The 115,343-nt window shown below is 66.1% G+C and carries 87 protein-coding genes and 1 pseudogene (1 of these 88 running past the window's edge); 54 read left to right on the top strand and 34 right to left on the bottom strand.

Translation table 11 applies throughout. The features are described from left to right. On the top strand, window positions 1-1,008 hold the 3' portion of the coding sequence (locus H3H39_RS00440) for an enoyl-CoA hydratase/isomerase family protein (RefSeq protein ID WP_182151308.1). 78 nt of this gene lie to the left of the window's left edge; the window shows 1,008 of its 1,086 coding nt (coding positions 79-1,086); its start codon lies off the left edge, out of view; it ends in the stop codon at window positions 1,006-1,008. Here the strand turns inward: H3H39_RS00440 and H3H39_RS00435 are convergent. The 7 genes from H3H39_RS00435 to ilvA form a co-directional block, all read right to left on the bottom strand. Further along, window positions 959-2,035, bottom strand: coding sequence for a GlxA family transcriptional regulator (locus H3H39_RS00435; RefSeq protein WP_229217841.1), 1,077 nt, complete (start codon window positions 2,033-2,035; stop codon window positions 959-961). The genes H3H39_RS00440 and H3H39_RS00435 overlap by 50 nt on opposite strands. A 23-nt stretch (window positions 2,036-2,058) precedes the next feature. Continuing rightward, window positions 2,059-3,237 carry a DJ-1/PfpI family protein gene (locus H3H39_RS00430; protein ID WP_220461394.1) on the bottom strand — a complete coding sequence of 393 codons (1,179 nt, stop codon included), beginning with the start codon at window positions 3,235-3,237 and terminating at the stop codon, window positions 2,059-2,061. A 106-nt stretch (window positions 3,238-3,343) separates the two neighbouring features. After that, a complete protein-coding gene (gene rapZ, locus H3H39_RS00425; protein WP_182151307.1) occupies window positions 3,344-4,207 on the bottom strand; it encodes an RNase adapter RapZ in 864 nt (287 codons plus the stop codon). Window positions 4,208-4,229: 22 nt separating this feature from the next. Continuing rightward, on the bottom strand, window positions 4,230-5,165 hold the full coding sequence (gene hprK / locus H3H39_RS00420; protein ID WP_182151306.1) for an HPr(Ser) kinase/phosphatase: 936 nt from the start codon (window positions 5,163-5,165) through the stop codon (window positions 4,230-4,232). A gap of 77 nt (window positions 5,166-5,242) precedes the next feature. Then, window positions 5,243-5,725, bottom strand: coding sequence for a PTS sugar transporter subunit IIA (locus H3H39_RS00415; RefSeq protein WP_182151305.1), 483 nt, complete (start codon window positions 5,723-5,725; stop codon window positions 5,243-5,245). Window positions 5,726-6,164: 439 nt separating this feature from the next. After that, entirely contained in the window at window positions 6,165-7,007 is an 843-nt protein-coding gene (queF, locus tag H3H39_RS00410) for an NADPH-dependent 7-cyano-7-deazaguanine reductase QueF (RefSeq protein WP_182151304.1), read from the bottom strand. A gap of 101 nt (window positions 7,008-7,108) precedes the next feature. Further along, complete coding sequence (gene ilvA, locus H3H39_RS00405; RefSeq protein ID WP_182151303.1) at window positions 7,109-8,644, bottom strand: threonine ammonia-lyase, biosynthetic; 1,536 nt, start codon at window positions 8,642-8,644, stop codon at window positions 7,109-7,111. Window positions 8,645-8,849: 205 nt separating this feature from the next. Between ilvA and H3H39_RS00400 the strand changes: the two genes are divergently transcribed. The 5 genes from H3H39_RS00400 (at window position 8,850) to H3H39_RS00380 (ending at window position 16,393) form a co-directional block, all read left to right on the top strand. Beyond that, complete coding sequence (locus H3H39_RS00400) at window positions 8,850-9,341, top strand: YqaA family protein (RefSeq protein ID WP_182151302.1); 492 nt, start codon at window positions 8,850-8,852, stop codon at window positions 9,339-9,341. 223 nt (window positions 9,342-9,564) lie between these two features. Then, window positions 9,565-13,587 carry a DUF3683 domain-containing protein gene (locus H3H39_RS00395; protein WP_182151301.1) on the top strand — a complete coding sequence of 1,341 codons (4,023 nt, stop codon included), beginning with the start codon at window positions 9,565-9,567 and terminating at the stop codon, window positions 13,585-13,587. Then, window positions 13,584-14,036 (top strand): HIT family protein, encoded by a 453-nt coding sequence (locus tag H3H39_RS00390; protein ID WP_182151300.1) that lies wholly within the window; start codon window positions 13,584-13,586, stop codon window positions 14,034-14,036. Before H3H39_RS00395 ends, H3H39_RS00390 begins: the two co-directional genes overlap by 4 nt. A 14-nt stretch (window positions 14,037-14,050) precedes the next feature. Then, on the top strand, window positions 14,051-14,482 hold the full coding sequence (locus H3H39_RS00385) for a gamma-butyrobetaine hydroxylase family protein (RefSeq protein ID WP_182151299.1): 432 nt from the start codon (window positions 14,051-14,053) through the stop codon (window positions 14,480-14,482). Window positions 14,483-14,689: 207 nt separating this feature from the next. Further along, on the top strand, window positions 14,690-16,393 hold the full coding sequence (locus tag H3H39_RS00380) for an ATP-binding response regulator (protein ID WP_182151298.1): 1,704 nt from the start codon (window positions 14,690-14,692) through the stop codon (window positions 16,391-16,393). A 68-nt stretch (window positions 16,394-16,461) separates the two neighbouring features. On the opposite strand, the gene H3H39_RS00375 is transcribed toward H3H39_RS00380, so the two are convergent. After that, a complete protein-coding gene (locus tag H3H39_RS00375; RefSeq protein ID WP_182151297.1) occupies window positions 16,462-29,490 on the bottom strand; it encodes an Ig-like domain-containing protein in 13,029 nt (4,342 codons plus the stop codon). 241 nt (window positions 29,491-29,731) lie between these two features. On the opposite strand from H3H39_RS00375, the gene H3H39_RS00370 reads away from it, so the two are divergent. From H3H39_RS00370 to H3H39_RS00270, 21 genes are all read left to right on the top strand, one after another. Continuing rightward, window positions 29,732-30,427, top strand: coding sequence for a response regulator transcription factor (locus tag H3H39_RS00370; protein WP_182151296.1), 696 nt, complete (start codon window positions 29,732-29,734; stop codon window positions 30,425-30,427). A gap of 117 nt (window positions 30,428-30,544) precedes the next feature. Further along, complete coding sequence (gene ubiE, locus H3H39_RS00365; protein ID WP_182151295.1) at window positions 30,545-31,279, top strand: bifunctional demethylmenaquinone methyltransferase/2-methoxy-6-polyprenyl-1,4-benzoquinol methylase UbiE; 735 nt, start codon at window positions 30,545-30,547, stop codon at window positions 31,277-31,279. An 8-nt stretch (window positions 31,280-31,287) separates the two neighbouring features. Continuing rightward, on the top strand, window positions 31,288-32,238 hold the full coding sequence (locus tag H3H39_RS00360) for a Tim44 domain-containing protein (protein ID WP_182151294.1): 951 nt from the start codon (window positions 31,288-31,290) through the stop codon (window positions 32,236-32,238). 179 nt (window positions 32,239-32,417) lie between these two features. After that, window positions 32,418-33,074 (top strand): ubiquinone biosynthesis accessory factor UbiJ, encoded by a 657-nt coding sequence (locus H3H39_RS00355; RefSeq protein ID WP_311196817.1) that lies wholly within the window; start codon window positions 32,418-32,420, stop codon window positions 33,072-33,074. After that, entirely contained in the window at window positions 33,074-34,642 is a 1,569-nt protein-coding gene (gene ubiB / locus H3H39_RS00350; RefSeq protein ID WP_182151293.1) for a ubiquinone biosynthesis regulatory protein kinase UbiB, read from the top strand. Before H3H39_RS00355 ends, ubiB begins: the two co-directional genes overlap by 1 nt. A gap of 23 nt (window positions 34,643-34,665) precedes the next feature. Next, complete coding sequence (locus H3H39_RS00345) at window positions 34,666-35,262, top strand: methyltransferase domain-containing protein (protein WP_182151292.1); 597 nt, start codon at window positions 34,666-34,668, stop codon at window positions 35,260-35,262. 66 nt (window positions 35,263-35,328) lie between these two features. Then, window positions 35,329-35,622, top strand: a complete 294-nt coding sequence (locus H3H39_RS00340; RefSeq protein ID WP_182151291.1) for an FmdB family zinc ribbon protein — start codon at window positions 35,329-35,331, stop codon at window positions 35,620-35,622. A 46-nt stretch (window positions 35,623-35,668) separates the two neighbouring features. After that, window positions 35,669-36,289, top strand: a complete 621-nt coding sequence (locus H3H39_RS00335) for a DUF502 domain-containing protein (protein WP_182151290.1) — start codon at window positions 35,669-35,671, stop codon at window positions 36,287-36,289. Window positions 36,290-36,357: 68 nt separating this feature from the next. Beyond that, a complete protein-coding gene (aspS, locus tag H3H39_RS00330; RefSeq protein WP_182151922.1) occupies window positions 36,358-38,157 on the top strand; it encodes an aspartate--tRNA ligase in 1,800 nt (599 codons plus the stop codon). 115 nt (window positions 38,158-38,272) lie between these two features. Then, entirely contained in the window at window positions 38,273-38,737 is a 465-nt protein-coding gene (nudB, locus tag H3H39_RS00325) for a dihydroneopterin triphosphate diphosphatase (protein WP_182151289.1), read from the top strand. Between the two features lie 118 nt (window positions 38,738-38,855). Further along, window positions 38,856-39,134 (top strand): DUF2442 domain-containing protein, encoded by a 279-nt coding sequence (locus H3H39_RS00320; protein ID WP_182151288.1) that lies wholly within the window; start codon window positions 38,856-38,858, stop codon window positions 39,132-39,134. 45 nt (window positions 39,135-39,179) lie between these two features. Continuing rightward, a complete protein-coding gene (locus H3H39_RS00315) occupies window positions 39,180-39,995 on the top strand; it encodes an endonuclease/exonuclease/phosphatase family protein (protein WP_182151287.1) in 816 nt (271 codons plus the stop codon). Between the two features lie 8 nt (window positions 39,996-40,003). Further along, window positions 40,004-41,167 carry a phospholipase D-like domain-containing protein gene (locus H3H39_RS00310; protein ID WP_182151286.1) on the top strand — a complete coding sequence of 388 codons (1,164 nt, stop codon included), beginning with the start codon at window positions 40,004-40,006 and terminating at the stop codon, window positions 41,165-41,167. After that, window positions 41,164-41,547, top strand: coding sequence for an Hsp15 family ribosome-associated heat shock protein (locus H3H39_RS00305; protein WP_182151285.1), 384 nt, complete (start codon window positions 41,164-41,166; stop codon window positions 41,545-41,547). The genes H3H39_RS00310 and H3H39_RS00305 overlap by 4 nt, the downstream gene beginning before the upstream one ends. A 216-nt stretch (window positions 41,548-41,763) precedes the next feature. Further along, window positions 41,764-42,981, top strand: coding sequence for a GGDEF domain-containing protein (locus tag H3H39_RS00300; RefSeq protein WP_182151284.1), 1,218 nt, complete (start codon window positions 41,764-41,766; stop codon window positions 42,979-42,981). 247 nt (window positions 42,982-43,228) lie between these two features. Beyond that, a complete protein-coding gene (locus H3H39_RS00295; RefSeq protein WP_182151921.1) occupies window positions 43,229-43,855 on the top strand; it encodes a TetR/AcrR family transcriptional regulator in 627 nt (208 codons plus the stop codon). A gap of 58 nt (window positions 43,856-43,913) precedes the next feature. Further along, window positions 43,914-45,704: an acyl-CoA dehydrogenase C-terminal domain-containing protein gene (locus H3H39_RS00290; protein WP_182151283.1), complete on the top strand. Its 1,791-nt coding sequence runs from the start codon at window positions 43,914-43,916 to the stop codon at window positions 45,702-45,704. A gap of 20 nt (window positions 45,705-45,724) precedes the next feature. Beyond that, the gene (locus H3H39_RS00285; protein WP_182151282.1) at window positions 45,725-48,124 is read left to right on the top strand and encodes a 3-hydroxyacyl-CoA dehydrogenase/enoyl-CoA hydratase family protein; all 2,400 of its coding nucleotides are present in this window, start codon (window positions 45,725-45,727) and stop codon (window positions 48,122-48,124) included. A gap of 59 nt (window positions 48,125-48,183) precedes the next feature. Then, window positions 48,184-48,633, top strand: coding sequence for a PaaI family thioesterase (locus tag H3H39_RS00280; protein WP_182151281.1), 450 nt, complete (start codon window positions 48,184-48,186; stop codon window positions 48,631-48,633). An 80-nt stretch (window positions 48,634-48,713) separates the two neighbouring features. Beyond that, window positions 48,714-49,910 (top strand): acetyl-CoA C-acyltransferase, encoded by a 1,197-nt coding sequence (locus H3H39_RS00275; RefSeq protein ID WP_182151280.1) that lies wholly within the window; start codon window positions 48,714-48,716, stop codon window positions 49,908-49,910. Window positions 49,911-49,987: 77 nt separating this feature from the next. After that, on the top strand, window positions 49,988-50,767 hold the full coding sequence (locus H3H39_RS00270; RefSeq protein ID WP_182151279.1) for an enoyl-CoA hydratase: 780 nt from the start codon (window positions 49,988-49,990) through the stop codon (window positions 50,765-50,767). 31 nt (window positions 50,768-50,798) lie between these two features. On the opposite strand, the gene H3H39_RS00265 is transcribed toward H3H39_RS00270, so the two are convergent. Together H3H39_RS00265 and H3H39_RS00260 are read right to left on the bottom strand one after the other, a co-directional pair. Beyond that, window positions 50,799-51,143 carry a DMT family transporter gene (locus H3H39_RS00265; protein WP_182151278.1) on the bottom strand — a complete coding sequence of 115 codons (345 nt, stop codon included), beginning with the start codon at window positions 51,141-51,143 and terminating at the stop codon, window positions 50,799-50,801. A gap of 234 nt (window positions 51,144-51,377) precedes the next feature. Next, a complete protein-coding gene (locus H3H39_RS00260; protein ID WP_182151277.1) occupies window positions 51,378-52,736 on the bottom strand; it encodes a 3-oxoacyl-ACP reductase in 1,359 nt (452 codons plus the stop codon). A gap of 214 nt (window positions 52,737-52,950) precedes the next feature. On the opposite strand from H3H39_RS00260, the gene H3H39_RS00255 reads away from it, so the two are divergent. Continuing rightward, entirely contained in the window at window positions 52,951-55,134 is a 2,184-nt protein-coding gene (locus H3H39_RS00255; protein WP_182151276.1) for a TonB-dependent receptor, read from the top strand. Window positions 55,135-55,140: 6 nt separating this feature from the next. Here the strand turns inward: H3H39_RS00255 and H3H39_RS00250 are convergent, their stop codons facing one another. The 7 genes from H3H39_RS00250 to hisC form a co-directional block, all read right to left on the bottom strand. Beyond that, window positions 55,141-55,533 (bottom strand): DUF6916 family protein, encoded by a 393-nt coding sequence (locus H3H39_RS00250; RefSeq protein ID WP_182151275.1) that lies wholly within the window; start codon window positions 55,531-55,533, stop codon window positions 55,141-55,143. Between the two features lie 11 nt (window positions 55,534-55,544). Beyond that, on the bottom strand, window positions 55,545-56,066 hold the full coding sequence (locus H3H39_RS00245) for a GNAT family N-acetyltransferase (RefSeq protein WP_182151274.1): 522 nt from the start codon (window positions 56,064-56,066) through the stop codon (window positions 55,545-55,547). A 6-nt stretch (window positions 56,067-56,072) separates the two neighbouring features. After that, on the bottom strand, window positions 56,073-56,594 hold the full coding sequence (locus H3H39_RS00240) for a phage tail protein (protein WP_182151273.1): 522 nt from the start codon (window positions 56,592-56,594) through the stop codon (window positions 56,073-56,075). A gap of 10 nt (window positions 56,595-56,604) precedes the next feature. Further along, the gene (locus H3H39_RS00235) at window positions 56,605-57,144 is read right to left on the bottom strand and encodes a phage tail protein (RefSeq protein ID WP_182151272.1); all 540 of its coding nucleotides are present in this window, start codon (window positions 57,142-57,144) and stop codon (window positions 56,605-56,607) included. 24 nt (window positions 57,145-57,168) lie between these two features. Continuing rightward, the gene (locus tag H3H39_RS00230) at window positions 57,169-57,669 is read right to left on the bottom strand and encodes a phage tail protein (RefSeq protein WP_182151271.1); all 501 of its coding nucleotides are present in this window, start codon (window positions 57,667-57,669) and stop codon (window positions 57,169-57,171) included. A 97-nt stretch (window positions 57,670-57,766) separates the two neighbouring features. Next, window positions 57,767-58,369, bottom strand: a complete 603-nt coding sequence (locus H3H39_RS00225) for a PEP-CTERM sorting domain-containing protein (protein ID WP_182151270.1) — start codon at window positions 58,367-58,369, stop codon at window positions 57,767-57,769. A 290-nt stretch (window positions 58,370-58,659) separates the two neighbouring features. After that, window positions 58,660-59,718, bottom strand: a complete 1,059-nt coding sequence (hisC, locus tag H3H39_RS00220) for a histidinol-phosphate transaminase (RefSeq protein WP_182151269.1) — start codon at window positions 59,716-59,718, stop codon at window positions 58,660-58,662. Between the two features lie 149 nt (window positions 59,719-59,867). On the opposite strand from hisC, the gene H3H39_RS28245 reads away from it, so the two are divergent. Continuing rightward, the gene (locus tag H3H39_RS28245) at window positions 59,868-61,079 is read left to right on the top strand and encodes a M48 family metallopeptidase (protein ID WP_182151268.1); all 1,212 of its coding nucleotides are present in this window, start codon (window positions 59,868-59,870) and stop codon (window positions 61,077-61,079) included. 68 nt (window positions 61,080-61,147) lie between these two features. Here H3H39_RS28245 and H3H39_RS00210 read toward each other — a convergent pair whose 3' ends face one another. Both H3H39_RS00210 and H3H39_RS00205 read right to left on the bottom strand, forming a co-directional pair. Further along, complete coding sequence (locus H3H39_RS00210; RefSeq protein WP_182151267.1) at window positions 61,148-61,510, bottom strand: translation initiation factor Sui1; 363 nt, start codon at window positions 61,508-61,510, stop codon at window positions 61,148-61,150. Beyond that, entirely contained in the window at window positions 61,507-62,274 is a 768-nt protein-coding gene (locus tag H3H39_RS00205) for a response regulator transcription factor (protein ID WP_229217810.1), read from the bottom strand. The genes H3H39_RS00210 and H3H39_RS00205 overlap by 4 nt, the downstream gene beginning before the upstream one ends. Window positions 62,275-62,515: 241 nt before the next feature. Here H3H39_RS00205 and H3H39_RS00200 point away from each other — a divergent pair, with 241 nt between their 5' ends. Next, window positions 62,516-63,007, top strand: a complete 492-nt coding sequence (locus H3H39_RS00200; RefSeq protein WP_182151265.1) for a winged helix-turn-helix transcriptional regulator — start codon at window positions 62,516-62,518, stop codon at window positions 63,005-63,007. A 17-nt stretch (window positions 63,008-63,024) separates the two neighbouring features. Here the strand turns inward: H3H39_RS00200 and H3H39_RS00195 are convergent, their stop codons facing one another. From H3H39_RS00195 to H3H39_RS00185, 3 genes are read right to left on the bottom strand one after another with little or no spacing between them, the layout of a single operon-like run. Next, complete coding sequence (locus H3H39_RS00195; protein WP_182151264.1) at window positions 63,025-63,927, bottom strand: anti-sigma factor family protein; 903 nt, start codon at window positions 63,925-63,927, stop codon at window positions 63,025-63,027. After that, a complete protein-coding gene (locus H3H39_RS00190; RefSeq protein ID WP_182151263.1) occupies window positions 63,924-64,430 on the bottom strand; it encodes an RNA polymerase sigma factor in 507 nt (168 codons plus the stop codon). The genes H3H39_RS00195 and H3H39_RS00190 overlap by 4 nt, the downstream gene beginning before the upstream one ends. A 6-nt stretch (window positions 64,431-64,436) precedes the next feature. Then, window positions 64,437-64,805, bottom strand: coding sequence for a COG4315 family predicted lipoprotein (locus H3H39_RS00185; protein WP_182151920.1), 369 nt, complete (start codon window positions 64,803-64,805; stop codon window positions 64,437-64,439). A 182-nt stretch (window positions 64,806-64,987) separates the two neighbouring features. Here H3H39_RS00185 and H3H39_RS00180 point away from each other — a divergent pair, with 182 nt between their 5' ends. From H3H39_RS00180 to H3H39_RS00145, 8 genes are all read left to right on the top strand, one after another. Next, entirely contained in the window at window positions 64,988-65,944 is a 957-nt protein-coding gene (locus tag H3H39_RS00180; protein ID WP_182151262.1) for an AEC family transporter, read from the top strand. A gap of 226 nt (window positions 65,945-66,170) precedes the next feature. Beyond that, window positions 66,171-69,008: a diguanylate cyclase gene (locus tag H3H39_RS00175; RefSeq protein WP_182151261.1), complete on the top strand. Its 2,838-nt coding sequence runs from the start codon at window positions 66,171-66,173 to the stop codon at window positions 69,006-69,008. Window positions 69,009-69,204: 196 nt separating this feature from the next. Beyond that, on the top strand, window positions 69,205-70,065 hold the full coding sequence (locus tag H3H39_RS00170; RefSeq protein WP_182151260.1) for an amino acid ABC transporter substrate-binding protein: 861 nt from the start codon (window positions 69,205-69,207) through the stop codon (window positions 70,063-70,065). Between the two features lie 117 nt (window positions 70,066-70,182). After that, on the top strand, window positions 70,183-70,746 hold the full coding sequence (locus H3H39_RS00165; RefSeq protein WP_182151259.1) for a DNA-3-methyladenine glycosylase I: 564 nt from the start codon (window positions 70,183-70,185) through the stop codon (window positions 70,744-70,746). Continuing rightward, the gene (gene mnmC1 / locus H3H39_RS00160) at window positions 70,743-72,428 is read left to right on the top strand and encodes an FAD-dependent 5-carboxymethylaminomethyl-2-thiouridine(34) oxidoreductase MnmC1 (protein ID WP_182151258.1); all 1,686 of its coding nucleotides are present in this window, start codon (window positions 70,743-70,745) and stop codon (window positions 72,426-72,428) included. Before H3H39_RS00165 ends, mnmC1 begins: the two co-directional genes overlap by 4 nt. Before the next feature lie 152 nt (window positions 72,429-72,580). Then, window positions 72,581-73,312, top strand: a complete 732-nt coding sequence (locus tag H3H39_RS00155) for a sensor histidine kinase (protein WP_182151919.1) — start codon at window positions 72,581-72,583, stop codon at window positions 73,310-73,312. Window positions 73,313-73,322: 10 nt separating this feature from the next. After that, the gene (locus tag H3H39_RS00150) at window positions 73,323-75,017 is read left to right on the top strand and encodes a tetratricopeptide repeat-containing response regulator (protein ID WP_182151257.1); all 1,695 of its coding nucleotides are present in this window, start codon (window positions 73,323-73,325) and stop codon (window positions 75,015-75,017) included. A 140-nt stretch (window positions 75,018-75,157) separates the two neighbouring features. Further along, window positions 75,158-75,373 carry a hypothetical protein gene (locus tag H3H39_RS00145; RefSeq protein ID WP_182151256.1) on the top strand — a complete coding sequence of 72 codons (216 nt, stop codon included), beginning with the start codon at window positions 75,158-75,160 and terminating at the stop codon, window positions 75,371-75,373. Between the two features lie 45 nt (window positions 75,374-75,418). On the opposite strand, the gene H3H39_RS00140 is transcribed toward H3H39_RS00145, so the two are convergent. Then, on the bottom strand, window positions 75,419-76,252 hold the full coding sequence (locus H3H39_RS00140) for a PhaM family polyhydroxyalkanoate granule multifunctional regulatory protein (protein WP_182151255.1): 834 nt from the start codon (window positions 76,250-76,252) through the stop codon (window positions 75,419-75,421). A gap of 148 nt (window positions 76,253-76,400) precedes the next feature. Between H3H39_RS00140 and H3H39_RS00135 the strand changes: the two genes are divergently transcribed. From H3H39_RS00135 to H3H39_RS00115, 5 genes and pseudogenes are all read left to right on the top strand, one after another. Next, window positions 76,401-77,624, top strand: a complete 1,224-nt coding sequence (locus H3H39_RS00135) for a DUF3108 domain-containing protein (protein WP_229217809.1) — start codon at window positions 76,401-76,403, stop codon at window positions 77,622-77,624. Window positions 77,625-77,626: 2 nt separating this feature from the next. Then, window positions 77,627-78,445, top strand: coding sequence for a DUF3108 domain-containing protein (locus H3H39_RS00130; RefSeq protein WP_182151254.1), 819 nt, complete (start codon window positions 77,627-77,629; stop codon window positions 78,443-78,445). A gap of 125 nt (window positions 78,446-78,570) precedes the next feature. Further along, a complete protein-coding gene (locus tag H3H39_RS00125) occupies window positions 78,571-79,935 on the top strand; it encodes a hypothetical protein (RefSeq protein ID WP_182151253.1) in 1,365 nt (454 codons plus the stop codon). Further along, window positions 79,928-80,653, top strand: a pseudogene (locus H3H39_RS00120) (hypothetical protein); the annotation flags it as partial. The gene H3H39_RS00125 and the pseudogene H3H39_RS00120, both read left to right, overlap by 8 nt. 159 nt (window positions 80,654-80,812) lie before the next feature. Beyond that, window positions 80,813-83,641, top strand: a complete 2,829-nt coding sequence (locus tag H3H39_RS00115; RefSeq protein WP_182151252.1) for an ATP-binding protein — start codon at window positions 80,813-80,815, stop codon at window positions 83,639-83,641. Window positions 83,642-83,721: 80 nt separating this feature from the next. Here the strand turns inward: H3H39_RS00115 and H3H39_RS00110 are convergent, their stop codons facing one another. Further along, window positions 83,722-84,327: a hypothetical protein gene (locus tag H3H39_RS00110; RefSeq protein WP_182151251.1), complete on the bottom strand. Its 606-nt coding sequence runs from the start codon at window positions 84,325-84,327 to the stop codon at window positions 83,722-83,724. Between the two features lie 135 nt (window positions 84,328-84,462). Further along, window positions 84,463-84,996 carry a CcdC protein domain-containing protein gene (locus H3H39_RS00105; protein ID WP_182151250.1) on the bottom strand — a complete coding sequence of 178 codons (534 nt, stop codon included), beginning with the start codon at window positions 84,994-84,996 and terminating at the stop codon, window positions 84,463-84,465. Between the two features lie 139 nt (window positions 84,997-85,135). Here H3H39_RS00105 and H3H39_RS00100 point away from each other — a divergent pair, with 139 nt between their 5' ends. Then, window positions 85,136-87,583, top strand: coding sequence for a S9 family peptidase (locus H3H39_RS00100; RefSeq protein WP_182151249.1), 2,448 nt, complete (start codon window positions 85,136-85,138; stop codon window positions 87,581-87,583). Between the two features lie 132 nt (window positions 87,584-87,715). Next, window positions 87,716-87,862: a hypothetical protein gene (locus H3H39_RS00095; protein WP_182151248.1), complete on the top strand. Its 147-nt coding sequence runs from the start codon at window positions 87,716-87,718 to the stop codon at window positions 87,860-87,862. A gap of 38 nt (window positions 87,863-87,900) precedes the next feature. On the opposite strand, the gene H3H39_RS00090 is transcribed toward H3H39_RS00095, so the two are convergent. Together H3H39_RS00090 and H3H39_RS00085 are read right to left on the bottom strand one after the other, a co-directional pair. Then, window positions 87,901-92,355, bottom strand: a complete 4,455-nt coding sequence (locus H3H39_RS00090; RefSeq protein WP_182151247.1) for a translocation/assembly module TamB domain-containing protein — start codon at window positions 92,353-92,355, stop codon at window positions 87,901-87,903. Then, the gene (locus H3H39_RS00085) at window positions 92,355-94,205 is read right to left on the bottom strand and encodes an autotransporter assembly complex protein TamA (RefSeq protein WP_375540393.1); all 1,851 of its coding nucleotides are present in this window, start codon (window positions 94,203-94,205) and stop codon (window positions 92,355-92,357) included. Before H3H39_RS00085 ends, H3H39_RS00090 begins: the two co-directional genes overlap by 1 nt. A gap of 229 nt (window positions 94,206-94,434) precedes the next feature. Between H3H39_RS00085 and queC the strand changes: the two genes are divergently transcribed. Together queC and H3H39_RS00075 are read left to right on the top strand one after the other, a co-directional pair. After that, window positions 94,435-95,151 carry a 7-cyano-7-deazaguanine synthase QueC gene (gene queC, locus H3H39_RS00080; protein ID WP_182151245.1) on the top strand — a complete coding sequence of 239 codons (717 nt, stop codon included), beginning with the start codon at window positions 94,435-94,437 and terminating at the stop codon, window positions 95,149-95,151. 174 nt (window positions 95,152-95,325) lie between these two features. Further along, entirely contained in the window at window positions 95,326-98,346 is a 3,021-nt protein-coding gene (locus H3H39_RS00075) for a CHASE domain-containing protein (protein WP_182151244.1), read from the top strand. Between the two features lie 38 nt (window positions 98,347-98,384). Here H3H39_RS00075 and H3H39_RS00070 read toward each other — a convergent pair whose 3' ends face one another. Then, window positions 98,385-98,777 (bottom strand): hypothetical protein, encoded by a 393-nt coding sequence (locus H3H39_RS00070; RefSeq protein ID WP_182151243.1) that lies wholly within the window; start codon window positions 98,775-98,777, stop codon window positions 98,385-98,387. Between the two features lie 744 nt (window positions 98,778-99,521). Here H3H39_RS00070 and H3H39_RS00065 point away from each other — a divergent pair. From H3H39_RS00065 to H3H39_RS00055, 3 genes are all read left to right on the top strand, one after another. Then, window positions 99,522-100,016, top strand: a complete 495-nt coding sequence (locus H3H39_RS00065) for a hypothetical protein (RefSeq protein WP_182151242.1) — start codon at window positions 99,522-99,524, stop codon at window positions 100,014-100,016. Between the two features lie 119 nt (window positions 100,017-100,135). Continuing rightward, on the top strand, window positions 100,136-102,121 hold the full coding sequence (locus tag H3H39_RS00060) for a GAF domain-containing sensor histidine kinase (RefSeq protein ID WP_182151241.1): 1,986 nt from the start codon (window positions 100,136-100,138) through the stop codon (window positions 102,119-102,121). A 253-nt stretch (window positions 102,122-102,374) separates the two neighbouring features. Then, the gene (locus H3H39_RS00055; protein ID WP_182151240.1) at window positions 102,375-102,929 is read left to right on the top strand and encodes a nitrogen fixation protein NifQ; all 555 of its coding nucleotides are present in this window, start codon (window positions 102,375-102,377) and stop codon (window positions 102,927-102,929) included. Between the two features lie 22 nt (window positions 102,930-102,951). Here the strand turns inward: H3H39_RS00055 and H3H39_RS00050 are convergent, their stop codons facing one another. Together H3H39_RS00050 and H3H39_RS00045 are read right to left on the bottom strand one after the other, a co-directional pair. Next, complete coding sequence (locus H3H39_RS00050; protein ID WP_182151239.1) at window positions 102,952-104,457, bottom strand: response regulator; 1,506 nt, start codon at window positions 104,455-104,457, stop codon at window positions 102,952-102,954. A 409-nt stretch (window positions 104,458-104,866) separates the two neighbouring features. Next, window positions 104,867-106,834 (bottom strand): PhoX family protein, encoded by a 1,968-nt coding sequence (locus tag H3H39_RS00045; RefSeq protein WP_182151238.1) that lies wholly within the window; start codon window positions 106,832-106,834, stop codon window positions 104,867-104,869. A gap of 233 nt (window positions 106,835-107,067) precedes the next feature. On the opposite strand from H3H39_RS00045, the gene H3H39_RS00040 reads away from it, so the two are divergent. Further along, window positions 107,068-107,562: a DUF3016 domain-containing protein gene (locus H3H39_RS00040; protein WP_182151237.1), complete on the top strand. Its 495-nt coding sequence runs from the start codon at window positions 107,068-107,070 to the stop codon at window positions 107,560-107,562. A gap of 86 nt (window positions 107,563-107,648) precedes the next feature. Here the strand turns inward: H3H39_RS00040 and H3H39_RS00035 are convergent, their stop codons facing one another. The 4 genes from H3H39_RS00035 to H3H39_RS00020 all read right to left on the bottom strand — a co-directional run bounded on the left by H3H39_RS00035 (window position 107,649) and on the right by H3H39_RS00020 (window position 113,546). Then, complete coding sequence (locus tag H3H39_RS00035) at window positions 107,649-108,098, bottom strand: thioesterase family protein (RefSeq protein ID WP_182151236.1); 450 nt, start codon at window positions 108,096-108,098, stop codon at window positions 107,649-107,651. A 22-nt stretch (window positions 108,099-108,120) separates the two neighbouring features. Continuing rightward, window positions 108,121-108,819, bottom strand: a complete 699-nt coding sequence (locus H3H39_RS00030; protein ID WP_182151235.1) for a dienelactone hydrolase family protein — start codon at window positions 108,817-108,819, stop codon at window positions 108,121-108,123. Window positions 108,820-108,873: 54 nt separating this feature from the next. Further along, on the bottom strand, window positions 108,874-111,771 hold the full coding sequence (locus H3H39_RS00025; protein ID WP_182151234.1) for a DUF6701 domain-containing protein: 2,898 nt from the start codon (window positions 111,769-111,771) through the stop codon (window positions 108,874-108,876). Between the two features lie 143 nt (window positions 111,772-111,914). Continuing rightward, window positions 111,915-113,546 (bottom strand): M28 family peptidase, encoded by a 1,632-nt coding sequence (locus H3H39_RS00020; protein WP_182151233.1) that lies wholly within the window; start codon window positions 113,544-113,546, stop codon window positions 111,915-111,917. Between the two features lie 183 nt (window positions 113,547-113,729). Between H3H39_RS00020 and H3H39_RS00015 the strand changes: the two genes are divergently transcribed. From H3H39_RS00015 to H3H39_RS00005, 3 genes are all read left to right on the top strand, one after another. Next, complete coding sequence (locus tag H3H39_RS00015) at window positions 113,730-114,131, top strand: hypothetical protein (protein WP_182151232.1); 402 nt, start codon at window positions 113,730-113,732, stop codon at window positions 114,129-114,131. A gap of 83 nt (window positions 114,132-114,214) precedes the next feature. Then, window positions 114,215-114,697: a hypothetical protein gene (locus H3H39_RS00010; protein WP_182151231.1), complete on the top strand. Its 483-nt coding sequence runs from the start codon at window positions 114,215-114,217 to the stop codon at window positions 114,695-114,697. Between the two features lie 315 nt (window positions 114,698-115,012). Further along, complete coding sequence (locus tag H3H39_RS00005) at window positions 115,013-115,219, top strand: hypothetical protein (RefSeq protein ID WP_182151230.1); 207 nt, start codon at window positions 115,013-115,015, stop codon at window positions 115,217-115,219. Window positions 115,220-115,343: the final 124 nt, after the last annotated feature.

Below are 115,343 nucleotides of genomic sequence, written 5' to 3'. Positions count from 1 at the left end.
CTGTCGCTGGCCATGGTGCGCGACCTGGCGGCGGCGCTGCTGGCCTGGCGCGACGACGCGGGAGTGGATGCGGTGGTTATCCGCAGCACCAGCGAAAAAGCGTTTTGCGCCGGCGGCGATATCCGCTTCTTCTACGACGTGGGCCGCGGCAGCCCGCAAGGCGGCAGCGCGCTGCTGGAAGACTTCTTCACCGAGGAATACGCGCTCAATCACCTGATCCACTATTACCCCAAGCCCTACATCGCCCTGATGGACGGCGTGGTGATGGGCGGCGGCATGGGCGTGGCGCAGGGCGGCCCCGATTGCCGCGTGCGTATCGTCACCGAGCGCACGAAAATGGCCATGCCGGAAGTGAACATCGGCCTGTTCCCGGACGTGGGCGGCAGCTACTTCCTGTCGCGCGCGCCGGGCCAACTGGGTAACTACCTGGGTTTGACGGGCCTCACCATCGGCGCCGCCGACGCGCTGTATGTGAACCTGGCCGACCACTTCGTGCCCGGCGCCCAGATGGCGGCGCTGGCGGCCCTGATCGACGCCACGCCGGGCGCGCAACTGCGTGAGGCCATCGCCGCCTTCGCGGCCCCGTTCCGGGCCGAGGCGGGTACTCCTGTGCTGCAGGCGCAGCGCGCGCTGATCGACCGCCACTTCGGCGCGCCCACCGTGGCCGCCATCATGGCCTCGCTGGCGCAGGATGCCGATCCGTTCGCACAGAAGGCGCTGGCCGCCATGCAAACCCGTTCGCCGCTGATGATGGCCGTCACCCACGAGCTGCTCAAGCGCGGCGCGGCGCTGGACGTGGCCGACTGCCTGCGCATGGAGCGCACGCTGGTACGCCACAATTTCGAGGATGGCGAAGTGCTCGAAGGTGTGCGCGCGCTGGTGATCGACAAGGACAACGCACCCCAGTGGAAGCCGGCCGCGCTGGCCGACGTGACGCCGGAGATGGTGGCGCGTTTCTTTACTCCCGTGTGGCCGGACTACGCCCACCCGCTGCGTCACCTGGACTGACGCGCGTCGCCAGCGCCGCGTGGCGCTGGCGGTACTGGCTGGGGCTCAGTTCCAGCCGCCGCTGGAACACGCGGCGCAGGTTCTGTTCGTCGCCATGGCCGGTGGTGGCCGCGATCCGTTTCAGCGGCTGGTCGGTTTCTTCCAACAGCCGGCAGGCCGCTTCGAGGCGCATGGATGCCACCATCATGGCCGGGGTGCGGCCCAGCTTCGCCGCATAGCTGCGGGCGAAGGTGCGCGGCGCCATGCCGGCACGCTCGGCCAGCCGCTCCACCCGCAGGTCGGAGGCCAGGTTGTCGGCCATCCACGCATGCAGTTCGACAAAAATATCTCCTTCCTGTTCCTGCGCCGCCAGCGGCGTGCTGAACTGCGACTGGCCGCCGGAGCGCTTCATGAACACCACCAGCTGGCGCGCCGTTTCCATCGCCACCTTGTGGCCGTAGTCTTCCTCGATCAGGGCCAGCGTCAGATCGATACCGGCCGTGACGCCGGCCGACGTCCACAGCGCGCCATCCTGGATGTAGATGCGGTCCGCGTCGATGTGCACGGCCGGATGCAGGGCGGCCAGGCGCTCGACCCATTCCCAGTGCGTGGTCACGCGCCGTCCGTCCAGTTGGCCGGCAGCAGCCAGCAGGAAGGCGCCGGTGCAGACGGAGCACAGGCGCCGCACGGTGGGCGCGCGCTGGCGCACCCACGCGATCAGGGCCGGTGGTGAAAAGTATTCCTGCCCCTGGCAGCCGCCGGGCGCGATGATGGTGTCGATCGCCATCCCGTCCAGCGCCGACAGGGGCACCGTCATCACCTGCAGGCCGGAGCTGCTGGTCACCAGGCCGCCATCCGCCGATGCGACCGTGATCTCGTACAGGGGCGGGCCATTGCCGGAGCAGCGGCGGCTGGCCGTGGCCAGCGCCTGCACGGGGCCGGTCAGGTCGAGCAGGTTCATGTGCTCGTGCGCGAGGATGACGATGCGGCAGGTGGCTAGTGCTGGCATGGGTGGCGCGGTGCTGTCGATGATGGGCGATGGCGCCATCATCCCAGACTTGGCGCCGCCGCTCAATCGTGAAAGTCCGGGTATTCCAGCAGCAGCGCCACGCCATAGGCATTGGTGCGGCCATAGAGGCTGGCGATGCCGGCCAGTGCCCGGTCCACGGCTTTACCCGGCGCGGTCGCGTCCGGTGCCGCCAGCACGTGGTCCAGGCCCGCCATTTCGCCCGTGCTGCGGTCGGGGATCACGCGCAGGCCGTGCCTGGTGCGCAGTGGCGCCACGCTGTCCGCCACCAGCCAGGCATGGCTGCGACCGGTGCTGGAATAGGCGTCCACGGTCAGGGCCAGCGCCACTTCGTCCACGCCGGGCGCCGCGGGGATGCCCAGCGCGTCGTCGTGATGGAACCAGGCGTTGGTGTAGACGGTGGTGGCCAGCGCCGTCAGGTTGTGGCCGAAGCGGGGCTGGAAGGCGTCGCTGTCGTGGCGGGCGCTCCAGTCGGCGATGGCCAGTTCGTCCGCCAGCGCGCTGGCGTGCGCACGGCCCGCGATGGCTTCCACCAGCGCGATGGAGGTGGGCATGGCGGCGCTCACGCCGGCGCTGGACACCCAATTGCGGTCGGCCACGTAGCGGGCGTTTTTAACCCACCGTATGGCCGGCTGCCGTTCCATGCGCTCCTGTTCCGATGCCCAGTGGGCCGTCGCCAGATGGCCGTCCATCATGCCGCTCCTGGCCACGATCTGCGCGCCGTTGCAGATGCTGACGATGGTCGCGCCCTTGGCCACCTGTTGCGCGATCCAGTCATGCAGGGCCGGCGTGTTGCGCGTGGCCGGCACGATGACGTAATCGGCGCCATCCGGGAAGCGCGCGTCGAAGCGGGCGATGGTCGCTTCCGGTTCGATGCGGAAACCGGGTTTGCCCATGTCGGTGGTGGTGCTGATCGGGCCTTCCGCCGTGGCCAGGGCCATGACGTCGGCCACGCCGGAGCGGGCCAGTATGCCGTACGGCACCACGTAGTCGCTCAGCTCCGTGCTGGCGTTGTCGCCCACCACGGCGATCAGTGGCCGCGCATGGCCGGGGCGGGCGTGGTAGGGCGCGATGGCGCCGTCGCGCGTGCCGGCTTGGGCGGTGCTGGCGCTGGCATCGAAGGTGCGGGCGTCGATGGCGGTGGGGCCGCTGGCGCAGCCGGTCAGCAGCAGGGCGCTGCCGCACAGGGCGGCGCAGGCGAGGGCGTGTCGGGTGTGGCGCATGACGATACTCCGGGATGGTGAAGGCGTGATGAGCGCCAGTATCGGACGGACGGGTGCTGCAAAAAAGACAAAAAACAGTCAAATCCTGCCAGCAGGTGGCAGGATTTTACGATTGCTCGCGGTGGCGCAAGACCACGCGCTCGGTGGGGTGGAAGTAGGCAGCCAGCCGTTCAGCCATGTAGACGGAGCGGTGTTGGCCACCCGTGCAACCGAGCGCCACGGTGAGGTAGCTGCGGTTGTCCGTCTTGAACGAGGGCAGCCATTTTTCGATGAAGTTGCGGATATCGGTGAGCAGTTCAGTCGCGCTGGGCTGGGCGTCCAGGAAGGCGATCACGGGCGCGTCGCGGCCCGTCAGCGGGCGCAGCGCCAGGTCGTAGTAGGGGTTGGGCAGGGCGCGCACGTCGAATACGAAGTCCGCGTCCAGCGGCACGCCGACCTTGAAGGCGAACGATTCGAAGAACAGCGTCAGCGGCGCCCGTTCGATCGCCACCAGGTCCTTGATCCACGTGCGCAGCTTGCTGGCGCTCATTTCCGACGTGTCGATCACGTGGCCCAGTTGTTCGATGGCCGACAGCCGCTCGCGTTCCTCGGTGATGCATTCGATCAGGGTGCGGCGCGAGGCCGGGTTCTGGCCCGGGCGCACCTCGTGCGACAGCGGGTGGCTGCGCCGGGTTTCGGAAAAGCGCGCCACCAGCGAGTGGGTGTTCGCGGTCAGGAACATGACCTTGACGTCGTGGCCCGCCTCGCGCAGTTGCTTGACGTCGCCCGGCAGCGAGGCCAGCGAGTCGGCGCTGCGCGCGTCGACGGCCACGGCCAGCGCTTCCGTGCCTTCAGCGAGCAGCGTGGTGACGAGGCTGGACAGCAGCGCGGGTGGCAGGTTGTCCACGCAATAGTAGCCTGTGTCCTCAAGAACGTTGAGGGCGACGGATTTGCCGGAGCCGGAGATGCCGGTGATAAGGACGATGCGCATGGGGAGATGATAGCCGAAGCTCTTAGTCTCCGCTCATGGCTTGTCTTTGACGTTCCATGAATTCCTGCAGCGTATCGATCCCGCGCAGTTGCAAGATGGTGTTGCGCACGGCGGCCTCCAGCAGCACGGCGATGTTGCGTCCGGCCGCCACGGGGATGACGACCTTGCGGATCGGCAGGCCCAGCACGTCTTCCGTGGGGAACTGGAACGGCAGCCGTTCCACTTCCTCTTCCAGCGCGCTGCGGCGTACCAGGTGCACGATCAGCTTGAGGCGCATCTTGCGGCGCACGGCCGTCTCGCCAAAGATGGCCTTGATGTCGAGCAGGCCCAGGCCGCGCACTTCCAGCAGGTTTTGCAGCAGGGCCGGGCAGCGGCCTTCGATCATGTTGGGGGCGATGCGCGAGAATTCGACCGCGTCGTCGGCCACCAGGCCGTGGCTGCGCGAAATCAGTTCCAGACCCAGCTCGCTCTTGCCCAGGCCGGAGTCGCCCGTGATCAGCACGCCCACGCCCAGCACGTCCATGAACACGCCGTGCATGATGATGCGCTGGGCCAGTTTCTTGGACAGGTAGACGCGCAGGAAGTCGATCACCTGCGCCGCCGGCAGCGGGGTGGAGAACAGGGGAATATTTTTCTCGTCGCAGATGGCGAGAATGTCGGGCGGCGTTTCCAGGCCTTGCGCGATGATCAGCGCCGGTGGCCCGCCCGCGATCAGCTCGCCGATCACATGGGTCCGGGTGAGCGATTTCAGGCGCTGGTAGTAATTGATTTCCTGGTGGCCGAACACCTGGATACGGCCGGGGTGGATGGTGTTCAGGTGGCCCACCTGGTCGGCGGCCGAAGCCACGTCGCCGGAGATCAGGCGCTCGCCGCCGGGGAAGCCGGCGAACCAGCCGAGCTGCAAACTTTCGCGATTGTCGTCGTACAGCCTTTGTATCGTCAGCGGGGTTTGCAGCATGGGCGCTCTTTGCAAGGAGTGATAGGCGCCCCTAGTTTAGCATGGCCGCTCAGGTGGTGACCCCGCGGCGGCCCGGATCAGCCCGCCGCTTGCAGGCTGGGCAGCCAGTTGATGATGCGCGAGTGCACCGATTTCGGGTCCGGATCCGTCGTCAAAGCGGTGCGGAAGGCGTCGTCGGAGAACATTTCCGCGATCTCGGACAGGATCTCCAGGTGCTGCTGGGTCACATGGTCGGGTATGAGCAGGAAGAACAGCAGGTTGACGGGTTTGCCGTCGGGCGATTCGAACGGAATCGGTTCCACCAGGCGCACAAAGGCCGCCAGCGGCGACTTCAGGCTCTTCATGCCCTTGATCCGTCCGTGCGGCACGGCCACGCCATGCCCCAGGCCGGTGGAGCCCAGGCGCTCGCGCGCGAACAGATTATCGGAGACGGTGGAGCGGGCGATGCCGCAGTTGTTCTCGAAGATCAGGCCGGCCTGTTCAAAGGCGCGCTTCTTGCTCGACACTTCCAGGTCGAGCAGGACGTTTTCAAGAGAAAGTATTTTGCTGAGGTTGTTCATAACACGACATGATATGGTGCAACGCACAAAGGTGGCTTGCGAGCAGAATTATAGGCTGGTTTCACCACCTTGTAACATGAAATCGCTTGCGCAGGCCGTCCCGGAGCGTCCGCCACGGGGCGCGCGGGGCAGCTTGTGCTGTTGTAAAAAACACACTAAGCCTGACAGGCGCCATTTCCGTTTAGAAAAATCGGAAAACGCCGCTCATTTGCCTGAAACTGGCCGGTTTTTCCGATTTTTTCCCGCTTTCACTGCAATAGTGCCAACCACATCATCGGCGGGGCATCGCGCAGCCCGTTGTTCACATCATACGCCGAAGTTTATTGTCTGATTGAAAATTATATTACTTTCCCCGGACAGGTGCGCGCCGCGCCATGGCTGGCGTGCGCGCTGTTGCGCCAGCGCAAACGCGCTGGCGCTGGTGCGCGCTGGTTGAGGCTTATTGGCGCGCGCCGCGCAGGTTGGGCGGGCGATGGGCGCTGCTGAAATTGCTGCGCCAGGGGTTGATATCGAGGCCGCCGCGCCGGGTGTAGCGCGCGTACACGGCCAGTTGCTGGGGCGCGCACTGGCGCAGGATGTCGGTGAAGATGCGCTCCACGCATTGTTCGTGGAATTCGTTGTGGTCGCGGAAACCGATCAGGTATTTGAGCAGGCTTTCCTGGTCGATCTGGGCGCCGCAATAGTGGATCTGCACACTGGCCCAGTCCGGCTGGCCCGTCACCAGGCAGTTGGACTTGAGCAGGTGCGACACCAGGGTTTCCTCGACCGGCAACTCGTCATGGTTGGCCTTGAGCAGTTCAGGCGCGGGGCGATACTGGTCGATCTCCACGTCCAGCCGGTCCAGCAGCGTGCCTTCCAGTTCCCCCATGGTGATGCTGGCGAAAGCGTCGGGCAAGGTCAGCAGCACGTGCACGCTGGCGCCGAAGCCGGCCGACAAGTCCTTTTGCAGCAAGGCTTTGAGCGCTTCCGGGCTGTCGAGCCGGGTCTGGTTGAACGAGTTCAGGTACAGCTTGAACGATTTCGACTCGATGATGTTGGGGGAATCGGCCGGCACCGTGAAGCGGGCGATGGCCACTTGCGGCTTGCCGCGCTGGTTCAGCCACGACAGTTCATAGGCGTTCCAGATGTCGACCCCGAAGAACGGCAGCGTGCCTTGCAGGCCCAGTTCATCGCGCTTGCCCTGGCGTGGAATAGGGAACAGCAATTCAGGCGCGTAGTCGGTGCGGTAGGCGGAGGTTTTGCCCAGCGGCGACAGGTCGGCGAGGTCGGCGGTATTGGTCATGGCGGTGAGAAAATCGATGTGCAAAGGCGCATGGTAGCGCATCGGCGGCGGCCATGCCGAAAGGGAGGACGGGGGACGCGTTGCGGCGTCCCCCAAAGGCATCAGCCCAGGAACAGCTTGTAGACGGGGTTGGCCGTCTCGTCCCAGTAGCGGTAGCCCAGCGTGGTGAGGAAGCGCGAGAATTCGCCCATTTCCTCGGGCGGCACTTGCAAACCGATCAGGATGCGGCCCACGTCGCCGCCCTGGCTGCGGTAGTGGCACAGCGAGATGTTCCAGTTCGGCGCCATGCTGTCGAGGAAGCGCATCAGCGCACCGGGACGCTCGGGGAACTCGAAGCGGTACAGGATCTCGTCCTGCGCCAGGGTGCTCTTGCCGCCCACCAGGTGGCGGATGTGGGCCTTGGCCAGCTCGTCATGCGTCAAGTCCAGCGTGCGGAAATCGTTCTGCTCGAACTTGCGGGCCACCACGCCGGATTCGCCGCGGTCGGCGATCTGGATGCCGACGAACACGTGGGCCTGGTCCTGGTCGCTGATGCGGTAGTTGAACTCGGTCACGTTGCGCGGGCCGATCAAGGAGCAGAAGCGCTTGAAGCTGCCGCGCTGTTCCGGCATGGTGACGGCGAACACGGCTTCGCGCGCTTCGCCCAGCTCGGCGCGTTCGGCCACGAAGCGCAGCCGGTCGAAGTTCATGTTGGCGCCGCTGGCCACCGTGATCAGGGTCGCGTTCTCGATCGGTTCCTTGGTCAGCGCGGCCCGTTCCACATAAGCCTTGGCGCCGGCGACGGCCAGCGCGCCCGATGGTTCCAGGATGCTGCGGGTGTCGGTGAACACGTCCTTGATGGCGGCGCAGATGGCGTCCGTGTCGACCAGGATCACGTCGTCCACGAACTGCTGGCACAGGCGGAAGGTTTCCTCGCCGGCCAGGCGGACGGCCGTGCCGTCGGCGAACAGGCCCACGTCGGCCAGCGTGACGCGCTCGCCCGCCTTCAGGCTGCGGGCCATGGCGTCCGAATCCAGGCTTTGCACGCCGATGATCTTGATGTCGGGACGGATCTGCTTGACGTAGGCGGCGATGCCCGAGATCAGGCCGCCGCCACCGATCGGCACGAAGATGGCGTGGATGGGGCCGGCATGCTGGCGCAGGATCTCCATGCCGATGGTGCCCTGGCCGGCGATCACTTCGGGATCGTCGAACGGGTGCACGAAGGTCAGTTTCTGTTCTTTTTCCAGTTGCAGCGCGTGGTTGTAGGCGTCCGTGTACGACTCGCCGTGCAGCACCACTTCCACGTCCGCGCCGCCGCGCGCCTTGACAGCGTCCACTTTCACCAGCGGGGTGGTGGTGGGCATCACGATCACGGCCCGGCAACCCATGCGTGCGGCCGACAGCGCCACGCCCTGGGCGTGGTTGCCGGCCGAGGCGCAAATGACGCCGCGCTTGCGCTGCGCGTCGCTCAGATGGGCCATCTTGTTGTAGGCGCCCCGAATCTTGAAGCTGAACACGCTCTGCATGTCCTCGCGCTTGAAATAAATCTGGTTGGCGTAACGCTGCGACAGCGTGGGGGCCAGTTCCAGCGGGGTTTCGGCGGCGACGTCGTAGACGCGGGCGGTCAGGATCTTCTTCAGGTAGTCGATAGTCATAGTCTGCAAACAAAATGATTCTGGGCCAGGCTGGGGATGCCAGTCCGGTGCGGTCGATGCAAAGACTTGTCACTGTCCGGCGGGTGACCGGGGGCGGCAGTGTGCCGGCGTGGCGCGGGTGGGCGCACGGCCGGACTGTTCCTTGGTACTGCTGAACGGGTGAGCTTAATTATAATGGACACCTTTCGCCCTTTTCAAAATCACGATGATCGCTACCGCCATCAGCTGGCTGCTGCACGTATTGGCCGCCCCCGAAGTGGGGCTCACGTCCGTGTTCCTGGTCAGCTTTGTCTCCGCCACCTTGTTGCCGCTGGGCTCGGAACCGGCCGTGTTCGCCGTCATCAAGGCCAATGGCGCCCTGTTCGTGCCGGTGGTGCTGGTGGCCACGCTGGGTAACACCCTGGGCGGCGTGGTCGATTACTGGATGGGCTACCAGGCCAAGGAGAGTTTCGCGGCCGAGCGCGAAAGCCGCTGGTTCCACTGGCTGGAGCGTTACGGCGCCAAGACCATGTTGCTGTCCTGGCTGCCCGGCGTGGGCGATCCCCTGTGCACGCTGGCGGGCTGGTTGCGCCTGCCGTTCTGGCCCAGCGTGGCGTATATGGCGGCCGGCAAGCTGGCGCGGTATATTTGCATGACGACGGCCTTGTTGTACGTCCCTGACGGCTGGTGGCACCGGTTCGGCGCCTTGCTGGGCTGATTTTGGTGGCAAACGTCATTTCGCAATCCATCTCAAATGCGGAATAATATTTGTCTGCGTAATGGGTATTTGCGAAAACGTGCCAACGATCCCGTTATTTTGCAAATTAATTTCGGTATCGCACGTCACGAATAGCCCTTAGCGAGGCTAAGGGTGTTCCGGCGTGGTGCGGCGCAATACGATAGAATGACCCTCCCGGGTTCAGTTTACACGTCCAATCTCAATGAATGCCCCAGCACAACTCCAAGCTTTGCTCGCCGAAACGCCCCATGGTCCCGCGCCTACCCGGCTGCGCGAAATCCCCTACAACTACACGTCGTTTTCCGATCGCGAAATCGTCATCCGGCTGTTGGGCGAAGACTCCTGGCGTCTGCTCGACGAGCTGCGCGGCGCGCGCCAGACGGGCCGCTCGGCCCGCATGCTGTATGAAGTGCTGGGCGATATCTGGGTGGTACGGCGCAATCCCTACCTCCAGGACGACATGCTGGACAATCCCAAGCGGCGCCAGGAATTGATCGACGCCCTGCATCACCGCCTGGCGGAAGTGGACAAGCGCCGCCTGCAGGTCGATACCACCGAGGCGGGCGAGGCGGCCGACGTGGCCCGCCGCCGCAGCGCCAACGTGGAGCAGCTGCTGAAGGCGGCCGGCAAGGCCGTGGCTGATTTCGGCGAGGAATTCCGCCAGACCTGGGACTTGCGCAAGCGCACCACCAAGGTGCTGGGCCGCTACACGGAAAAACACAACATCAAGTTCGACGGCATGTCGCGCGTGGCGCACGTGACGGACGCCACCGACTGGCGCGTGGAATACCCGTTCGTGGTGCTCACGCCGGACACGGAAGATGAAATGGCCGGCCTGGTCAAGGGTTGTATCGAGCTGGGGCTGACCATCATCCCGCGCGGCGGCGGCACCGGCTACACGGGCGGCGCCATTCCGCTGACGCCCATGTCGGCCGTCATCAACACGGAAAAGCTGCTCAACATGGGCGCCGTGGAAATGCGGGTGCTGCCGGGCCTGGACCACGAATACGCGACCATCTACACGGGCGCCGGCGTGATCACCAACAAGGTGTCGGAAGCGGCCGAGAAGGCCGGTTTCGTGTTCGCCGTCGACCCCACGTCGGCGCACGCCTCCTGCATCGGCGGCAACATCGCCATGAACGCGGGCGGCAAGAAAGCCGTGCTGTGGGGCACCGCGCTCGACAACCTGGCCTCCTGGCGCATGGTCGACCCGAACGGCGACTGGCTGGAAGTGACCCGGATCGAGCACAACCTGTCCAAGATCCACGACGCGCCCGTCGCCAAGTTCAAGCTGGAATGGACCCATCCGAATGGCCGCGGCGAAGCCAAGGGCGAGCCGTTCAAGACCGAGACGCTGGAAATCGCCGGCCGTAAATTCCGCAAGGAAGGCCTGGGCAAGGACGTGACGGACAAATTCCTGGCCGGCCTGCCCGGCATCCAGAAGGAAGGCTGCGACGGCTTGATCACGTCGGCCCGCTGGATCCTGCACAAGATGCCCAAGCACGCCCGTACCGTGTGCCTGGAATTCTTCGGCCAGGCGCGCGACGCCATCCCGTCGATCGTGGAAATCAAGGATTACCTGGACGGCTTGCCGGCCAAGGGCGAGCAATTCCGCACCATCCGCCTGGCCGGCCTGGAGCACCTGGACGAGCGCTACCTGCGCGCCGTCGGCTATTCCACCAAGTCCAAGCGCGGCGTGCTGCCGAAGATGGCGCTGTTCGGCGACATCGTGGGCGACGACGAGAACGCGGTGGCCCTGGCCGCCTCGGAAGTGGTGCGTCTGGCCAACACCCGGGTCGGTGAGGGCTTCGTGGCCGTGAGCCCGGAAGCGCGCAAGAAATTCTGGCTGGACCGGGCCCGTACGGCCGCCATCGCCAAGCACACCAACGCCTTCAAGATCAATGAGGACGTGGTGATCCCGCTCAACCGCATGGGCGAGTACACGGACGGCATCGAGCGCATCAACATCGAGCTGTCGATCAAGAACAAGCTGGAACTGGCTGGTGAACTGGCCGCCTTCATCGCGGCCGGCAATTTGCCGGTGGGCAAGAGCGACGACGCCACCGACGACCGTGTGACGGACGCAGAAATGCTGGGCGACCGCGCCCAGCAGGCCAGCGCCCTGCTGGAACAGGTGACGGCCCGCTGGACCTTCCTGCTCAAGGAGCTGGACCAGCCGCTGGCCGCCGTGACGGAACAACTGGCCGCGCTGGGCCTGGAGCGCCTGGCGCCCGTGTTCGCGCAGCGCCTGCAGGACCAGCCCACCGCCACCCTGTTCGACGTGGTGCAGGACCGTACCATCCGCATCACGTGGAAGCAGGAAATCCGCGCCCAGCTGCGCCAGATCTTCAACGGCGCCGCCTTCAAGCTGATCCTGGACGAAGCGACCGCCATCCACAAGCGCGTGCTGCGCGGGCGCGTATTCGTGGCGCTGCACATGCACGCGGGCGATGGCAACGTGCACACCAACCTGCCCGTCAACTCGGATCACTACGAAATGCTGCAGGATGCGCACCACGCCGTGGCCCGCATCATGAAGCTGGCCCGTTCGCTCAACGGCGTCATCTCCGGCGAGCACGGCATCGGCATCACCAAGCTGGAATTCCTCACCGACGACGAGATCGGCGAATTCCGCGACTACAAGCAGCGCATCGATCCGGAAGGCCGCTTCAACAAGGGTAAGCTGCTGAACCTGGACGGCATGGGCGCCGATTTGCGCAATGCCTACACGCCATCGTTCGGGCTGATGGGCCATGAATCGCTGATCATGCAGCAAAGCGATATCGGCGCCATCGCCAACAGCGTCAAGGACTGCCTGCGCTGCGGCAAGTGCAAGCCCGTGTGCTCGACCCACGTGCCGCGCGCCAACCTGCTGTACTCGCCGCGCGACAAGATCCTGGCCACGTCGTCCCTGATCGAAGCGTTCCTGTACGAGGAACAGACCCGGCGCGGCATCTCCGTCAAGCACTGGGAAGAGTTCGAGGACGTGGCCGACCACTGCACCGTGTGCCACAAGTGCGTCACGCCATGCCCGGTCAACATCGACTTCGGCGACGTGTCGATGAACATGCGCAACCTGCTGCGCAAGATGGACAAGAAGAGCTTCAATCCGGGCAAGGCGGCCGGCATGTTCTTCCTGAACGCGACCGATCCGGCCACCATCAACGCCACCCGCACGGCCATGATAGGCTGGGGCTACAAGGCGCAGCGTTTGGGTCACGACCTGCTGTCCAAGTTCGCCAAGAAGCAGACCAAGGCGCCGCCGCCGACCGTCGGCAAGGCGCCCGTGCGCGAGCAGGTGATCCACTTCATCAACAAGAAGATGCCGGGCAACCTGCCCAAGAAGTCGGCCCGCGCCCTGCTCGACATCGAGGACAACAAGTTCGTTCCCATCATCCGTGATCCGAAGAAGACCACGGCCGATACGGAAGCCGTGTTCTACTTCCCGGGCTGCGGTTCCGAGCGCCTGTTCTCGCAAGTGGGCCTGGCCACCCAGGCCATGCTGTGGGAAGTGGGCGTGCAGACCGTGCTGCCGCCGGGCTACCTGTGCTGCGGCTATCCGCAACGCGGCAGCGGCGAGTACGACAAGGCCGAGAAGATGATGACGGATAACCGCGTGCTGTTCCACCGCATGGCCAATACGCTCAACTATCTGGACATCAAGACGGTGCTGGTGTCGTGCGGCACTTGCTACGACCAGCTGGCCACCTATGAATTCGAGAAGATCTTCCCTGGCTGCCGCATCATGGACATCCACGAATATCTGCTGGAAAAACAGGTCAAGCTGGAAGGCGTGACGGGCACCCGCTATATGTACCACGAGCCTTGCCACAATCCGATGAAGATCCAGGAGTCGAGCAAGACCGTCAACGCGCTGATCGAGACCGTGGACCATGTCAAGATCGAGAAGAACGACCGCTGCTGCGGCGAGTCCGGCACGCTGGCCGTGGCCCGTCCCGACATCTCGACCCAGGTCCGGTTCCGCAAGGAAGAGGAAATGGTCAAGGGGGCCGACAAGCTGCGCGCCGATGGCTTTGGCGGCGACGTTAAGATCCTCACCAGCTGCCCGGCCTGCCTGCAAGGCTTGTCGCGCTACAATGATGATTCGGGCACGACGGCCGACTACATCGTGGTCGAGATCGCCCGTCACCTGCTGGGCGAGAACTGGATGCCCGACTATGTCAAACGCGCCAACGAGGGCGGTATTGAAAGGGTCTTGGTATGACGAGCAGCTGCGACCTGTGCAAGCTGAACGCCGCGCTGGAAAACGGCACGGCGCCGGCCGGCACGCTGATCTGGCGTGACGCCCAGGTGTCCGTGATCGCCGTGGACGAGCCCGAGTATCCGGGCTACTGCCGCGTGATCTGGAACGGCCATGTGAAGGAACTGAGCGACCTGCTGCCGCGCGAGCGGCACTGGATCATGGACGTGGTGTGGCAAGTGGAACTGGCCCAGCGCGAAATCATGACGCCGGAGAAAATCAACCTGGCCAGCTTCGGCAACCAGACGCCGCATGTGCACTGGCATGTGATCCCGCGCTACCTGGACGACGCCCATTTCCCTAATCCGACCTGGGCCGCCGCCCAGCGCAGCTCGCTGCCGGACGTGCTGGCCGCGCGCCGCGCGCTGCTGCCGCAGCTGCATGCCGATATCGTCGCCCGCCTGGGCGGCTGAAAGAGACGAACGCCATGAGTCCAGCCACTCCACTGCCCACCGGCCTGACGGTGCACAACAAGTCGCGCGTGCTCGACGTCAGCTTCGACGACGGCGCCAGCTTCAGCATCCCGTTCGAACTGTTGCGCGTGTATTCGCCGTCGGCCGAAGTGCGGGGCCACGGTGCGGGCCAGGAAGTGCTGCAAGTCGGCAAGCGCGAAGTGGGCATCACGGCGCTGGAGCCGGTCGGTAACTACGCGGTCCAGCCCACTTTCACGGATGGCCACAACACGGGCCTGTTCAGCTGGGACTATCTGTACAAGCTGGGCCGTGAGCAGGAGAAATTGTGGGCCGACTACCTGGCCCGGCTGCACGCCAACGGCTTCGACGGCGACAGCGGCCGCGAGCCCGGCGCCACGCTGGCCGCGCCAGCACCCAAGTCGCACGGCTGCGGCGGGCGCCACTGAGCTGACTTAACACATCAAAGAATCGGGGACGTAACACGTTTTCCGGCCGCCGCGCCGGAAAAGGGTTACGTCCCTTTTTTACGCCCACAAGTTGTTGTGACACCGTTGCCCGAATTTATGTTTAGGGCGTAACAAATCAGTACAATCTGTATTCGCAGCAAGACGTAACGCGCAATCCGGCGGGAAATAACAAGACGGAGACGGCATATGTTGGGCTTTTTGGCGAATACCTTCAGTGAAGACGGCTTCATGCCGCATGGGCATTGTTACTTGTGGACGCCCGACCTGCTGTGGACCTATGTGCTGTCCGATGCCATGATCGGGCTCGCCTATTACACCATCCCCGTGGCCATGCTGTATTTCGTGCGCAAACGCAGCGATTTGCAGTTTTCCTGGATCTTCGTCTGTTTTTCCGCTTTCATTTTCGCTTGCGGCACCACCCATTTCCTGGCCATCTGGACCATCTGGCATCCCGATTACTGGCTGGATGCCTTGCTCAAGGCCGTCACGGCCGCCGTATCTGTCGTGACAGCTGTCCTGCTGTGGCCGCTTGTTCCCAGGGCGTTGCAGATTCCCAGCATGGGCCAGTTGAATCAGGCCCTGCAGGACCGCGAACGCGAGCTGGCCGAGCGCAAACGGGTCGAGACGGCGCTGGTGGCCCTGAACGAAAGCCTGGAATTGCGGGTGGCTGAGCGCACGGCTGAAGTGCTGGCCGCCCAGCGCGAAGTGAACGAGCTGCTGGTCAAGGAGCGGGCCGGGCGCAAGGAAGCCGAGCGCGTGAGCCTGATGAAGGATGAATTCCTGCTGACCCTGTCGCACGAATTGCGCACGCCACTCAATTCCATCTTCGGCTGGACCCAGATCCTCGACAGCAACGGTGGCGATGCGGCCATCGTGCGCAAGGGCATCGAAGTGATCGACCGCAACGTGCGCCTGCAAACCCGCCTCATCGACGAGCTGCTGGACCTGTCGGCTATCGCCTCGGGCAAGATCCGGCTCGACATGCAGCCGGTGGAACTGGCCACGGTGATCAGCGCCGCCGTGGAATCGATCATGCCGGCGGCTGAATCGAAGCACATCGAACTGGAATGCGTGGCCGACCCGGCCGCGCCCCTGGTCAGCGGCGATCCGGCCCGCCTGCAGCAAGTGCTGTGGAATCTGCTGACCAACGCCGTCAAGTTCACGCCCAAGGATGGGCGCATCAGCCTGCAGTTGGACCAGATTGGCAGCCACATGGTGCTGACCATCGCCGACAATGGTGAAGGCATCCCGGAGGATTTCCTGCCGTTCGTGTTCGAACGTTTCAGCCAGGCTGATTCGTCCACCCGGCGCCGGCACGGCGGCCTGGGCGTGGGCCTGGCCGTGGCCAGGAACCTGATCGAACTGCATGGCGGCCACATCAGCGTCAGCAGCGCCGGCGCCGGGCAGGGCACCACTTTCCGCATCAGCCTGCCCATCCGGGCGCGCGGCGAGGCCGAGGCAGGCGCCGTGCGCGAGCGCGCCAACGACCGGCCCGAGGCGCCCATGGCGTTGCCCGCGCTCGATGGGCTGCGGGTGCTGGTGGTGGACGATGAACCCGATGCGCGCGGGGTGCTGCAGCAGTTACTGGTGCAGCAGCAGGCCCAGCCCGTTTGCGCCGGTTCGGTGGCGGAAGCGCTGGCCGCCGTGGCGAGCGGCGATCCGCATGTGATCATTTGCGACATCGGCATGCCGGGCCAGGATGGCTACGATTTCATCGCCGCCCTGCGCGGGCGCGGCGACCTGCGGCCGGTGGTGGCCTTGAGCGCGTTCGCCCGCTCGGAGGACCGGGTGCGCAGCCTGCAGGCTGGCTTCCAGTCCCATCTGGCCAAGCCGGTGGACCCGGCCGAACTGCTGTCGGTGGTGGCCAGCCTGGCCGGGCATTACCACTAGGCGAGCGCGGCGCGGGCCGAAATCGGGGGGGACGCCGGGGCGCCCGCCCGCTTGCTGCGGCGTCCCGCTTACGTCGGCATGCCGAAGCTGATGGCGGCGGCCAGTCCGCTGACGCTGGCCACCCCCACCAGCACGATGGAACCGCCCGGCAGGCTGATGAGCAGGTCGTTGCCCGTGTCCGTCACGTATTTCGCGACGAAGGCGTCGGCCGTCATGGGCGTGGACAGGATGTCGGCGAAATACAGCTTGTCGCCTTCGGCCAGGTGGAAGTCCGTGATGCGGTCGCTGCCGAATTGGGGTTCGAACACGAACTTGTCGGCCCCGGTGCCGCCGGTCAGGCTATCGTTGCCTTTGCCGCCGAACAGGTAATCGTTTTCCGTGCCGCCATCGAGGGTGTCGTTGCCCTGGTCGCCGTACAGGTAGTCGATGCCGGCGCCGCCGGACAGCTTGTCGTCGCCGTTGCCGCCGTACAGGGCGTCGGTGCCGCCGTAGCCGCTCAGGGTGTCGTTGCCGTTGGCGCCTTGCAGCACGTCCTCAGCGTTGTTGGTGGTGTTGCCGGACAAGGTGTCGTTGCCGTTACCGCCGTTGAGGTTGACGCCCTTGTCGGCGGTCGAACCGTTGATCAACAAGGCGATGCTGTCAGTGCCAGACAGGCCGCCGTGGTCGGTCGCCGTGTAGTTGAGCGTGGCGCGGATGGCCTGGCCGGTGGTCATCCAGTCCAGTTCCGCCGGGGTGGCGATGTTGAGGGTGCTGCCATCGGCCGACAGCGTCGCCTGCGCCGCCAGCGTGGCCAGGTTGACGACCGCGTGGGTGACGGGATTGATCAGCGACTGCGATGTCGAGTCCGCGCTCCAGGACAGCGACAGCGTGCCCGAGCTGAGCGCGAAGGTCAGCGTGTCGCCCGCATCCACGTCGCTGACGGCGTTGGTGAGCGAAGTGGTGATGACGGCGTTCTCGATGGTCGTCAGGCTGACGGGCGAAGCATTGGGCGCCTCGTTGACGTCGGTGACGCCCAGCGTGACGGCTTGCAGGCTGGTGTTGCCGAAGCTGTCGGTGGCCTGCACGGTGAAGTGGTAGCTGCTCTTGGTTTCGAAGTCGGGATTGGCGCCCAGCGTGACGGCACCATTGGCGGCGATGGTGAAGGCGGCCGCGTCATCGTTGTTGTTGCCGAGCAGGCTGTAAGTGATGGCGTGCGCATCGCTGGCCGCCGCCGTGTAGACCACCTGGCTGGCGCCCACATTCTCTGCCACGGTGGCCGTGCTGGACGAGCTGAAGACGGGGCCGTGGGCATCGAGCGTCAGGCTGGTGCCGGTGCCCGTGGCCGTGTTGCCGGCCAGGTCGGCCGCGCCGATGGTGACGCTGATGGGGCCATCCGTCAACGTGCTCAGATTCGCGATGCCGTTCGCCCCCAGCACGCTGTGGCTGCCGTCGCTGAAGGTGACGGTGGCGTGGGCGTCGGCGTCCAGGCCCAGCACCGTATAGGCCACGGCGCCTTTTTCGGCGTTGTTGATGGACTGGTCGGTGACGGTCACGGCCAGGTTGGCGCCCACGTCGGCGGTGGTGTCGAGCGTGGCGGCGGCGCCGGCGCCATTGGCGTGGTTGCCGGCCGCATCGGTGGCGGCGATGGCGACGCTGATCGGGCCATCAAGCAGGGCCGACAGGTCGACCAGGCCATTGTTGCCGGTGGCGCTATGGCTGCCGTCGCTGAAGGTGACGGCGGCGGTGGCGTCGCCATCGAGGCCCGATACGGTGTAAGCGACGGCGCCCTTGCCGGCGTTGCCCACCAGGCCGGCGGGCAGATGCACGGCCAGGTTGGCGCCGGCGTCCGCGGTGGTGTCGAGCGTGAAGCCGGCGCTGGCGCCGTTGGCGTGGTTGCCCGCCGCATCGGTGGCGGCGATGGTGGCGGTGATGGCGCCATCGGTGAGCGAGGACAGGTTGGCGGTGCCGTTGCTGCCGGTGACGCTGTGGGTGCCGTCGGTGAAAGTGACGATGGCGGTCGCGTCGGCGTCGAGGCCGGTCACCGTGTAGCTCACGCCGCCTTTTTTGGCGTTGTTCACCACGCTGTCGCTCACATGCACGGCCAGGTCGGCGCTGGCGTCGGCGGTGGTGTCGAGCGTGGTGGTGGCGCCCGCGCCGCTGGCCTGGTTGCCCGCCGTGTCAGTGGCGGCGATGGTGACGGTGATGGCGCCGTCGGTGAGCGAAGAGAGGTCGGCGCTGCTGTTGCTGCCGGTGACGCTGTGGCTGCCGTCGCTGAAGGTGACGCTGGCAGTGGCGTCGGGGTCGAGGCCGGCAATCGTGTAAGCCACCGTTCCTTTCTCAGCGTTGTTCACCAGGCTGTCGCTGAGGTGGACGGCCAGATTGCCACTCACATCGGCCGTGGTGTCGAGCGTGGTGGCGGCACCTGCGCCGCTGGCGTGGTTGCCGGCCGCATCGGTGGCGGCGATGGCGACGGTGATGGCGCCGTCAGTGAGCGAGGACAGGTTGGCGCTGCCGTTGGTGCCAGTGACGCTGTGGGTGCCGTCGCTGAAGGTGACGACTGCGGTGGCGTCGGCATCGAGGCCGGAGACCGTGTAGGTCACGGCGCCTTTCTCGGCGTTGTTCAGCAGACTGTCGCTGACGTGGACGGCCAGATCGGCGCCGGCATCGGCCGTGGTATCGAGCGTGGTGGCCGTGCCCGCGCCATTGGCGTGATTGCCCGCGGCATCGGTGGCGGCGATGGTGACGGTGATGGCGCCGTCGGTGAGTGCAGACAGGTTGGCGCTGCCGTTGCTGCCGGTGGCGCTGTGAACGCCATCGCTGAAGGTGACGGTGGCGGTGGCGTCGGCGTCCAGGCCGGAAACCGTGTAGGCCACCGCGCCTTTCTCAGCATTGCCCACCAGGCTGTCGCTGACGTGAACGGCCAAGTCGGCGCTGGCATCGGCCGTCGTGTCGAGCGTGGTGGTGGCGCTCGCGCCATTGGCGTGATTGCCTGCGGCATCGGTCGCGGCGATGGTGACGGTGATGGCGCCATCGGTCAGTGAGGATAGATCGGCGCTGCCGTTGCTGCCGGTGACGCTGTGGGTGCCGTCGCTGAAGGTGACGACTGCGCTGGCGTCGGCATCGAGGCCGGCGACGGTGTAGGCCACTGCGCCTTTTTCGGCGTTGTTCACCAAGCTGTCGCTGACGTGGACGGCCAGGTCGGCGCCGGCATCGGCGGTGGTATCGAGCGTGGTGGCTGCGCCCGTGCCGTTGGCATGGTTGCCGGCGGCGTCGGTGGCGACGATGGTTACCGTGATGGCGCCGTCGGTCAGTGCGGACAGATCGGCGGCGCCGTTGTTGCCGGTAACGCTGTGGCTGCCATCGCTGAAGGTGACGTCTGCTGCGGCGTCGGCATCGAGGCCGGAGACGGTGTAGGCTAGCGCGCCTTTCTCGGCGTTGTTCACCAGGCTATCGCTCAAGTGAACGGCCAGGTCCGCGCCGGCATCGGCGGTAGTGTCGAGCGTGGTGGCGGCACCCGTACCATTGGCGTGATTGCCGGCAGCATCGGTGGCGGCGATGGTGACGGTGATGGCGCCGTCAGTGAGCGAGGACAGGTTGGCGCTGCCGTTGTTGCCGGTGACGCTATGGGTGCCGTCGCTGAAGGTGACGACTGCGGTGGCGTCGGCATCGAGACCGGTGACGGTGTAGGCCACTGCGCCTTTTTCGGCGTTGCTCACCAGGGTATCGCTGACGTGAACTGCCAGGTCCGTGCCGGCGTCGGCCGTGGTGTCGAGCGTGGTGGCGGCGCCCGCGCCGCTGGCGTGATTGCCTGCGGCATCGGTGGCGGCGACGGTGACGGTGATGGCGCCATCGGTCAGTGTGGACAGGTCGGCGCTGCCGTCGGTACCGGTGACGCTGTTGGTGCCATCGGTGAAGGTGACGACTGCGGTGGCATCGGCATCGAGGCCGGAGACCGTGTAGGCTACAGAACCTTTCTCGGCGTTGTTCACCAGACTATCGCTCAAATGGACGGCCAGGTCGGCGCCGGCATCGGCTGTGGTATCCAGAGTGGTGGCCGCGCCTGCGCCGTTGGCATGATTGCCCGCCGCATCGGTGGCTGCGACGGTGACCGTGATGGCGCCGTCGGTAAGTGTGGACAGGTTAGCGGTGCCATCGCTGCCGGTGACGCTGTGGACGCCGTCGCTGAAGGTCACGGTGGCGGTCGCATCGTCGTCGAGGCCGGAGACTGTGTAGGCGACCGTGCCTTTTTCGGCGTTGCTCACCAGGGTATCGCTGACGTGAACTGCCAGGTCCGTGCCGGCATCGGCAGTGGTATCGAGCGTGGTGGCCGTGCCCGCGCCGTTGGCGTGGTTGCCGGCCGTATCGCTGGCGGCAATGGTGACGGTGATGGCGCCGTCAGTAAGCGTGGAAAGGTCGGCGCTGCCGCCGCTGCCGGTGCCGCTACCGATGACGCTGTTGGTGCCATCGGTGAAGGTGACGACTGCTGTGGCATCGGTATCGAGGCCGGAGATCGTGTAGGCCACTGAACCTTTCTCGGCATTGTTCACCAGGCTGTCGCTGACGTGAACCGCAAGGTTCGCGCCGACATCGGCCGAGGTGTCGAGCGCGGTGATCGCTCCCGCGCCGTTGGCGTGATTGCCGGCGGCATCGGTGGCGGCGACGGTGACCGTGATGGCGCCGTCGGTGAGCGTGGACAGGTCGGCGCTGCCATCGCTGCCGGTGACGCTGTGGACGCCGTCGCTGAAGGTCACGGTGGCCGTGGCATCGTCGTCGAGGCCGGAAACCGTGTAGGCCACCGCACCTTTCTCCGCATTGTTCACCAGGCTGTTGCTGACATGGATGGCCAGGTCGGCGCCGGCATCGGCCGTGGTATCGAGTGTTGTGGCCGCGCCCGCGCCATTGGCGTGATTGCCCGCCGCGTCGGTGGCGGCGACGGTGACTGTGATGGCGCCGTCGGTGAGCGCGGACAGGTCCGCGCTGCCATTGCTGCCAGTGGCACTGTGAACGCCATCGCTGAAGGTGACAGTGGCCGTGGCATCGTCGTCGAGGCCGGAAACCGTGTAGGCCACGGTGCCTTTCTCGGCGTTGTTCACCAGGCTGTCGCTGACGTGGATGGCGAGGTCGGCGCCGGCGTCAGCCGTGGTATCGAGCGTGGTGGCTGCGCCCGCGCCGCTGGCGTGGTTGCCTGCCGTATCGGTGGCGGCGATGGTCACGGTGATGGCGCCATCAGCGAGCGTGGACAGGTCGGCGCTGCCGTCGGTACCGGTGACGCTGTTGGTGCCATCGGTGAAGGTGACGACTGCGGTGGCATCGGCATCGAGGCCGGAGACCGTGTAGGCCACTGAACCTTTCTCGGCGTTGTTCACCAGACTATCGCTCAAATGGACGGCCAGGTCGGCGCCGGCATCGGCTGTGGTATCCAGAGTGGTGGCCGCGCCTGCGCCGTTGGCATGATTGCCCGCCGCATCGGTGGCTGCGACGGTGACCGTGATGGCGCCGTCGGTAAGTGTGGACAGGTTAGCGGTGCCATCGCTGCCGGTGACGCTGTGGACGCCGTCGCTGAAGGTCACGGTGGCGGTCGCATCGTCGTCGAGGCCGGAGACTGTATAGGCGACAGCACCTTTCTCGGCATTGTTCACCAGGCTATCGCTCAAATGGACGGCCAGGTCGGCGCCAGCGTCGGCCGTGGTATCGAGCGTGGTGGCGGCGCCCGCGCCGCTGGCATGGTTGCCGGCCGTATCGGTGGCGGCGACGGTGACGGTGATGGCGCCATCGGTGAGTGCGGACAGGTTGGCGCTGCCGTTGCTGCCGGCGACGCTGTGGCTACCATCGCTGAACGTGACGGTGGCCGTGGCATCGGCGTCGAGGCCGGAAACGGTGTAGGCCACTGAACCTTTTTCGGCATTGTTCACCAGACTATCGCTGACGTGAACTGCCAGGTTCGAGCCGGCATCGGCGGTGGTATCGAGCGTGGTGGTCACGCCCGCACCGTTGGCGTGGTTGCCGGCGGCATCGGTGGCGGCGACGGTGACGGTGATGGCGCCATCGATGAGTGTGGACAGGTCGGCGCTGCCGTCGCTGCCGGTGATGCTGTGGACGCCATCGCTGAAGGTCACAGTGGCCGTGGCATCGGCATCGAGGCCGGAGACCGTGTAGGCTACAGAACCTTTCTCGGCGTTGTTCACCAGACTATCGCTCAAATGGACGGCCAGGTCGGCGCCGGCATCGGCTGTGGTATCCAGAGTGGTGGCCGCGCCTGCGCCGTTGGCATGATTGCCCGCCGCATCGGTGGCGGCGACGGTGACCGTGATGGCGCCGTCGGTGAGTGTAGACAGGTCGGCGGTGCCATCGCTGCCGGTGACGCTGTGGACACCGTCGCTGAAGGTCACGGTGGCGGTGGCATCGTCGTCGAGGCCGGAAACCGTGTAGGCCACCGCACCTTTCTCCGCATTGTTCACCAGGCTATCGCTCAAATGGACGGTCAGGTCGGCGCCGGCATCGGCAGTGGTATCGAGCGTGGTGGCCGTGCCCGCGCCGTTGGCGTGGTTGCCGGCCGTATCGCTGGCGGCAATGGTGACGGTGATGGCGCCGTCAGTAAGCGTGGAAAGGTCGGCGCTGCCGCCGCTGCCGGTGCCGCTACCGATGACGCTGTTGGTGCCATCGGTGAAGGTGACGACTGCTGTGGCATCGGTATCGAGGCCGGAGATCGTGTAGGCAACTGAACCTTTCTCGGCATTGTTCACCAGGCTGTCGCTGACGTGAACCGCAAGGTTCGCGCCGGCATCGGCCGTGGTATCGAGCGTGGTGGCCGCGCCTGCGCCGTTGGCGTGATTGCCGGCGGCATCGGTGGCGGCGACGGTGACCGTGATGGCGCCGTCGGTAAGCGTGGACAGGTCGGCGCTACCGTCGCTGCCGGTGACGCTGTGGACACCATCGCTGAAGGTCACGGTGGCGGTGGCATCGTCGTCGAGGCCGGAAACCGTGTAGGCCACCGCACCTTTCTCCGCATTGTTCACCAGGCTGTCGCTGACATGGATGGCCAGGTCGCCGCCGGCATCGGCTGTGGTATCCAGTGTTGTGGCCGCGCCCGCGCCATTGGCGTGATTGCCCGCCGCGTCGGTGGCGGCGACGGTGACTGTGATGGCGCCGTCGGTGAGCGCGGACAGGTCCGCGCTGCCATTGCTGCCAGTGGCACTGTGAACGCCATCGCTGAAGGTGACGATGGCCGTGGCGTCGGCGTCGAGGCCGGAAACGGTGTAGGCCACTGAACCTTTTTCGGCATTGTTCACCAGACTATCGCTGACGTGAACTGCCAGGTTCGAACCGGCATCGGCGGTGGTATCGAGCGTGGTGGTCGCACCTGCGCCGCTGGCGTGATTGCCTGCGGCATCGGCGGCGGCGACGGTGACCGTGATGGCGCCGTCGGACAGTGTGGACAGGTCGGCGCTGCCGTCGGTACCGGTGACGCTGTTGGTGCCATCGGTGAAGGTGACGACTGCGGTCGCATCGGCATCGAGGCCGGAGACCGTGTAGGCTACAGAACCTTTCTCGGCGTTGTTCACCAGACTATCGCTCAAATGGACGGCCAGGTCGGCGCCGGCATCGGCTGTGGTATCCAGTGTGGTGGCCGCGCCTGCGCCGTTGGCATGATTGCCCGCCGCGTCGGTGGCGGCGACGGTGACCGTAATAGCGCCGTCGGTGAGTGTAGACAGGTCGGCGGTGCCATCGCTGCCGGTGACGCTGTGGACACCGTCGCTGAAGGTCACGGTGGCGGTGGCATCGTCGTCGAGGCCGGAGACTGTATAGGCGACCGCGCCTTTCTCGGCATTGTTCACCAGGCTATCGCTCAAATGGACGGCCAGGTCGGCGCCGGCATCGGCAGTGGTATCGAGCGTGGTGGCCGCGCCCGCGCCGTTGGCGTGGTTGCCGGCCGTATCGGTGGCGGCGACGGTGACCGTGATGGCGCCATCAGTGAGAGTGGAGAGGTCGGCGCTGCTGCCGGTGCCGGTGACACTGTGGGTGCCATCGCTGAAGGTGACGATGGCCGTGGCGTCGGCGTCGAGGCCGGAAACGGTGTAGGCCACTGAACCTTTCTCGGCATTGTTCACCAGACTGTCGCTTACGTGAACTGCCAGGTTCGAACCGGCATCGGCGGTGGTGTCGAGCGTGGTGGTCGCGCCTGCGCCGCTGGCGTGATTGCCTGCGGCATCGGTGGCGGCGACGGTGACCGTGATGGCGCCGTCGGTCAGTGTGGACAGGTCGGCGCTGCCGTCTGTACCGGTGACGCTGTTGGTGCCATCGGTGAAGGTGACGACTGCGGTGGCATCGGTATCGAGTCCGGAGACCGTGTAGGCTACAGAACCTTTCTCGGCATTGTTCACCAGACTATCGCTCAAATGGACGGCCAGGTCGGCGCCGGCATCTGCCGTCGTGTCAAGCGTGGTGGCCGCGCCCGCGCCGCCGGCGTGATTGCCCGCCGCGTCGGTGGCGGCGACGGTGACGGTAATGGCGCCATCGGTGAGTGCGGACAGGTTGGCGCTGCCGTTGCTGCCGGCGACGCTGTGGCTGCCATCGCTGAACGTGACGGTGGCGGTGGCATCGTCGTCGAGGCCGGAGACTGTATAGGCGACAGCACCTTTCTCGGCATTGTTCACCAGGCTATCGCTCAAATGGACGGCCAGGTCGGCGCCAGCGTCGGCCGTGGTATCGAGCGTGGTCGCCGCACCCGCGCCGCTGGCGTGGTTGCCTGCCGTATCGGTGGCGGCGATGGTCACGGTGATGGCGCCATCAGCAAGCGTGGACAGGTCGGCGCTGCCGCCGGTACCGGTGACGCTGTTGGTGCCATCGGTGAAGGTGACGGTGGCCGTGGCGTCGGCGTCGAGGCCGGAAACCGTGTAGGCCACGCTGCCTTGTTCCGCGTTGTTCACCAGGCTATCGCTGACATGGACGGCCAGGTTCGCGCCGGCATCGGCCGTGGTATCGAGCGTGGTGGCCGCGCCTGCGCCGTTGGCGTGATTGCCGGCGGCATCGGTGGCGGCGACGGTGACCGTGATGGCGCCGTCGGTAAGCGTGGACAGGTCGGCGCTGCCATCGCTGCCGGTGACGCTGTGGACGCCGTCGCTGAAGGTCACGGTGGCCGTGGCATCGTCGTCGAGGCCGGAAACCGTGTAGGCCACCGCACCTTTCTCCGCATTGTTCACCAGGCTGTCGCTGACATGGATGGCCAGGTCGGCGCCGGCATCGGCCGTGGTATCGAGTGTTGTGGCCGCGCCCGCTCCATTGGCGTGATTGCCCGCCGCGTCGGTGGCGGCGATGGTGACGGTGACCGGACCGTCAATGAACGCGGAAAGGTCGGCGGCACCGTTGTTGCCGGCGACGTTATGGGTGCCGTCGCTGAAGGTGACGGTGGCCGTGGCATCGGCGTCGAGGCCAGAGACGGTGTAGGCCACAGAACCTTTCTCGCCATTGTTCACCAGGCTGTCGCTCAAGTGAACGGCCAGGTTGGAACCGGCATCGGCGGTGGTATCGAGCGTGGTGGTCACGCCCGCACCGTTGGCGTGGTTGCCGGCGGCATCGGTGGCGGCGACGGTGACGGTGATGGCGCCGTCGGTGAGCGTGGACAGGTCGGCGCTGCCGTCGCTGCCAGTGACACTATGAGTGCCGTCGCTGAAGGTGACGGTGGCCGTGGCGTCGGCATCGAGACCGGACACCGTGTAAGCCACGCCGCCTTTTTCCGCGTTGTTCACCAGGCTATCGCTGACATGGACGGCCAGGTCGGCACCAGCATCGGCGGTGGTGTCGAGTGTGGTGGCGGTGCCGGCGCCGCTGGCGTGATTGCCGGCCGCATCGGTAGCGGCGATGGTCACGGTGATGGCGCCGTCGGTGAGCGCGGACAGGTTCGCGCTGCCATTGTTGCCGGTGGCGCTGTGAACGCCATCGCTGAAGGTGACGGTGGCCGTGGCGTCGGCGTCGAGGCCGGAAATCGTGTAGGCGACCGTACCTTTCTCGGCGTTGTTCACCAGGCTATCGCTGACATGGATTGCCAGGTCGGCGCCGGCATCGGCCGTGGTATCGAGCGTGGTGGCCGCACCGGTACCGCTGGCGTGGTTACCCGCCGTGTCGGTGGCGGCGATGGTGGCGGTGATGGCGCCGTCGGTGAGTGTGGAAAGATCGGCGCTGCCGTTGCTGCCGGCGACGCTGTGGCTGCCATCGGTGAAGGTGACGGTGGCCGTGGCATCGGCGTCGAGGCCGGAAATCGTGTAGGCCACAGCGCCTTTCTCGGCATTGTTCACCAGATTGTCGCTGACATGGATGGCCAGGTCGGCGCCGGCATCTGCCGTCGTGTCAAGCGTGGTGGCCGCGCCCGCGCCGCCGGCGTGGTTGCCCGCAGCGTCGGTGGCGGCGACGGTGACGGTGATGGCGCCATCGGTAAGCGCGGACAGGTCGGCGCTGCCGTTACTGCCGGTGACGCTATGGGTGCCGTCGCTGAAGGTGACGGTGGCCGTGGCATCGGCATCGAGTCCGGATACCGTGTAGGCCACGGCGCCTTTCTCGGCGTTGTTCACCAGGCTGTCGCTCAGGTGGACGGCCAGGTCGCCGCCGGCATCGGCGATGGTATCGAGCGTGGTGGCCGCGCTTGCGCCATTGGCGTGGTTGCCAGCCGTATCGGTGGCGGCCACGGTGACGGTGATGGCACCGTCGTTCAGCGTGGACAGATCGGCGTGGCCGGCGCTGCCGGTGACACTGTGGCTGCCGTCGCTGAAGGTGACGGTGGCCGTGGCGTCGGCGTCCAGGCCGGCCACGGTGTAGGCCACGGCGCCTTTGCCGGCGTTACCTACCAGTGTGCTGGCGAGATGGACGGCCAGGTCCGCACCCACATCGGCCGTCGTGTCGAGCGTGGTGGAGGCGCCCGCGCCGGTCGCGTGGTTATCGGCCGTGTCGGTCGCCGTGACGGTGACGGTGACGTCGCCGTCATTGAGTGTGGACAGGTTGACGGTGCCGCTGGTGCCGCTGGCGGTGACGGTGTGGCTGCCGTCGCTGAAGGTGGTGGTGGCCGTGGCATCGGCGTCCAGGCCGGAAACCGTAAAGGCCACGGCGCCTTTCTCGGCATTGTTCACCAGGCTGTCGCTGACGTGAACGGCCAGGTCGGCGCCGGCGTCGGCCGTGGTATCGACCTTGATCTGCTGGGCTGCCGACGCCGCGCTGGTGTTGCCCGCCGCATCGCTGGCCTTGGCCGTGAAGTTGTAGCTGCCGTCGGCCAGTGTGGCCGAGGTGTAGGTGTAAATGCCGCTGTGGGGCGAGGTCTGAGTGGCCGTGCCCACCAGCACGCCGCCCTGGTAGATGCCGACCGTGGCGTCGGCCTCCGCCGTCACGGTGAGGGTGGGCGTATTGTCGTTGCTGATGGTGTCAGCCAACGAGCCGCTGTTGGTGGCGAAACCGGTGATGACGGGCGCGCCGGGCGCGGCCGTGTCGATGGTGACGCTGATGGCCGCCGCGGTGGCGCTGTTCCCGGCCGTGTCCGTCACCTGGGCGCGGAACTGGTAGCTGCCATCGGTTAGCGCCGTCTGGGTGGTACCGGTGCTGCTCCAGTGCGCGCCGTTGTCGGTCGATACCTGGTACACCACGCCCGCGCCGGCCTCGTTGCCCGTCAGCGACAGGCCGAAGCTGTTGTCGTTGGTGATGCCGTCGCCGGCCGTACCGCTGTCGGCCAGGCTGGTGAACGCCAGCGTGCCGGCGGCCGGCGCCGTCGTGTCGAGCACATAGGCTTGGGTGCGGGCCGTGCCGGCGTTGCCGGCCGCGTCTTCCACCTGCACCTTGAGCGTGTTGTTGCCGGTGAGCGTGACGCCGGACAGGCTGAAACTGTTGCTGCCGATGGTGTTGCTGGCCGTTTGCCAGCTGGCGCCGTTGTCGAGCGAGACTTTGACCACTTCGCCGCTGGCCGTGTTGGCGCTGAGCGTGCCGGAAATGGTTTGGCTGGCCACATTGGTGTTGAAGTCGCTGGCGCTGCCGCCGCTGTCATTGCTGAAGCCGACCGTGTTGACGGTGGTGGCGGGCCCCGCCGTGTCAAGCGTGTAGGTATGGGTCGATCCGAGCGAGTTGCTGCCGCTCGCCGCGCCCCAGAACTGGATGCTCTTGCCGGCGCCGGCGGCCAGCGTGACAGTGGCCGTGAAGGTACCGCTGCCGGCGTTGTCGGTGTAGGTGACGGTGGCGCCCGTGCGGGTAGCGCCGGTGCCATCGGTGGACACAAACACGGTCGGCATCTGTGAATTGTTGGTGCTGGCCGTGAAGCTGCCGCTGATGGTCTGGCTGGCCACGTTGGTGACGAAGTCGGTGGCCGAGGTGCCGCTGTCGGCCGACATGGTGAAGGCCGTCACGGCGGTGGCGGCATCAAGGGTGCCGGTATAGGCGGCGTCGGTGATGGCGGCCGTCTCGATGGTGCCGGTGCTCGCCTCCAGCACCCAGTCGCCGCCGGCCGCGGCGGCGCCCGTCAGGTCGGTCGAGGCGGCCACGTCGGCGCCGGTGGCGGCCGCCAGGCTGGCGATGAATTGCTGGCCGGTGGCGCCGGCCGCCACGTCGCAGCCATACAACAGGATGTCGGCGCCGGCCGTCAGGTGGCTGCCGATGTCGGCCAGCGTGGCGCTGTAGGCGGCCATGTTGTCGGCGTTCAGCACGGTCGAGCCGAGATGGATTTCGCCGGGGCTGCCGTGCGATACCACGTCCACGCTGGCCAGGTTGGTGACGATGTCGATGGCCGCCACCAGCCCCGTGTTGTGGGCAAGGAAATCATGAATTTGCTGCACCCCGTCCTTGCCCGCGTCCAGCACCACGATGGTGGCGTTGGCCGGGGTGGCGGCGATGATGCTCTGGTAATCGGCCACGCTGGGATCGACGAACACCACGCGCGGCGTGAATAACCCGTTCAGGCTGGCGCTGGCGGATACCACGTTGATCTCGGCCGTGCTCACACCGTGCGCGCTGACCCAATCCTGGATCTGCTGCGGGCCTGGTGTCGCGCCGTCCAGCATGACGACGTTGAATACGTTGGCGTCGTATTGCGCGGCCAGCGTGGTGGAATCCGACAGGGCGGAATCGATAAAGACGGTGCGGGTAGTGGCCATGATCTTCTTGCTTTCACTGTGGGGTTGAGCGGGCGAAGTTCTTGAAAGAAATTTTTATTTCTCCGTCCCACTTATTTGACGCTCAAGATGCAAGTTGCGCATGGGAGAAAACGCTCTTTTTTCCGGTAGCCAATTACAATTTCCTGTGATAAAACTATGACAAACGTCATGGGAGGCGGCATGAACGGCAACGATTTGTACGAGGACGGCGGGGCTGGGCCAGGACAGGCGGGGCGGGACCATGGCGCCCACCCATAGCGGCCTCACCAAGCTCATCCGGGTGTTGTTGATTTGCGACTTGCCGATCACGGCCTGGGGGCTGGCGCAACTGATCCAGGCGCGCCAGCCGGCGCTGGAACTGGCCGGCAGCGTGGCCACCGTGGCCGAGGCGCGCGAGCACTTGCGCCGCCATGGCGCCGACGTGGTGCTGTACGACCTGGACGGCGCCAACCCGCTGGCGCTGATCGGCGAGCTGTTGCCGGGCTTCCGGGGCAAGGTGCTGGCCATCAGCAGTTCGCGCGTATCCACCCTGGCCGACGAGGCCGTGCTGGCCGGCGCCAATGGCCTGGTCTGCAAGAGCGAACCGGTCGACATGCTGGCCAAGGCCATCGAAAAGGTGAGGGAAGGGGAGTTCTGGGTCGACCGCCTGGCCACCGTGCGCATTTTGGAGAGCATCGCCCGCAGCAAGGCGCAGGAAGACCCGGCCCATGCAAAGCTGGCCCGCCTCACGCGCAAGGAGCGGCTGGCGGTGGCCGAACTGGTGCGCGACCCGCGCGCCGGCACGGCCGAGATCGCCCAGCGCCTGGAGATCGGCGAGCGCACGCTGCGCAACCACCTGACCGCCATCTACGCCAAGCTGGGCGTCAACAGCCGGGTGGCGTTGTACGATTTCGCCTCCCGCCACATGCTGGCGCGCGAACTGGGCCTGGGCCACTAGCCGCTCCTGCACCGGGGAACTCTCCAGGTTCGCCTGATTGGCGCTGGCCTGACGCCGCCCACGCTGCGTTTACCCCTCGCGCTTGTATAATGCTGGCAAACTAACAGGCTGCCCACCATGACCAATACCACCCATTTCGGTTACAAGACCGTCTCCGAAGACGAAAAAGTCCACGAAGTCGCCAAGGTTTTCCATTCCGTCGCCACCAAATACGATGTGATGAACGATGTTATGTCGGGCGGCCTGCACCGTCTGTGGAAGATATTCACCATCGCCAACGCGGGCGTGCGCCCCGGTTTCAAGGTGCTCGACATCGCCGGCGGCACGGGCGACCTGGCCAAGGTGTTCGCCAAGCAGGCGGGCCCATCGGGCGAAGTGTGGCTGACGGACATTAACGAATCCATGCTGCGCGTGGGCCGCGACCGGCTCTTGAATCGCGGCCTGCTGACCCCCACCTTGCTGTGTGACGCGGAAAAACTGCCGTTCCCGGACAATTACTTCGACCGCGTCAGCGTCGCCTTCGGCCTGCGCAACATGACCCACAAGGACCAGGCGCTGAAGGAAATGCGGCGCGTGCTCAAGCCGGGCGGCAAGCTGCTGGTGCTGGAGTTTTCCAAGGTGGCGGCGCCGCTGCAGAAACCGTACGACCTGTATTCCTTCCATGTGTTGCCATGGATGGGCCAGAAGATCGCCGGCGACGCCGACAGCTACCGTTATCTGGCCGAATCGATCCGCATGCACCCGGACCAGGAAACGTTGAAGACGATGATGGAAGAGGCAGGACTGGAGCGGGTCCAGTATTACAACCTGACGGCAGGTGTGGCCGCTTTGCACACCGGTATCAAACTGTAAAAGACAAAATGAACATGAAGAAAATCCTGGTTGGCGCTTTGCTGGCCGTGTCCGCCCTGTCGCTGATGGCCGAGGCGACCGCGCGTCCCATGGGCGGCGGCCGTTCGTTCGGGCGCCAGTCGCAGAACGTGAGCCGGATGGCGCCCGCGCCAGCCCCAACCGCGCCGCGCCAGGCCGCCGCACCGGCGCCCGCGCCCGTGGCGCCGCCGGCCGCGATGCCACCCAAGCCAGCCAGCCCGTGGAAAGGCATCCTGGGCGGCGCCTTGCTGGGCCTGGGCATGGGCGCGCTGATGTCGCACTTCGGCATGGGCGGCGGCATGTTCGGCTCGCTGCTGACAGTGCTGCTGCTGGGCGGTGTGGCCTTCTTCATCATCCGCATGTTGCGCGGCCTGAGCGGCGCCAAGCCGGTGCCGGCCACCGCAATGAGTGGCAACTTCGGTGGCAACGCCGGGGCCAACTTCGGCGGCCCTGGCGCCGTCGCCACGCCGGAAATCGGCACGCGCCTGCAGCCAGCGGCATTCGATGCCCAGCCAGCCGGCGCCGCTGCCGCTGCCACCGCAGCCGCACCGCACACGCCATGGGGCGTGCCGGCCGATTTCGACACGGCCACGTTCCTGCGCGTAGCCAAGGGCAATTTCATCCGTCTGCAAGCGGCCTGGGACAAGGGCGACGTGGCCGACATCCGCGAATTCACCACGCCGGAAGTGTTCGCCGAGATGAAGATGCAGATCACGGAACGGGGCGCGCAAGCCGATTTCACGGACGTGGTCAGCATCGACGCCGAACTGCTGGGCATCGAAACGTCGGACCAGGATTACCTGGCCAGCGTCAAGTTCACCGGCATGATCCGTTCCGCGCCGGGCGCGCTGGCCGAGCCGTTCCATGAAGTGTGGAACCTGGCCAAGCCCGTCAACGGCAGCATGGGCTGGCTGCTGGCCGGTATCCAGCAATTGGCATAAGCCAGCCGGGGAGATCACACGGAATTGTCGGCGCAACGGCGCGACACCGTGTTACTTCCCCGGATTTCAGCGGTTTTTGCGGTTTGCGCCGCGGCAGTTTTCCCGCAAACTGGTAAGATCAAGACCGCCCGACTTTCCGGGCGGTTTTGTTTTATGTGCGGCCACCTATCGACACCACCGTGACTTCTTTCACTTCCATTCCCACTCCCGCGTCCGCCGCGACGACGCTGCTGGCGCCACTCGCCGCCACCCTCAACCATCTGCTGGCCCAGGAGCCGTGGGCGCGGCGCGAGCTGGCCCCGCATGCCGGCAAGGTCGCCTGCGTGGACGCGGCGTCCGTGGCCGTGCGCCTGCGGGTGTCGGGTGACGGCTATCTGGCCGTGGCCGAGGCCGACGCGCCGGCCAGCGTCACCATCCACGTCAAGCTGGCGGACCTGCCGCTGATCGCGCAAAACCGCGAGCGGGCGTTTTCCTACGTGCGCATCGAGGGCGACGCCGAGTTCGCCAACTGCCTGTCCAGCCTGAGCAAGTCGCTGCGCTGGGAAGCGGAGCATGACCTGGAAAAAGTGGTGGGCCCGGTGGCGGCCGTGCGCATGGTGGCGGGCGCCCGCGCGGCGTTCGCGGCCGTGCAAAGCGGGCACCGCAAGCTGGCCGAGAACGTGGCTGAATTCCTGGCCGAGGAACGGCCCGTGCTGCTGCGCCCGGCCGTGGTGGCCGAATTCTCGTCCGACGTGTCGCGCCTGCGCGATGACGTGGAACGCGCCGCCAAGCGCATCGCCAAGCTGGAACAATTGCTGGCCGCCCGCGCCGCCAAGCCACAAGCACTGGATCATTGATGATATTGAAATTTTTGCGCCTGCTGAAAATCCTGCGGGTGGTGGTCAAGTATGGCCTCGATGAAATCGCCATCGCCGGCCTGAAAGTGCCGCGCACGGCCAAGCTGATCGACACGCTCATCTTCTGGCGCGACATTTCCGCCCCCCGTGGCGAGCGCCTGCGCATGGCGCTGGAGGAACTGGGCCCCATCTTCGTCAAGTTCGGCCAGGTACTGTCGACCCGCCGCGATCTGATCCCGCTCGACCTGGTGGTGGAACTGTCCAAGCTGCAGGACCGGGTGCCGCCGTTCGATTCCGACCTGGCCATCGCCCAGATCCGCAAGTCGCTGGGCGACCACCCGGACCAGCTGTTCTCGAGCTTCGAGCGCACGCCGGTGGCGTCCGCCTCGATCGCCCAGGTGCACTTCGCCACGCTCAAGGATGGCAAGGAAGTGGCCGTCAAGGTGCTGCGCCCCGGCATGAAGAAGTCCATCGACGGCGATGTGGCCCTGATGCACATCGCGGCCGAGTGGATCGAGCGTATCTGGACCGACGGCAAGCGCTTGAAACCGAAAGAGGTGGTGGCCGAGTTCGACAAATACCTGCACGACGAGCTGGACCTGATGCGCGAGGCGGCCAACGCCAGCCAGCTGCGCCGCAATTTCGCCAATTCCAGCCTGCTGCTGGTGCCGGAAATGTACTGGGATTATTGCTCCAGCAGCGTGATCGTGATGGAACGCATGCATGGCATTCCCGTGTCCCAGATCGACCGGCTGGAGGCGGCCGGCGTGGATTTGAAGAAGCTGTCGAGCGATGGGGTGGAAATCTTCTTCACCCAGGTGTTCCGCGACGGTTTCTTCCACGCCGATATGCACCCCGGTAATATCCTCGTGTCGATCGATCCGGCCAGCTTCGGGCGCTACATCGCGCTCGACTTCGGCATCGTCGGCACGCTCAACGATTTCGACAAGGATTATCTGTCGCAGAACTTCCTGGCCTTCTTCCGGCGCGACTACAAGCGCGTGGCCGAAGCCCACATCGAATCCGGCTGGGCGCCGCGCGATACCCGCGTCGACGAGCTCGAATCGGCCGTGCGCGCCTGCTGCGAACCGATCTTCGACCGTCCGCTGAAAGACATCTCGTTCGGCCAGATCCTGTTGCGCCTGTTCCAGACCTCGCGCCGCTTCAATGTGGAAGTGCAGCCGCAACTGGTGCTGCTGCAAAAGACCCTGCTCAACATCGAAGGCCTGGGCCGCCAGCTGGACCCGGACCTGGATTTGTGGAAGACGGCCAAGCCTTACCTGGAAAAATGGATGGCGGCGCAAGTGGGTTGGCAAGGCATGCTGGAGCGCCTGAAGGCCGAAGCGCCGCGCTACACCCACGTGCTGCCGCAACTGCCGCGCCTGCTGCACCGGGCGCTGGAACAGGCGGGCGAGCCGCCTGTCAACGATACGGAACTGATCCGGGTGTTGATCTCCGAACAACAACGCACCAACCGGCTGCTCAGTTTCGTGGTCTATTTCGCGGGTGCTTTCGGGCTGGGCGTGGCGGGATTCCAGCTCTACCTGCGCATGCACAGTATTCACTAGGTTTATAGAACGGCGGCCGTACTATGCAGGAATTTCATGAACGCGACCCACGCTCGCCCGCCTTCTGGGATGAGCGTTTTGACAAGCAATTCACGCCCTGGGACCGGGGCGGGGTGCCGCAAGCGTTACGCGATTTCGTGGCGGCCGCGCCCGCGCCGTTGCGCACGCTGATTCCCGGCTGCGGCAGCGCCTGGGAACTGGCGTTCCTGGCCGAGGCCGGCTGGGACGCCACGGCCATCGACTTTTCCCCGGCCGCCGTGGTGGCCGGCAAGGCGGCCGTGGGCCGCTGGGCCGAGCGGGTGGTGGAGGCCGATTTCTTCAGCTGGCAGCCGATCCAGCCCCTGCAACTGATTTACGAACGGGCTTTCCTGTGCGCCATGCCGCGCGAACGCTGGGCCGACGTGGCGGCGCGCTGGGCCGCGCTGCTGCCGCCGGGCGGTTTGCTGGCCGGCTTCTTTTTCTTCGACGACGCGCCCAAGGGCCCGCCGTTCGGCATCGCCCGCGCCCAGCTGGACGCCTTGCTGGCGCCGTATTTCGACTGCGAGGCCGATCTGGATGTGGCCGATTCCATCCCTGTATTCCAGGGCAAGGAACGCTGGCTGCAATGGCGGCGTCGCTGAAACCGGCGAGGCCGGTGAAAAAAGCTTTATAATTCAGGGTTTTTGATTGTTTTTGCGGAGTAATAGATGCCGATCTACGCTTACCGCTGCGAGGAATGTGGTTTTGCCAAGGATGTCTTGCAAAAGATTTCCGACCCGCAGCTGACGGTTTGCCCCACTTGCGGCAAGTCGTCGTTCAAGAAACAACTGACGGCCGCCGGCTTCCAGCTCAAGGGTACGGGCTGGTATGCGACGGACTTCCGTGGCGGTACGCCACCGGCCACCGGGGTGTCCAGCGGCCCGGCCGCGCCCAAGGCGGACGCGGCCCCCACGGCTACGCCAGCGGCCGCGCCAGCCACCACCGGCGGCAAAGCGGATTGATTGGCCGTGCCGCCTGGCGGCACCTTATTCACTCTAGAGAGCACGAATGCGTAAATACTTCATTACCGGCCTGCTGATCCTGGTACCGCTGGCCATCACGGCCTGGGTGCTGAACCTGGTGATCAGCACCATGGATCAGTCGCTGCTGTTCGTGCCGGTACGGTGGCAGCCGCGCACCCTGTTCGGCTTCGACATCCCCGGCCTGGGGACGATGCTGACGGTATTGATCGTGTTCCTGACCGGCCTGCTCACCAACAACCTGGTGGGCAATTACGTGGTGCGGATCTGGGAGCGGCTGTTGCAGCGCATCCCCATCGTCAACTCGCTGTATTCGAGCGTGAAGCAGGTCTCGGACACCTTGTTTTCGTCGTCCGGCAACGCCTTCCGCAAGGCCGTGCTGGTGCCGTATCCGCACCGCGATTCGTGGACCATCGCTTTCCTCACGGGTACGCCCGGCGGCGACGTGAAGAACCACCTGGTGGGCGATTACGTGAGCGTGTACGTGCCCACCACGCCCAATCCCACCTCGGGTTTCTTCCTGATGATGGCGAAGGAAAACGTGGTGGAACTGGACATGAGCGTGGATGCGGCCTTGAAGTACATCGTGTCGATGGGGGTGGTGGCACCGGATCATGTGCCCGGCGCCGAGACGGCCGGCAAACCATAAAACGGGCGTCCGCGCCCCGATAAATAAACTGAACTATTTAACCTGAACTGAGAAATAACATGTCCTCCATGCGTACTCACTACTGCGGCCTCACCACTGAGGCCCTGCTTGGCCAAACCGTCAGCCTGTGCGGCTGGGTACACCGTCGCCGCGACCACGGTGGCGTGATCTTCATCGACCTGCGCGACCGCGAAGGCCTGGTGCAGATCGTCTGCAATCCCGAGCAGGCCGACGTCTTCAAGGCCGCCGAAGCGGTGCGCAACGAGTACTGCCTGCGCGTGACCGGCGTGGTCAAGGACCGCCTGGAAGGCACCGTCAACAACAACCTGAAATCGGGCAAGATCGAAGTGGTGTGCTCGCACCTGGAAGTGCTGAACGCCTCCGTGGCCGTGCCGTTCCAGCTGGACGACGATAACCTGTCCGAAACCACCCGCCTGACCCACCGCGTGCTGGACCTGCGCCGTCCGCAGATGCAGAACAACCTGCGCCTGCGCTACAAGGTGACGATGGAAGTGCGCAAGTACCTGGACGAACTGGGCTTCATCGACATCGAAACCCCGATGCTGACCAAGTCGACCCCGGAAGGCGCGCGCGACTACCTGGTGCCGTCGCGCGTCAACGCCGGCAACTTCTTCGCGCTGCCGCAATCGCCGCAGCTGTTCAAGCAACTGCTGATGGTGGCCAACTTCGACCGCTACTACCAGATCACCAAGTGCTTCCGCGACGAAGACCTGCGCGCCGACCGCCAGCCTGAATTCACCCAGATCGACTGCGAAACGTCGTTCCTGACCGAACAGGAAATCCGTGACCTGTTCGAAGACATGATCCGCAAAGTGTTCAAGAACACCCTGGCGATCGACCTGCCTAACCCATTCCCGGTGATGGACTACGCCACCGCCATGGGCATGTATGGTTCGGACAAGCCGGACATGCGCGTCAAGCTGGAATTCACCGACCTGACGGACGTGATGAAGGACGTGGACTTCAAGGTCTTCTCGGGCGCTGCCAACATGGCTAACGGCCGTGTGGTCGGCCTGCGCGTACCGAAGGGCGGCGAAATGCCCCGTTCGGAAATCGATGCCTACACCCAGTTCGTGGCCATCTACGGCGCCAAGGGCCTGGCTTACATCAAGGTCAACGAGAAGGCCAAGGGCCGCGACGGCCTGCAATCGCCTATCGTCAAGAACCTGCACGACGCCGCACTGGCCAAGGTGCTGGAACTGACGGGCGCGCAGGACGGCGACCTGATCTTCTTCGGCGCCGACAAGGCCAAGGTGGTCAACGACGCCATCGGCGCGCTGCGCGTGAAGATCGGCCACAGCGAATTCGGCAAGAAAGCCGGCCTGTTCGACGACGTCTGGGCGCCGCTGTGGGTGGTGGACTTCCCGATGTTCGACTACGACGAGGAATCGGATCGCTGGACCGCGACCCACCACCCGTTCACGGCACCGAAAGATGGCCACGAAGACATGCTGGAAACCAATCCAGGCGCCTGCGTCGCCAAGGCTTACGACATGGTGCTGAACGGCTGGGAACTGGGTGGCGGTTCGATCCGTATCCACCGCGAGGAAGTGCAGTCGAAAGTGTTCCGCGCGCTCAAGATTGACGCCGACGAAGCCCGCCTGAAGTTCGGCTTCCTGCTGGACGCGCTGCAATACGGCGCGCCTCCGCACGGCGGCCTGGCGTTCGGCCTGGACCGTATCGTGACCATGATGACCGGTTCCGATTCGATCCGCGACGTGATTGCCTTCCCGAAAACCCAGCGCGCCCAGTGCCTGCTGACCCAGGCGCCGTCGGAAGTGGACGAGAAGCAGCTGCGCGAACTGCACATCCGCCTGCGCGCCGCCGAGCCGAAAGTGGCTGGCTAATTCGCTGGCGAAAAATTGGGGTCCGTCCCGTATTATCGGGGCAGACCCCTGGCCGCGCGGCCGGCAACTGGAAGCAAGAAGGCGCGGGCGACTGCGCCTTTTTTATGATCGGACCATGAAGCCCTACAAGATTCCCGAATCCGTGCTGGTGGTGATCCACACGGCCGACCTGCAAGTGCTGCTGATCGAGCGGGCCGACCGGCCTGGCTACTGGCAATCCGTGACCGGCTCGCTGGACGCGCCGGACGAACCGCTGCTGCACACGGCCACGCGCGAACTGTTCGAGGAGACGGGCATCGTGGCCGACGGCGCGCGCATCGTGTTGCGCGACTGGCTGCTGTCGAACATCTACACCATCTACCCCGTGTGGCGCCACCGCTACGCGCCGGGCGTGACGGAAAACACGGAACACGTATTCAGCGTCGAAGTGCCGCGCGACATCCCGATCACGCTGGCGCCGCGCGAGCACCTGAACCACATCTGGCTGCCCTACCTGGAAGCGGCCGACAAATGCTTCTCCTCGTCCAACGCGGAAGCCATCCTGCAATTGCCGCAGCAGCTAAGGCAAGCCCGGAGCTAGCCGCTCCCACACTTGTGCCGTGCCACGATGGTGCGCAATTCTCATTTCGCTGCCGTTGATTTGCGCGAAATAGCGCGTATCATTTCCGACAACCGTCTGGAGTTTTTGAGGAGATGGAATGAGCACTTCGACAATAGCTGACGACCGTATCCGGCATGTTGCGATTGACGCTGAATATCTCACTGTCGAGTTGATGGATGGCCGGCGCGTCGGAACGCCGCTCGCCTGGTATCCGCGGCTGGCCGCTGCCACGCCGCCCCAGTTGAATGATGGGGAAATCATCAGTGCGGGGCGTGGCCTGCACTGGGAACAGCTGGACGAGGATTTGAGCGTGGAGGGTATGTTGCGCGCTTGTCCCGCCGCCGGCTATCCATCCGCCTCGACGCGCCAGCCTTAACGGCGGGGCTGCCGGAAACCGGGTCGATGGAGGTAGAATGACCTCATGAAGATCCGCGTCGCCACGTACAACATCCACAAAGGCGTTTCCGCCATCCGCAGCTTGCCGCGGGTGCACGCGCTGAAGCAGGCCATCGGCTTGTTCGATGCGGACGTGGTATTCCTGCAGGAAGTGCAGGGCCGCCACGATCTCAACGCGGCCCAGTACGGCGCCGAACACAATGGCCACCAGCACTGGCCGGACGCGGCCCAGCATGAATTCCTGGCCGGCGAGTCGCGCCATGAGCACACGGCCTACGGCATGAACGCCGTCTACGACCATGGCCACCATGGCAACGCTTTGCTGAGCGCCTTTCCTATTGTCCACACCCATAACCACGACGTGTCCGACCATGCGTTCGAGCAGCGCGGCATCCTGCACTGCGAACTGCGGACGCCGCGCGTGGTCGTGCATTGCTACGTGGTCCACCTGGGCCTGTTCGAAGGCGGACGCAAGCGCCAGACGGCGGCCCTGATCGAGGCCGTGCGCACCTCGGCCCCGAACGGTGAACCGGTGATTATCGCCGGCGACTTCAACGACTGGCGTAATTCCCTCAGCGCCGAACTGCGGCACGAACTGGGCGTGGTGGAAGTGTTCGATCAGATCGGCTCCAACTCCACCCTCGATGAACTGGGCCGTGTGCTGGGCGGCAAAAACAATGTGCGCCAGGCCCGTACTTTCCCGGCCGCGCTGCCGTTCTTCCGGCTCGACCGCATCTACGTGCGCGGCTTCGAAGTGAAGGCGGCCGAGGTCTTGCACGGCACGCTGTGGGCCAGGCTGTCGGACCACGCGCCTATCGTCGCCACGCTGGCCCTGGCCTGAGCGGTTCTATGCGTTCCGTTAATTTCCTGGCTGATAACGAGATCGAGCTGCTCTATTGCGGCACCGAGTATTTCCCGGCCCTCATCGCGGCCATCGACGCGGCCCAGTACGAGATCTATTTCGAGACGTATATCTTCGCCGAGGACGAGACGGGCCTGGCCGTGCGTGGCGCCCTGATGCGGGCCGCCGCGCGCGGGGTGCAGGTGCGCATGATCACGGACTGGTTTGGCACCGGCCGCCACCAGGTCGAGCGGCTGCATGCGGAACTGGTGATGGCGCGGGTTGAGCACCGCATCTTCAACCCCTGGTTCCGGCGCGGCATGACCCGTACCCACCGCAAGATCTGCGTGGTGGACCACGGCGTCGCTTTTGTGGGCGGCATCAACATCAACGATGATCTGTTCTGCGACCGCGACCACAACATTCCCCTGGCCGCGCCGCGCTGGGACTTCGCGGTGGCCGTGCGCGGGCCGCTGGTGGCCACCATCCAGACGGAAGCGGAAGCCCAGTGGGCGCGCCAGGGCAAGCTGGGCATTTTCAAGCGTATCAGCCTGTACCGCGACTTGCGCAAGCTGAACCAGGTGGCCAACCGCGCTATGGTGCAGGCCGGCTTTGTGGTGCGCGACAACCTGCGCAACCGCGTCACTATCCAGCGCGCCTACCTGCAGGCGCTGGGCCGGGCCCGCAAGAGCGTACTGCTGGCCAACCCGTATTTCGCGCCGGACCGCAAGTTCCGCCGGGCGCTGGCGGCCACCGCCGAGCGCGGGGTGGAGGTGGTGCTGCTGATCGGGGTGGGCGAATTCTGGCTGCAGGACGCCGTGGCCCATTCCTTCTACCCCAAGCTGCTGGCGGCCGGCGTGAAAGTGGTGGAATACCATCAGACCCAGTTGCACGCCAAAGTGGCCGTGATCGACGACGACTGGGCCACCGTGGGTTCAAGCAATGTGGATGGCTTGAGCCTGTTTTTGAATCAGGAGGCGAACGTGGTCGTGAAAGACGCCGTGTTCGCCCGCAGCCTGCGGGCCCACATCGAACAAGCCATCGCCGACGGCGTGGTGGTGCATGCGCACGAGTTCGCCAATGTGGGCCGCTGGCGCCGCCTCGGCTATGGCTTGGCCTACATGGGCTACAAGTTGCTGATGCGCATCTTCGCAGTGGGGAAATACGCGTGAACGAGACGGTCAGGCTGGACAAATGGTTATGGGCGGCGCGCTTCTTCAAGACCCGCTCGCTGGCCACGGAGGCCGTCGACAGCGGCCGCGTGAAGCTGGACGGCGACCATGTCAAGCCAGCCCGCGCCCTGCGGGTGGGCGACAAGCTGGCCATCGATAACGGTTCGGACCGCTGGGAAGTGCTGGTGCTGGGCTTGTCGGACGTGCGCGCGGCCGCGCCCATCGCCCGTACCTTGTACGAGGAGACGGCGGCCAGCGTGACGGCCCGGGCCGAGACGGCCGAGCGGCGCCGGCTGTTCCGCGAACCGGGCGCCGACATCAAGGGCCGGCCCACCAAACGCGACCGCCGCCAGCTGGGCAAGCTGGGCGATCCGGACTGAGCCGCCGCCGCCGCCGCTGCCCTTGCGGCAAATCGTCAACGATTTACTTGTCATGGGTCAAGAAATGCCGTCACGCCGGTGACAGCGCTATTGACATGGCTTAGGATTGCTAGCTGGCAAGAAAGGCGAGCACTGGCCATCCATCCTTGGCCAGCCATTCCCAAGCAGGCACGGGGGCGCCGCCGCCCCTGCCGCGGCGACGTTGAAAAGGCATGCATGAATCAGGTTTCGGAAATGCTCTGGCACCGCTTGATGGGGCTGATGCCCGGTGAGCTGAAGAAAAGCGAACTCGGCTGGCTGTTTTCGCCGCACCGCCATCTGAGCCTGCTGGCGCGGCGCCGCGCGGCGCTGATCGTCAACCGCGTCCGCCTGTTCGCCTTCCTGTTCGCCGTGCTCACGCCGCTGTGGAGCATCATCGATTTCGTCGTGTTTCCGTTCCCGCTGTGGGGCCAGCTGGCGTTCATGCGCTTCGCCGCCAGCGCCGCCTTCGCCAGTTTGCTGGTTTATTACCGCTCCAACGGCGACCTGTTCAACGCCTACCGGGCCATGGCCCTGCTGTTTGCCATCCCCACCGTGTTCTACGTCGCTTCGCACTCGCTGCTCGCGCACTACCAGCTGACCGGGATGTCGGCCGCGATCGGGGCCGGCTACGCCTTCCTGCCCTTTGTGCTGCTGGGGGGGCTGGCCGTGTTCCCGCTCGCCGTCGCCGAAAGCTTCGTGGTCGCCAGCCCCATCCTGATCTGCCATGCCGTGTCCGGCTACCTGCGCTGGGCGGCCATGGACTGGCCCGCGTTCACCGGCGCATTCTGGCTGCTGGTGCTGATCACGGGCGTGGCCGCGCTGGCCGGCATCTGCCAGCTCGCGTTCATGATCGCGCTGGTGCGTCAGGCCATCCGCGATCCGCTGACCAATGCCTTTTCCCGCAGCAGCGGCATGGAAATCCTCGACCTGCATTTCACGATGGCCGAGCGTGCCGACGCGCCGTTCGCCGTGGCCTTCCTCGACCTCGACCATTTCAAGCGCATCAACGACGGTTACGGCCACGAGGCGGGGGACCGGGCGCTGGTCACCATGACCGAACGGGTCACCCAGCATATGCGCCACGGCGACGTGCTGGCGCGCTGGGGCGGCGAGGAATTCCTGCTGATCATGCCGGGCGCGGGCCTGGAGCAGGCCCGGACGGCCATCGAGCGGCTGCGCGGCGGCGGCTTCGGCGAGCGTCCCGAGGGCGGCCCGGTGACGGCCAGCATCGGCATCGCCGAGCGCCGGGCCGACCATGTTGGCGACTGGAAACGGCTGGTCGAACTGGCCGATCAGCGCATGTATGCGGCCAAGCAGGGCGGCCGCGACCGGGTGGTCGGCGGCGAGCCGGCGGCGGTCCTCGCGCCCAGCCATCCCACCATGCCAGCCATCGCCACGACGGCGCCCGTCTGACGGTTCGGCGGCGGGCGGGCCGGTGTTACACCGGCCTTGCGTCCCCCATTACCCACAATGCTGCTGCGTCGCAGCAATAGAACCACGCCTCTAACGGTACTGTTTGACTTTTACCACCCGGTGGATAATAGTACGAGCGTTCGCAATTCTTTTCACACGAAGTAATTTCAACTGGGGGAGAATGATTGTTTCTCCTTTTTGTTGAATTTTTACCTTGGGTGTACTTATTAATACTTCTATCAAATTTATGCGTAAGGGTGAACTGACTCGCGCGGCCATTCTCGATGTGGCGCTGGACCTGGCTAGTCGTGATGGGCTCGAAGGACTCACCATCGGCTTGCTCGCGGACAGGATGAACATGAGCAAATCGGGGGTGTTCGCGCATTTCGGTTCGCGCGAAGACTTGCAGCTGGAAGTGCTCAAGCTGTACCACCACCGCTTTGAGCAGGAAGTGTTTTTCCCCAGCGTGAAGGAACAGCGCGGCTTGCAACGCCTGAAGGCGATGTTTGCGCGCTGGGTCAAGCGAGTGAGCGTGGAAGTCGCATCGGGCTGCATTTATATCAGCGGCGCGGTGGAATACGACGACCGCCCCGGTCCCATCCGGGAGGAGCTGATGTCGATGGTCAACGCGTGGCAGGGCGCTTTGTTGCGTTGTGTACGCCAGGCCATCGAATGCGGCGACCTCAAGCCGGATACCGACCCGCAGCAGCTGGTGTATGAGATGTACGGTTTGATCCTGGCCTTGCACCATGATGCGCGCTTCCTGCGCATCCCGGGCAGCCTGGACCGCGCCAGCATCGGCTTTAACCGGCTGATCGAGAACTACCGGAACCCGCAGCCGCCCCACCAGGCGGATGCCACAGGAAAAACTTAAGCGGCGGCGGTCACCGCAGCCACTCAACAATTACTTAGTAATACATCAGGAGAAAATCATGGGTCAATACGTCGCGCCAATCCGGGATATGCAATTCGTGCTGCACGAGTTCCTGAAAGTGGAAGATGAACTCAAGCAAATGCCGCACTACGGTGACGTCGACGCCGACATCATCAACCAAGTGTTGGAAGAGGGCGCCAAGTTCACCTCGGAAGTGCTGTTCCCGCTGAACCACTCGGGTGACCGCGAAGGCTGCCACCACGACGCGGCGACCCATACCGTGACCACCCCGAAAGGCTTCAAGGAAGCGTACAAGCAGTACGTGGAAGGCGGCTGGGCGGCGCTGGCTTGCTCGCCGGAATACGGCGGCCAGGGCCTGCCTATCGTGCTGAACAACTCGTTCTACGAGATGCTGAACTCGTCCAACCAGGCCTGGTCCATGTACCCCGGCCTGTCGCACGGCGCCTACGAGTGCCTGCTCGAGCACGGCACCGACGAACAAAAGAAAATCTACCTGCCCAAGCTGGTGTCGGGCGAGTGGACCGGCACCATGTGCCTGACCGAACCACACTGCGGCACCGACCTGGGTATGCTGCGCTCGAAAGCCGAGCCACAGGCTGACGGCTCCTGGCTGATCACCGGCAACAAGATCTTCATCTCGGCCGGCGAACACGACATGTCGGAAAACATCCTGCACCTGGTGCTGGCCCGCGTGCCGGACGCACCGGAAGGCTCGAAAGGCATTTCCCTGTTCCTGGTACCGAAGTACCTGCCTACCGCCGACGGCAAAGTCGGCGAGCGCAACCCGATCACCTGCGGCGCCATCGAAGAGAAGATGGGAATCCACGGTAACTCGACCTGCCAGATGAACCTGGACGGCGCCCGTGGCTGGATCATCGGCCAGCCGAACAAAGGCTTGAACGCCATGTTCGTGTTCATGAATGCGGCCCGCCTGGGCGTGGGCATGCAGTCGCTGGGTCTGACCGAAGTGGCTTACCAGAACGCCCTGGCCTACGCCAAGGACCGCATCCAGATGCGTTCGCTGACCGGCCCGAAAGCGCTGGACAAGCCCGCCGACCCGATCATCGTGCACCCAGACGTGCGCCGCATGCTGCTGACCGGTAAAGCCTACGCCGAAGGCGCCCGTGCCTTCTCGTCCTACGTGGCGCTGCAGATCGACCGCGAACTGCACCACCCAGACGCGGACGTGCGCAAGGAAGCGGCCGACGAAGTGGCGCTGCTGACCCCTGTGATCAAGGCCTTCATCACCGACAACGCCTGGATCGCCACCTCGGAAGCGATGCAAGTGTTCGGCGGCCACGGCTACATCTCCGAATGGGGCATGGAGCAGTATGTGCGCGACGCCCGTATCAACCTGATCTATGAAGGCACCAACACCATCCAGTCGCTGGACCTGCTGGGTCGCAAGATCCTGGGCGACAACGGCGCCAAGCTGCGCAAGTTCGGCGAGAAAGTGAAAGCGTTTGTCGAAGAAAACGGTACCGATGAAGCCATGAGCGAATTCGTCACCCCACTGGGCGATTTGGGCGACAAAGTCACCAAGTTGACCATGGAAATCGGCATGAAAGCGTTCCAGAATCCGGACGAAGTGGGCGCCGCCTGCGTGCCTTACCTGCGTGTGGTCGGCCACATGATCTACAGCTACCTGTTCGCACAGATGGCCAAGATCGCTCTGGAAAAAGAATCCTCCGGCGACACCTTCTACAAAGCCAAGCTGGCCACGGCGCGCTTCTACTTCGCCCGCCTGATGCCAGAAACCGCAACCTTGATTCGCCAGGCGCGCGCCGGTTCCGCCAACCTGATGGCACTCGACGCTGACCTGTTCTAAGAAGAGACTAAGGATACGACATGACCAATTTCATCGTTAAAAAAGTAGCCGTCCTGGGCGCCGGCGTGATGGGTGCGCAGATCGCCGCCCACTGCGTCAACGCCAAAGTGCCGGTCGTGCTGTTCGACCTGCCAGCCAAGGAAGGTCCGAAGAACGGCATCGTGCTGCGCGCCATCGAGAACCTGAAAAAGCTGTCGCCCGCGCCACTGGGCAACAAGGAACACGCTTCCCTGATCCAGGTCGCCAACTACGAAGACAACCTGGACCTGCTGGCCGGCTGCGACCTGATCATCGAAGCCATCGCCGAGCGCATGGACTGGAAACATGACCTGTACCAGAAGGTCGCTCCGCACATCGCCCCGAACGCGATCTTCGCGTCGAACACCTCGGGCCTGTCGATCACCAAGCTGTCCGAAGGTTTCGACGCCGACCTGAAATCGCGCTACTGCGGCGTGCACTTCTTCAACCCACCGCGCTACATGCACCTGGTCGAGATCATCCCGACCGTTGCCACCAAGCCGGAAATCGCCGACCAGCTGGAAGGCTTCCTGACCACCACCCTGGGCAAGGGTGTCGTGCGCGCCAAGGACACGCCTAACTTCATCGCCAACCGCGTGGGCGTGTTCGGCATCCTGGCCATCGTGCATGAAGCCGAGAAGTTCGGCCTGTCGTGCGACGTGGTCGACGATCTGACCGGCGCCAAGCTGGGCCGCGCCAAGTCGGGCACCTTCCGTACCGCCGACGTGGTGGGCCTGGATACCATGGGCCATGTGATCAAGACCATGCAGGACTACCTGCCGAACGATCCGTTCGCCGCCGTCTACAAGACCCCGGCCGTGCTGGCCAAGCTGGTCGAGAAGGGCGCGCTGGGCCAGAAGACCGGCGCCGGCTTCTACAAAAAAGTGGGCAAGGAGATCCAGCGCCTGGACTTCGCCACCGGTGAATACGTGACGGGTGGCGGCAAGGCCGCCGACATCGTGGCCCGCATCCTGAAGGAAAAAGATCCGGTCAAGAAGATGAAGGCCCTGCGCGAATCGACCAACCCACAGGCGCAGTTCCTGTGGGCGATCTTCCGCGACGCTTTCCACTACATCGCGATCCACCTCGACACCGTCGCCGACAATGCCCGCGAAATCGACTTCGCCATGCGTTGGGGCTTCGGCTGGAACGTCGGCCCGTTCGAAACGTGGCAAGCGGCCGGCTGGTCGCAAGTGGCCACCTGGGTCAAGGAAGACATCGACGCCGGCCATGCACTGTGCAACGCACCGCTGCCAGCCTGGGTGTTCGAAGGTCCGGTCGCTGAAAAAGGCGGCGTCCACACCCCTGAAGGTTCGTGGTCGTCGGTGTCGAAATCGTTCGTGCCGCGTTCCGACCTGGCCGTGTACAAGCGCCAGGAATTCCGCGCACCGGTGCTGGGCGCCGGCGCCGTGGATGGCCGCACCGCCGGCACCACCGTGTTCGAGGACGACTCGGTCCGCCTGTGGCATTCGGGCGACGAAGTGCTGGTGATCTCGCTCAAGACCAAGATGCACGTGATTGGCGATGGCGTCATCAAGGGCCTGAAAATGGCGCTGGAAGAAGCGGCCAAGAACTTCAAGGGCCTGGTGATCTGGAGCGCCGACGCGGCTGAAGGCGGCGCCTTCTCGGCCGGCGCCGACCTGCAATCGGCACTGCCAGCGTTCATGCAAGGCGGCGCCAAAGCGGTCGATCCTATCATCCGCGAACTGCAAGACACCTTCATGGCGATGAAGTATTCGAACGTGCCTGTGGTGGCTGCCGTGGCCGGCCTGGCCCTGGGCGGCGGCTGCGAAATGGCGCTGCACGCTTCCAAGCGCGTGGCCTCGATCGAATCGTACATCGGCCTGGTGGAAGTGGGCGTGGGCCTGATCCCTGCCGGCGGCGGCCTGAAAGAAGCGGCCGTGCGCGCCGCCAAGGAAGCCAAGGGCAACGACATTTTGCAATTCCTGAAAGCTGGCTTCACCAATGCCGCCACCGCCAACGTGTCCAAGTCGGCACTGGAAGCGCAGGCCATGGGCTACCTGAAGGAAGACGACGTGATCGTGTTCAACGCCTACGAGCTGCTGCACGTGGCCAAGGTGGAAGCGCGCGCCATGTTCGACAAGGGCTACCGTCCACCGCTGCAGGCCCCGGTGCAGATCACCGGCCGCTACGGCTACGGCACCGTCAAGGCGCAACTGGTCAACATGCGCGACGGCGGCTTCATCTCCGCGCACGACTTCAAGCTGGGCGAGATGATCGCCGAGATCGTGTCGGGCGGCGATATCGACCAGGGGCAGTTCGTGAGCGAGCAGTGGTTCCTGGACATGGAGCGTAAAGCGTTCCTGGAACTGCTGAACCATCCGAAGACGCAAGAGCGGATCATGGGCATGATGCAGACCGGTAAGCCGGTGCGCAACTAATCGCGGTCATGTCGGTCCTGTCCCTGGTATTTAAAGTTTTACTGCGTGTGAGGCCAAGCATGGTGTATGAACGTATCAAGCAGCAAATGATGGACACCCTGCCTTTCGTGCGCCTGCTGGGGATCCGGATCGACGAAATCGGTAACGGCACCGCCAAGGTGTCGATGCCGGAAGACCCGAAGCTCAACAACCACCTGGGCACGCAGCACGCCGGGGCCTTGTTCACGCTGGCCGAAACGGCTTCCGGCGCGGCCATGGCGGGCGGCTTCGCGGACCTGATCGTGGGCTTGCGCCCCGTGGCCAAGGAGTCGCGCATCCAGTACCAGAAGGTAGCCAAGGGCGCCACCCGCGCCGAAGGCCGGGTACCGGGCGACCTGGCCGCGCTCAAGGCCGAGCTGAAAACGGCCGGCAAGGTGGCGTTCCCGGTGGAGGTCGACATTTTCGACGCCGCCGGCACGCTGGCCGCGCAGGTACAAGTGGACTGGTATTTGTCCGAGAAGCGCGCCTGATCCCAGGCGGCCCCGGGCTGGTGAAACAGATTCGACAGAACTTCGACAGAACTTCGATCAAAAATTTTTGAAAGAATAAAATGAGCAAACAACTTCAAGACGCATACATCGTCTCCGCTACCCGCACCCCGATCGGCAAGGCGCCGCGCGGCATGTTCAACAAGACCCGTCCGGACGACCTGCTGGTGCGCGTGCTGCAAAACGCCATGGCCCAGGCGCCTGGCCTGGACCCGGCCCTGATCACCGACGCCATCATCGGCTGCTCGTTCCCGGAAGCGGAACAGGGCTTCAACATCGCCCGTCAATCCGTGCTGCTGGCCGGCCTGCCGAAAACCATCGGCGGCGTGACCGTCAACCGTTACTGCGCCTCGGGCATCACCGCCATCGCCATGGCCGCTGACCGCATCCGCGTGGGCCAGGCCGACGCCATGATCGCCGGCGGCGTGGAATCGATGTCGATGGTGCCGATGATGGGCCACCACCCATCGATGAACCTGAACATGTTCACCGACGAAAACGTGGGCATGGCCTACGGCATGGGCCTGACGGCCGAGAAGGTCGCCCAGCAATGGAAAGTGTCGCGCGAAGCGCAGGACGCGTTCTCGGTCGAATCGCACCGCCGCGCCATCGCCGCCCAGCAGGCCGGCTTCTTCAAGGACGAGACCACCCCGGTCGAGATCATCACCCGCACGCCTAACCTGGCCACCGGCGAGATCACCATCAAGAAGCGCACCGTCGACACCGACGAAGGCGCACGTACCGACTGCACCATCGAATCGCTGGGCAAGCTGAAGCCCGTGTTCGCGGCCAAGGGTTCCGTCACCGCCGCCAACAGCTCGCAGATGTCCGACGGCGCCGGCGCGCTGCTGATCGTGTCGGAAAAATTCCTGCGCGAGCACAACCTGACCCCGCTGGCCAAGTTCTCCTCGTTCGCCGTCAAGGGCGTGCCACCGGAAATCATGGGTATCGGTCCCAAGTTCGCCATTCCTGAAGCGTGCCGCCTGGCCGGCATCACCCAGGACCAGCTGGACTGGATTGAACTGAACGAAGCGTTCGCCGCGCAAGCGCTGGCCGTGATCGGCGACCTGGGCCTGGATACGGCCAAGGTCAACCCGATGGGCGGCGCGATCGCGCTGGGTCACCCACTGGGCGCGACGGGCGCCATCCGTGCCGCCACCGTGGTGCACGCCCTGAAACGCAACAAGCTGAAATACGGCATGGTCACCATGTGCGTCGGCGCCGGCATGGGCGCGGCAGGTATCTTCGAGAGCGTGTAAACACGGCACGATAGACTAATAGCATCAAGGGCGCTGCGGATTTTCCCCGGCGCCCTTTTCCACATTTTGGAGACGATATGGAAATTTTGAGCAGCAAGGCCGACGGCATCCTGACCATCGAATTCAACCGCCCCGAGCGCAAGAACGCCATCACCAGCGCCATGTACCAAAGCATGGCCGACGCCATCAACGACGGCGAGCGTGACGCCAGCGTGCGCGCCATCCTGATCGCCGGCAAACCGGAGATTTTCACGGCCGGTAACGACCTGGAAGACTTCCTGAAAAGCGCCCGCAGCAGCGACGGCGTGGCGCTCGAAGAGCGTGCCGTGTTCCGCTTCATGCTGGCCTTGAGCGGCGCCAGCAAGCCCGTGGTGGCGGCCGTGGCCGGCGCCGCCGTCGGCATCGGCACCACGCTGCTGATGCACTGCGACCTGGTGTACGCGGCCGACAACGCCAAATTCTCGATGCCGTTCTCGCAGCTGGGCCTGTGCCCGGAATTCGCCTCCAGCCTGTTGCTGACGCAAGTGGCCGGCTACCCGCGCGCGGCTGAAAAGCTGATGCTGGGCGAAGCGTTCCTGGCGCAGGAAGCGCTGGACATGGGCCTGGTGTCGAAAGTGCTGCCGGTGGCCGACTTGCTGCCGTACGCGCGCGCGCAAGCGGCCAAGCTGGTGGCCCTGCCGGCCAGTTCCGTGCGCGCCACCAAGCAGCTGATGAAGGCCAGCCGCAACGCCGCCATCACGCAAACCATGACGGCCGAGAACAAGCTGTTCAGCGCCATGCTGGAAGCGCCCGAGGCGAAGGAAGCGTTCACGGCGTTCTTCGAGAAGCGCAAGCCGGATTTCTCCAAGTTCGCTTGAGCAGGGGGGGCGGGCACAAGGCCCGCTCTACCTAGGTTGCAGCTTGAAGCTGCAACCCGACGATCCCTGTGACGATCAGTCCGATGCAGCTGATGCGGGAAAAAGTGGCGGGCTCCTGAAATATCAGCATGCCCACCACGACGGTTCCAGCTGCGCCTATGCCCGCCCAGACGGCATAGGCAGTGCCGACTGGAATGGCCTTGAGCGTGAGGCTCATGAGCCAGACGCTGAGGATGGCAGCCCCGATGGAAATGACGGAGGGAAGTGGCTTCGTGTAGTTGTCGGAGAGTTTCATGCTCACGGAGAAAACAATCTCCAGGAGTCCGGAGACGAGGATGATCAGCCAGGCTGTCGTGGTATTTGTCATGGCGAGCATAGGGGTGTCCGACAAAGTGAAATGACGAGCGGGTGTCTTACTTCCTGTCGCTTGGTAATAGCCGAGGACTCAAGATGTCGCTCGATGAAGACGCCCTCCACGGTATCAGTCATCCGAGTTCAAGTCCACCATCATCGCACCGGCCACGGTGGCCAGGCTTGCCCGCCGGCCTGGCTGAAACAGGACTGGCTGGCGGCGGGAGGGCTTGGTGCGCGCCGGGTGGCGAGGGGCCGGTCAGGCGCCGATCAGCCCCTGGCCGCACACCCGCACCGTATTGCCCGTGATGCCGCTGGCACCGGGTGTACTGAGGAAGGTGATCAGTTCGGCCACGTCGCGCGGCAAGCCGGCCTGCTTGAGCGAATTCAGGCGGCGGCCGATTTCGCGCGTCATGAACGGCATCTGCTCGGTCATGGCGGTCTGGATGAAGCCGGGCGCCACGGCGTTGATGCAGATGCCGCGCGGCGCCAGCAGCGGCGCCTGCGCGGCCACGTAGCCGATCAGCGCGGCCTTGCTGGTGGCGTAGTTGGTCTGGCCGAAGTTGCCGGCCACGCCGCTGACGGACGACAGGCAGACGATGCGTCCATCCCGCTTCACCAGGCCACGTTCCAGCAGGTGCGCGTCGATCGCCATCACGGCCGCCAGGTTGATCTGCATGACCAGTTCCCATTGCGGCTGCGTCATGTTGGCCAGCGTCTTGTCGCGCGTGACGCCGGCGTTGTGGACCACGATGTCGACGCCGCCGAAGCGCTCGCCCAGGAAAGCGGCCAGTTGTTGCGGCGCCGCCGGCGAGGCGATATCCATCGCCAGCGGCACGCCGCCGAATGCGCCGCACACGCGCCGCAATTCCTCCTCGGCCGCCGGCACGTCCAGCGCCACCACGGTCGCGCCTTCCTGCGCCAGCCGTTCCGCCGTGGCCCGGCCTATGCCCCTTGCCGCCCCCGTGACCAGCGCCACCTTGCCGGCCAGCGCCTTGCTGAACGGCGTGGCCGCCGGCGCCGTCACTTGCGCCGTCACATGCAGCACCTGGCCCGTCACATAGGTCGATTGCGCGCCGCAGAAAAAGCGCAGCGGCCCTGGCAGCCGCTCCAGCGCACCGCGCTCCACGTACAACTGGTTGACGGTGATCCCTTTCGCTCCCAGCTCTTTCGCCAGGCTGCGCACAAAACCTTCCATGCCGCGGCTGACGGCCATCGCGGCCGGTGTGGCGCATGCCTCCGGGCTGGCCGCGACCAGCAGCACGCGGCCGTTGCGGGCGATGCGCCGCATGATGGGGTGGAACGCGTCATATAACGCGCGATAGTCGTCAGGCGCCGCGCAGCCGGTGGCGTCCATCACCACCAGGTCCGCGCGCACGGTGCTATCCGCCGGCAGTTGGTCGACGTGGCTGGCGCCGGCATCGGCCAGGGCGCGCCGCAGGGCGTCGGCCGCGTAGCCGCCGGCGCTGCGGCACAACAGCGCGTGCTTGCCCTCGAACGGGCGCGCCGTATAGCCGCCGTCGGCCCGCGCCAGCGTGACGGGATTGGGCACGCCCAGCGCCTTGACGAGGCGCGAGGTGAGGGGATTTCGGTGCAACTTGATCAGCATATCGGCCATACGTGTCCCATGTTTTGGTGCGTTTGCGACGTCATCATATCGCTGAGCCGATAGACGCAGGGCTCTATTTGTTCCCTGGTGGCGCCGCCGGCGTTCGCCCCGGTTTCTTCCCTCAACTTGATATCACATAGATTCCCTGCGGACATTGTGGTTGATCGTTTCTACATTTTGATTGATAATGCGAGTCATTCTCATTTGCATTAAGGAAGAAATCATGTCGCGCCGCGCCACCGCCGTTCCTGCCATCCCCGCCATGTCCGCCATGTTCGCCACTGCGCCCCGTCTGTCCACCATCGCCCACGCCGCCCGCCTGGTCGCTGGCGCCGCGTGCGCATCGGTGCTGCTGGCCCACGTGGCCGCGCGCGCGGACGACGACATGCCGATGCAGCAGATCACGATCACGGGTTCGGCGGAATCGGGTTATGGCGCCAGCCACAGCACCACGGCCACCAAGACCGATACGGCGCTGCGCGACACGCCCCAGGCCATCACGGTGGTGACCAAGGAATTGATCCGCGACCAGGCCATGCAATCGATGGCCGACGTGATCCGCTACGTGCCGGGCGTGGTGACGGCGCAGGGCGAGGGCAACCGCGATACGGCCGTCTTCCGCGGCAACAGCTCGACGGGCGACTTCTTCATCGACGGCATGCGCGACGACGTGCAGTACTACCGCGACTTCTACAACATCGAAAGCGTGGAAGCGCTGAAAGGTTCGAACGCGATGATCTTCGGCCGCGGCGGTTCCGGTGGCGTGATCAACCGCGTCAGCAAGCAGCCCGAGTGGAACAACATCCGCGAAGCGTCGCTCACGCTGGGCTCCTGGGCCAACCGCCGCCTGACGGCCGACGTGGGCCAGGTGGTCAACGACAGCGTGGCCGTGCGCGTCAACGGCCTGTACGAGAATTCGGACAGCTTCCGCGACGGCGTGACCGTCAAGCGTTCCGGCATCAACCCCACGGTGGGCATCCGCGCCGGTGCCGACACCAACGTGGTGCTGGGCTACGAGCATTTCGAGGATGACCGCACGGCCGACCGCGGCATCCCGTCCTACCAGGGCAAGCCGTTCGACACCGACCCGTCCACCTTCTTCGGTAACGCGAAGCTGAGCCGCGCCAAGGCCAACATGGATGCCTTCACGGCCGTGATCGAACATGACCTGGGCCACGGCGCCATGCTGCGCAACCGCACCCGCTACGCCGACTACGACAAGTTCTACCAGAACGCCTTCTCCGGCGCCGTCAGCGCGGACGGCGGCAGCGTGGAGATCAAGGCCTACAACAACGCCACCCAGCGCACCAACCTGTTCAACCAGACCGACCTCACCTTCGACGTGCAGACAGGCGCGCTGCTGCACAAGCTGGCCACCGGCGTGGAGCTGGGCCGCCAGGTGACGGACAACTACCGCAACACCGGCTACTTCCCGACCGTGGGCGCGAACGCCACCACCATCATGGTGCCGACCTCCAATCCTATCGTGACGGCGCCGATCACCTTCAAGCAGGCCGCCACGGATGCCGACAACCACGGCACCTCCACCGTCGCTTCGGTCTACCTGCAGGACCAGGTGCAGTTGTCGCCGCAATGGCAAGCCATCGCCGGCCTGCGCTACGACCGCTTCAAGGTGGACTTCCTGAACCACCGCAACAACACCACCATCAGCGTGACCGACACGCCCGTCTCGCCGCGCGCGGGGCTGGTGTACAAGCCGGTGGAAGCGGTGTCGATCTATGGCAGCTACAGCCTGGCCTACCTGCCGCGCGCGGGCGACCAATTGGCGTCGCTCACGCCGACCAACGCGGCCTTCGATCCGGAGCAATTCAAGAACCTGGAAGTGGGCGTGAAGTGGGACGTCCTGCCCAAGCTGGCGGCCACGCTGGCCATCTACCGGCTCGATCGCAAGAACGTGGTGGTGGCCGATCCCACCGACTCGACCAAATCCGTGCTGGCCGACGGCCAGCGCAGCAAGGGCGTGGAGCTGGGCTTGAGCGGCAACGTGTGGAAGAACTGGAGTGTGATGGGCGGCTACGCCTACCAGGATGCGAAGCTGACGGCCGACGTGGCCAAGACCGGTCCGTTCGCGGGCGCCGTGCTGGCGCAAGTGCCCAAGCACAGCGCCTCGCTGTGGAACCGCTACGATTTCAGTGACGCGCTGGGCGCCGCGCTGGGCATCGTCTACCGCAGCAGCATCTTCCCGTCCACCACCAACAACGTCGTGCTGCCCGGCTTCACCCGCTTCGACGGCGCGCTGTACTACGCCGTCAACCGCAACCTGCAGGTGCAGCTCAACGTCGAAAACCTGTTCGACAAAAAATACTACGCGTCGGCCAACAGCAACGACAACATCACGCCCGGTTCGCCGCGCGCCGTCAAGCTGGGCCTGAACGCGAAGTTCTGAGCGGCCTCAGGTCAGCAGGTTGAAGTCGGCGCGGTAGCTGGCGCCTTGCGCGCCCGCGCCCGTCGCCTCCAGATACATGGGCACCTGGCCGATGGCCGCGTGCTCCACCGTGTAGGTGCCGCTGGGCAGGCCGGCGCCGGCGCCGCTGAAAGTCAGGCCGAACTGTTCGTGGCCGGCGGCCGACGGCTGCTGCTTCACCGCCACCAGTTGCATGGCCACGCCGCGCTGGCTGGCGTACACGTTGAACGTCTGGTTGACCAGGCGTTCGAAGCTGGCCGCGCGCAAGGCGGTGGCTGGCGCCAGCGTCGGCACGGCAAGGGCGGCCAGCGGGGCCGCATGGCCGGCGCCGCTGGCGCCAAGCAGGCCACCGGTGGCCAGGATGAAGGTACGCCGTTCCATAATGATGTCCTTTACGAAGTGTGAGTGGTGGCGCGCTGCACGGCGGCCTCGGCCTCCTGCTGCGCGGCCTGCCATTCCATGGCGCGGTGCATGCCGCGCAGGTCGACCGGCATGAAGCCCAGCCGCTGGTACAGGTGGATGGCCGGATTGTCCATCGCCACCAGCAAGCGCACCGGCAGCGCCGTCGCCGCGCCTTCGTCCTGCAGCTCGCGCAGCAGGGCGGCGCCGATGCCGTGGCGCCGGTATTCGGGCAGCAGGCAGATGTCGATCAGGCGGATTTCCTCGCTGCCGCGTGCCACGTACAGCCTGCCCACCGGCATCTCGTTGGCCAGGATCAGGTTGACGTCGGCTTGCGGATACTGGGCCCGGTACCAGCTTTGCTGCGCTTCGAACTGCATGCGCATGATCAGCTGCCGGGTGGTTTCCGAATCGAGCTGGGCCAGGTCGGCGCGGGTGCTGGCGTACAGCTCCTGCAGGAACGGCAGGTCGGCCTCGGTGGGTGGGCGCAAGGTGATGGCGTGGTCGATGTCCATGGTGGCTTAGCTGCGCGGCGGGTAGATACCCCACAGCGCGATGATGAAGTTGAGTTTCAAGTAGGGCTGGAGGTTGTTGTGCGCCGCGTTACCGCCGGTGCTGCCGATCACGCCCGGCGCCATCGGCTGTAGCGCGGCCGCGTCGTGGTAGGGCGGGCTGGGGCAGGTGGTCTTGGCCAGCAGGCCGCCGTTGGCCGCGCCGCTGGCGGCCGGCGCGCCCGACGCTTGCGGCGCGTGGCGGTGCGATGGCAGTTCGGCCGTGTTCAGCGTGTGGTACGCTTCGCCGCCCATTTCGCCCAGCAGGCGTTCGCTCAGGCCCGGGCCTTGGCCCGGGTGCAGCGGCGCGCGCTGTTGCAGGTTGGGCAGGGCGAAGGTGAACCTGCCATCACCGCCATAGGTGGTGCCCAGCAGCGAGAACAGGGCGGTGTTCTGGGCGATCGGCATCAGCTGGCCATTGCACATGGCCCAGCCCCGGGGCGGGAAATTGCCGGCGAAAATGCGTATCTCGGCGACGAATGGATCGGACATGACGCGCTCCTCAGCTTTGGCTCGGGAAAATACCGAACAGCGAAATGATGAAATGGACGCCCAGGAAGGGCGCCATATTGTTGTGCGGTTGGCTGCCGCCGCTGGCCGCCACGGCGCCCGGGTACATGGGGGCAGGCATGCCGGGGCCCGCGTACAGCTTGGGCTTGGCGCCGGGCGAAGCCGGCACATAGGGCACGCCACTCGTCACGTTGATGCCGGCGCCGGTGGCCGGCGGCACGGCGGCGCTGGCGCCCACCAGGTGGGTGTGGGCCGGCACCTGGTTCTGCATCAGTGTGACTTCTTCGCTACCACCCTGCTGGCCCAGCACATAGCTGTTGCCGTCCTGGCTGCCTTGGTGGATGGGCACCCGGCCACGCAAGTCGGGCAGGGCGAAGGTGGTCTCGCCATCGCCGCCGTAGGTGGTGCCCAGCAGCGCGAACAGCGCTTCATTTTCCGAGATCGGCATGAGGTTGCCGTCGCAAAAAGCCCACCCTTGGGGCGCGAAGTTGCCCCCGAACATGCGGATTTCGCCGACAAAAGGTTCAGCCATGAATACTCTCCTGGGTTGGGGCGCTCAATCGCGTGAAGGGAAGATACCCTGCAGCGCGATGATGAAATTGGTGGCGCAGTACGGTTGCATATTGTTGTGCGGCTGGCTGCCGCCGGCCTGGCTCAGGGTGCTCTGGTGCAGCGCGGCCGTGCCGTCGGCCGCGTGGTAGATGTTGAGCGCGCCCGCCTCCACCGAGCCGAGCACGCGCCCCGTGGGGTCGGCCGCGTGGCTGACGGTCGTGGCGGCCAGCATGGCATGGTTGTGGCTGGGCATTTCGCCCAGTGTCACCGTATGCTGGGCTTCGCCGCCACGCTCACCGAGCGTGTCGCCGTGCACGGGCATGCGGCCGCGCAGGTCCGGCAAGCCGAAGGTGGCCCAGCCGTCGCCGCCGTAGGTGGTACCCAGGATGCTGAACAGCGCCGTGTTTTGGCTGATGGACAACAGCTGGCCATTGCAGAAGGCCCAGCCGCGCGGCGCGAAGCCGAAGCCGGTCATTTTTATTTCGCCGAGAAAGGGTTCCGACATTGCGCGCTCCTCGTGGATCGCCGCGCCGCGCTCACCGAGCGCCGGCAGGGGCCGTTGATGGGGAAGGCCGGCGTTCAGGCGCCGGCCCGGATCTGCTTCAGAATGGGCGCGGACGGCGGAAGCGGCGTGCCGCCATCAACACCAGGCCGCCCATCAGCATGAAGGCGGTGGCCGGCTCCGGCACGGCCGTCATCACCAGCGAGACGTTGTCGAGCTGGTTGTAATCGTAGTGGTTGCTGTCGCCAAACTGCAGCAGCGTGTGCGCGCCGGTGGCCGTCAGGTTGCTCACCGTGTAATGGGTCCAGTCGCCGCTGGTGTTGGTCTGGTGGAATACCGTATGGCCGCCGAACGTGACCAGCACTTCATTGCTCATGGGGTTGGCGAGGCTGCCACCGCTCGTGTCGATGCGCTGCAGGTCGAACGCCAGCGTGTATTTGGCGCCAGCCAGGGTGGCGATGTTCTGGCCCAGGTAGCCCAGGCCGGGATAGGCGCCATCGGCGAACACCGTGTTGGCGGAATTGGACAGGGGCGAGCCGCTGAAGTCGCCGCTGAAATACTGGGCCGACGTGTCGCCCGACTGCAGCCACATGCTGTGGTCGGCGCTCTCGAAATTACCGTTGCTGACAAGATTGCTGGCCAGCGCGGCCGGCGCGGCCACGATGAGCGCCAGGCTGGCGAGGGCGGAACGGAAGGTAGGCATAGCGGGCACTTTCTGTCGTAAAAAGGTGCGACGACCGTCCCGCGTTGCCCGCCGCCGCGCCGGGGCGCGGGAGGCGATCTGGCCGGGACTGTCCGGAGGTCCCGATCATACCGTCATTCTCTTGTCAATTACATATTTCTTATTATCAACGTGGTATTTCTAGAACAGTTGTAAATTTGCATTTGACATTTGTCATCATTTTTACGGCGGAGTGCAGCCGCGGCCCATGCGGCCGCCCCCACCGTTCAGGGCGGGAAGGGCGGAAAAGGCGGCCGGGCGCCGGGCGGCGCTCAGGCGGTCAGCTGGGTCAGCGCGGCCACCAGGCGCGCGCATTCGTCGTCGGTGCCGATGGAAATGCGCAGGAACTGGTCGATGCGGGGCTGGCGGAAGTGGCGCACGAGGATGCCCTGTTCGCGCAGGCCGGCCGCCAGTTGCGCACCGTCATGTCGCGGGTGGCGGGCGAACACGAAGTTGGTGGATGAGGGCAGCACGTCGAAGCCGAGCGCGGCCAGTTGCGCCGTCAGGCGGGCGCGGGTGGCCATGATGGCCGTGCGCGTCTGCTCGAACCAGGCCCGGTCTTCCAGCGCGGCCACGGCGCCGGCCAGCGCCACCTGGCCCAGCGGGTAGCAGTTGAAGCTGTTCTTGACCCGCTCCAGGCCGGCGATCAGGTCCGGATGGCCGGCCGCGAAGCCGACCCGCAAGCCGGCCAGCGAGCGCGACTTGGAGAAGGTCTGGACCACCAGCAGGTTGTCGTAACGGTCCAGCAGGGTGATGGCGCTGTCGGCGCCGAAGTCCACATAGGCTTCGTCGATCACCACCACCTGGTCGCGGTGGGCGGCCAGCAGGCGTTCGATCTGCGCCAGGCTCAGCGTGCAGCCGGTGGGGGCGTTGGGATTGGCCAGGATGATGGCGCCGCACGGCTGGGCGTAATCGTCGACGTCGATCTCGAAGCGTGCGTTGAGCGGCACGGCGCGGTAATCGATGCCGTACAGGCTGCAATAAGTGGGGTAGAAGCTGTAGCTGATGTCCGGGCACAGCAACGGCAAGTCATGCTTGAGCAGGGCGTGGAAGGTGTGGGCCAGCACTTCGTCCGAGCTGTTGCCGACGAAAATCTGCGCGCGCGCCAGGCCGTGGTACTGGGCCAGGGCGTCCTTGAGCGCGGTGCCGTTCGGGTCGGGATACAGGCGCAGCTGGTCGCCCACGGCTTGTTGCATGGCGGCCACGGCCTTGGGCGAGGGGCCATACGGATTTTCGTTGGTGTTGAGCTTGACGAGGTCGGGCAACTTGACCTGTTCGCCAGGCGTGTAGGGGGTGAGGCTGTGGACGACGGGACTCCAGAAACGGCTCATGATGGGTTCGAATAAGTTGGAAGGCGGGTAACAGCAAAATCATACAGCATCGCCGCTTTTTCCTCTTGGTACGAAAGTTAGCAAAAACAGTTGTTTTTTTCGTAAATCATCAATTAAAATAGCCGCACGGAAACTTTTCAAAGCGCGCCATGGAACTGATCTACAAAAACGAGAGAACCCTGTTTGGCTGGATGCTGGCCATCTCGCTGCTGATCTGGCTCGGGCTCATCGTCGGCACGGTCGGGGTGGCGCTGGTGTATTTGCTGTTGTTCTTTGTCGCCTACTGCTTCGCGCAGTCGGCCCTGATTTCCTACCTGAAGGGCACGGCCGTCAAGATCACCTGGCAGCAGTTCCCGGACTTGAAGGAGCGCATCGACCAGTCCTGCCAGCGGCTGGGACTGGAGCAGGTGCCGGACGCCTACCTGCTGCAGATGGGCGGCGCGTTCAACGCTTTCGCCACCCGCTTCCTGGGCACCAATTTCATCGTGCTGTATTCGGATGTGGTCGACGCGCTGGAGTCCAAGCCGGACGCGATCAACTTCTACATCGGCCATGAACTGGGCCACATCAAGCGCAACCACCTGCGCTGGTCGGCGCTGCTGATGCCGGCCTCCGTGATCCCGCTGCTGGGCGCGGCCTATGCGCGGGCACGCGAATACACGTGCGACCGCCACGGCTTCCACGCTTGCGACGACCTCAAGAGCGCGCAACTGGGCCTGGCCGCGCTGGCGGCCGGCGGCAAGCGCTGGCGCCAGATGAACGTGGCCCACTACTCGGCGCAGGCGGCGGAGACGTCCGGTTTCTGGATGTCGTTCCATGAGCTGGTCAGCGACTACCCCTGGCTGGTCAAGCGCATGGCCGTGATGCGCAGCCTGGCGCAGGGCAGCGAAGTCAAACAGCCCGGCCGCAACGGCCTGGCCTACGTGCTGGCCCTGTTCATCCCGCGCCTGGGCGCCGGCGGCGCCGGCGCGCTGATCTCCGTGGTGGCCGTGGTGGGGGTGCTGGCGGCGGTGGCCATACCCGCTTACCAGGACTACACGTCTAAGGCGCGCGTGGCCCAGGCCGTGAGCGTGGGGCGCGACGCCAGCGCCAAGGTGGAGCACTTTTTCTACGCCAATGGCAGCGGCCCGGCCACGCTGGAGCAGGCCGGCTTCGCGCTGGCCGATCCCGGCCATGCCGTGCAGGACGTGCGCGTCGATCCGGACAATGGCGTGGTGCGGGTGTTCCCGGCCGATCCCGCCCTGCGCGGCAATTCGATCGCCTTCACGCCCAGGATCGATGACAACAAGCGGGTCGCCTGGCGTTGCGGCAGCGACGATATCCCGTCCAAACTGTTGCCGGCGGACTGCCGCGACAATTAAGCCACCCGCCGCGGTCCGCTTGCGGCACTGTAGTTTGGCTGATCCGTGACGAGGGTCTGAGCGCGCCCTCAGCCGCCGGCGCGCTTGGGCTGGTGGCCGAGCTGTTGCAGCGTGGCCATGACCAGCTCGCAATGGTCGCCCTGGATTTCGATCACCCCATCCTTGACGGTGCCGCCGCTGCCGCACGCCGTGCGCAACTGCTTGCCCAGCGCGGCGAGGGTGGTGGCGTCCAGCGCCACGCCCTTGACCAGGGTGACGCATTTGCCGCCCCGGCCCTTGGTCTGGCGCGACACGCGTACCACGCCGTCCCCCTGGGGCGCGGCGTTGGCGCTGGCCTTGCAGCTGCAGGCGGTCAACGGTTGCCGGCAATCGGGGCACATGCGGCCGCCGTCGGTAGAGTAGACCAGGCCACCCGTGGAACGTGATTTCATGATTTTTTCTGCTGCATGGTTTGCCGGTAGGCGCTGGGCGTGACGCCGTTGCGTTCGCGGAAGGCGGTGGCGAAATTGCCGGCGCTGTTGAAGCCAATTAACAACGCGATGTCCTGGACGTCCATGTCGGACTCGCTCAGCAGTTGCTCGCCACGGCGCAGCCGCTGCTCGCGGATGAAGGCGAACACGGTCATGCCGGTCTGGCTGCGGAACGCTTGCGACAGTTTTTCCCGGTAGGTGCCCACGCTGCGCGCGATCTCCGCCAGGCCCGGCACGTCGGCCAGGTTGTCGCCGATCAGGCGCTGGGCGGCGGCCACCAGCACGGCGTCGGGATCGGCCGGCAGGGTGGACGCGCCGCTGGCCGGTTCCAGCACGATGGCCGGTGCATTGTTGCGCCGGGCCAGGTTCAAATGGACCTGGATGCGGGCCGCCAGTTCCCCGGGCGAGAATGGCTTGGAGACATAATCGACGCCGCCGATCGACAAGCCCATGATGCGCTCCTCGTCGGCGCCGGCGCCGCTCAGGAAGATGATGGGAATGTTGTAGGTGGCGGGATTGGCCTTGAGCAGGCGGCACGCCGTGTAGCCATCCATATTGGGCATGCGCACGTCCAGCAGGATCAGGTCGGGCTGGTTGGCCAGGGCCAGCTGATAGCCTTGCAGGCCGTTGAAGGCGACCGAGATCCGATAGGGCTGCTCGCTGAGCAAGTCCATCAGCATGCGCTGCTCGAACGCGGAGTCATCCACGACGAGTATGTTGCGCATGGGCGGGGCACTGGTTGGTTGCATGGGTGGTGGTCAGGTGCCTGGCGAATCAGTCACTATCATGTGGTGTTGCTTATTATGCCTATCTTTCTAAAAAATTTAATAGTTTTCTCCGCCCGCAAACGTGTCCTCGCTTGCAGCAAAAGCATGGTTTTGGTGAAAGGCCAATAATGGAATCGTGGCGCGGCACAGCGCAACCCCAGTCATTCTCACTTCGACCAAACCTGCTACGGAGTCCATTATGAAACATACTGATTTTGGCCGCATGCCTTGCCCCATCGCCCGCAGCCTGGGTAAGGTGGGCGAGTGGTGGAGCATTCTGATCCTGCGCGACGCGTTCTACGGCATGACGCGCTTCGACGAATTCGAGAAGAGCTTGAAGATCGCGCCCAATATGCTCACGCGCCGCCTGGCCGGCCTGGTGGAAGGCGGTTTGATGGAGCGGCGCCAGTACAGCGCCCGTCCGCCGCGCTATGAGTATGTGCTGACCAAGGCGGGACGCGACTTCAAACCGGTGCTGCTGGCCTTCATCGCCTGGGGCAACGACCATCTGGCGCCGGAAGGGGCCAGCCTGCTGGTGGTGAGCCGCGAGACGGGCAAGCCGGCCGATCAGGTATTGGTGGATGCCAACAGCGGCCTGGCCATCAACGATGAGGACTATATGTTCGCGCCGGGGCCGGCCGCCACCGACATGATGCGCTCGCGCCTGATCGAAGTGGGCAAGCACGCCTGAGGCCGTCCGAGCCGCCCTCAGCCGGGCGGCTCCAGCTGGACATACACGGCGTCGGCCAGCCTGGCCAATGCCGTGCGGTCCAGCGCGCCGGACAGGGCATAGCCATAGCGCCCGTCTATCCAGTAGAACACTCCGACCTGGCCTTCCTGCGCAAAGCGGAAGGCCGTGCTGTTGTTGTGGCGTTGTTCCGTCGACACGTACAAGGTCAGGCGCTTGCCGCCGGCATTGTCATACATGAATTGCGCGACCGGGCCACTCTGGCCGGGCAACAAGCGTCCCCCGATCAAGGTGTAACCCAGCGCCCCCAGTTGCGGCGGATGCAGCGGCGCGCCCAGCCGCTTGGATAGCCAGGTCACCAGATGTTGTTGCTGGTCAGCCCCCACTTCCACCGGATGGCGCTGTTCCGGGCTGTAGACGGCGTGCGCCACGGCCGCGCTGCGGGCCAGCGCCTGCCCTTCGGCCGTGGGCGGGCCGTCAGCCGCCGCCAGTTGGGCGGCCGGGCCGCCGCTGGCGCTGCCGGGGCGGGCCGGCGTTGGCTGGGCGCGCGCTGCGCCGGCCAGCGCCGGTGGCGCCGCCGCGCCACCCGCTTGTATGTCATGCAACCACCAGCCGGCCGCGCCGCCGGCCAGCGTCAGGGCCAGCGCGGCCACGTGGCGCCACGGGCCGTTGGCGGCCAGGGCGGCGCGCGCGGCCTGCCACAGTATGCCGTGCGGACGGGCCGCCAGCGCGGCCGGCACGGCTTCGTCCAGCACCGGGTTGTAGCGCGCGCGCAGGGCCGCGTTTTGCTGGCGGTAGGCCTGCAGGCGGGCCGCCTGGTCCGGATGCCGGGCCAGGTAGGCGTCCACGGCCGCGCGGCGGGCGGCCGGCAGGCAGCCATCGACCCACGCTTGCAGTTCGGCTTCGACGACGGGTGCGCTCATTTGATCACTTTCAGGGGGGCGGGCACGGGCTGGCCCAGCATAAGCAGGCGCAGCCGTTCGCGCCCGCGCGACAGGCGCGACATCACCGTGCCCAGCGGGATGCCCAGCGTGGCCGCCGTTTGCTCGTAACTCAGTTCCTCCACCGCCACCAGCAGCAGCACGGCCCGTTGTTCGGGCGGTAACTGCTGGAGCGCCGCGTCCAGGTCGCGCACGGCCAGGCGGTCGGACGGCTGGGCCGGGTCGGCTGGCATCGGCGAGTCGTCGTCCAGCGGCACGGTGGGCAGGCCGGGCTGGCGCAAGCGATCCACATGCAGGTTATGCATGATGGAGAACAACCAGGCCCGCATGTCGCCGCCGCGGCGCCAGGTGGCTAGCCGGTCCCAGCCGCGCGCGACCGTGTCCTGCACCAGGTCGTCGGCGTCGGCGCGCTCGCCCAGCAGCGCCCGCGCGTAGCGGCGCAGGCGCGGGATGCAGGCCACCAGGCGGGCGCCGTCGTCGTGCATGGGCGCTTAGTCCTTCACCACGTGCCAGATGGTTTTAAAATTGTCGCCGTTGCGCTGGCCCGGCGCGTCCTTGCCGAACACATACAGCGGCTTGCCCTTGTAGGCCAGTTGCTTGGCGCCGTCGTCGCGGGTGACGATGGAGTAGGGCGCGCTGACGCTGGCCGGGGCCGACACGGCTGGCCACAGCTCGGCGCAGGGACCGTTGCAGACGCTCTTGCCGCTGTCGGCCACGTCCTTGTCGAAGGTGTACACGGTCATGCCGGTGGCGGTGACGAGCACGCCGTCTTTTTTCATCAGGCCGTCGTCGGCCAGGGCGGCGCCGGACAGCAGCAGGGCGGCCACGGCGGCCAGGGTGGAACGGGTGAGGGTGTGCATGATGGCTTCCTTATTGTTGGTGAAGTGGGGCGCGGTGGCGCGATAGAGCGGACTTGCACTGACGTATACGAAGCGGCCCTGGCCTTTATTCCGGTCCATGGCAAATATATTGTAGCCGCCGCGCCGGCGCTTGCCGGCCTGTTTCGCACCGGGAACGGCGCCGGCGGCTACAATGGCTGGCCATGCTCGCCATCCTGTCCGTCACCTTTCCCTTTTTCGCGCTGGTGCTGTGCGGCTACCTGGCCGCCCGGCGCGCCATGCTGCCGCTGGCCGCCATTCCCGGCCTGAACGCTTTCGTGCTGTATTTCGCGTTGCCGTGCCTGCTGTTCCGCTTCGGCGCCGCCACCCCCATCGCCCAGTTGCTCGATGGCGGCGTGGCCGGCGTCTATCTGCTGGGCGCGCTGTTGATGGTGGGGCTGACCGTGGCCGTCACCCTCAGCCACCGCATCAGCTGGAACGACGCCGCCTTCGGCGCGCTGGTGGCGGCGTTTCCCAACACGGGCTTCATGGGGGTGCCGCTGCTGCTGGCGCTGCTGGGACCGGCCTCGTCGGGGCCGGTGATCGTCACCATCGCTATCGACATGGTGGTCACCAGTTCGCTGTGCATCGCCCTGTCGCGGGTGGGCAGCGGCCATGGCCGCGATGCCTTGCGCAACGCTTTGCGCGGCATGGTGCGTAACCCGCTGCCGTGGGCCATCGCGCTGGGGACGCTGGCCTCGGCCGCCGGGCTGACCCTGCCGGGGCCGCTGCTGCGCACCGTGGGCTTGCTGGCCGACGCCGCCTCGCCCGTGGCCCTGTTCACCATGGGCGCCGTGCTGGCCCGCTCGCAGATGTCGAGCGCCGCCGCCACCCACTGGCGCGACTATGTGCCGGTGGCCTTCAAGAAGCTGCTGCTGCATCCGCTGCTGATGCTGGGCCTGGGCCTGGGTGCGCGGGCGCTGGGGGTGCCGCTCGAGCGGCAGGCGCTGGTCGTGATCGTGCTGGTGGCGTGTTTGCCCAGTGCCAGCAACGTGGCCATCCTGGCCGAACGCTTCGGCGCCGACACGGGGCGCATCGCGCGCATCATCCTGGTGTCGACGGCCTTGTCGTTTTTATCATTTTCTGCCACTGTGGTGCTGGCCCGGCATTGGCTGCAATAATTCGTAGAGTAAATCTTCATTTCCATACAGAATTAAATTTCGCTTGCGAATCAAGCGCTTGCGACCGGCCCGCTCGTTGGCCTGCGGCGTGGCGGTGGCACGGTCGCGGCGCCGCCATCAAACTGTGGAATAATGCTGACGGACGCATACATGCGTTAAGGCAATAGCGCTGCGCCACCGGGATCCGGGGCGGAGCACAACAGGTTGAAGGATGGAATTGGTGGACATGTTTGCGCTCGATCACGAGTTGGCGCAGTGGGAAGCGGACTTGTCCGAGGCCCAGGGAGCGTCGCGGCTGGCGCTGCTGGTGCGGCTGGCCTGGCATATGCGCCAGCGTGACCCGGTGCGCGCGGCCGCCTGGTCGGCTGAAGCGGCCGTCGGCCTGAGCCAGTTGCCCGATGCGCAATGGGCGCCGTTGGCCGCCCGGCTGCAACTGATCGAGGCGGAAACCACCTGGCTGCGGGGACAGCTGGACGGCGCCGAGCGCCTGGCGCGTGCCGCATTGGCCGCGCTGGCGCCGGCGGCCGATCACGCGGGCCAGGCCGACGCGCTGTGGCTGCTGGCCTGGATCGCCAACGACCGCGGCGGCTCGGACCAGGTCCGGGCTTGCCTGGCGCAAGCGGCGGCGGCGGCCCGCGCCGGCGGCGACCCGGTGCGGCTGGACGTGATCGAATCGGCCACCGCCATCACCGCCGTGTTCGCCGACTGGCAAAGCGCCAACGCCACCTGGGCCAGCCGCTTCGACGGGGCGCTGGACGGCAAGGCGGTGGCCGCCGCCGGCTGGATCCACGACTATTTCGGCACCTGCGCCTACCAGGCCTGCGATTTCGGCCGCGCCATCGGCCACCTGATGCGGGCCTACGAGGCGACGCTGGCCACCGGCCAGCTGCGGCGCGCCATCATCGTCGCCACCAACATCGGCAACGCCTTCACCAGCTTGAACGCGCACGAAGCGGCGCTGGAATGGATGCAGCGCGGCCTGGATCTGGCGCGCCCCACGGGCTGGCCCCTGAGCGTGGGCCTGTGCCTGATGCAGACCGGCGAGACGCTGCGCCACCTGGGCCAGCGCGAGGCGGCCCAGCACTTGCTGCGCGAGGCGCTGCACACGCTGGCGCCGCTGTCCGGTTCGCGCGCCTACGCGGTGGCGCTGGAATACCAGGGCGACCTGGCGCTTGACCTGGGCAATTACCCGGCCGCGCTGGAGAGCTTCAGCCGGCTGGCCGAGCGCGGCGACGTGCTGTGCCAGGCCGACTTCCAGAGCAGCGCCCGGCGCGGCCAGGCGCACGCCTTGTCGCAACTGGGGCGCCCGGCCGACGCGTTGGCCGCCGCCGACGCGGCGCTGGCGCTGGCGCGCGAGCATGGCGACGCGGCCAACCAGATCGCCGCGCTCGACGTGCTGGCCCGCATCCACGCCCGCCACGCGCTGCCCGATCCGCAACCGATGAACGCGGCCAACGCCATGCTGCATTACCTGCAGCTGGCGCTGGGCATCGCCGCCACCATCGACGGCTACATCGTGCCCGGCGCCTTGCTGGATGCGGCCGCGCGCGAATACGCGGCCACCGGCGACCACGCGCGCGCCTACGACATCGCCTTGCAGGCCAGCGCCGCGCGCGAGCGGATACACAACCAGCAGGCCACCAACCGCGCCATCGCCATGCAGGTGCAATACCAGACGGAGCGGGCCCAGACCGAGGGCGAGCACCACCGCCAACTGGCGGCGGCCGAGGCGCAACGGGCCGAGGTGCTGCAACAGACCAGCGCCACGTTGGAACACTTGAGCGCCATCGGCCAGGAGATCACGGCCCACCTGGACGCGGCGGCCGTGTTCGGAGCGCTGGACCGCCATGTGCATGGCCTGCTCGACGCCACCCATTTCTCCGTGTTCCTGCTGGCGCCGGACGGCGCGACGTTGGACTGCGTGTTCGGCGTGGAGGCGGGCCAGTCGCTGCCGAATGTGCGGGTGCCGCTGTCCGAGCCGAGCGCCAATTCCGCGCGCTGTGTGCGCGAGCGGCGTGAAATCCTGATCGAGATCGACGACGCCGCGGCCACCCCCAACCTGATTCCCGGCACCTTGCCCACCTTGAGCCTGCTGTTCGCGCCGCTGCGGGTGGGCGAGCGCGTGCTGGGCGTGATGACGGTGCAGTCCTTGCGGGCCCACGCCTATGGCGAACGGGAACGGCTGATCTTCCGCACGCTGTGCGCCTATGGCGCCATCGCGCTCGACAACGCGGCCGCCTACCGCCAGGTGGCGGCTACCCTCAAGACCCTGAGCGCGACCCAGGAACAACTGCTGGAAAAGAATCTGGAACTGGAGCGGGCCTACAAGGCGCTGGAGGACGTGAGCCTGACGGACCAGTTGACCGGCTTGCGCAACCGCCGTTTCTTCCTGCAGAACGTGGACGCCGACGTGGCCATGAGCTTGCGCGGTTACGACCAGCCGGCCCACCGCGCGCTGACGGAGTTTGAACTGCAGGCACCCAAGGATCTGGTATTTTTCATGGTCGACCTGGACCACTTCAAGGAAGTGAACGACCAGTATGGCCACGCTGCCGGCGACTCGGTGCTGGTGCAGATGCAGGAACGGCTGCGCGAAGTGTTCCGCGAGTCCGATTACCTGGTGCGCTGGGGCGGCGAGGAATTCCTGGTGCTGGCGCGCGCCACCCATCGCGACGAGGCGCGCGCGGTGGCTGAACGCATGCGCCGCGCCGTGGCCGAACGCGCCTTCGAACTGCCGGACGGCACGCGCCTGGCGCGCACCTGCTCGATCGGCTTCGCCTGCTATCCCTTCCTGGCGGCGCAACCGCGGCTGCTGTCCTGGCCGCAGGTGGTGGAGCTGGCCGACCAGGGCCTGTACATCGCCAAGCGTTCCGGCCGCAACGCGTGGGCCGCGCTGTACAGCACGGACAGCGCCCGTCCCGACGGCCTGTTCCCGCGCCTGATGCATAACCTCGACCAGGCCGTGGCCGAGGGCGAAGTGCGCCTGCAAAGCAATCTGGCCGGTCCGCTGGTGCTGGACGGCGAGCGGCGCCGCGTGGGCTTGTCGAGCGACCTGGAAACCTGAGCGGCCTCGTCACCGGCGTCTCATTTTTCATACGAATTGTCGTCCAGTTTTCCAATTCTTCAGAAACGCGCGCCGACTTGGGCGAAAATTAGTCATGGAATCAATTGCTTGCAGGAATGTATTGGTGCGCCCGGTGCTGGCACGTCGATTGCTGTCATCTTGTGTTTGACCTCGTACTAACAACAGGAGATGGATGATGCGGAACGATAAAATGGTGGTATTGGCGGCTGCGCTGCTGGGTGTGATGGGCAGCGCGGTGAGCGCCGAGGCGGGGGGGCAGATCAAGCTGAGCAAGCCGGGCGCGATCACGATCGGTTACCGGGAGGCGTCGCAGCCGTTTTCGTTCGCCGACGCCCAAAAGAAGCCGGCCGGTTACACCATCGATTTGTGCGGCGCCGTGGTCGACGCCATCAAGAAGGAACTGGGCCAGCCGGACCTGAAAGTGAACTATGTCCAGGTGTCGTCCAGCGACCGGATTGCGAAGGTGAAGGATGGCTCCGTCGACCTGGAGTGCGGCGCGACTTCGATCACGCCCCAGCGCGCGACGGAAGTGGCGTTCTCCACGCCCATCTTCTTCGCCGACACCAAGGTCCTGGTGCGTGCCGATTCCGGCATCCAGTCCATCGCCGACCTGAAAGACAAGCGCGTGATCGTCAACCAGGGTGCGTCCGGCGCGCCGCTGCTGGCCAAGGCCGATCTGGAAAAGGGTCTGCACATCCAGTTCGTCAAATCGCACGACAACGTGGAATCGTTCGGCGCGCTGCAGCAAAAGAAGGTCGACGCGTTCGTGCATGATGATGTGCAGCTGGCGCAACTGGCGTCCGTGCACGATGCGAAAGGCTTTGTGCTGCTGAAGGAATCGCTGTCGAGCGACCCGATCGCCATCATGCTGCGCAAGGATAACAAGCCGCTGCAGCAGGTGGTTGACGCCACGTTGGCGAAGCTGAGCGCGTCCGGTGAATTCACCAAGATTTACAGCAAATGGTTCCTCACGCCGACGTTCAAGTTCCCCATGAGCGACAGCTTGAAGCGCGAGCTGAAAAACGCCGGCAAGTAATACCGTCCGGCGCTGGCGCCCGTTTGATCCGGCGCTGGCGCCCGGCTTGATCCGGTGCCGGTATGGGAAGGCGCGAATAAATTATACTGTCCGCCTTCCGTGCCTCAATTCGCCGCCATGACTCTTACCCGCTGTCGCTGGGCCAATCCGGCCAATCCCCGCTATCTCGATTACCACGACCACGAGTGGGGCGTGCCTTGCCACGACGAGCTGCGCCTGTTCGAGATGTTGAACCTGGAAGGGGCGCAGGCGGGATTGAGCTGGGAAACCATCCTCAATAAGCGCGACAGCTACCGGGCCGCGTTCGATGGCTGGGATGCCGCGAAGATCGCCGCTTATGATGATGCCAAGGTGGCCGCTTTGCTGGCCGACCCCGGCATCGTACGCAACCGCCTGAAAGTGGCGGCCGCCATCAGTAACGCGCGCGCCTATTTGCGCCTGCGCGAAGCGGGCGGCTCGCTCGACCAGCTGCTGTGGGACTACGTGGATGGCCAGCCCATCGTCAACGCCGAACAGCCACGGCCCAGCAAGACGGCCCTGTCCGACCGCATTTCCAAAGACCTGGCCAAGCGCGGCTTCAAGTTCGTCGGCTCGACCATCGTGTACGCCTACATGCAGGGCATCGGCATGGTGGACGACCACGATCCTTCCTGTTTCCGTCACAGGGAGCAGCGGGCATGAGCGCGCGTCATGTCGTCCTGGCGACGGATTTCGGTGACGGCGCCCACTTCATGGCCACTTGGGCCGCCAATGCCGGCGTGCTGCATTACATCGCCATCGCACCGCAACCGCCGGCCGCAGCCGACATCACCGATCCGCAATTGCGGGCGCTGTGGTCGCTGCCCATGCCGGGCACGCATCGCATCGTGCTCGATGACGGCCGCGTCACGCTCGACCTGATGGTGGGCACACTGGACGCCATGCTGCCGCAGGTGGCGGCGCGGGTGCAGGCGTTTTATCTGCCGGCCGCCGCCGGCGGGCAGCCAGCGGCGCGCACGCTGGCCCGCGCGCTGGCCGGCCTGGCCGCGCCGGGCGCCACGCTGCAGGCGCAGGCACCCGATGAGGCATTGGTGTGGGCGCTGACGGCCGCCGGCTTCGTTTGCGAGGTCGCGGCGCAGTCGCCAGCGGACAGCGTCCCCGATATTCGCGCCGTGTACGCCAGCCGCAGTCCGCAGCCGCCGGCCCCGCCGGAGCCGGTGCGGCGCGCCGTCGTCATCGGCGCCGGGGTGGCTGGTTCCGCCCTCTGCGAGCGCTTGTGCGCGCGCGGCTGGGAGGTGGCGCTGATCGAACGCCATGACGGCCCGGCGCAGGAAGCGTCGGGCAACCATGCCGGCATCTTCATGCCGCTGCTGTCCAAGGACGACAATATTCCCACCCGCCTGACCCGCACCGCCTACCTGTTCGCACTGCGCGAATGGCAGCGCATGGGCGGCGTGGGCCAGGCCTTCAAGGGCGCCAGCTGCGGTGTGCTGCAACTGGCGCGCGATGCGGATCACGCGCGCGTGCAGCGCGAGGTGGTGGAAGCGGGCGACTATCCATCGCAATACGTGCGCTGGCTGGACGCGCCGGCCGCCAGCGACTTGCTCGGTTCGGCCACGCCGCACGGCGGCTGGCTGTTCGAGCAGGCTGGCTGGGCGCGTCCGTCGTCGCTGTGCGAGACCATGCTGGCAGCGTGCGGCGAGCGTTTGCGGCGCGTGTTCCACGCCGAGGCGCTGACGCTGGCGCGGGTGGACGGCGAGTGGCAGGTGCGGGCCGCCGACGGCGCGTTGCTGGCCCAGGCGCCCACGCTGATCCTGGCCAACGGCACGGGCGCCACGCGACTGGCGCAGGCGGCCGAGCTGCCGTTGTCGGCCTTGCGTGGCCAGGTCACGCATTTGACGCCGGACCGGGTGCCGGCGCTGTCGCTGGTGGTGTGCCGCGAAGGGTATGTGACGCCGCCGTCGGACGGCGTGGTGTGCGCCGGCGCCACCTATGGCACGGATGAGGACCCCGCGCTGCGCCCATCCTGCCACGAGGAGAACCTGGCGCGCCTGGCCGATATGCTGGCTGGCGTGTCGGCGGCCGGCGCGCCGCTGGCGGGCCGGGTCGGCTTCCGCTGCGCGGCGCCGGACCGGTTGCCGCTGGCCGGCCCGTTGCCCGACTATCCGTCGGCCGGCCGGCTGGAGCAATTGAGCGATGTGCCGCGCCTGCCTGGCCTGTATGGCTTGCTGGGCTATGCGTCGCGCGGCCTGATCTGGGCGCCGCTGATGGCGGAGTTCCTGGTGTCGCAGCTGGAACACACGCCCTTGCCCATGGAGGCATCGCTGGCGGCGGCGCTCGATCCGGGCCGCTTCCTGCTCAAGGAGCGGCGCCGCAGCCAGTAGCGCCCCGTGGCGGGGACGAGCGTTGCGTTCGCGCCAACATCCTTTTGCTCCAACGCAATTCCACGCGCTTGCACTTGTCAGCAGGATATAATTCAACTCCAACAATACGGGCACCAAGGGGCGCCGCGTGGCCCCTTTTGGAGAGTTGAATGATGGATGACCAAGCGGGTGCGCCCGAGCTGTTTTTGTTCCTGGCGTCGACCGTGCACGACATGAAGAACTCGATCGGTGTGCTCAGTGGCACGCTGGAGCAGTTGCTGTCGGCCGCGCCGCCGCCCACTGCCGCGCCGGCGGACGGCGAACCGGCCGAACCGACGCCCTACAACCAGATGGCGCACATGTTGTACCAGACGCGCCGCCTGAACGATAACCTGATCCAGTTGCTGGCCCTGTACAAGGAAGTGGGCAAGCCCGGCTACCCGTTCGATCCGGCGCCGCAGCAGATTGGCGAGCTGGTCGAACAGGTGGCGTCGCAAGCGCGCATCCTGCTCAAGTCGCGCGGCATCACGCTGGAACTCGACTATGCGCCGGAGCTGATCTGGAGCTTCGATGAAGACCTGGTGATCGGCGTGCTGGTACACGCCATCAACAACGCCATCCGCTACACCCGCGACCGCGTGCGCCTGGCCATCCGCGTCGATGGCGAGGAACTGGAATTGCGGGTCGAGGACAATGGCGACGGCTTCCCGCCCGCCATGCTGGCGGCCGGTGCGGCGCCCATGGAGCAGAGCCGCGTCAACTTCCTCACCAACAGCAGCGGCCTGGGGCTGTACTTCTCGCGCGAAGTGGCGCGCATGCACAAGCACCGTCAGCGCTGCGGCAGTATCGCGCTGTCCAATGGCGGCGCGCTGGGCGGCGGCTGCTTCGTCCTGCGTCTGCCATAGGATGCACACTATGACCAGCACCGCTCTCCATCCCGCCGCCAGCGACGTCGTCGACTGGGCCGAAAAACGCTACCTGCTGGTGGACGATTTTGTCGGCATCCGCCAGTTGCTGCGTGAATCGCTGCGCAACCTGGGCGCCAAGCATATCGACCAGGCGGCCAGCGGCGGCGAGGCCATGGTGTTGCTGGCCAAGACCCGTTACGACGTGGTGCTGTGCGATTACAACCTGGGCGACGGCAAGAACGGCCAGCAAGTGCTGGAGGAAGCCCGCATCAAGCATCTGATGCTGCCCAGCAGCGTGTGGCTGATGGTGTCGGCCGAAAAGAGCGTGGAATCCGTGATGGGCGCGGCCGAGCACCAGCCGGACGCCTACATCATCAAGCCCATCACGGAAGGCGTGCTGCTGACCCGCTTGAACCGCGTGTGGCACAAGAAGCAGATCTTCCGCGACATCGACCAGGCCTTTGGCGACAAGGACTTCCTGCGCGCGGCCCGCTTGTGCGACGAGCAGATCGCCCACAACAAGCTGCATGAGATCGACCTGTTGCGCATGAAGGCCAATCTGCTGCTCAAGGCGGGCGAGCCGGAGCAGGCGCGCGTCGTGTATGAGAAGGTGCTGGAGGGGCGCGAATACAACTGGGCCCGCACCGGCCTGGGCAAAATCCGCATGAACAATGGCGAGCTGGAAGCGGCGCGCCAGATGTTCCAGGGCGTGATCGGGGAAAACCGTTTTTATATCGACGCGTTCGACCAGTTGGCCCAGGCCTACCAGCGTATGGGCAAGACGGAGGAGGCTTGCGACGTGCTGGAAAAAGCGGCCAAATTGTCGCCCAATTCCGTGCCGCGCCAGCGCAGCCTGGGCGTGGCCGCGCTCAAGCTGGGCAATATTCCGCTGGCCGAGCGGGCCTTCCGCAAATGTATCGAGATCGGTGAATATTCCATCCTCAAGACGGTGGATGCCTATTTCGGCCTGGCCCGCGTGTATGGATTGAAGAACGATACCAAGGAGGCGCTGCGGCTGCTCAACTCCGCGCTGCAGCAGTTCTCGGGCGACCATGTGAACCTGCGGGCCAAGATCACGGAAGGCCTGGTCTACCACGAGAGCGGCGACTACCGGCGCGCCCGCAAGTCCGGCGACGAACTGGAACAGATGCTGGTGGAGGAAAAGCTGCGCCCCGACGTGTCCACGTGCATGGAGATGGCGACCTTGCTGTTCGCGGTGGGCGTCAAGGAAGCGCCGGTGGACTTGCTGTGCTACGTGGCCCGCAACAACGACGATAATGAACCGCTGCTGGACGATATCCAGAAAGTGTTCGACAAGGCCCGCATGAGCGAGGAGGGCGAGGCGCTCATCAAGTCGTCGCGCAAGGAAGCGGCGGATAGGATGAACAAGGGCGTGCTGCTGTGGAAGACGGGCAAGCTGGACGAGGCCGTCGAGTGGATGCGCGAGGCGCGCCTGGCGCTGCCCAACAACATGCGTATCCTGTTCAATTCGGCCCAGATCATCATCTCCCATCTGCAGCAGAAGGGCTACAACCGCGAACTGTCGGAGGAGGCCATCGGGGTGCTGATGCATGTCGATAAAATCGCGCCCGGCCAGCAGCGCTTCGCCCAGTTGATGGAGCAACTGGCCCTGCTGGCGCCAGCCCCCGTGGTGGCGTTGGACGCCGTGGCCGAGGCGCTGGAGCAGACCGCGTCCGAGTGACGGATGGACGCAACGGTGGCGACGGGCGTACGCTTGTTTCCCGCCGATCAAATGATTACACTGAAAATCCGGCGCGGCCCGCAGCGTATGCGGCCGGTCCGCGCCCTATGATAAGCAACAGCCAAGAGAAGGGCACACCCATGCGCGATATCGCCAAAGAAGTCTACGAAAAAATGAAAATCGGCGGCACCGCCTGGATCCGGCCGGTGACCGCCAAGGGCGACACGCTGGACAGTTTCCAGGGGGCGCTCGACAGCGCGAAACGGCTGGCCGAAGAAGGTTTGATCAATGTCGAGAAAGTGCAGCGCCAGGCGGACGGCCTGATCGAGGCCATCCGCATCCTGCGCCTGTCCTGAGGCCGGCGGCGCGGGCCGCCGTGGACAACGCCGTGGACAACTAACTTATTCCTGCGAGCCCGGCTTGGCTGCTGGCTTGGCTTTGACGGCGCGCGGTTTGGCGGGCGTTTTGGCGCCCGCCTTGGCCGGTGCCGGCTTGGCCGATTGCGCCGCTGGGGCCGTCGTTGGCTTGGCGGCGGCGCTGGCCGCCGTGGCGGCGTTGGCGGCCGATTTCGCCACCGAGGTGGCCGCTGCAGTGGCTGCGGCCGCCATCTTGCCGGCCGCGCTGGTCATCGCCTCCGGCCCCAGCGTGCTGGAGACGGCCTGCTTGAACTGATCCTGCAGCAAATTCCACCAGATGGCCGGATTGGCCATCTGCGCGGCCGCGTCGGCGCCCGGGCTGGCGGCCGGCTTGGCGGCGCTGCTACTGGCTGCCGCTGGGTTGGCTGATCCTGCGCTGGCGAACGGCGAGGCAGGGGCGGCCGCGGCTGGCGCGGGCGCGGGCGCAGATGGGGGGGGCGTCACCGGGGCCTTGGCGGCGGCAGCCTGGGCTTGCTGGAAGAAGACGGACGCGTAGGGCACCGCGTCGAGCATGGACTTGGTGTCGCCGCCGCCCTTGTTGACGGCCGCCGCCATGCTGGCGCCCACCGACTTGAGCGTGGCGATGGTGCCGCGCTGGACTTCCAGCGCCTGGATACTGCCGCGCAGCATGCTCATGTTCAGGTTCAGCCATGTTTCCACGGCCTTCAAGTCGTTGATCTTCTTGTCCAGTTCATCCACGGACAGGGTGGGCGCCGTCAGCCCTGGCACGCTCATGCTGCCCCACAGGTTCTTGACGAAATCGAGGGTGTCCGTCATCACTGCAGCACCTGGGATGTTGGGCATTTGAGGGGTTGACATGGCTGGTTTCTCCTATGAGTGAACGTTTAGCGTAGCAGATATCGGTAAGGCGTTCAAAAGGTTTTGACAACATTCGCGCGCGCCATTGACACGCCGTCTTGACGTGTCAGCGCAAGATGCGGCTCGCCGCTGTCAGCGGAGAAGTCCGTTGACACGTTACACTAGCGCCATGACGATCGCCACCTTCCTCCGCCCACGCCGCCGCTGGCTGCTGCTGGGCGCCGCCACCGTGGCCTTGCATTACCTGACCATCGATTGGGTGGGGACCCAACTGGGGCAGCGCGCGGCGCGCCGCCGGCCGCCGCCGTCGCTCGTCACGGCCCAGCTGCATCTGGCCTTGCCTCAGCGTCATGAGGCGGCGCCGCTGCCGGAGTTACAGCCTTTGAGCCCGTCCGCACCCAAGCCTGTGCCGAAGCTGCCGCGCCGGCCCGCCCCACCACCGCCCGCACCTGAACCTGCCGCCGAGCCGGCTCCCGCACCGGCGCCGCCAGTGGCCGACAGCGGCGCGAACGACAGTAACGCCTTGTCCGCGCCCGCCGGCCAGCCCCAGGCCGGCGCCGACAGCGCCCCAACGGCGGCGCAGCCGCAAGCGGGCGCCGGGCAGCCCACGCCCGGCGCGGCCCCGGCTCCCACGGCCCAGACCAGCGACGCGCCACCCCCGCCGCCCGTGCAGGCGCCGGGCCAGGGCATGCGGCGCTACAAGGTCAACCTGCCGCCATCGGCCGATCTGCTGCTCGACGTGCACCGGGTGGACGCCAACGGCACCAAATGGACGGGCGAGGCGGCCATGAAGTGGCATACTGACGGCGGCAGCTACACCTTGTCGGTGGAGGCCGGCATCAGCATGCTGGTCACCCGCCTCAACCTGCTGGTGCTGACCAGCGCCGGCACCATCGACGATTACGGCATCGCGCCCGTCACGGCCACGGAAAAGCGCAGCGGCCGTGCGCAGACGGCCACCCACTTCAACCGCGACGAGGGCAGCATCACGTTTTCCGCGTCCGAACGCAGTTATCCGCTGCTGGTGGGGGCGCAGGACAAGGCCACGGTGCCGTTCCAGCTGGGCGCGATCGGACGGGCCGACCCCAACCAGTTCGGCACGGACGTGGACATCCTGGTGGGCGAGGACAAGGAAGCGAACATCTTCCGCTTCCAGCTGGTGGGCGAGGAGGAGCTGGAAACGGGGCTGGGCAAGCTCCAGACCTGGCACCTGACCCGTCCGCCCAAGCCGGGCACCTATACATCGCGGCTGGACGTGTGGCTGGCGCCGTCGCATTACTGGTATCCGGTCCAGATACGCAATACAGAAGCGAGCGGCGCGCTCACCACACAGACCGTCGCCAGGATCACCATGACAAATTCGGGAAAATGACCATGACTACTTTGCATACTTCGGCGGCACTGCTGTTGGCGGCCGCCGTGCTGGCGGCGCCGGCGCAGGCCGCCCAGCACCGCCAGTCCACGGGCGCGAGCGCGGGCACGAGCACGGGCAACGGCGCCGGCACGGCCGCCGCCGGCGAACACCCCAGCGTGCGCCGCGCCTACAGCCTGCCGCCATCGGCCCAGCTGCACTACACCATCCAGGCCCGCCAGCGCAGCCTGCCCATCTCGGGCGACGCCGTGGTGGCGTGGCAAACGGGCGAGGGTAAATACAGCATCAACACGGAAAGCCACGCTGTCATTTTTGGCAAGATCCTGGAAAACCGCAGCGAGGGCGTGGTGGATGGCTACGGCCTGGCGCCCCTCACGTTCTACCAGAAGCGCTTCCGCAAGGACCCCAGCACCACGTCCTTCAAGCGCGACAGCAAGACCATCGTGTTCACGGACGGCGACGACAGCTACCCGCTCAAGGGCGGAGAGCAGGACCGCACCAGCGCTCCCTGGCAGTTGCTGGCCCAGGCCCGGGCCAACCCGGAGCGCTTCAAGCCGGGCACGGAATGGGCCTATTTCGTGGCCGGTTCGCGCGATGCCGAGCCGTGGGTGTTCAAGGTGGTCAACCAGGAGACGGTGCACACGGGCCAGGGTGATGTGAACGCGCTGCACCTGGTCAAGGCGCCGCCGCCGGACGCGCAAGGCCAGCAGGTGGACCTGTGGCTGGCGCCATCGCTGGAGTGGTATCCGGTGCGTATCCGCTTCGCTGACGCGGACGGCGACTTCGTCGACCAGACGCTCGACAAGATCAGCAGGAAATAGCCGCCGTGCCTGATATACTGACGCCCCCGCGATGAAGATGACGGGCCCGCGAGGGCGGCTTCTGTTGTCATCTTAATCATCATCGAGAATGGCACAGAATGATAGAAATAATGGCAAATGCAGCAATGGCAGATACCGCCGCGGCCGCGCAAGCACCGATCACCGAGCAAGAGCACCAGGATACGCTGCAAGCCCATTTCCAGCCCAATGTATCGGCTGACGAGATCGAGCAGGTCTACCACTTAAAGCGCGCGCAACCGCTGCTGCAAGTATTTACGGCCCTGTTCCACGGCGGCTTCGACGGCGTGCTGGTGCGGCTGCTGGTGCTGCGCGAACTGGCGTCCGACACGGCCACGTCGGCGTTTTCGCGCGCCGATATCAATACCCGCCTCGCCTACCTGCTGCCGGAAAGCCTGGAAACGGTGCTGATGCGCCTGCGCTCGAACCAGCTCCTGGCCTGGGACGCCCAGCAAGCCGTGTACCGCGTCACGCCCATGGCCCGCAACGTGCTGTCGGCCATCGACGGCCTGCTGGCGCTGGGCCAGAACGAGGACGAGGCGGAAATGGGCTTCCTGCTGTCGCAGGTGGCCGGGGCCCAGGCCGTGGGGGGCGTCACCGTCGAACAGCTGCAGCATTTGCTGGGCCGGCTGGTCGAACTGACCGAAGAATTCGCCGACGCCATCGCCTCCGGTTCCGAATTCCGCCTGCGCGCCTCGCAGGCCAAGTGGCACATGGCTTGCGACTGGGTGGAGAAGGGTTCCGAGATCCTGCGCGCCATCACGACCGACGAGAACGCGGACAGCGCCACCCATAAAGCGGCGCAGGCCATCGGCCGCGCCCAGAGCGCGCTGCTCAATATGCAGGGCATGTTCTCGCGCGCCCTGAACCAGATCGAACGCCAGCGCGTGCACCTGGGCCAATCCGGCCTGTCGACCACCGACATCAAGCGCTGGCTGCTGCAACATGAAGACCTGGCCTCGCTGGCCGACGGCGCCATCGACCAGCCGGTCGTGCCGCTGTTTATCACGCCGGCCGAAATGATCGACGTGGCCGAGACGGAGCTGCTGTCGGACCGCGTGTCCGGCGTGGCGCCGGGCGGCCTGCCGGCCGGCCAGGATGCACCCACCACCATCAACGACACACCCGCCATGCAAAAAGAACTGGATGACTGGCTGGCGCGCCTGTCCGACTTCGCCGCGCTGGGCAATTTCCCCAGCATCGCCGAGGAAGCTCCAAAATCGATTCCGATCCAGGATTCGCTGCTGCCGGCCACCTTCGCCGTGGCCTCCTACCGCGCCTCGCTGCTGCCGCTGCTGGGCGACGCCTCCGAGGCCAGCCTGCAAGGCGCCACGGCCGAACTGGCCCGCCTGCCCGTGACCTTCACCCCGTCCGACGAGATGATCGAACTGCCCGACCTGCATGTGGCGGCCATGTCGCTGGCCACGCTTTCCCTCTCCCTCGATCCGCAAGGCGACAAGACCGATGAATGACGATGCACAAATCCTGATCGCGCGCCTGCTGACGCACCAGACCCTGCGCCGCGACGACAAGCTGATCAAGCGCGTGCTGTCGGACGAATTGTTCCGCGCCGAGATCGACGCGCGCCTGCTGGCCACCGGCCTCAAGCTGCTCGATAACGTCTATGCCGACCACGTCACGCTGGCCCTCACGCGCGCCATCGAACCGAAGATTTTCGGCGCGCGCGACGTCTGGCAGAACAATAATTTCGGCCTGTCGCGCGACGGCGTGGCCTTGCTGGTGGTGTTGTGGGCGCAGATCATCCTGCCCAAGCGCGAACGCCAGGAAACCCACCAGCACGCCGAGGACGACCAGAACGACATGTTCGGCGTGGAGAAGCCTTTGCCGCGCGCCGAGGACACGTCGATCGGCATCGCCTACAAGGCGCTGCTGGCCGATTTTGGCGACAAGCTGGGCAAGAAGACCCGGCTGGACATGAACCTGGGCATCCTGGCCAAGCTGGGCTTCATCGAACGGCGCGGCGACGTGATCGTGGAAGGTCCGCTGCTGGACCTGATGATGGACACCGACCTGCTCAAGGAACGCATCATCAATGGCGCGCTGGCCGACGTGTTCAAGCGCGCCCCGGCCCAGATCATCCCCGTGCCGCGCGCCACGCCGCCGCTGGCCGCCGACGAGCCGCCCGCCGCGCCGGCCGACGAGGAGGAGCCAGCGTTCGAGGTGCCCGCCTTCGAGCTGCCGGCAGCCATCCACCGCGAGGCGCTGCCCGCCGGCGACGCCATCCAGACGCATGGCACCGACGATGGCGCCGACGACGATAACGCAAGCGAAAACGACAGCGCTTCCGACGCCGTGCCGTCCGACGATACTCCAGCCAGGGATTAATCCATGTTTCATATCAAATCACTCGAACTGGTGCACTGGGACTACTGGCAGCGCATCAAGAACATTCCGCTCGACGCCAAGATCATCACCATCGCCGGCCAGAACGGCTCCGGCAAGACCACGCTGCTGGACGCGCTGCGCACCCTGTTCGGCCTCGATTGCTCGATGGGCCGCACCTACAAGCACTACGCGCGCCACTCCGGCCAGCAGACGGCCTGGCTGCGCGCCGTGGTCGACAACAAGAACGTGGGCAAGCAGCTGTCGAACCGTCCGTTCCGCAGCTCCGGCTTCTTCAGCGACGACGAGGTGACGCTGTTCTGCCAGATACAGAAGAACGGTGGCGACTGGAAGCGCCAGTACCTGATGCGCCCCGGGAATGTGCAGATCGAGGACATCACGGAAGCGAACGACTGGCTGGGCGTGGAAAACTACCGCAAGCGCCTGGCCAACGCCGGCCTGTCGCCGGCCATGGCCAAGGTGCTGGCGCTGGAGCAGGGCGAGACGGACAAGCTGTGTGAATACGCGCCGCGCCAGTTGCTGGACCTGGTGTTCCAGGTGTTCGGCGACAAGGAAGTGCTGGACGCCTACGACGAGGCCAAGCGCCACCAGCGCGACACGGAACAGGAACTGAAGCGCTTCGAGTCGGAACTGGAAGCATCGAAGACCAACCTGGAAGGCTTGCGCCTGCGCGTGGCCAACTACCACCAGTGGGAAGACCTGAACAAGGAACGCCGCAACCTGCAGGAAGAAGTGCTGCCGACGCTGGAATACCATGAAGCGCGCGAAAAGCACGGCAACGTGAGCCGCCAGTTGCGCGACGCCCGCAAGCCGCTGGCGCAGGCTGACCAGCAGTTGACGGACAAGCGCAACGCGCTGGCCGCGCAAGCGAAGGCGCTGACGGAAGCGCAGCAGCATGAGACGGTGCTGGAGCAGGAATCGACGGCGCTGCAAAGCCGTTTGAGCCAGATCAACGGCAAACTCAAGCCGCTCGACAGCCTGCTGGAACAGAAAGCCCGCTTGCAAAAGCTGGCCGCCGATTCCGGCAACGACATCGCGGAAGTGGCGCAGCAGCTGGAGGAAAAGGAAGCGGAACTGGCGCGCCAGAAGCAGGCGCGCGAAGCCCTGTCGGCGCGCATCGCCGGCGAACTGGCCACCATCGCCGCTTTGCAGGGCAAGACGGCCATGCCGGAACCGGAAGCGGTGCGCGGCATGCGCCGTGCGCTGCGCGACGCCGGCATCGGCCACGCCATGCTGTCGGATATCGTGGAAGTGACGGACGCGCGCTGGCAAGGCGCCGTCGAGGGTGTGCTGGGTGGCTATGCCTCCGTGGTGCTGCTCGATAAAGCCAAGGATGCGCCAGCCGCCTACCGCCTGGCCGAGAAGGAACGCTATCGCCACTTCATCGTGCCGGACCTGGTCACGGCGCCCGGCGTCAAGGACGACAGCCTGCTGTCGGTGGTGAAGTTCTCGGCGCCGGTGCCGGCCTGGCTGGTGGACCAGCTGTCGCGCATCGCCCGGGTGGACACGGTGGACGAAGGCTTCAAGCTCGGCAAGGAAGAGGAATGGATCACGCCCGAGGCCTATCACCGCGAACGCCGCGGCGGCCGCTCGCTGTTCGTGGAAGCGTCGCGCTACCGCTTTGGTTCGGCCGGCCGCACCCAGCGGATGGAAGCGATCCAGCGCTCGCTGCCGGGGCTGGAGGCGCAGGAAGATGCGCTGACGCTGGCCATCAGCAAGCTGGCCTCGGAAACGAGCGCGCTCAAGGCCCGCATCGCCGGTGTGGACGCGGCCAAGGAACTGGCTGCGCGCCAGGCTGAATTCGACGAGGCGGCGCGCAACGCCGTGCCGCTGCGCGAGGAACGGATGGAAGTGGGCACCCGCCTGGGCGAGCTGCAGGCGCTGATCAAGGACGCCACCGTGCAGCGCACCCGTACCGACACCGTGTGGCAGAACGCGCGCTTCGCCCTGTCCGAGGCGGAAGCGGGCCTGCGCCTGACCAACAAGCGCCAGATCGAACAGCGCGGCGATCATGCGCGCGCGCTGCTGGCGCTGCGCCGCGCGTGGCGCCACCTGCCCAAGAGCTGGCGCCGTCCGGCGCGCCGCGCGCGTCTCGTGGCCGAGCACCAGAACTCGCACCAGGTGGCGCTGCGTATCCACAGCCTGGAAGCGAGCCTGGCCCGCAGCGACTGGGAACTGGACGCCACCGTGATCGACCAGTACCTGCGCCTGAACGAGCAGCTGCATGGCCGCCAGACGGAAACGGAGGAGCGCCGCTACCAGAACAACCGCGCCATCGAGGCCACCGGCAACGCGCGCGGCGCCTACATCGAGCGGCTGCGCTACACCATCAAGACCTACAGCAAGAACATCAAGGAGCTGGGCGAACTGGCCGGCATCGAAGTGCATGCCGATCCGGTGCGGCTGGAGAACGACGACACCCAGCTGGCCCAGGCCGGCCTGCACGTGCGCTTCAAGTTCGACGGCAAGGGGCCGATCGGCATGAACGACGGCGAAGCGTCCGGCGGCCAGCAGGTGATGAAGTCGCTGGTGCTGTTGATTGGTTTGTTGAAGTCGGAAGACGGTTCCGGCGGCTTCGTGTTCATCGACGAACCGTTCGCCCACCTGGACATCCGCAATATCCAGCTGGTGGGTGAGTTCCTCAAGAACACCGAGGCGCAATACCTGATGACGACGCCGCTGACGCACAACACGGACGTCTACGACCCGTCGGAACTGACGCTCATCACGAGCAAGAAGAAGAAAGACACGTTGTGGGCCCAGCCCATCTTCGTGCTGCAGCGCCGTACCGGCGAGGCCGTCAAGGCAGCCTGATCCATCCAAAATCGGGTCCAAAAAATCGGGGACGGACCCCAATTTCCGCATAGCGAAAATTGGGGTCCGTCCCCGATTTTTTAGCTCACCAGGTCGTCGTCGCTGCGTTCGCCGAGTAACTGGTCCAGCTGGTCGCCCAGCCGTTGCGCCAGCTCGCCGCCCTTGGCTTTCAATACCGCTTCCAGATAGGGGCGCCGCAATTCGCGGAAGTCTTCCACGCACGCGGCTTTCTCCACCTTCAGCTGCAAGGTGAAGCCGCGCAAGCCGATCGTGCTCTTGATGGTCTTGTTGTAGAAATCGTACAGCGCTTGAAATTGTTCGGCCTTGCTCGGTCTGTCCGGCGCCACCACCAAGGGGACGGTGGGAATGGTGAGAGGTGCAGGCATTGCCGCCACCGGCGCGGGCGCGGCGACCGGCGTTGGCGCCGCCAGCGCTTCCGCCGTCGCCTCCAGCGGTGTGTCGATCGTGTTGTAGCTGGTGGACAGCACGATGAACTGCTGCGCCAGTAGTTCCTGCATGGCGTCGGCCGTCAGGCCCAGGCCGGCCACGTTGCGTAACAGCTCGTCGTCCGGCCGGTGGCCATCGACCATCACCAGCAGCGTGCGCAAACGCGGCGCCAGCTGGTAGCACCGGGTGGCGATCTCTTCGCGCCCCTTGGCGGTTTTGTCGTAGATGGACGTCTTCATCAACTGGTGCAATTTCGTGACGTTTCTTTATGGAATTTAAAGTTGCCTCATGGTTATATGAAGCATACCACTAAATGTCCGCTTTCCAGTCGCTATGATAGTCCCGCCAGGGCGAAACGGGCGCAGGTTTCGCCCTTACTGCAAGCGGTCCAGCGGGCCGCGCGGCACCGGCTGCTGGCCGCGCTGCCAGCGCGCCAGTAACAAATGGTAGCTGCCGAAGAAGCCGGCCAGCACGCAGAACGGCAACACCGTCAGCGGGTTGCGGTGGAATTCCTCGGGCGACAACGGGGTGCCGTTGTGCATCTGCAGATACAGTTCGAAACCGCGATACAGCAGCCGGGCGATGAACAGCATCGACACCAGCACGCCCAGGCGCAGGTTGGGGGTGTAGAAATAGCCTTCGGGCGTGTTCTCCAGGCGGCTCAGCCGCATGTTGCGGAAGCCCAGCGCGATCCCCCCGGCCAGGCCCAGCGCCAGCGCGCCCAGCGCCAGCGGGCTGTCGAGCACCTTGGCGGCCAGCCCGCCCACCAGCGCCGCCAGCAGCAGCACCACGGCGTAGTGGCGCCACAGGATGGACTGGCTGCGGCCCATGGCCGCCTTGAGGCGGGAATAAATGCGCCATACCAGCAGGGGCACCAGCAACAGCAGGATGATCGTCGTAATTTCCATTTCAGCGTTCCAGAGACATCAGAGACGGCGGCACCGCGCCGCGCACCGCGATTGTAAGCCAGAACGGTGACGCATTGACTTTCCCCGTGCGTATCAGCAATATGGGGCGACCGCCGCACAGACACGGACCGCCGCCGACATGAGTACATTGATTCCGCCGCTGCCGCCCGGCATGGGCCTGATGGCCGCCTCGCCCAACAGCGGGCCGCAGGATGGCCGCTACCAGCAGCCAGCGCCTGCGCTGCGGGCCATCGTCGACGCGCCGCGCGCGCCGGCCCTGAGCCTGAGCCCGCGCCGCGACCTGGCCGCCATGGTGCAGACGCCCGCGCTGCCCGGCATCGAGGAAGTGTCGCAGCCGGAGCTGAAGCTGGCCGGCCTGCGCATCAACCCCCGCACCTGCGCCGCCAGCCGCTTCGCCTACGGCGCCGACCTGACCCTGCTCGATATCGCCAGCGGCAAGGAAAGCCGTATCCGCGGCTTGCCGCGCGCGCTGCGCGTGTCCGACCTGAGCTGGGCGCCCGACCAGCGCCACCTGGCGTTCAGCCACGTGGCCTACAAGGGCGACCGCGGGGAAGTCCAACTGTGGCTGGTCGACATCGCCGCCCGCCGCGCGCGCCGGCTGGTGAGCCAGCCCCTGTCGGCGGTGCTGAGCCGGGGCTTCTCGTGGCTGCCCGACGGCAGCGGCCTGCTGCTGCAACTGCGCCCGGCCGGGATGAGCAAGCCGCCCGTCGCGCATCCCGTCCCGGCCGGCCCCATGCAGCTCGACAGCGATGCGGAAGGCGCCGTGCGCCAGCTGCGCACCTACCAGGACCTGCTGCGCAGCGAGGACGATGCGCGCCTGTTCGAGTATTACATCACCGTGCAGCTGGCCCACACGGACCTGCAGGGCAGTGTGCGCTTGCTGGGCGAACCGGACCTGTTTTCGCGCGTGTCGGTGGCGCCGGGCGGCCAGTACCTGCTCACCCAGAGCATCATGCGGCCGTATTCCTACCTGGTGCCCGTGTCCAGCTTCGGCGAGCGGATCGAAGTGCGCGACATGCACGCCAAACTGCTGCACACGGTGGCCATGCTGCCGCTGGAGGAGGGGCTGCCGCCGGGGAACGATGCCGTGTCGGCCGGCGTGCGCCACGTGTCCTGGCGCGCCGACGCGCCGGCCTCGCTGCTGTGGGCCGAGGCCCAGGATGGCGGCGACCCGGCCCGTCACGTGGAGCACCGCGACGTGCTGTACCTGCACGCGGCGCCGTTCCATGGCGCGCCGCAGGTGCTGGCGCGGCTGGCCATGCGCTACGGCGGCATCGCCTGGGGGCGGGGCGACGTGGCCCTGCTCAACGAGCGCTGGCACAAGACGCGGGCCGTGCGCCAGTGGATGATCGCGCCCGACCATCCGGCGCTGGCGCCGGAACTGATCTACGAAGGTTCCTACGAGGACCGCTACAGCAGCCCCGGCGCGCCCGTGATGCGGGCCGACGCCAGCGGCTTCCCACGCCTCGTGATCGGGCCGGAGACCACCATCCTGCTCGATGGCGCCGGCGCCACGCCGGAGGGCGACCGTCCCTTCATCGACCGCCTGAGCCTGACCACGCGCAAGAAGGAACGGCTGTTCCAGAGCGCCGCCCCGTATTACGAGAACGTGGCGGCCGTGTTGAACGAGGAGGGCACGCTGCTGCTGACCACGCGCGAATCGCCCACCGAGCGGCCTAATTACTACGTGCGCGACCTGCGCCTGCCGCCGGAAGCGCAGTTGCGCGCGCTGACCAGCTTCCCCCATCCCACGCCCGAACTGAAGGACGTGCAGAAGGAGCAGATCCGCTACCGCCGCAACGACGGCGTGGAACTGACGGCCACGTTGATGCTGCCGCCCGGCTACCTCGCCTCCCGCGACGGCCCGTTGCCGATGCTGATGTGGGCCTATCCGCACGAATTCAAGTCGGCCAGCGCGGCCAGCCAGACCACGGGCTCGCCGTACCACTTCAATGCCGTCAGCTACTGGGGGCCGGCCGCTTACCTGGCCGTCGGTTACGCGGTGCTGGACAACCCCTCGTTCCCCATCATCGGCAGCGGCGATGCGGAACCGAACGACAGCTATCTGGCCCAGCTGGTGGCCGACGCCGAGGCGGCCGTGGAGGAGGTGGTGCGGCGCGGCGTGGCCGACCGGCGCCGCATCGCCGTCGGCGGCCATTCCTACGGCGCCTTCATGACGGGCAACCTGCTGGCCCACACGCGCCTGTTCCGGGCCGGCATCGCGCGCAGCGGCGCCTACAACCGCACGCTCACCCCGTTCGGCTTCCAGTCCGAGGAGCGGCCGTTCTGGCAGGCGGCCGAGGTGTACCAGGCCATGTCGCCGTTCAACCACGCCGACAAGATCAAGGACGCCATGTTGTTTATTCACGGTGAGCAGGACAGCAATCCCGGTACCTTCCCCATGCAGAGCGAGCGCATGTTCCAGGCCATCAAAGGACTGGGCGGCACGGCGCGGCTGGTGATGCTGCCCAACGAGGCGCACGCCTACCGGGCGCGCGAATCGATCCTGCACATGTTGTACGAGACGCACCGTTGGCTGGACAAATACGTCAAGCACGCGGAGTGAGACGCGGGCGCGCCCGCGCGCCTCGCCCCGTCCGGCATCGGTAGCCAGATCAAATTGTGTTCAGATCGGGCAGGGCGGGGGCTGCGGCGGCGTAGAATGGAGGCTCATCGCCAGCCACCCTGGAGGGAAATCATGCATAGTGCCGCCATCCACGCCCACCGCGCGCCAGACCCGGCCCCGGTCGACGATCCGGTGCCGGAGCCACCACCGCACCAACCGCATCCCGTGCCCCAGGATGACCCGGTGCCCGATCACAATCCGGCTGGACAGCCAGGATAGGATCGCGCCGGGAGGGCGGGCGACGACAGCTTTGCCGCTTAGTCGAACGCCCAGGTGTAGAGCACGTCCAGCGCGTTGTTGGTGCCGGTCTGGAATTGCAGCGTGATGCGCGGGTTGAGTTTGTAGCGCAGCTTGACCAGGCTGGTGGCGGAACTGGCGCCCTGTTCAAAACTCAGGTAGGCGCGCGAGGACAAACGCTTGCCCACCGTGACCACCGTCGTCTCCAATCCCTTGGCCTGGCTCACGCCCAATTCGTCCACCCCCAGCGTGTTGGCCAGCCGGCCCTGGCCGCCGCCGAACAGCGCGCCGGCCGCCGTGCTGAGCAGGGCCATGTCGTTGCCGGCCGTGCTGTCGATGCCGTGGCCCAGTACCAGCCAGGCCAGCTTGTCGCTGTCGGAGACGGCCGGCGTGGACACCAGCTTGGCCACCGGCGCCAGCGCCGTGCCGCGCACTTCCACGCCCGCTTCCACGTTGTTCTCGTTGAGCGCTTCGCCTTCGGGGCGCTTGCGCACGGCCAGGATGTTCAAACCCGGATTGTCGTACGCGCCCGTGAAATTGATCACGCCTTTCTCGATCGCCAGCTTTTGTCCGTAGGCGGCATAAGTGCCGCTGGCCACGCGGATGCTGCCCGTCACGCGCGGCGGCCGGCGGTCCGCCACCCGGATGCGCACGGCGCCGGCCAGTTGCGCGTCCAGTCCCTTGCCTTTGAGCGTGAAGGCGTCGCCCAGGTCGGCCTCGATGTCCACGTTGAGCGGCAGGGATTTGCTGTCCTTAACGGGCGCCGCGCCGCGTCCGAGGATCACCACGTCGCTGCTCATGGTGGGTGTGTCCTGGCTGGCCAGTTCGATGTTGGCGCGGTCGGCCCGGAACCGTCCATCGAGCTGGAAGCGCTTGCTGTCGCGCACCAGCGTGCTTTGGCCGCTGATGACCAGCGTGCGGTCGGGCCGGGCCAGCACTTCCAGCTGGTCGGCCGTCAGCTTGAGCTGCATACTCGCTTCCGCGTTGGCGAAGCGGATCGCGCCTTCCGCCTGCGCGTGGCCTTCGGCACCGTCGAACGTCAGTTTTTGCAGCACCAGCTGGTCGCCCGCCAGGCGCGCCTGTAATTGGCCGTTGCGCAGGCGGATGCCTTGCTCGGCCCAGTTCAGCACCAGCTTGTCGCCCGTGATGTCGCCGTTCAGTTGCGGCGCGCCCCAGGTGCCGGCGCCGGACATGGCCAGCTTGAGCGTGCCGTCCAGCTCCAGTCCCGGTTGGCCCGCCAGCGGCGCCAGCCAGGCCAGCGATCCCATGTTGGCGCTGCCGTTCATGGTCAGCGCGCTGGCGTCGGCCAGCTTGCCGTCGATTAGCTGGGCGTTGGCGTCGAGCCGGGCCTGGCCGGCGCGGCTGCCGTCCAGCGCCAGTTGCAAACGCAGCGCGCCGGCGGCCGCGTCCACCCGCGCGTCCAGTTGCTTGAGGCCCAGCGGCAGCGGCACTTCCGCGCCCATCACGGTCAGGTCGCCCTGCTCGCGGTACAGGTGCAGCATGCCGTCCACGGCCGGCGCGCCGCGGGTTGGCCCGGCTTGGGCGGCCTGCACGGCCAGCGACCAGGCCGCGCCCACTGTCATGTCGCTCTTGATGTTGTCGCGCCAGGCGTCGGATAACTGGGCCAGGTAGTTGACGGGCACCCCGGCCGCCTGGCCCTTGCTGCGCCACTGCGGGCCATTCTTTTCCACGTTCTCGATGCGGATCGAACCGGACGGCAGCACCAGGGCCGTGGCGCCCAGCGCGATCTGTTCCGGGTGCAGCAGGCCGGCCACGCCGCCACCGGCCGGGGCGGCCAGCCGCAGCGGCGCCGGTGCTTGCAGGGTGAGGGCATAGCGGCCACGGTTTTGCAGGGTGTCGATGGCGCCGCTCCAGGCGTCGCCGTTCCAGCCGCCCTTGAGGCGCATGGCCGCGTCGAAGTCGCGGTTGCCGCCGCTCAGTTGCAGCACATGTGCCGTGCGCGTGCCGCTGGCCTGCAGGTGGGCGCGGTCCAGCGTGAGGGCGGGCGAGTCGTAGCCGGTGATGGCGAGGTCGGCCACCACGGGATCGTCGCTGGTATTGGCATTCGCCCCGGCCGCGGGGTTCGCGCCCAGGCTGGCGCTGCCGCGCAGCGATTTGACCTGCTGCTGGCCAGGTGCGCGCAGATTGGCGCCGTCCACCGTCAGCGTCAGCGCGGGCCGCTCAGCGCTACCCGACAGCGTGCCCGCCGCGTGCAGCGTGCCGCCAAATTGCGGACCGGCGCTGGCCAGTTGGGGCGCCTCCAGTTTCCAGTCCAGCCGGTCGCGCGGACTGCCGAACGCGCCCAATGCCTGCATGCTGTTCGGCCCCAGTTGCAGCTTGACGTCGGCGTTGCCGATGTGGCGAGGATCGGCGGCCAGCTTCGCGTAGCCCGACAACGGGCTGCCCGACAGCGTTGACGGTTGCAGTTTCAGGTCGAGCGCGGCGCGCCAGTCGCCGCCCAGCGCGGCGTTGCCACTGAATTCGGCGTTGACGGCGCCGCCGGGATAGGCGCCGAACGCGGCTGGGTTGACACGCTGCGCGCTGCCGGACGCCTTCAGTTCAACTTGATGCGATGGGCCGGCCAGCCACACCTCGCCGCTGGCGTGCAGCACACTGTCGGGCACGGGATGGCGTGCCGCCACCACGCCCAGGCCCCGCAAGTTCGCGTCGAAGCTGGTGCGCGGCGCGGCCAGCGTGCCGCGCACCGTGCCGCTGGCGGCCAGGGCGCCCAGCAGTTTGCCGCCGGCCGAGTTCAGGTCGCGCGCATCGATCTTCCAGTCCAGTTGCTGGTCCGGCGTGCCCAGGCCGCCATGCAGTTCGGCCGTGTTCTGGCCCAATGCGAGACGGGCTGCCACAGCGCTGATGCGCTGGGCGTCGGCCGTCAGCTTGCCGGCGCCGGACAGGGGCTGACCCAGCAGTTTTCCCGGCTTGAGTGTGAAGTCGGCCGCCACCTGCCACGCGGGCGACAAATGGCCGCTGGCGTTGACGTCGGCGTTGATGTCGGCCACCGGGTAGTTGCCGAAGGCGGCCGGATCGAAGTGCTCGGCGGTGATGGCGGCCTTGAACGCTTGCGCGTCGCGCAGGCTGGCCTGGCCGCTGGCGCTCACGCTGCCTTTGCGCAGTTGCAGGCGGGCTTGCCGCAGTTGCAGCAGTTCGTCGGCCAGCGTCGCCTGCAGGTCCAGCCGCAGGCCGTCCTGCCCCAGCGCGGCGTGCAGCGTCTGCTGCTTGCTGTCGCTGTCCACAATCACGTCGCCGCCGATATTGGTCGCATGCAGGCTGCCCACCACATGCTGCAGATTCAGGCGTTCCGCGCGCAACGCGAGTTTGGCCCGGTCCACGCCGGCCTGTGGTCCGCCGCGCGTGATGCGGGCCTCCCCCGTGAAGCGGCCCGCCGCGCCCAGGTCGATGGCGATGGCATCGATGGTGGCCGCCGTCAGCGTGCCGCCCAGCTTCGCCGTGGCGCCTTGCAGCGGCAGGCGTTGCTGGTCCAGCGGGCCGGGCTGGCCTTCGTTGCGCAGCGCCAGTTGCCCCGACAGCGCCTGCTTGCCGTCGATGCGGGCCGCCAGTTGCACGGCCAGCCGTGCGTGCGGCCACGCGGCGCGGTAGCCGGAAGGGTCGATGCCGCTGGCCTTCAGTTCCAGTGCATGCAGGATCACGGGGTCGAACGGCGCCAGCGCCAGCGTGGCCGTACCACTGGCCGTGCCGGCTGTGCCGTCCGCGTCCAGCCGCAGCAGCGACAGGTCGCCTTGCGCCCGCATCCGCAGTTGGGCCGGGTGGGGCGGCGCGTTCGTCGTCTGCGGCGTGGCCGCCGTCTGCGTCAGGCTGGCCTTGCCCGCGACGGTGAATGGACGCACCGCGCCCAGCGTGAGCTGCGCTTGCAGGCGGCCGATATCCGTCATGGCTTCGCCGTTTTCCAGCCGCCAGCCGTTGCCGTCGCCCGTGAGCCGCAGGCGGATCTGGCTGACCTGGGTGCGGCTGCCGTGATCGAGCACGGTCAACTGGCCCAGGCGGGCGTCCGCGATGTGCAGCCGGAACGGCGCGGCCAGCGAGGCGGGCATCACGGCCGGGGTGGCGGGGCCGGTGCTGTTGACGGTCAGCGCGTTCGCTTGCAGTTCGCTGATGGCCACGCCCTCTGAAAAGAACTGCAGCGGCGACCAGGTGATATCGATGCCGTCCACCGTGATGACGGTGCCTTCGCTGCGGTGCACCAGCCGCGCGATGTGCATGCGGTGGTACAGCGAGCCGCTCACGCCCTGCACTTCGATCTGGCCGCCGCTGGCGGCGGCGATGCGCCGCATCAGCTGCTGCAAGGTGCTTTCGCGGCCCAGCAGCCAGAGGGTGCCGCCCAGCGCCACGCCCGCCACGCCCACGCCGATCAGGGTGCGGCGCAGCCAGCGGCGCTGGCGTCGTGGCGGCGGGGAGGGTGGCGTACCGCCGGTGGTGGCGGTGGCGGGCAGGTGGTCGGCGTCGGACATCAGAACGTGAATCCCAGTGAGAAGTGCAAACGGTATTTGCGTACGGCGTGGCCGTAGGCGAGATCGACGTTGATGGGGCCCACGGGGCTCTTCCACCGTCCGCCCACGCCGTAGCCGGACTTGGGATGCAAGTCCTTGATGGTGTCGGCTGCGCTGCCGGCATCGTAGAACACGGCCGCGCCCCAGGTGGGCTTGAACCAGTACTGGAATTCGGCGCTGCCGGTGCTCATGTAACGTCCGCCCGTGATGGCCGTGCCTTCCTGGATACCCAGCTGCTGGTAGGCGTAGCCGCGCACGGACTGGTCGCCGCCGGCGCGGAACAGATACACGGCCGGCACGCCTTGCTTCTCGCGCGAAGCGAGGGCGCCCCCTTCGGCGCGCAGGATCATGTTGCTGTGGGCGCCCAGCGGGTGGTACAGCACGGCGCGCGCGTAGCCGCGCACGAACGCCTGGTCGGTCAGGATGGGCAGCAGTGCGCCGCCCAGCTGGGCGTTGATCACATAGCCCTTGGTGGGGAACAGCAGGCTGTCCAGGTGGCGCCAGGTGGCGCCGTAGGTGAGCGGCAAGCTCTTGCTGCTGCCCGTCTCCACGTTGGCGATGGTCTTGGTCTCGCTGAGGAACTCCAGCGTCAGGCTGCGTTCCAGCAGCGGCGTGCCCCACGCGCGCTTGCCCGAGATGGCCGCCACGCTGGTGATCTCGCCCGAAATGTCGCTCCGCTCGAACGAGGCGCCGATGCTGTCACGGTAGCCTTGCGCCGTGACGGGGTAGTAGAAGTCGCTGTGCGCGCTCTGCTTCTTCGTTTCCAGCGTCAGCGCGCTTTTCATGCGCAGGCCGAACAGGGACAGGTCGTCGTAGGTGAGCGAGGCGCGATTCCCCGTGTTGGTACTGTAACCAAGACCGGCGCTGGCGTTCTTGCGTTTGTTCTCCGTCACCCGCACCAGCAGCGGTAGCGGTGGCATGGGGGCCGGCGCTTGACCCTGGGCCTGCGCCTGGGGCTGGGCCTGGGCTTGGGTGGCCTCGCCCGCCGCCAGCTGTTCGCCGATCACGGCGCTCATGTCGGCGCTCACTTCCACGGTGGCGAAGTAGCCGGTGTCCTGCAAGCGTCCCTGGAACGCTTGCAGCGCCGCTTCGCTGTAGTCGTCGCCGGGCTGGATCTGGTTCAGGTTGGCCACGATGGAGGGCGGATAGCGCTTCAGGCCTTCGATGCGCAATGCGCCGAAATGCAGTTCCGGGCCACTGTCGAGCACCACACGCAGCAGCGCCAGGTGGGTGTCGGGATCGACGGCGGCCTGGCTGTCGATCAGCTGGGCGCGCGGGTAGCGGGTCTGCACCACCTGGCGCAACAGGGCGCGCTTGGCCTGTTCCCAGTCGGCCTGGCGGAACACGGCGCCGCGCGGCAAGCCCCAGCTGGCCAGCAGCGCGTCGCGGTCGTAGCGGCGGTCGGCGGGCTGGCCCGGCGGCGGTTCGAAGCCTTGCAGTTCCAGTTCCACCTCGCCCACCCGCACCGGTTCACCCGGCTGCACGCGGATCAGCACCAGCGGTTCATCGCCTTCCGCGTCCAGCCGCACGCTCACTTCGGGCGAGTAATAGCCGTCGGTGGCCACCAGCGTGCGGATCTGGGCCGGCGCCACGCGCACCATGCGCTGCAACTGCTCGCGGTCGATGCGGGCGTTGCCGCGAAAACGTTCCAGGTCCAGGTTCTGTTCCAGCAGCGTGTCGAGCGGGCGCGGCGCGTCGATGCGCACCCGGTAGCGCAGCCCGTCGGCCAAGGCCGGGGCGCAGGTGAGCACGGCGACCGCCAGCAGCGCGGCGGCGCGTGCCAGCGGGGGCCATGCGGGAGGCGATACCACGGACGATACCGTGAGCGATATCGTGTGCAATACCGGGGGCGATACCGGGGGCGATACTTTTGCGGCCAGTTGTGCCAAAATTCGTGATCCTGCCTCGGTGCGGGCGGGTGGTGCCGGAAACATGGGACTCCATCGGGATGTGCGCTATGCGCATGTTACCGGATTGCCTAAACCGATGGCGTACTTATAATGTTGTACTCTCCACCGCAACACCGACAGAAAGACTGCAATGCTACCTACCGATACCGCCCTGGTGCTCTTTAGCGGCGGGCAAGATTCCACCACTTGCCTGGCTTGGGCCCTGCAGCACTACGCCCGGGTGGAAACCATCGGCTTCGACTACGGCCAGCGCCACGCCGTCGAGCTGACCGTGCGTCCCACCGTGCTGGCCAGGCTGCGCGCCCACAACCGCGACTGGGACGCCAAGCTGGGCGAGGACCACATGATCGACTTGTCGCTGATCTCGGCCATCTCGCAAACGGCCATGACGCACGACATCGCCATCGAAACCCAGGCCAACGGCTTGCCCAACACCTTCGTCCCCGGCCGCAACCTGCTGTTCATGACGGTGGCCGCCACCGTGGCCTACCGGCGCGGCCTGAGCGTGCTGGTGGGCGGCATGTGCGAGACGGACTTCTCCGGCTACCCCGACTGCCGCGACGACACCATGAAGGCGCTGCAAGTGGCGCTCAACCTGGGCATGGACAGCCGCTTCAAGCTGGAAACCCCGCTCATGTGGCGCGACAAGCGCCAGACCTGGGAGCTGGCGCACGCGCTGGGCGGGACCGCGCTGGTGGACCTGATCCGCGACGAAACCCACACCTGCTACCTGGGCGAGCGCGGCACGCTGCACGACTGGGGTTATGGCTGCGGCACCTGCCCGGCCTGCGCCCTGCGCGCGCGCGGCTACCGCCAGTACGCCGGCACCGAGGCGCCGGCCGCCTGAGCCGTCGCGGGCGCGGCCACCGGCGCCGCGCCCCTGCGAACGCCTCGCTGTTGCTGGGATGCCTGAAGTGCGTTGCATGGCGGCACTCTCTCACGTACTATCGGGCATGGGATGGACGCGGCCGTCCCATGCCGGCGTGCCGCTTCCGCTTCCAACCTTAGGCGACGAACGCAGATGACCCCCCTCGCTTCCCGACCTCGCATCGTCCGGTTGCTGCAAGCCTTGCTGCGCCCGGCCGTCCTGGCCGGCGTAATCCTGGCCGCCGGGCTGGTGGTGACGGCCGGCCTGTGGCGGGACGCGCGCGCCGACGCCGAGCGCGATGCCCAGACCGAATTCGATTTCCGGGTGCGCGAACTGGTCAACAACATCGCCCAGCGCATGGACGCCTATCTGCAAGTGTTGTACGGCGTGCAGGGCCTGTTCGCCAGTTCCGATGCCGTGACGCGCGATGAATTCCACAGCTACCTGGAAGGGCAGGGCTTGAGCATGCACCTGCCCGGCATGCATGGCGTGGGCTATATGCGGCTGGTGGCCGGGGCCCAGCGGGCGGCCCACGTGGCGGCCGTGCGCAGCGAGGGATACGCTGATTACGCCCTGTTCCCGCCCGGCGAACGGGAGCAGTATGCGCCCGTGGTGTACCTGGAACCGTTCAGCGGCAACAACCTGCTGGCCTTCGGCTTCGACGCATTTTCCGAGCCGGTGCGCCGCGCCGCGCTGGTGCAGGCGCGCGACTCCGGCCAGCCGGCCATGAGCGGGCGCATCCGGCTGCTGCAGGACGGCACCGGCAGCGGCCAGTCCGGCTTTCTGATCATGTTGCCCGATTACTACAGCCACCTGCCGCGCGCCACGCTGGCCCAGCGCCGGGCCGCGCTGCGGGGCTGGATCTATGCGCCATTTCGCATGGTGGAGGTGATGGCGGGGCTGGACCGTGGACGTGGCCTGGGCCTGGAGCTGGCGATCTACGACGGCGAGTCGCACGACCCGGCCGCGCTGATGTACGACAGCGCGGCCGGCCACCCGCCCTGGACCCGTCAGACGGTGCAGCCCATACGGTTGGCTGGCCACCGCTGGACGCTGCGCATCGGCGCCGCGCCGGCCGCGCCCGCCTTGTCGGAGCGGATCGGCAAACCGCAACTGGTGGGCGGTGGCGGCGTGGCGCTGTCGGTGCTGCTGGCCGGGCTGGCGTGGCTGCTGGCGCACAGCCGGGCCCAGGCCAACCAGGCGCTGGCCCAGGCGCACCGGCTGGCCAGCGAACTGCGCGAGGGGGAGGCGTCGCTCAAGCAGCTGGCTGAGCGGGCCCAGCGCAGCCAGACCATGTTGCGCAGCATACTCGATTCCACCGTCGATGGCATCCTGGTCGACAGTGCGGACGGCACCGTGTTCGATTCCAACCGCCGCTTCCGTGAGCTATGGAACCTGCCCGAGCAGCTGGACTGGCAGGCCGACGGCGCCGTGCTGCTGGCGCACATGGCGTCGCAGCTGGTGGGCGACGCGCCGCTGCGCCACGCCGGTGCGCCGGCGGGCGGGCAGCCGGGCGAGCCGTCGGGGGCGCGGCGCGGACCGCACAGCACACTGCTGCGCACCAAGGATGGGCGCGTGATCGAGCAAGTCACGCGCAGCCTCACGCTGGGCAGCGCGGCGGCGCGCCTGTGGTCGTTCCGCGACGTCACGGAGCCGACCCGCAACGGCCAGCGCGAGCAGACCCGGCGCCAGGTGCTGGAATTGCTGGCCACCGGCGCGCCGCTGCAAACCATCCTCGAAAGCGTGGTGCTGAGCGTGGAGGCCGACTATCCGGACATGCTGTGCAGCGTCCTGCTGCTGGACGAGGCGGGCGAGCACTTGCTGGTGGCCGCCGCGCCCAGCCTGCCGGCCTTCTTCAACGCGGCCATGCACGGCATGTCGATCCACAGCGCCGAGGGCAGTTGTTGCCGCGCGGCCCAGACCGGCCAGCGCGTGATCGTGGAGGATATCCGCCACGACCCGGCCTGGAGCGGCAACGCGGCGCTGGCCGCGCGCGCCGGACTGGGTTCCTGCTGGTCCGAGCCTATCCTGGGCGCCAACGGCAAGGTGCTGGGCACGTTCGCCATCTACCACCAGGCGCCGCACCGGCCCAGCCTGGCCAACATCGCGCTGATCGAGCAAGCGTCGCGGCTGGCCGGCATCGCCATCGAACAGGCCCGGGCCGCGCAGGCCTTGCGCGTCGGCGAGGCGCGCTTTCGCAGCCTGTACGACAACGCCCCGGTCGCCTTGTGGGAGCAGGACTGGTCGGCCGTGCGCGCGGCCTTGTCGGAGCTGGGCTTGCAAGGGGCGGAGGAGCCGATGCGCTATTTGCAAGCCCATCCGGGCGAGCTGCGCCGGCTGGCCGGGCTGGTGCGTATCCTGGACGCCAACGGCGCCGCGCTGGCCCAGGTGGGGGCGGCGCCCGGCGGCAAGGACCTGGCCGCGCTCAGCCTGGCCCAGTTGTTCGATGCCGACGCCATGCCCGCCTTCGCGCGGGCGCTGGCGGCGCTGGCCGGCGGCCAGCAATTGTTCGCCTGCGAAGGCAGCTTCCAGCGGCTCGACGGTAAATCGCGGCTGAACGAGCTGACCTTGCTGGTGATGCCGGGCCATACGCTGAGCCTGGACTTCATCATCGTCTCGACGGTCGATATCACGGAGCGGCGCCGCATGAACGATGAGTTGCTGGTGCTGGCCACGACGGACTTTTTGACGGGGCTGCCGAACCGGCGCGAATTCATGCGCCAGCTGGACGCGGAGCAGGCCCGCCTGCAGCGCGACGTGGGCGGCTGCGCGGCGGTGCTGATGCTGGACCTGGACTTGTTCAAGCACGTCAACGATGAATACGGCCACGCCACCGGCGACGCCGTGCTGCGCCACCTGGCCGGCCTGATGCGCGACAGCCAGCGAAAGATCGACATGCTGGGACGGGTGGGCGGCGAGGAATTCGCCATTTTGCTGCCCGGCGCGGACCTGGACGCGGCCGCCGCCTTCGCCGAGCGGCTGCGCCAGCGCATCGCCGACACGCCCTTGCAGGTGAACGGCCAGCCGCTGCCGGTGACGGTCAGCGTGGGCATCGCCGCCCTCAGCGCGGCCGACGGCAATGCGGATCAAGCCTTGATCCGGGCCGACCAGGCCTTGTATCGCGCCAAGCGGGGCGGCCGCAACCGGGTGGAGCGGATGCCGCCGGCCGCTTGAGTGGCCGCGCGACCCCGCGACCGCGTGGCAAGCCAGGTTCAGATGGCGTGTTCCAGCTTTGGCGTCTGGCGTTGTTTGCGCTGGCGCGCCGTGTACCACCAGAAGATGCCGGCCGGGATCAACAATGGCAAGAGCAGCGGCGACATGGCCGCCACCAGCACCAGCGCCAGCAGGGCCAGCCCCACCACCATCAACACGCCCAGGCTGGCGAACAGCAAGCTCACGAACACGGCCGCGCAGGTGATGGCGATGGCGGCGATCACCATGCCGGCGCCGCCGAACAGCACGGCCAGCACGGCGCCCAGCGGGCCATCGATATGGCCGCCATCCACGTTCACTTCCATGTCGCCGGTGGCGAGCGCGATCCAGATGGCGGCCGCCAGCAGGGCGAACAGGGTGAGGGGAATCAGTTTCTTGGCAGGCAGGTTCATGGCGGTCCTCGTGGCAGTGGTTTTATTGTGTGCCCGATGGCGCCTGGCGCGTCGGGCATGTTGGCACTGTAGGGCGGCGCGGCGCGCGGTACCACGGGATTGCGACAGAGCGCCGCTTTGGCGGGATGGACGGTATCGGTGCGGCAGTCAACGGTGGCCGGCGGTGCCGCTTGACGTGCGACAAGGCGGCGTCAAAGCGGCGACCAGGCGGCGGCCTTTTTCCTTGAATTAATAACATGCCCGCCTATACTTAAACTCTCACCAGTAGCACGGAGGGCAACATGGCATGGCTAGAGATCAGCGAGGGTCAATCGATATCCTCGATTTGCAACCGGGCGGAGCGCCAGCGTAGCGCACAATCTTGCTCCAACGGACCCAAGGGGCCGCCTTCGGCGCCGCCCACGATACCGCCCATCATCATCAATCCTTTCAGCTACCAGATGCCGGAACCGGCCATCGATCCGCGTGTGACGCCCTTGCGTCCGCCGATCACGCCGCCGCCCCGGCCCGCCGTGTCGTGCGCGGGCAGGCGAATGCGCGGCTGAACCGGCAGGCGTTCCACCCGTGGCGTTACAGGATCAGGTCGTTCGGCCTGGTTCTTGTTGCGTGCCCGCGCGCCGCTTGCGGGGGGCGGCGGGATGGCGAGGGCCAAGCATAGTGCGATGGCAGCGGCCACGGTCACGGCCACGGCCACGGCCGATTTCGACTATCATGGCGGCCCCGCACTTTTTTGACGAGCCAGCCATGCCTCACGTTACCGCAGCATTCCCCGAATCCGATGACGCCCTCGTGCAGGAGGCCCGCGTCTGGCAGGGCAATGGCTGGACCGCGCGCGTGATCAAGAACGAGGAAGATGAAGGCTGGGCCGTGGCCATGATCAAGGATGGCGAGCCGGAACCGGCGCTGGTGGGCCCGTGGACCATGGGGCGCGACAAGAAGAACCCCAAGCCGCTGGACGTGAACGCCTTCAACACCCTGGTCAAGACGGCCAACGAAGTGTTGCGCCGCCACGAGCAGCAATTGCACGCCCAGTTGCATAAAAGCGTGTTCGTTAATGCCGAGGCGGGCCAGCTCAAGGTCAACCTCGACATCGTGCCCGACGAGGACGACCCTTACGCCACCCTGAGCGCGTGGGATGGTTACGGCGAGCAACTGGCCAGCGTGCGGGTGGCGCCCACCTTCAAGCTGAGCGTGGCCAGCGCCGAGGCGTGGATCGCCAACGACTACCGCCGGCCGTAAAGCGCCGCAGCGGGCGGTTGGGGCGTGGCGCCCCGCCGGGACCGTGAAGATTCCTGGCACTATCCTCCGGCGACCTGCTAGTATTTCCTGTGTGCATCTGCAAACATAGGAAAAAAACGATGGAAAGTCGCCTTACCCGCCTGGAAGCCGTGCAAACCATGCTGCTCGAAATCGGGCGGCTGTCCAGCCGTTGTACCAATGTCACGGAATTCCTGGAGGGGGTGCACGCGGCGCTGGGACGCATCATGTACGCCGCCAACTTCTACGTCGCGCTGACCGACCAGGGCGGCAGCGACAAGCACATGGTGCGCTTCGTCTACTTCGTCGACGAGGCCGACGCCGCACCCGACCCCGACACTTCGTTCAAGCTGGCCTCGCCCGAGCAGTCGCCCACGGCGTGGGTGATTTTGCACCGGGTGCCGCTGGTGATGACGGCCGAGCAAGCCATCTCCAAATCGTTCGCCGGCAGCACCTGGGGCGTGGGCACCACGGCCGAGCACTGGATGGGCTGCCCGCTGCTGGACCAGAACCATGTGCCGCTGGGCGCCATCGTGATCCAGAGCTACGACAAGGAACACACCTTCAGCGCGGAAGACCGGGCCCTGTTTGAACTGATCGCCAGCCATGTGTCGAGCGCGCTGCAAGGCTTGCAGAGCATGGACCGGCTGGAGCAGGCGGTGCAGGAACGCACGGCCCTGCTGGCGCACGAGGTGGCCGAGCGGCGCCGGGCGGAAAGCATCCAGCACGCGCTGTACCAACTGGCGGACCTGTCGGCCAACACCGCCGATGGCGCCACGCTGAACCGCCGCCTGCACGAGATCATCGGTGAACTGGTGCCGGCCCGCAATTTCCTGATGGCCCTGTACCACCCCGACCGGCATGAGATGACGGTGCCGTATTTTGTCGACGAAAAGGATGCGCAAGCGCCCGTCAAACGCTTCGAGTACGGGCAGGGCATGAGTTCCTACGTGCTGCAGCGGCGCCAGGCCGTGCTGCTGGACGGCCCCGGCTACGCGGCGCTGGTGGCCAGCGGCGAGCTGAAGGAACCGATGGGCAGCGTGGACATCGCCAGCTGGATGGGCGCGCCCATGCTGCTGGGCGAGAAAATCTACGGCGTGATCATCGTGCAAAGCTATGATCAGGACGTGATCTACACCCAGGCCGACCTCGATATTCTCGCCTTCATGGCCAACCACGTGGCCGTGGCCATCGCCCGCATGCAGGCCGACCGCGCCATCCTCAAGGCCAAGGAAGCGCTGGAGGAACAGAACGCGGCCCTCAATTCGGCCCTGACGGCCTTGAAGGAAGCCCAGTCGGAACTGGTACGCCAGGAAAAGCTGGCTTCGCTGGGCCGGCTGGTGGCCGGCGTGGCGCACGAGATCAACACCCCGCTGGGCATCTGCGTGACGGCCACCAGCCACCTGGTGCAGGAGCTGAAACTGACGCGCGAAGACCTGGCGGCCGGCACGCTGGACGAGGATGGCTTGAACAGCTTCTTCGACATCATCGACCAGTCGCTGCGCATCATGACCACCAACACCCAGCGCGCGGCCGCGCTGGTGCGCAGCTTCAAGCAGGTGGCGGTGGATCAGTCGTCCGACGAGATCCGCTCCTTCAACCTGCGCAAATACCTCGATGAAGTGCTGCTGTCGCTGCAACCCAAGCTCAAGGGCAAGCAGGTGAGCGTGGAGATCGATTGCGCGCCCGATATCCACATGGAAAGCTTCCCCGGCGCCGTGTCGCAGATCGTCACCAACATGGTGGTCAATTCACTGGTGCACGGCTATGGCGAAGGGCAGGAAGGCAAGATCCGCATCACGGGCAAGCTGGAGGACGAGCAGGTGGTGTTCGACTACAGCGACGACGGCATCGGCATGGATGCCACCACGCTGGGCCAATTGTTCGATCCCTTCTTCACGACCAAGCGCGGTTCCGGCGGCAGCGGGCTGGGTGCACACATCCTGTACAACCTGGTGACGGGGCCGCTGGGCGGCAGTGTCAAGGTGGTCAGCGCGCCAGGCATGGGCTTGCACTACAAGCTGCGTTTCCCCCGCAACCGCCGCAAACAGGGCCCGGCGGAACTGGCAGCGGTGGAACAAGCCTGATCCTCGCTTGGGTTGATGTGGGCCGACGCGGACGGGCAGGGCCGCGCGCATAGAGCGGGGAGTCGCCGGCGGCCCCGCGTCATGGTGTTGTTTATTTGATTGTGCTCACAATCGCAAGCTTCATGTTTCACACGAAATGTGTGGCAAGTATATTAAGATTGTGAAATGACTCTGATACGCACTCGCGTATATGGAGCGACAACAATAAAGGAGACTCCATGACCTCACGCGCCACCGCGCAGCGTGCCGCGCCATGACGGGAACAATACCGTTTGTGGCGGCCGTGCTGTTGCCGACCGTCGACCCCGCCGTGCCCGTCGAACTGAAACCGGAACCGTTGCTGCTGGCCGCGCTGGCCGGCGTGCTGCGCAACGCCCAGGATGGCGAACTGCCCCTGTTCGTGCGCACGCTGGGCATGTCCCAGCCGGCGCTGCTGCGCATGGCCGGTTGCTGTTTCCCCGCGCTCGACTATCACGAGCCCATCCCGGAGCGCAAATATGCGGCGCTGCTGGCGTGCACGCCGCCCGAGTTTCACCGGCTGCAGGCGCGGCTGCTGGCCCAGCGCGGCGCCGACGCCGACCCTTGCCATGCGGACTGGGCGGCGCGCGCGCTGGCGGCCGCCTGCCTGGGACAGCGCTTCCTGTGGCAAGACCTGGGATTGACGGGGCGCGAGGAACTGGAAGCGCTGTTGCGGCGCTATTTTGGCCCGCTGTATGTGCGTAACGGCGGGCGCGGCCAGTGGAAACCCTTCCTGATGCAGGAACTGGGCGCGGCGCCGGCCGCCCGGCTGGGCGCCGGCTTCGTGTGAGGCGCGCTGCCGATCACGCCATTTAGTCGGGGAAGCGCTCGTTGATGGCCAGCGCCCGGTCGATGTTCTTGCACAGCACTTCGACATAGACCGGGTCCAGGTGATGGCCGGCCACTTCGCGCAAGTGGGCCACCACCTGCTCCACTGGCCACGCTTCCTTGTAGCAGCGCTTGTGCATCAGCGCGTCGAACACGTCGGCCACCGCCACGATGCGGGCATACAGGTGGATGTTCTCGCCCTTCAAGCCTTGCGGGTAGCCGCTGCCGTCATATTTCTCGTGGTGCTGGTGGGCGATCACGGCGGCCGCCTTGAGGATGGGGCGCTGCGAGCCGTCCAGGATGGACAGGCCGACGGCCGGATGCTGCTTCATGATTTCCCATTCGGCCGCGTCGAGCTTGCCCGGCTTGAGCAGCACCGCGTCCGGGGTGGCGATCTTGCCGATATCGTGCATGGGCGCGGCGTGGCGCAACACGGCCGTCTCATCGTCCGACAGGCCGGACGCCGTGGCCAGCAGGTGGCAGATCTCGGACATGCGGCGCACATGGTTGCCGGCCTCGTTGGAGCGCGATTCCACCACGTCGCCCAGGCGCAGGATCAGTTCGGCCTGGGTGTCGGTGATCTCTTGCGTGAGCAGGATGTTGTCGAAGGCGATCGCCACGCCGGAGCAGAACACTTCCAGCAGCTTGGCGTCGATCTCGGAGATTTCCTCCACCCCCTTGAGCACCAGCAGCGACGCCTTGCCGCTGGCGTTGGGGAAGTAACCGACGTAGGTGTCGCCCTGGATGCGGGAAATCTTGTTGCTTTCCGCATCGTCGAGCTGGGCCAGCACTTCCGGGCTGAGGATGGCGCCATCTTCGTCGCCGATCTGGGCCAGGATTTCGTATTCGTGTTCGCCGCCGATGGCAGTGGCGCCGCGCAGGCGCAGCAGCATGCTGTTTTCCAGCCGCAGCAGGGCCACCACTTGCTGCAGCAAGCCGTTGGCGAAGTCTTTCAAATTGCGCTGCTGGAAGATGTGGGCCGAGGCCGCGATCACCCGTTCCAGGCCTTCGCGGTAATTCTGCGAGGCGCGCCGCGCCTCTTCCACCTTCATGATGTCGCGGTAGGCGCGCAGGGCGGCGAAGGTGGTGGTGAACAGCTTGGTGCGGTCGAGCTCGGTCTTTTCCTTGTAATCATTGATATCATAATTGACGATCACCCGCTCCTCGGGCGCCTGGCCGGGCTGGCCGGTGCGCAGCACGATACGGGTGAACTGGTTGTCCAGGTCCTCGCGCATCCAGCGCGCCACTTCCAGGCCGGAATCCTCGCGCTCCATCACCACGTCCAGGAACACCAGCGCGATATCGCTTTCGCGCGCCAGCACTTGCTTGGCCTCGGCGCCGCTGTAGGCGTGCACGAAGGTCAGGCCCCGCCCTTCCAGGCGGAAGCGGGACAGGGTCAGCTTGGTGATGTCATGGATATCGGGTTCGTCGTCCACCAGCAGGATTTTCCATGGAGGCAGCTTGGGCGATGCTGAAGACAAAAAGGACATAAGAACGAGTTCCGCAAATTGGCATGACTGACTCAATACTAAAGGCGCTGACCTATAGGGCGTTTCACTTCCAGGCACTGCTAGGCGGCGTGCATTTTTCGGGCACACTTTTTCGATTGTAGTCCCAACCTGTCACCATTAACAACAAGCAATAATGATTACCGCTGCCCATACAACATCGGGCAGGGAACGCGGCGCATTTAATGTCATTTCTGACAACATAATGGCGCTGTATGCAAGCCAAACAATACTTCGTTTTTGGCAATATTGCTATCTCCAGATAAAAAATTTTCAGAACCTGGGCATCGCCGCATTGTTCTGTGCGGCAAAAAAGAAATGGGGACGCAGCACAATTGTGCTGCGTCCCCAATGGCGCGCTGTCGGCCCCGCTGGCGCGGGGCGGGCTGGCTTAGTTCAGCACGGGCAGGCCGGTCAGGTAGCCCACGGCCGCGCCGAAGCGGTCGCGGTAGTTGGCGCGGATCAGCGGATCGAGCGTGGTCATCACTTTCGAGTGCAGGCCGCCGGTGACGTTGCCGGCCGCATCCTTGGTCACTTCCCAGTCGCCCGGGTGCTGGAAGTTGCTCATGATGTAGGCGAAGCCGTTGATGTCGTCGACCGCGTGCAAGCCGGTCGATTCGGCGCCCGACGGGGTGGACAGCAAACGGGTCAGGCTCTTGGTGTCGACGTTGTAAGCCCACAGGAAGTTGTTCACGTGCAGGCCGCTATCCTCGCCGATGAACAGGGTGCGCAGTTTTTCCGAGAACTTGATGTTGTCCGGATTGGCCACCTTGTCCGGGTTGGCCAGGTTGCCCAGCGCGTCCGGCGTGGCCAGGTCCTCGCCCACCAGGGCCGGCACGGCGGCCATGTCGACCGGCACCCAGTCGCTGTCGATGGCCGCGCCGGTGGTGTCCTTCTGGCCGCCCTTGAGGTTGAGGCCGTACACGATGCCGGCAGTGGGGCCGGTCACCTTGATGCCGCCCGAACCATCCTTCATGGCGCCGTTGATGTAGCTCATGGCCGAATAGGCGATCTTGTCCTTGGCGTTGACGGTGGTGCCTTCCATCTTGGTGAAGCCCATGCTGGCGCCCTTGAGCGCGGCGTAGCGGTGGGTTTCCAGGAACGCGGCCGCCTTCTCCATGCCAGGCACCAGCTTGACCCAGTTCTTCTTGCCGCTGAACGGGATCTGGGTGTAGCTGGCGTCGGCCGGGTCGGCCGTCTTGACGGACAGGATGTCGGCCGCCTTGAGCTTGTCGGCCAGGGCCTTGATCTCGGCGCTGGTGGCGCTGCCCAGCTTGATCCAGCTGAGGTCGGCCGAGCCGCCGTTGTCGGACGTCTTCTGGGCCCACTTGGCCACGTACAGCGTGCCGGACGACAGGTCGCGCGCGCGGTCGGCCACGAACATGAACAGGCCGCCGTTGGTGGCGTCGTCGCCCATCAGCGCGGTGCGCTCGTCGGGCATCACTTGCACCAGCTCGTGCGACAGGCGGCCCATGCAATAGTGCTTCTTGATGCTGCCGGTGCCGTCCGGGTTGACCGTCACTTCCGGCAGGTGGCCGTAGTGGTAAGGATTGGCCTTGGCGGCGTCGCCGAACAGGTTGGTGCTGAACGAGGCGAACTGGGCGTTGGTGGCGATGGCGGTGGCGTCCGGCTCGTATTCCTCGCTCGACAGGTGGGTATTCCACGGCGAGCGGCTGGCGCCGCAGGTGATCCACAGGCCGTTCACGGCGCTGGTGTCGACGTTGTGGTATTTCACCAGGCTCAGGGCGCCGGTGGTCTTGTCCTGGTCCAGCGTGAGCACGGCGATCGGCGACGGCAGCATGCCGTACATCGAGGCGCCGGCCACGTTGCGGGTGGTGTATTCGAACTGCACCACGGCGAACACGGTATTGCCTTTCACGCCGGCCACGGTGGGCGCGTCCAGCTTGAGCAGCGAGGTGCCGTCCGGGCAGTCGGAGAAGAACTGGCGCTTGCCGGCGTCGGTGCTGTCGACGATGGGCTTGTTGTTGATGTCGTAGTAGCCGCCGGCCAGGATGGTGCCGCCGCTGCCGTTGGGCACCAGGGCGCCCGTGATGAAGAACGGTTGATACTGGAGCGTGTAGCTGCGCTTGCTGCCGTCGCTGTAGACCGCTTGCAGGGCCGAGCCGACCGTGGTGGTGGCCATCTTGGCCGCGTCGGCCAGGCTCAGGGCCGGCATGCCGGAGAAGGTCACCGAGCTCAGGGTGACGGACGGTGGCACCGGAGCCGCGTCGGCCGCGGAGGAACCGCCGCAAGCCGACAGCAGCAGGGAGGCGCTGCCCGCGCCGGCCAGCGGCAGCAGGGGGGCGCTGGACAGGAATTGCAGCAGACGGCGGCGGGACAGATCGGGAGACTCGTGCATGAAAAGCATCCTGTAGTGGTGATAAGCTGGGTTAAGCCAATTCATGTGCCGCGCCTGTGCGGCGGCATCATGCGAGACGGTGGCGCGCCTCAACGAGCGGGATATTAGTGATTTGATATGACAGTGGTGTGACATTGGTAACAAGGTTATGCAAACCGCACTGGCCACCGGTAAAAGCGCTATAGTGAAAACGTGGCGCTTGGCCGCCCATCCGTATGAAAGGAACAGGGATCATGCTTACCCGTTATCGTATTCTGGCCGCAGCCGCGCTCGCGCTGGCCGCCTGCGGCGCCGCGCTGGCGGAAGTGAGTGTCACCTACGTCAAGCCGGAACAGTTCAGCGATGTGCCGTATGGCGTGCGCGAACGCGAGCAGGTGATGAAGGACTTGACGGCCCATTTCACCCACCTGGGCAAGCAGCTGCCGGCCGGCCAGACCTTGAAGGTGGAAGTACTGGATGTGGACCTGGCGGGCTGGGTCTATCCGCGCCGCTGGGGCCCGGACGACATCCGGGTGCTGCGCGGTGGCGCCGACTGGCCCCATATGCACTTGCGCTACTCGTTGGAGGAAGACGGCAAGGTGCTGCGCAGCGGCGACAGCGAACTGGCCAACATGATGTATCAGCAGCGCATGAACCGCTACCCGAGCGACGACGCGCTGCGCTATGAAAAGCAGATGCTGGACGACTGGTTCCAGAAAGAATTCGCCCCGGCCCACAAGGCTGGCTAGGCCGCCAGCTTGGCCTGAGCCTGAGCCCGGGGCAGGACTTGGCCTGAGCCCCGACCTGGACTTGGCCTGCGCGTCAGTTTGGCAGCTTAACTTGCCGCCAGCGCCAGCGCCTGCGGGAAGCGGGCCGCGAAATCGTCCGGCATGGGGACCACCTTGCTGCTGGCGTAATTGAAGAACACGAAGCCGTATTTGGCCATGGCCACCAGCGCCTGGTCGCGCGGGCGCGTGACGCGGAAGATGATGTCGCCGCCGTACTTGTTAAAGTCCATCACCCCCACCTCGAACAGCAGCTGATCGCGCGCATGCGCCTCGGCCCGGTAGGTGGTGGCCAGGTCGGTGACCATGATGCCGGTGCCGTCCGGCTGCACTTCCGGCACGCCGGCGTCGTACAGGAAGCGGGCCCGCGCTTCCGACAGCATGGAGATCATGGAGTCATTGCCCAGGTGGTTGGCGCCGTTGATGTCGGTCACGCGCACCGTCAGCTGGGTGGAATAGCAGAATAAATGGGAAGGGAAGTCGAGGACGAGGCGGGCCATGGTGGTTCCGGGTGACGGGTGATTACAGGTGGTCGCTCAGGAACACGAGCGTGTTGCCATGGGCTTGGGCCGCCGCGCGCTGCTGGTAGCTGGCGCGGTGGTTGCAGTTGAAGCCGTGCTGGGCCTGGTCGTAGACGTGGATTTCCACCCCGTCGTTGTCCTCGAAGGCGGTGGCGATGCGGGCCACGGCGTCGGCCGGAATGTGGGCGTCGAGCGCGCCGAAATGCATCTGCAGCGGAATCCGGACTTGCGGCGCCCGGCCCAGCGCGTTGTGGATGCCGCCGCCGTAGTAGGCCACGGCCGCGTCCACCTGGCCGTTGGCGGCCGTGTGGTAGGCCAGCCGGCCGCCGAAGCAAAAGCCGATCGCCCCCACCTTGCCCTGCACACCGGGCTGGGCCCGCAGCGCGCGCACGGTGTGGCCGATGTCCTGCTGGGCTTTGTCCACGTCCGTCGCGTTCATCAGTTCCACGGCGCGCGCCCAGCTCACGTCGTCGTAACCGAGTTCGATGCGCGGGCCGCTGCGCCAGAACAGGTCCGGCGCCAGCACCACGTAGCCGTCGGCCGCGTACTGGTCGGCCACGGCGCGGATATGGCTATTGACGCCGAAGATCTCCTGCAACAGCACGATGCCCGGCCCCTTGCCGCCGCGCGGCAGCGCCAGGTAGGCGCCGAAGCGGCCGTCGCCGGCTTGTATGTCGATCCAGCTGGAAGTGGTGTCCATGGCGGCTCCCGTAAGGTGGAAAGGGGCCATGCTACCAAAGATCGGGGCGCGGCGTCAGTACACTTCGCGCAGGTAGACCACGGGACCGGCGCGGAACACGCCGAACGTGGCGCGGCCCGTGGTGCTGGGTAGGTAGGGGATGGCTTGCACGCCGCCCTTGCTCAGCGTGATATCGACCGAACCGTTATGGCCGGGAGCGGCCACCGTGAACTTGCCGGTGCCGCCCGCGAACGCAAGGTTGCCATTGGCCAGCGTGAAGGTCACGGCGCAGGTGTTGCTGCCGCTGTTGGCCAGGTTCTTCTGGCAGTTGCTGAAGGTGACGTTGTTCGTCAGCGCCACGACCGTGGCGTTGCTGTAGGCGGGATTGTTGACCCAACCACTGCCGCTCCAATATTGCGCCTGTACCACCACCGGCATGGGCAGCGTTTCCGGGCCGTAGCTGTTACCCACCGACAGGCGACCGCTGACCACGCTCACCAGCGCTTCGTTGGTGGTCGCGCCGCGCAGCGAGGTGGCGTTGTCCGTGTCGGTGGCGCGCAGCCAGATATTGGTGGGCTGCGTCAGCGGGGTGGCCGGATAGGCGGTGGCGAACTGATAGGCGGGTAACGTGGCGGGCGACGTCGGCGGGTCGGCTGTGGCAACGCCCTTGATGAAGTGGCTGGCGTCGATGGTCGCAAAAGTGAGGTTGGCCGGCGCGCCGGGCGGATTTTGGTTGAGCGCGCCGCTGGCGCCAGCCCCGTTGAAGGCGGCCAGCGTGATGGTTTTGGCGTACAGGCCTTCATAGTTTTGCGTGCTGGTGCCGCTCTTGTTGTAGGCCTTCACGCTCAGGTCGAACGGTTGGGCCGCATACACGAACTTGCCGCCCGCGTTGGGCGCCGGGCAAGGCGTACCGAACGTGGGATTGACGGGGCAGGCCATGGGCACGGTGCCGTTCAGGGCAGTATCGAAATGGTCGGGGATGAAGCGGCCGATGTTGACGTTGCCTGTCACATCCATGCCGGAGTTCAGGTAGCCGCTGGGGTTGGCCAGTGCGGCGGCGAAGTTGATGATGCCCACCTCGTCCCAGCTCATGGTGGCCACCGGCGTGGCGCCCTTGCCCTTGACTATGGCGTCCAGGGTGCCGGTCACGACCGACGTATGTCCGCCTGCTGGCGCCACCAGCACCGGGGGGGCCAGCTTGTAGCTTTCGGCTGGCGACTCGCTGCCGAAGTTGACGGTCACAGCATTTGCCGCGTTGATTGCTTCCAGTTTGACTTGGAACGGCTGGCCGGCGCCGATGAACACGGGACCCGTCTCGTTGGTGGCGGCCGGATTGTTGGTGATGATGCCGGCGACGTCCTTGGAAACAGAGAATTTGAAGCTGCTGGGCGCCGCGATGAAGGGCAGACTGGCGCCCGTGAGCACCAGGCCCGTATAGGGGCCGCTGGGCGGTATCAGCGTGGCTTTCAACGTCATGCTGCCGGCGTCGGCGTATTGCAGTGTGGCGGTGGCGGTACCGCTGCCATCGAACGGCATGCTGACGGTGGCGCCAGCGGCGGCGCAGCTGGAATTGGCGTCGGAGGCCAGTGGCACGCCGTTCACCCGCACCGGAACAAAACCGCTGGACGGGTTGGTATAGTTACAGCTGAAGTTGACGTTCTGCGGGACGGTCAACAGCGGCAAGCACACGTTGCTGTTGCCGCCGGCCTTGAGCGCACGCAGCGTGAAGCTCTGGACCTGCTCGGCGCGATGGTTGGCGATGGTGCCGAATTTGAAGCCGGCGTCGGCGAATACCATGGTGCAGCTGCTGTTGTTGGCTACCGTGTTGGCGCAGGTGCTGGCATTGTTGGCTTCGTCCGCGCTGGCCGACAGCGTGACAGAGCCGGCCGTGCTTTGCTGCACGGTGGCGTTGGTGGGGCCTCCGCCCGAGATCGTGACGACCTGACCGCCCGGCGTGAGCGTTACATCGACCGGATCAGTGTAGAGGGTCGAGCAGGCGGCGTCGGCGCAGGCCGTGACGGTGACGGCCTGCGGTTCGCAGGTCAGCGCGGTGCCGGGGTGGCTGATCAGGATGTGGTCCAGGTCGGCGGCACCGCCGCCACCGCCGCTGTGGTGGCAGGCGTTTCCGTTGCTATTGGTTTTGCCACTGACGCAGCTGCTGCCGCTGGCGCCAGGGCCGGTACAGGTGATGGTCTGGCCCACCGAGCCTTGGGCGCCGATGTTGATAGCGTTGACGGCCGCGTTGCCGCTGATGTAGGCGCAGGCATTGACCAGCACCACGTTATGGCCCGTCAGGTTACCGTAGACAGCGGCGTGATTACCGATGCTCACGTCGCCGCTGGCGTTGACATTGCCCGTGAGGCTGGATTGGAGTGCCAACGACAGCGTGCCGGTCTGCACATTGGCCACCACGTCGATTTTCTTGTCGATGCTGATGCTGTTGGCCGTCACCAGGCCCGTCACGCGCATGTTGGAATAGAAGGCGAGGTCGCCGGCGCTGGTGACCGTGCCATGGATTACGGCGCCGTCGCTGCCGCTGATGTTGACGGTGCCGGCGGTGATGTTGACGGTGGGACTGGCCGCGCCGATGCTCAGCGTCAGCTTGCCGCCCACGGTCAGGGTACCCCCGGTCAGGGCCAGATTGCTGGTGGCCAGGGTAAGGCCGCCGGCGAATTGCAGGTTGGCGCCGCCCGCCATGGTCAGGGTCTGGGTCGAACCGATGTTGGTGGTGCCGGCGTTGCTGATCTTGACTGTGTAGCCGCTGGCGATGCTGGTGTCATGGGAGCTCGACAGCGCGGTGCAGCTGTAAGTGTTGCTGGGGTCGTCAAAGCTGCAGCCGGCGACGGCGCCGCCGTCATAGGTGTCGGTGGCGGCATGGGCGGCGCCGGCCAGCGACAGCGCGGCCAACAGTAGCGCCGGGCGCAGCGCCTGAAGCAGCGCGCGCGGCACGGCGCGGGACAGGAATGAGGACATGTTGGAATCGGATGGACGGGCCTGCCCAGATTATAGGCTGATTCCAACCGTTGCCCTGTGGCATTTACAACACGGCCGGCGTGGGCGTGGGGGCGGGCCACGGCAGCGGGCCCGCGCCACCCGTTCGCGCCGCTCCGGTCACGCTAGCGTTTGACCTTGCCGAATGCGTCGCCCGCCTTCCAGCTGGGCAGGGCGTTGCCGTTGGCCAGCGCGTAGCCCAGGTTGAGCGTGAACTGGGCCTGCTGTACCATGCCCGACAAATCCCAGTCGGCATGGTATTCGTCGCTGACCTGGTGGTAGTCCTTCTTGAACGCCACCATCTTGGCGCTGGAGGCTTCCTGGTCGCGCGCGAATTCAAAGTAGCCATCGCCCGAGAACACGGCCGAACCCACGTTGAACGCGGGTACGCCGGCCTTGGCAAAATTGAAATGGTCGGCCCGGAAGTAGGCGCCCGACAGGTCGGGCACGGACGGCGCCAGCTTGAGCCCCATCTTGCGCGCCACCTGGCCGGCCGTGTCGATCAAGGTGCTGCGCTCGGCGCCGGCCACGCCGATGTCGCGTGTGGGGCCGACGAAGTTCATGCTGTCCAGATTGAGGTCGGCCAGCGTTTTGTTCAGTGGCCAGAGCGGCTCCCGCACATAGGCCGCGCTGCCCAGCAAGCCCTGTTCCTCGGCCGCCGGCCACAGGAACACCTGGCTACGGCGGGCCGGATGCTTGACCGCCTCGCCCGCCATGGCCAGCAGCGCCGCGCTGCCCGAGGCGTTGTCGATGGCGCCGTTCCAGATATGGTCGGTGGGTTCGTCGCGGCGCGCCCCTTCATCCATGCCCAGGTGGTCCCAGTGGGCCGAATAGACCACGGCTTCCGCCTTCAACTTCGGATCTGTTCCGGGCACCACGCCGGCCACGTTGAACTGCTCGACCTGGCGGATCGCGCTGCGCACTTCCGCATGGACTTTGATGTTCAGGTCCACGGGGGCGAAGGCGCGGGTTTCGGCGCGCGCGCGCAGCGCGTCCAGATCCTGTCCGGCGGCGGCGAACAGGGCGCGCGCCGTGTCTTCCTGCAGCCAGCCTTCGACCGGATTGCCGGCGCCGGCCAGGTGGAAGCGTTCATGGCTGAAACCATTGGCCGGCACGCTCCATGGGTAGGACGCTGACGGCGTGGTGTGGATCAGCAGCACCCCGGCCGCGCCCTGGCGCACCGCTTCCTCGTACTTGTACAGCCAGCGGCCGTAATAAGTGTAGGCCTTGCCGGCGAATCGGTTCGGCTCCTCGGCCGTCGGCTGCGGATCGTTGACCATCATGACCAGCACCTTGCCTTTGAGGTCAGCGCCCTTATAGTCGTCCCAGCGCTCCTCTTCCGCGCGCACGCCGTAGCCGACGAACACCAGCGGCGCGTCGAATTGCACTTCCGGTTTTCCGCTGGCCGTGCCGAACACGATCTCGCTGCCGATGGCCGGCGTGATCACCTGCAGGCCCGTATCGAAACGCAGCGTGCTGCCCTCCAGCAGTTTGCTGCCTTCGATGCGCACCGGCTGGCGGTAGCCGGCGCCCACCAGCGGTTTGAGGCCGATGATGGCTGCCTGCGTCTCCAGGTAGCGCACTGCCAGCTCGCCGCCACGCTGGCCCGTGCCGCGCCCTTCGAGCAAATCGTCGGCCAGGAACGCAAGGTGGGCGCGCAGCGGCGCCTCGCTGACCACCGGCTGCTGCGGTTGGGCGTGGATGGCGGACGATGCCAGGACAAGTCCGGCGGCGATGGCGAACGGGGTAAGGCGCATGGCGGCTCCAGCGGGTGAGGGATATGGGCTGCCATCTTACTGCATGGTCCCCAAGGTTGTAAGCGATTGTAAGACTCGGTAAGAGGTTGTAATACCCGTCAACTGGAGCGTGGCGGGCGCCGTTTTCTGCTCAGTGACACGGGAATTCTCCCGGCGCCGAAAACCAGAAAAGGATTACACATCATGACCAAAATTATCGCTTCCCTGATCGCCGGCCTGTTCGCTACCGCTGCCTTCGCACAAGCGCCAACCGCCAGCGCCACCACCGCCGCCGTCAGCGCGCCAGTCGCGGTGAAAGCCGAAGCGAAAGACAGCAAGGCCGCCGTCAAGGCGGAAGTCAAGGACACCAAGGTCGTCGCCAAGACCGACGCGAAAGCCGAAAAGGCCGCTGGCAAAACCGAAGCGAAAGCCGACAAGGCCGATGTGAAAGCTGACGCCAAGGCCGCCAAGACCGAAGTGAAGACGGAAGCCAAGGTTGAAAAAACCAAGGAAACCAAAGAACACAAGAAGGCAGAAGAAGGCAAGGCCAAACCCGCCGCCGAAGCAGGCAAGGTAGCCAGCAAGGAAGCTGTCGTCACCAAGTAATCAGCACCGGATTCGACGCACATCAGAACGCAGTACAGCACCGCCAAATAACGACATACATCACTGTTTAAAGGATACCTACCATGAGCAAAATTATCTCCGCCCTGATCGCCACCCTGTTCGCCACCGCCGCTTTCGCTCAGGCTCCTGCGCCCGCCGCGACCGCCACCACGGCCAGCAGCGCACCCGTCGCCGCCAAGGTCGCCACCAAGGAAGCCAAGCCTGCCGCCGTCAAAGCGGAAGCCAAGGACACCAAGGTAACCGCCACCACCGGCGAGGGTACGGAAGGCGTCAAGACCGAGACCAAGGAAGCCAAGGTGAAATCGCATCACCACAAGGCCGCGAAAGCGGCCAAGGCCAAGACCGAAGCCAAGGATGCGGCCAAGGTGAGCGAGTCGGCGGCGCCAGCACCTGTTGCCGCACCAGTGGCAAAGACGGTCCCCGCCGCACCAGCCGCACCGGTGGCGCAAGCCGCTCCCGCAGCACAGGCAGCACCTGCAGCACACGCAGCACCTGCGGCAGCGCCAGCACCCGCCGCTCCGGCCGCGAAAGTAGCGACGAAATAATCCGCCCGGTATCGAAGTGAAGAAGGACAGGGTTCGCGCCCTGTCCTTTTTTTATTTGCGCCGCCCGGATGGCCGCGAGCCCGGAGCCATGCGCGATAGGGGGCCGCTATCAAAAATTTGGCCCTCGTCTAATTCGGTCTCTTTGAAGCGAAAAGAATCTAATCCGATCTAATACAAGCAAGTCGCTGCCTGAAACGGTCTAAAAAATCGAGGCGCAAATCTAATTCGGTCGATTTTTGGACGGCGAAAGTCTAAAACGAACCAATTTCCAGTTCCGCTGTCCAACTTTTAGTACGATTTCTAAAGGAGGACATCATGGAATATCAACCCACGCACGTCATCCACCTGCCGCTGGCGGACTTTACGAATCTGGAGTTTCATTTATTGGACACCCGCCCCGGCGTAAAGCCTGATGCCTTCGTCAAGGAACTGATCCTACATTGGCTGAAAATCGACATGGAACGGTTTGAACTGCGCACGAATGGACAGCCAGTGCGCGGGTTCCAATGGAAGAACGTCTGAGGTAGCCTGACATTTTCGGACACTTCCATTTGATAAACTTGTCGAAGGGAGTGAAATCATGAGATCAACAACATACACGCCGGAATTCCGGGCCGAGGCGGTCAAACTGGTGCTGGCACATGGG

Origin of the sequence: Rugamonas apoptosis (genome assembly GCF_014042355.1) — a bacterium.
Classification (GTDB): Bacteria; Pseudomonadota; Gammaproteobacteria; order Burkholderiales; family Burkholderiaceae_D; genus Rugamonas; species Rugamonas apoptosis.
The sequence above is the reverse complement of the archived record's forward strand: the minus strand, read 5'-3'. Positions and strand labels throughout refer to the sequence as shown.

Excerpts from the sequence above, each read along its gene's own strand:
- H3H39_RS00025 (WP_182151234.1), bottom strand. The coding sequence starts at position 111,771 with ATGTCCTCATTCCTGTCCCGCGCCGTGCCGCGCGCGCTGCTTCAGGCG.
- ilvA (WP_182151303.1), bottom strand. The coding sequence starts at position 8,644 with ATGACTATCGACTACCTGAAGAAGATCCTGACCGCCCGCGTCTACGAC.
- H3H39_RS28245 (WP_182151268.1), top strand. The coding sequence starts at position 59,868 with ATGGAACTGATCTACAAAAACGAGAGAACCCTGTTTGGCTGGATGCTG.
- H3H39_RS00190 (WP_182151263.1), bottom strand. The coding sequence starts at position 64,430 with ATGCACGACGACGGCGCCCGCCTGGTGGCCTGCATCCCGCGCCTGCGC.
- H3H39_RS00030 (WP_182151235.1), bottom strand. The coding sequence starts at position 108,819 with ATGGACACCACTTCCAGCTGGATCGACATACAAGCCGGCGACGGCCGC.
- H3H39_RS00340 (WP_182151291.1), top strand. The coding sequence starts at position 35,329 with ATGCCGATCTACGCTTACCGCTGCGAGGAATGTGGTTTTGCCAAGGAT.
- H3H39_RS00380 (WP_182151298.1), top strand. The coding sequence starts at position 14,690 with ATGTTGGGCTTTTTGGCGAATACCTTCAGTGAAGACGGCTTCATGCCG.
- H3H39_RS00130 (WP_182151254.1), top strand. The coding sequence starts at position 77,627 with ATGACTACTTTGCATACTTCGGCGGCACTGCTGTTGGCGGCCGCCGTG.
- H3H39_RS00275 (WP_182151280.1), top strand. The coding sequence starts at position 48,714 with ATGAGCAAACAACTTCAAGACGCATACATCGTCTCCGCTACCCGCACC.
- H3H39_RS00250 (WP_182151275.1), bottom strand. The coding sequence starts at position 55,533 with ATGGAACGGCGTACCTTCATCCTGGCCACCGGTGGCCTGCTTGGCGCC.
- H3H39_RS00320 (WP_182151288.1), top strand. The coding sequence starts at position 38,856 with ATGAGCACTTCGACAATAGCTGACGACCGTATCCGGCATGTTGCGATT.
- hprK (WP_182151306.1), bottom strand. The coding sequence starts at position 5,165 with ATGCTGCAAACCCCGCTGACGATACAAAGGCTGTACGACGACAATCGC.
- H3H39_RS00045 (WP_182151238.1), bottom strand. The coding sequence starts at position 106,834 with ATGCACGAGTCTCCCGATCTGTCCCGCCGCCGTCTGCTGCAATTCCTG.
- H3H39_RS00400 (WP_182151302.1), top strand. The coding sequence starts at position 8,850 with ATGATCGCTACCGCCATCAGCTGGCTGCTGCACGTATTGGCCGCCCCC.
- H3H39_RS00260 (WP_182151277.1), bottom strand. The coding sequence starts at position 52,736 with ATGGCCGATATGCTGATCAAGTTGCACCGAAATCCCCTCACCTCGCGC.
- H3H39_RS00035 (WP_182151236.1), bottom strand. The coding sequence starts at position 108,098 with ATGGCCCGCCTCGTCCTCGACTTCCCTTCCCATTTATTCTGCTATTCC.
- H3H39_RS00010 (WP_182151231.1), top strand. The coding sequence starts at position 114,215 with ATGAGCAAAATTATCTCCGCCCTGATCGCCACCCTGTTCGCCACCGCC.
- H3H39_RS00105 (WP_182151250.1), bottom strand. The coding sequence starts at position 84,996 with ATGGAAATTACGACGATCATCCTGCTGTTGCTGGTGCCCCTGCTGGTA.
- H3H39_RS00055 (WP_182151240.1), top strand. The coding sequence starts at position 102,375 with ATGACGGGAACAATACCGTTTGTGGCGGCCGTGCTGTTGCCGACCGTC.
- H3H39_RS00145 (WP_182151256.1), top strand. The coding sequence starts at position 75,158 with ATGCGCGATATCGCCAAAGAAGTCTACGAAAAAATGAAAATCGGCGGC.
- H3H39_RS00070 (WP_182151243.1), bottom strand. The coding sequence starts at position 98,777 with ATGAACCTGCCTGCCAAGAAACTGATTCCCCTCACCCTGTTCGCCCTG.
- H3H39_RS00280 (WP_182151281.1), top strand. The coding sequence starts at position 48,184 with ATGGTGTATGAACGTATCAAGCAGCAAATGATGGACACCCTGCCTTTC.
- H3H39_RS00255 (WP_182151276.1), top strand. The coding sequence starts at position 52,951 with ATGTCGCGCCGCGCCACCGCCGTTCCTGCCATCCCCGCCATGTCCGCC.
- H3H39_RS00140 (WP_182151255.1), bottom strand. The coding sequence starts at position 76,252 with ATGTCAACCCCTCAAATGCCCAACATCCCAGGTGCTGCAGTGATGACG.
- H3H39_RS00385 (WP_182151299.1), top strand. The coding sequence starts at position 14,051 with ATGAGTCCAGCCACTCCACTGCCCACCGGCCTGACGGTGCACAACAAG.
- H3H39_RS00095 (WP_182151248.1), top strand. The coding sequence starts at position 87,716 with ATGCATAGTGCCGCCATCCACGCCCACCGCGCGCCAGACCCGGCCCCG.
- H3H39_RS00155 (WP_182151919.1), top strand. The coding sequence starts at position 72,581 with ATGGATGACCAAGCGGGTGCGCCCGAGCTGTTTTTGTTCCTGGCGTCG.
- H3H39_RS00005 (WP_182151230.1), top strand. The coding sequence starts at position 115,013 with ATGGAATATCAACCCACGCACGTCATCCACCTGCCGCTGGCGGACTTT.
- H3H39_RS00015 (WP_182151232.1), top strand. The coding sequence starts at position 113,730 with ATGACCAAAATTATCGCTTCCCTGATCGCCGGCCTGTTCGCTACCGCT.
- H3H39_RS00315 (WP_182151287.1), top strand. The coding sequence starts at position 39,180 with ATGAAGATCCGCGTCGCCACGTACAACATCCACAAAGGCGTTTCCGCC.
- H3H39_RS00265 (WP_182151278.1), bottom strand. The coding sequence starts at position 51,143 with ATGCTCGCCATGACAAATACCACGACAGCCTGGCTGATCATCCTCGTC.
- H3H39_RS00270 (WP_182151279.1), top strand. The coding sequence starts at position 49,988 with ATGGAAATTTTGAGCAGCAAGGCCGACGGCATCCTGACCATCGAATTC.
- H3H39_RS00185 (WP_182151920.1), bottom strand. The coding sequence starts at position 64,805 with ATGCACACCCTCACCCGTTCCACCCTGGCCGCCGTGGCCGCCCTGCTG.
- H3H39_RS00310 (WP_182151286.1), top strand. The coding sequence starts at position 40,004 with ATGCGTTCCGTTAATTTCCTGGCTGATAACGAGATCGAGCTGCTCTAT.
- H3H39_RS00345 (WP_182151292.1), top strand. The coding sequence starts at position 34,666 with ATGCAGGAATTTCATGAACGCGACCCACGCTCGCCCGCCTTCTGGGAT.
- hisC (WP_182151269.1), bottom strand. The coding sequence starts at position 59,718 with ATGAGCCGTTTCTGGAGTCCCGTCGTCCACAGCCTCACCCCCTACACG.
- H3H39_RS00225 (WP_182151270.1), bottom strand. The coding sequence starts at position 58,369 with ATGCCTACCTTCCGTTCCGCCCTCGCCAGCCTGGCGCTCATCGTGGCC.
- H3H39_RS00060 (WP_182151241.1), top strand. The coding sequence starts at position 100,136 with ATGGAAAGTCGCCTTACCCGCCTGGAAGCCGTGCAAACCATGCTGCTC.
- H3H39_RS00375 (WP_182151297.1), bottom strand. The coding sequence starts at position 29,490 with ATGGCCACTACCCGCACCGTCTTTATCGATTCCGCCCTGTCGGATTCC.
- H3H39_RS00415 (WP_182151305.1), bottom strand. The coding sequence starts at position 5,725 with ATGAACAACCTCAGCAAAATACTTTCTCTTGAAAACGTCCTGCTCGAC.
- H3H39_RS00065 (WP_182151242.1), top strand. The coding sequence starts at position 99,522 with ATGCCTCACGTTACCGCAGCATTCCCCGAATCCGATGACGCCCTCGTG.
- ubiB (WP_182151293.1), top strand. The coding sequence starts at position 33,074 with ATGATATTGAAATTTTTGCGCCTGCTGAAAATCCTGCGGGTGGTGGTC.
- rapZ (WP_182151307.1), bottom strand. The coding sequence starts at position 4,207 with ATGCGCATCGTCCTTATCACCGGCATCTCCGGCTCCGGCAAATCCGTC.
- H3H39_RS00210 (WP_182151267.1), bottom strand. The coding sequence starts at position 61,510 with ATGAAATCACGTTCCACGGGTGGCCTGGTCTACTCTACCGACGGCGGC.
- H3H39_RS00040 (WP_182151237.1), top strand. The coding sequence starts at position 107,068 with ATGCTTACCCGTTATCGTATTCTGGCCGCAGCCGCGCTCGCGCTGGCC.
- nudB (WP_182151289.1), top strand. The coding sequence starts at position 38,273 with ATGAAGCCCTACAAGATTCCCGAATCCGTGCTGGTGGTGATCCACACG.
- H3H39_RS00205 (WP_229217810.1), bottom strand. The coding sequence starts at position 62,274 with ATGCGCAACATACTCGTCGTGGATGACTCCGCGTTCGAGCAGCGCATG.
- H3H39_RS00100 (WP_182151249.1), top strand. The coding sequence starts at position 85,136 with ATGAGTACATTGATTCCGCCGCTGCCGCCCGGCATGGGCCTGATGGCC.
- H3H39_RS00300 (WP_182151284.1), top strand. The coding sequence starts at position 41,764 with ATGAATCAGGTTTCGGAAATGCTCTGGCACCGCTTGATGGGGCTGATG.
- H3H39_RS00335 (WP_182151290.1), top strand. The coding sequence starts at position 35,669 with ATGCGTAAATACTTCATTACCGGCCTGCTGATCCTGGTACCGCTGGCC.
- H3H39_RS00150 (WP_182151257.1), top strand. The coding sequence starts at position 73,323 with ATGACCAGCACCGCTCTCCATCCCGCCGCCAGCGACGTCGTCGACTGG.
- aspS (WP_182151922.1), top strand. The coding sequence starts at position 36,358 with ATGCGTACTCACTACTGCGGCCTCACCACTGAGGCCCTGCTTGGCCAA.
- H3H39_RS00435 (WP_229217841.1), bottom strand. The coding sequence starts at position 2,035 with ATGGCGCCATCGCCCATCATCGACAGCACCGCGCCACCCATGCCAGCA.
- queC (WP_182151245.1), top strand. The coding sequence starts at position 94,435 with ATGCTACCTACCGATACCGCCCTGGTGCTCTTTAGCGGCGGGCAAGAT.
- queF (WP_182151304.1), bottom strand. The coding sequence starts at position 7,007 with ATGACCAATACCGCCGACCTCGCCGACCTGTCGCCGCTGGGCAAAACC.
- H3H39_RS00125 (WP_182151253.1), top strand. The coding sequence starts at position 78,571 with ATGGCAGATACCGCCGCGGCCGCGCAAGCACCGATCACCGAGCAAGAG.
- H3H39_RS00395 (WP_182151301.1), top strand. The coding sequence starts at position 9,565 with ATGAATGCCCCAGCACAACTCCAAGCTTTGCTCGCCGAAACGCCCCAT.
- H3H39_RS00430 (WP_220461394.1), bottom strand. The coding sequence starts at position 3,237 with ATGCGCCACACCCGACACGCCCTCGCCTGCGCCGCCCTGTGCGGCAGC.
- H3H39_RS00050 (WP_182151239.1), bottom strand. The coding sequence starts at position 104,457 with ATGTCCTTTTTGTCTTCAGCATCGCCCAAGCTGCCTCCATGGAAAATC.
- H3H39_RS00240 (WP_182151273.1), bottom strand. The coding sequence starts at position 56,594 with ATGTCCGATCCATTCGTCGCCGAGATACGCATTTTCGCCGGCAATTTC.
- H3H39_RS00235 (WP_182151272.1), bottom strand. The coding sequence starts at position 57,144 with ATGGCTGAACCTTTTGTCGGCGAAATCCGCATGTTCGGGGGCAACTTC.
- H3H39_RS00245 (WP_182151274.1), bottom strand. The coding sequence starts at position 56,066 with ATGGACATCGACCACGCCATCACCTTGCGCCCACCCACCGAGGCCGAC.
- H3H39_RS00285 (WP_182151282.1), top strand. The coding sequence starts at position 45,725 with ATGACCAATTTCATCGTTAAAAAAGTAGCCGTCCTGGGCGCCGGCGTG.
- H3H39_RS00230 (WP_182151271.1), bottom strand. The coding sequence starts at position 57,669 with ATGTCGGAACCCTTTCTCGGCGAAATAAAAATGACCGGCTTCGGCTTC.
- H3H39_RS00370 (WP_182151296.1), top strand. The coding sequence starts at position 29,732 with ATGGCGCCCACCCATAGCGGCCTCACCAAGCTCATCCGGGTGTTGTTG.
- H3H39_RS00290 (WP_182151283.1), top strand. The coding sequence starts at position 43,914 with ATGGGTCAATACGTCGCGCCAATCCGGGATATGCAATTCGTGCTGCAC.
- H3H39_RS00170 (WP_182151260.1), top strand. The coding sequence starts at position 69,205 with ATGCGGAACGATAAAATGGTGGTATTGGCGGCTGCGCTGCTGGGTGTG.
- ubiE (WP_182151295.1), top strand. The coding sequence starts at position 30,545 with ATGACCAATACCACCCATTTCGGTTACAAGACCGTCTCCGAAGACGAA.
- H3H39_RS00165 (WP_182151259.1), top strand. The coding sequence starts at position 70,183 with ATGACTCTTACCCGCTGTCGCTGGGCCAATCCGGCCAATCCCCGCTAT.
- H3H39_RS00390 (WP_182151300.1), top strand. The coding sequence starts at position 13,584 with ATGACGAGCAGCTGCGACCTGTGCAAGCTGAACGCCGCGCTGGAAAAC.
- H3H39_RS00175 (WP_182151261.1), top strand. The coding sequence starts at position 66,171 with ATGTTTGCGCTCGATCACGAGTTGGCGCAGTGGGAAGCGGACTTGTCC.
- mnmC1 (WP_182151258.1), top strand. The coding sequence starts at position 70,743 with ATGAGCGCGCGTCATGTCGTCCTGGCGACGGATTTCGGTGACGGCGCC.
- H3H39_RS00180 (WP_182151262.1), top strand. The coding sequence starts at position 64,988 with ATGCTCGCCATCCTGTCCGTCACCTTTCCCTTTTTCGCGCTGGTGCTG.
- H3H39_RS00295 (WP_182151921.1), top strand. The coding sequence starts at position 43,229 with ATGCGTAAGGGTGAACTGACTCGCGCGGCCATTCTCGATGTGGCGCTG.
- H3H39_RS00090 (WP_182151247.1), bottom strand. The coding sequence starts at position 92,355 with ATGTCCGACGCCGACCACCTGCCCGCCACCGCCACCACCGGCGGTACG.
- H3H39_RS00195 (WP_182151264.1), bottom strand. The coding sequence starts at position 63,927 with ATGAGCGCACCCGTCGTCGAAGCCGAACTGCAAGCGTGGGTCGATGGC.
- H3H39_RS00360 (WP_182151294.1), top strand. The coding sequence starts at position 31,288 with ATGAACATGAAGAAAATCCTGGTTGGCGCTTTGCTGGCCGTGTCCGCC.
- H3H39_RS00110 (WP_182151251.1), bottom strand. The coding sequence starts at position 84,327 with ATGAAGACGTCCATCTACGACAAAACCGCCAAGGGGCGCGAAGAGATC.
- H3H39_RS00200 (WP_182151265.1), top strand. The coding sequence starts at position 62,516 with ATGAAACATACTGATTTTGGCCGCATGCCTTGCCCCATCGCCCGCAGC.
- H3H39_RS00115 (WP_182151252.1), top strand. The coding sequence starts at position 80,813 with ATGTTTCATATCAAATCACTCGAACTGGTGCACTGGGACTACTGGCAG.
- H3H39_RS00020 (WP_182151233.1), bottom strand. The coding sequence starts at position 113,546 with ATGCGCCTTACCCCGTTCGCCATCGCCGCCGGACTTGTCCTGGCATCG.
- H3H39_RS00075 (WP_182151244.1), top strand. The coding sequence starts at position 95,326 with ATGACCCCCCTCGCTTCCCGACCTCGCATCGTCCGGTTGCTGCAAGCC.